Here is a 115,343-nt window from a genome sequence, read left to right on the forward strand (position 1 = left end):
CTCCGCCCGTCACCTCGCGCAACAGATCCGGCAGGATGGGAAAGATCAGACCGGCGCCAATCGCGTCGAGCGCAACGGTGGAGAGAATGACGATGAGGGCCTTGTTCATGGAGAGATATCCTCATAGACCTTATCAGCGATAAATTTATCAGTGATAAGCTACTTTATCACTGATAAGTCAAGAGGTGTTTTTCCATGGCGATAGGACGAGAGCGCATCATCGATGAGGCTTTGCTGCTGTTAAATGAAGTGGGGATAGACAAGCTATCCACCCGGAAGCTTGCAGAACGGCTTGGCGTTCAGCAGCCGGCGCTCTATTGGCATTTCCGCAACAAGTCTCAGCTGCTGGATGCGATCAACTCAGAAATGCTGCTGCGCTATCATGACGACCGCGTGCCAAAACCTGGACAGGACTGGGTGTCGTTTACGCTTTCCAACGCCCGCAGCGTCCGCAAGGCGCTGCTCAGCGTGCGTGATGGCGCGCGATTGACCGCAGGCACGCGGCCATCGGTCACCGATTTTGCCGATACGGAAAAGGTTTTGCAGCTCTATGTCGATGCGGGCTTTTCAACCAAGGAAGCGTTTGGGATCGCCATCTGCGTGACACGTTATGTGGTGGGGTATGTTCTCGAAGAACAGGGCGAGCAAGAGCGAGACCGGATCGATCAAAACGGCGCCAAAGTCGACTTCGACGCAGAACTTGCTCCCCTCCCTCTGTTGACCGAAGCCCTGGAAACCTTTCGGCAGGTTGGAACGGTCAACACGGAAGACGTCTTCGAGAGCGGTCTTGGATATCTCGTTTCGGGCCTGCAAGACGCATTGCGGCGAAAGCAGTCGAATTAGCCGCTGCTCTCATCCACAAGCGCTGCCTCGCTCAAACATGACGACACGGCCGCGTCGTATCCGAGCGGCCGTGTGTTTTCCAGCTATGTTGCGGACCTCAAATATCAAGGCTTGTGAGGACCGCCCTCCGGTCCACGGGGACCACCTTCCGGGCCGCGCGGCGGCTTGCCGGCCGGGCCGAGCGGATTGGTCTTTCCATCCTCATGAACGATGTAGCTACCGTGAAGGAAGCCGTCATCGAAGCGGCCCTGAACGGTAACGACTTCGTCCTTGTTGACGAGGTTGCCGCCTCTACCTTCCCGGCCCGTTTCTACGAGAGCACGGCCACTTTCATCCTGAATGATGAACTTGTTGCCAAAGATCTCAACCACCTTGCCCTTGATGCTGGTCAGGCTGTCGTCCGGCATGGCGGAAATGGCGACGGGGACAATCGGCGCAAGCTCTGCTTTGGGCTGCGTCAGCTTCATGGCGCCGGCACCGCCGGCAACGCCGACGGCCAGAATGGCAATGGCACCGACCGCGAAGGCCGCCACAGACCGCTTCTTCGGATGCGGGTGGACGTGGTTGACGTCGTCGTGGTGCTTGGTTTCGGTTTCAGGTGTAATAGACATGTCTGGTCTCCTTTGTGATTGGAATGACGCCTTTCTATCAAAGCACCACCACCGCCAGCCTGAACCATCCCGTTCAGCTTGAGTTAAGCGTCCAGCACCATAAGAAAGCCCGATCCCACGGAGTAGAATTCCCTCATGCGTGTCCTTCTTGTCGAAGACGATACCGACCTTGCAGGCCGGATTGCCGGCAGTCTCAGAAACGAAAACTTCGTTGTCGATGTCGCGCGCAATGGTGAAGACGGTCAGCACGCGGGCCTGACAGAAGCCTTCGATGTCGCGGTTCTTGATCTCGGCCTCCCCAAGATCGATGGCGTTTCGGTGCTCGCCTCCTGGCGAGATGCAGGCAAGACGTTTCCTGTACTCGTACTGACGGCAAGAGACGGCTGGCCAGACAAGGTGGCGAGCTTCAAAGCGGGAGCCGATGACTTTCTCACCAAACCCTTCAAGGTCGAAGAACTGGTCTTGCGGCTGCGCGCTTTGGTTCGGCGCGCCAACAACCATGCCAGCGCGACCGTGACCTGTGGATCGATTACCTTCAACGCCCAGCTTGGAACATTCGAGAAGGACGGTGTTCCCTTGAAGCTCACCGCACTGGAGTGGCGTGTGCTCTCCTGCCTGATCTTGCGCAAGGAGATCATCGTGGACCGGAGCGAGTTGATGGAGCGCGTCTATGATGGCGACGCCGAAGTGGATTCCAACTCCATCGAAGTCATCGTCGCTAGGCTGCGCCGAAAGATCGGCGCCGAATATATCGAAACCGTGCGTGGCAGGGGTTATATGATGACGGCTGCATCATGAGATGGCCGCGCCTTTCCCGCCCCACCTCGATTGCCGGACGCCTGACGGCGTTCTCCGCCGCCTTCGTGGCCGGGGCTATTCTCGTCGCGTCCGTTATTCTCTGGTTCATCGTTGCCGGGGTCGTCCGCGAGCAGATTGACCAGAGGCTGGATACCCAGATCGAAGGTGTGCGCAGCAGCTTGACCGCCAGTGAAAACGGCCAGTTGACGATGGCTTCTCAACTGGACGGACCGCCCTTTGATCGACCGAATTCCGGGTGGTACTGGCAGGTCAGATCAGAGAAATCGACGCTTTCGTCCCGTTCTCTGGAGCGTCGCGCCCTCAAACCCGGCGGTCGCCAGGCGGACTGGCGCGATCTTGCATCCGCACGACCGCGGCCAGGTGAGATGGAAGACGGCAATGGACGCGGGCTTTACACGCGTACCCTGTCGACACGCATCGACGGCCAGCTGGTGCAGATCACGGCGTCTGCGCCTGAGGCCGCGTTGACCGATCCGGCCTTCCGGTCCCTCATGTGGCTCGTGCTGGCCATGGCGCTGCTCGGTATAACTCTCCTCATCGGAACGTATCTACAGGTGCGGTTCGGCCTCAAGCCGCTCAAGCGCTTGACGACCGATATCGCAGAGGTATCAGCCGGCAATCGCTCAACTCTGCCCGAGGGAGAAGTCGACGAGTTGAAGCCCGTCGCGACGGAGATCAACCGGCTGATCGCGTTGAACGAAAGGCGACTTGAGGAGGCGCGGATCCATTTTGCCAATATGGCCCACGGGCTGAAAACGCCCGTCGCCAGCCTGACGCTTGGATTGAACGACGACAACGACCCGAGTGGCGGCTTGAGAGATCTCGTCCTGCGTATCGATCGTCGAATCCGGCATCATCTTGCCGATGCGCGAAAGTCTACGGCAGGACAGCCTTCCGATCGGCACGTCTTGCTTCGCCCCCGTCTCGATGACCTCATTCTCGTTCTCTCGAACATTTATCGCGACAAGGCTTTGTCGGTTCGTTGCGAAGTCGAGGACCGCGTCGGCATTCGCTGCGATCCGGAGGACGTGGATGAAATTCTTGGCAACCTGCTGGACAATGCGTTCAAATGGGCTTCTACCTCCGTAACAGTCACTTCCACGCGGACAGGCGGCCTTGTCGCGATCACGATTACCGACGACGGCCCTGGCATTGCCGAAGACAGGATCAACGAGGCTTTCCAGCCGGGTATGCGGCTGGATGAGAGTGTACAGGGCAGCGGCTTCGGTTTGGGGATATCAAAGGAAATTGTCGAACTTTATGGCGGTACCGTTACGCTCCAGAATAGCAAAAACGGTTTTCAGGCCATTGTAACGCTTCCGGTCTCCCGAACTGGATCGTCATAAGAAATTTTTCACCGGTGCAACCGAAAGCCGGTCAATCTCGTTGTTCGCATGGATTTGAAAGGCTTCGACGACAACGGCGCAGGATAAGGCGACAGAAGCATCGAAGTTTGTTTAAGAATTACGAAAATGTAAGTTGCCAAGTACCATTGTGGTATCTGAGTATGAACTGAAATATTCCGGGTGCGGTGACAGCCGATCCTCTCTTGTTTTGAACTTAAGCTATTCATTTTGCAGCGCATCAAGGCATTCTTGAAATGACGAGTTCCCTTCCCGAACCTTTAATCCCGACCACAAAAAACAAGTCAGATACCGGCACGCCTCATTTGAGCAAAATGTTGGACGCTGCTCCTGGAGCGCCCGGCATCGATGCGCGCTGGACATCAAGTGCTAAAAACGGCATTGGCACCGCACTCTCCAAACATTCGCGTGTCTGGTTCACCTTGAGCCACGGCGTTCTCAACGAAATTTACTATCCCCGCGTCGACAGCGCCTGCACACGCGATTTCGGTTTCGTCGTCACCGGCAATGACGGTTACTTCTCCGAGGAAAAGCGCGATTGCGAAACGGAAACCGGGACAATCGCCCCTGGAATTCCTGCCTTCTCCATCATCAACACCGCGCGAGATGGGCGCTACAGGATCGAGAAGCAGGTGGTGACAGATCCGTCTCGTGCCTGCGTGCTGCAGCGTGTCCGCTTCACGGCACTCAAGGGCGAGGTGGGTGACTACAGGGTCACCGCCCTGCTCGCTCCCCATCTGGTCAATGCCGGACAACTGAACTCGGCTTGGATTAGCGAGTTCGAGGACAAGGCCGTGCTGTTCGCCACCGGCCGCTCACGTTATCTGGCGCTCATCTCCGACACGCCATGGCGCGCTGTCAGCGCAGGTTTTGTCGGCGTTTCGGATGGCTGGCGGCAGTTGAAACAACATGGGCGCATTGCCGATCAATACCAGCGTGCCGATGACGGCAACGTGGCACTGGCAGGTGAGATCGATTTCACCGGTGCGTGCCAGGAAGCGACGATGGCCATCGGTTTCGGTCAAACGGAATTCGAGGCAGCCGCAGCAGCAGCGGGCAGCCTCAAGGACGGGTTTGAAAAGGCACAACAGCACTATGTTGCCAACTGGCAGGCCTGGCAGCAAAAGCTCGTCCCGCTGGATCGCCAGGAGCAGGCCGGCGTGAATGCCTACCGCGTATCAACCGCCGTTCTCGCCTCGCACAGGGCAGCGGATCGGGCGGGCGCCGTGGTTGCCAGCCTCTCCATTCCGTGGGGCTTCTCCAAAGGCGATGACGACCTTGGCGGCTATCACCTCGTTTGGCCGCGCGACCTGGTGGAGACGGCTGGCGGATTTTTGGCCGCAGGTGATACGGAGGAAGCGATCGCAATCCTCGACTATCTGCGCCATGTTCAACAGCCTTCCGGTCGCTGGCCGCAGAATCTATGGCTCGATGGGAAACCCTATTGGCCAGGCATACAGATGGATGAGTGCGCCTTTCCTATCCTGCTCACCGACATGCTGCGACGGCTGGGTCATCTTGATGCCAAGGCACAGAAGCGCTTCATGCCAATGGTGCGAAACGCGGCGAACTACATCCTGACAAACGGTCCCACTACCTGCGAGGATCGGTGGGAAGAGGATGCAGGCTATAGTCCCTTCACTCTTGCTGTCGAAATCGCCGCGCTGCTTGCAGCGGCCGATTTGCTCTCGCTTGACGGCGACGATGTGGCTGCCAATCATCTGCGCGAAACCGCTGACTGCTGGAACGAACAGATCGAACAATGGACCTTTGCCGGCGAGAAAAATTTCTGCGAAGCCCTTGGAATCTCAGGTCATTATGTCCGCATCGCGCCGCTAGCCACGACGGATGAGGCAAGTGCCTCAGGCAACACGGAAATCCGCAATCAGACGCCCGACCGGGCACTGTTGCCGACAGCCGACGTGCTCAGTCCTGATGCCTTGGCTCTCGTCCGTTTCGGCCTGCGCGCGCCCGACGATCCGCATATTCTCGACACCATCCAAGCCATCGATCACAGCCTGCGCGCCGATCTGCCACAGGGATCGCTCTGGTATCGCTACACCGGCGATGGCTATGGCGAGCATGAAGATGGCGCCCCCTTCGATGGTACAGGCAAGGGCCGGCCTTGGCCGCTATTGGCTGGCGAACGCGCGCATTACGAACTTGCTGCAGGCCGGCGTGAAGCCGCCGAAGCGCTTCTGGGAACGCTCGAGAAATCGGCGGGCTATGGCGGGCTTTTCCCGGAGCAGGTCTGGGATGGACCGGATCTGCCCGAGAAGGAGCTCTGTCTCGGTCGCCCGTCGGGCGGCGCCATGCCACTCGTCTGGGCCCACTCCGAGCATATCAAGCTTCTGCGATCGCTGAAGGATGGCACCGTGTTCGATATGCCGCCGCAGGGCGTCGAGCGCTACATCAAGAACAAGACAGGGTCGCAGTTACGCATCTGGCGTTTCAACAACCGCCTGTCATCGATCCCCGTTGGCAAGATGCTTCGACTGGAAACCGAGACGAGCGCGGTGGTGCATTGGAGCGCGGACGGCTGGGTCAGCACTTCCGATACGCCAATGGTACCATCGGGACTTGGCACATTTTACGCCGACCTGCCTGTCCAGCATGAAGGCGCAGGAAAAACGATCGTCTTCACCTTTTATTGGCCATACAGCGGAACGTGGGAAAACACCAACTTTACCGTTCACGTCGTGGATGAATCAGGTGATTCAGCCCGCATTGAAAATGGAGAATGAGATGCAAATTGCAATGGTAGGCCTCGGCCGTATGGGCGCCAACATGGTTCGCCGCCTCCTCAAACAGGGTCATGACTGCGTCGTGTTCGACGTCAATGCGGACAATGTCGCGGCGCTCGTCAAAGAAGGCGCGAAGGGCGCTTCTTCGGCTGAGGATCTCATCTCCAAACTCGAAAAGCCGCGCGCCGTGTGGCTGATGCTGCCGGCAGCCATCACCCCGAAGATCGCGCGGGATTTTGCTTCAAAGCTCGAGAACGGAGACGCCATTATCGATGGCGGCAACTCGCTTTATCATGAGGCGATCAATCTCTCCGCGGAGTTCGCACCATTGGGCATCGACTTCATCGACGTCGGGACATCGGGTGGCGTCTGGGGCCTGAAGCGTGGTTACTCGCTGATGATCGGAGGCCCGAAGGCCGCCGTACAGCGTCTCGATCCGATCTTTGCTTCTCTCGCACCGGGTGCCGGGCAGAACATTGCGGAGGATCCGGAAACCGGCACAGCTCCAAGAGGCTATCTCCATTGCGGTCCGGCCGGCGCCGGCCACTTCGTCAAGATGGTGCATAACGGCATCGAATATGGAGTCATGGCAGCTTATGCCGAAGGCTTGAACATCCTGAAAGCCGCCAACGCCGGGAATAGCGAGCGCGAGGTCGATGCAGAAACGGCGCCGCTCGCCAATCCACAATATTATCGTTTCGATGTCGATCTGCCTGCTGTGACAGAAGTTTGGAGACACGGTTCTGTCATTGGTTCATGGCTGCTGGATCTGACCGCAGAGGCGCTGAAGCAGGACCCACACCTCGAACACTATGACGGCCGCGTATCGGATTCCGGCGAAGGCCGTTGGACGTTGCAGGCCGCCGTGGAAACGGGTGTACCCGCCCCGGTTCTCGCCTCGGCGCTCTTTGAACGCTTTTCCTCGCGCGGTGAGGCACAGTTTGCTGGCAAGGTGCTATCGGCCATGCGCCACGCCTTTGGCGGCCATCTGGAAAAAGCCAAGTAAGGCGGGAAAAAAAGCCATGGCACAGGAACAGTCCGACGTATTGGTGGTGTTCGGTGCCACCGGTGATCTCGCGCACAAGATGATCTTTCCCTCGCTCTATGCGATGGTGAAGCGCGGCGCACTCAACACGCCCATCATCGGCGTGGCCTTTGACGACTGGACGCGCGATCAGCTGATCGCGCGTGCAAAAGACGCCGTGTCGAAACACGTTGACACCATCGATGAGGCTGCCTTCTCAAAGATGGCGGAGAAGTTGTCCTACGTCTCCGGCGATTACCGCAGCCAGTCGACATTCGACAAACTGAAGCAGGCGCTGGCGGGACATCAAAACCCGCTCTACTATCTCGCCATCCCTCCGTCCCTGTTCGAGACAGTCGCCGATGGTCTTGATCAGGCCGGCATCGCCAAGAACGCCCGGCTGATGGTGGAAAAGCCGTTCGGGCGCGACCTTGCTTCGGCCAAGAAGCTGAACGACGTGCTGCACAAGGTGTTCGAGGAAGATGCGATCTTTCGCATCGACCACTTCCTTGGCAAGGAAGCCATTCAGAACCTTCTATATTTTCGCTTTGCCAACAGCTTCCTCGAGCCGGTCTGGAACCGAGATCATGTGGAGAGCGTGCAGATCACCATGGCCGAGGATTTCGGCATTAAAGGGCGCGGCAAATTTTATGACGAAGTGGGCTGCATCCGCGATGTGATCCAGAACCATCTCGTCAACGTCCTCCTGCTCCTCACCATGGAGCCGCCGGCTTCGGGTGCCTCCGACGATCTCGTGGACGAGAAGGTGCAGGTGCTGAAAGCCATGCCACCGCTGTCCAAAGAAGACGTGGTGCGCGGCCAGTTCGAAGGCTACACCGACGAACCCGGCGTGGCCCCGTCATCGCCGACGGAAACCTTCGCTGCCGTTCGCTTCCGGGTTGCGACGTGGCGCTGGAATGGGGTGCCGTTCTTCATCCGCGCCGGCAAGAACCTGCCCGCCCACGCCACCGAAGTGGTCGTCCGCTTCAAGCGCCCTCCCGTGGCGCTCTTCGATGACGTTACTGATACACCGGCCAACTATATCCGCTTCCGCCTTGGTCCGGATATCTCCATCGGCGTCGGCGCGCGCCGCAAGGCGGCCGGCGAAAAAATGAAGGGTGAGGCAGTCGAACTCACGGCGCTTGATGACGGCATCGGCGATATGGCCCCATATGAGCGGTTGATCGGCGACGCCATGGCCGGTGATCGGCAACTGTTTACCCGGCAGGATGCCGCGGAATTGGCGTGGAAGATCGTCGAGCCGATCCTGGACGACAAGACCATTCCACCGATCTACAAGCCGGGGACATGGGGACCAACCGAGATGGACAATTTCGCGCCGCCTGGAGGCTGGGTGGACCCCGCCTGACCATTGGAGAAAATATATATGACACAAGGTATTTCAGAGACCAAAGATCGTGTTGTCCTGTCCATCGATATCGGCGGCAGCCACGTCAAAATCCTTTCCAGCGCAGGTGGTGAGGAAAAGAAGGCGGAAAGCGGAAAGACCATGACCGCCTCCGACATGGTCGAGGCCGTGAAGGCCATGGCGAAGGGCATGAAATACGACGTGATCTCGATGGGTTATCCCGGCCCCGTTGTCCATAACAAGCCGCTTCGCGACCCTGCGAACCTTGGCGATGGCTGGGTTGGGTTCGATTATGAGGCCGCCTTCGGTCATCCCGTTCGCATCGTCAACGACGCGATGATGCAGGCAATCGGCTCCTATAAAGGTGGCCGCATGCTGTTTCTTGGCCTCGGCACCGGGCTTGGGGCGGCGATGATCGTGGAAAACGTCGCGCAGCCGATGGAGATCGCCCACCTTCCCTATCGCAAGCGCAAGAGCTACGAGCATTACGTCAGCGAAGCCTACCGCGAAAAGAAAGGCCACAAGAAGTGGCAGAAGCGGGTGTTCGATGTGGTCGAAGCTCTGACTGACGCCCTTGAGCCGGACTATGTGGTCATCGGTGGCGGCAATGTGGAGAAACTCGATTCACTTCCCCCAAACTGCCGTAAGGGCGACAACACTCTGGCCTTTGAGGGCGGTTTCCGTCTTTGGCGAGACAAGAAGCTTATTGCGTAATGGATTGGTGCGCGCACCAGAGAAAGGTGCGCAACACGCCCTCAGCGCAAAATTCTGATTGGCTTCGGTACGAGGGACCGGAAAAGCACACCGGCTCTCTCCATAGCGCGTCCTCCCTGAATAGCAGCGGTCGAGCCAAGCTCGCATAATCCGGTTTCGACAGGAGCCGCGCGGGCAGCCAGGCCAAAGTCCGGCGTGCTTGACATCTCACGCTCTCTCGCCGGTTTTCAGACGATCCCGCCCGAGCCGCCACGCTGTGACGGGCGCTCAGCCGCGACCTGCTTGCGATAGCCGCTGGCCCTGTAAGTTGCGATTGGATCTATTGCCGCACCAGCCTTTTTGCGGGCTTGCGCAAGAATGGCCTCGACATCCGTGCGATAGGCGCGCTTCAGCGTGTCGGACGCCATGAGCGCATCGTTTTCCTGCTGGAAATTTTCAAGTGCTGGGCGATCGACAAGCAAGGCCTGTGCGTAGGCCCGGCGGATTTCGTTGGCACTGGAGATGAGGCTTTCGATCGGGTCGGTGACGTTATGCGACTGGTCGATCATATGCGCCGGATGGAAGTGCTTCACGCCGCGGTGCTCTGCATCCACCAATTCATTGAAAACAAGGAAAAGGCGATACGGCTCGATGGCGCCGGCATCAAGATCGTCATCGCCATATTTGCTGTCGTTGAAGTGGAAGCCGCCAAGTTTGCCGAACTGGATCAGGCGAGCGACGATCATTTCGATGTTGGTGTTGGGTGCGTGATGACCAAGATCGACGAGGCAGAAAGCCTTCTCACCGAGCGTGTTGGCGATCAGGTAATTGGTGCCCCAGTCCTGTACGACGGTGGAGTAGAAGGCTGGCTCGTACATCTTGTGTTCGGAGAACAGCCGCCAATCATCCGGCAGTGCCTTGTAGATGTCCGCCATACCGGCGAGGTAGCGCTCGAAGCTTTTGGTGAAGTTGCTCTGGCCGGGGAAGTTGGAGCCATCGCCGATCCAGACCGTCAAGGCTTTGGAGCCGAGTGCCTTTCCGATCTCGATACATTCGATGTTGTGATCGACCGCCTGCTGGCGCGTTGCAGCATCCGTATGGCTCAGGGAGCCGTATTTGTAGGAGTGCTGCTGATCTGCAGCATCCGAAAAGGTGTTGGAATTCATCGCGTCGAAGCCAAGGCCAAGCGCGTCGGCGTGTGCCTTCAGCCTTGCAGGATCTTCCTTATCCCACGGGATATGAAGAGAGACAGTGGGTGTGGCAGCCGTCAGCTGGTTGATGACAGCGCAGTCATCCAGCTTGTCGAAAATACCGCGCGGTTCGCCGAGACCCGGAAAGCGGGCAAAGCGTGTGCCGCCGGTTCCAACGCCCCAGGATGGAACGGCCACATGGAACGCGGCAACCTTGGCCGTGATCGCATCGATATCGATGTTGCGGCGTGACAGATGGTCACCAAGGGCCGCATAGTCTGCTTCATGCGCCTTTGCGCGCTTCTCGTTCTCGTGATCGACCAGATCCGCAGCAATTCTCAGTTCCGTCATGTCATCCTCCCTCTGCACCACGTCCTCTTCAAGCCGTCCTGTAACCATCTCATCTCAGTGAGTGGAGAAAGGGCTTGATCGTGGCGATCTTTCTCATTTTGCAATCACCAGCACCTGACCTGCAAACTGCCCACGGCTGAACACGCGGGCGGTTTTTGCCTCAGCGTGTGAAGCTCTGGGCGTTGCCGGCGTCGACGTTGATGATATTCCCCGTCGACTTGGCAGATGCGTCTGACGCCAGAAAGAAGATTGCTTCGGCAATATCTTCCGGGAAGACGTTCAGCTTCAGCATGGAACGCTTGCGGTAATGTTCCTCGAGATCGTCCACCTCGATCTTGGAGGATGCCGCGCGCTGTTCGCGCCACTCGCCGTTCCATATCTTGGAGCCGCGCAGAACCGCATCGGGATTGACGGTGTTGACGCGAATACCGGCATCGGCACCTTCAAGGGCGAGGCAACGAGCGAGATGGATTTCAGCAGCCTTCGCGGTGCAATAGGCAGATGCATTGGGCGAAGACGCCAGGCCGTTTTTGGATGCGACGAAGACGACATTGCCGCCGAGCTTCTGACGTCGGAACAGGCGGAAGGCTTCCCGCGACACGAGGAAATAGCCCGTCGCCAGAATGTCGATATTCTTGTTCCACATGGCAAGCGTGGTGTCTTCGACCGGTGCAGATGACGCAATGCCCGCATTGGAAACGAGGATATCAATGCCGCCAAACTCGACGCTCGCCTCGGAAAACGCGCCAAGAACGGCATCTTCCTGGGTGACATCGAGCTTGACGGTACGAACAGCGTCAGCGCTGAACCTCTTTTCGAAATCACCCTTTGTGTTTCCGAGTGCGGCCTCATCAATATCGGCAAGCACGACGCAAGCGCCCTCGCTTGCCAGCCGCTCCGCTGTAGCGCGTCCGATACCTCCTGCACCACCGGTAATGAATGCAACCCTCCCGGCAAGGCTCTTCGGCTTCGGCATGCGCTGAAGCTTCGCTTCCTCCAGCAGCCAATATTCGATGTCGAAGGCCTCCTGTTCCGGCAGACCTTGATACTCCGACACCGCCGATGCACCGCGCATCACATTGATGGCGTTGACGTAGAACTCACCTGCGATACGCGCCGTTGCCTTGTCCTTGGCGAAAGAGAACATGCCGACGCCGGGAATGAGGAAGATGACCGGGTTGGGATCACGCATCTTCGGCGAATTAGCGTGCTTGCAGCTCTCGTAGTATCGGGTGTAGTCGGTGCGGTAGTCTTCAAGCGCCTGATCGAGGCCCGCAAGCAATGCGTCAACATCCGGTTTCGACGTATCCAGATCGAGGATCAGGGGACGGATCTTGGTGCGCAGAAAGTGGTCAGGGCAGGATGTGCCAAGCGCGCCGAGCGGCTTCAATTCCTTCGAGTTGACGAACTCCAACACGGCATCCTGATCGTCGAAATGACCAAGCTTGCGCTCGTCTTTCCCGATGCGTCCGCGAATTTCGGGCATCAGCCGCGCAGCAATGGCCCGGCGATCTTCCCTGGGCAGGGTATTGGCGACGGCACCGCCAAAAATAGTCTTGCCTTCAGTCTTGGCCGCAAACCATTCAATCGCCTTGTTGATGATCGCAAGCGTCAGCTCGTAACAGGCCTTGGCATCGTTATCCCAGGTGAAGAGACCATGGCTTTCCAACACAACGCCCTTGGCATCGGGGTTTGCCTTGACGAAGGCTTCAAGGTCGAGACCGAGCTGGAAGCCCGGGCGGCGCCAAGGCAGCCAGCCAATCTCACTGCCGAACACGTCTTTCGTCAGTTCCCGTGAATTCTTCGAAGCGGCAATGGCAATGATTGCGTCCGGATGCATGTGATCGACATGATCGAAGGGCACGAAACCGTGCAGTGGCGTGTCGATGGAGGCCGCGCGCGGGTTGAGATTGAATGTGCAATGGGGAAGAAAACCGACCATGCGGTCTTCGTCTTCCACACCGCGATAGATGCCCTTGAGCGCTTCAAGCTTTTCCATGTAGAGGGTGGCGAAGCCGTCTAGCTTGATGGTGCCGACATCGCCGCCAGATCCCTTGACCCACATGACGCGGACCTTGTTGCCGGTGAGCGGGTCGGTTTCCCAGACCTTGGCAGAGGTATTGCCACCACCGTAATTGGTGATCCGTTTGTCAGCGCCCAGAAGGTTGGAACGATAGAGCAGCTTTCCCGGCCCATCCAGCGTTGCTGCATAAGCGTCGTCCCAGCGATTTTCGAGAAGACGGGATTGTCCCATCGCAGTATCCTCCCACGGCAATCATTGCGAGTCCCAGGTGAACTCGCCTCCCATTGAGAGCAGATATCGCGCATCTAAAAGCACCATGTCAATCAAAAACGATCATAAATTTTCATTGTGCGCCGCAACATTGATATTTTTGATCGAACTTGATTGACAACAATCGAAGTTTACGAAAGATTGCGGTCAGGAGGACCCCATGTACGAGAGCGAACGCCATCGCATCATCTTGAGCGCCATTCAGGAAAAGCCTGTGGTGACGGTGCAGGACATTGCCGAACTGACCGATGCGTCCGAGGCAACGATCAGGCGTGACATCGCATCTCTTCACGTACAGGGGAAACTGCGCCGTGTGCGCGGCGGAGCCGAGGCGGTGCATCCGCCACAGCTCGGCAACCTGGCCGCACGTCCCTTTCGCGTCTCGGAATCGGTCAATATCGATAAGAAACGCGCAATTGCACGCAAGGCCGTCGATTTGTGCGAGGAAGGTGACGCCATCATTATCAATGGCGGTACGACCACCTTCCAGATGGTGCATTTCATGTCGGCCCGGCGTCTGCAGGTAATGACCAATTCTTTCGCCATTGCTGAGCATCTGGTGAAGCACTCGAAATGCAATGTCAGCGTACCCGGTGGCGCGATCTATCGCGACCAGAGCCTCATACTGTCTCCTTTCGAAAATGACGCGATCCGCAATTTCTATGCGCGGCGCATCTTCATCGGAGCACAGGGAGTGGGCGCGCTTGGCATCATGGAATCCGACGCAATGGTGATCCAGAGCGAACAGAAGCTGATGCGGCAGGCAGAGGAGCTGATCGTCATGGTCGACTCCTCCAAGTTTCGCAAACGCTCCAGCCTTATCCTGACACCCCTGGATACGGTTTCGACGATCATCACCGACGAAGACATTTCAGACGAGGCCGCACGCATGGTGGAGGCCGCGGGAGTGACGCTGGTCATCGCCGGAGCGGCGGCCGCGCAGGCGGAGGACAAACCGCCAACAGAGGAGGATTCCGCTTCGGTTGCTTGAGGAGCGCCGAAGGGAAGGTTTTAACGGGAGGAAAAGGGAATGAAACTTACACGCAGAAAACTCACCCGCGCGCTTGCGCTCGGTGTAGCGCTTGGTGTTGCCGGTATCGGCAGCGTCGCCCAGGCGAAAGACATGAAAATCGCACTCGTGGTCAAGTCGCTCGGCAATGGCTTCTTCGAGGCGGCCAACAAGGGTGCGCAGGAAGCAGCCAAGGAGCTTGGCGGCGTGGAGATCATCTATACCGGCCCGACAACGACGACAGCAGAAGGCCAGATCGAAGTCATCAATTCGCTGATCGCCCAGGGCGTCGATGCGATTGCGATCTCGGCAAACGATCCGGACGCCGTGGTTCCGGCACTGAAGAAGGCCGCACAGCGCGGCATCAAGGTTATCTCCTGGGATTCGGGTGTCGCACCGGCGGGCCGCATCCTGCAGCTCAACCCGTCCTCCAATGCGCTGATCGGCAAAATGTGCTTGCAGCTTGCGGCTGATCATCTCGAAGGCGGCAAGGGCGACTTCGCCATCCTTTCGGCCACAACCACCTCCACCAACCAGAATATCTGGATCGAGGAGATGAAGAAGCAGTTGAAGGACTTCCCCGGGCTCAATCTGGTCAGCACCGTCTACGGCGACGACTTGGCCGACAAGAGCTATCGTGAAGCGCAGGGTCTCCTGACCTCTCAGCCGAACGTCAAGGTGATCGTTGCCCCGACGACAGTTGGCGTCTTGGCTGCGTCTCAGGCTGTGAAGGATGCTGGCAAGATCGGTCAGGTCTATGTCACGGGCCTTGGCCTTCCGTCTGAAATGGCCGGCGCCATCAAGTCGGGTGCGACGAAGGAATTCGCCATCTGGAACCCGATTGACCTGGGCTATTCTGCGACCCAAATCGCCTACCACCTCGTCAAGGGTGATGCCGACGGCAAGCCGGGCTCCGAAATCGAAGCCGGCCGCATGGGCAAGATCAAGGTTGGCGAAAACAGCGAAGCCGCAATGGCCGATCCGTTCGTCTATGACGCGAAGAACATCGATCAGTTCTCCAAGATTTTCTGATCTTTGACTTCATCTCCCGGCGACAACATCCGCCGGGAGATGTTTCCAACATTCCCTCAGTCGACGTCATCCTCGAGCTTGAACCAAGCATCGATCATGCTTGCCGGACGGTTTCATCGGCAAAAGCATCCGGATGCCGTCGAGTGAAGGCTTCGCTTCTTCTGCTCAACAAAGAGCACGCAGGTTCGTAAGAAAAAAATGGCGGTAGAGACAATGACCGAAACGGCGGCGCTTTACGCACGACAAGAGGACCGCTTGAACCCCGTTCTGGAAATGCGCGGCATCAGTCAGATTTTTCCAGGCGTGAAGGCACTGGATGATGTCGACATCCAGCTCTATTCCGGCCAGGTGACGGCGCTTATAGGTGAAAACGGCGCTGGCAAGTCCACGCTGGTAAAAATCCTGACGGGTATCTATCGCCCCAATGAGGGTGAAATCCTGCTGGACGGCACACCGGTTCATTTTCAAAGCGCGCAGGATGCAATCGATGCAGGCGTCACTGCCATTCATCAGGAAACCGTTCTGTTCGACGAGCTTTCGGTTGGCGAGAACATCTTTCTCGGGCATGCGCCGAAGGGCCGCTTCGGGCTGATCGATTGGAAAACCATCAATGATAAATCCCGCGCGCTCTTGGAGCGGCTGGAAAGCAAGATCGACCCCACAATCCGGCTCAAAGATCTCTCCATTGCACAGCGCCATCTGGTCGCAATTTCCCGTGCACTTTCGGTCGAGGCGCGCATCGTCATCATGGACGAGCCGACAGCAGCTTTGTCACGCAAGGAAATCGACGATCTTTTCCGCATCGTCGAAAACCTGAAGCGGCAGGGCAAGGCGATCCTGTTCATCAGCCACAAGTTCGACGAAGTCTATGAAATTGCCGAGAATTATGCCGTCTTTCGCGACGGACGCATGGTCGGCGCAGGGAAACTGACTGCCACGCCCCAGGACGATATTGTCCGGTTGATGGTTGGTCGCGATGTAAAGGACGCCTTCCCCAAGCAGGCCGTGAACATTGGCGGCACCGTGCTCTCCGTGGAGGATTACTGCCACGAAACGGAGTTTCGCGGCATCTCCTTCGATTTGCGACAGGGCGAAATTCTTGGGCTCTATGGTCTGATCGGCGCCGGACGGTCGGAGCTCTGCCAATCCCTGTTCGGCATGACCCGTCCCGCATCCGGAACACTGAAGCTGAACGGCAAAGCGGTAACGATCCGCTCACCGGAAGACGCAATTCGGGCCGGGATCGCCTATGTGCCGGAAGAGCGGGGGCGTCATGGTCTGGCGCTGGAAATGCCCATCTACCAGAACATGTCCCTGCCCTCTCTCTCCCACACATCGCGCAAGGGCTTCCTGAAAGCCGCCAACGAATTCGCATTGGCGCGCACATATGCAACGCGCCTTGATCTTCGTGCGGCGGCACTTTCCGTGCCCGTAGGAACGTTGTCTGGCGGCAACCAACAGAAGGTCGTGATCGGCAAGTGGCTGGCGACAAAGCCGCGGGTTATCATTCTGGACGAGCCGACCAAGGGTATCGATATCGGCTCGAAAGCTGCGGTCCATGGTTTCATCAGCGAACTGGCGGCGGAAGGTCTGTCCATCATCATGATCTCATCCGAACTGCCGGAGATTCTCGGCATGTCCGACCGCGCGATCGTGATGCGCGAAGGGTTGGTGGCAGGCCGGTTCGAGCGGGCGGAGTTCTCGCCGGAAAAGCTGGTGCGCGCCGCCACCGGAAATGCGTGAGAGGAAATGCGCATGAAGACACTTCTGAAGAACCGCGAATGGCTGCTGGCCGGCATCATCATTCTGCTTATCATCGGCTTCTCATTGCGCTCGCCGGGCTTTGAGCGCCCTGCCAATCTTGTGAACATCTTCAACGATACGTCGATCCTGATCATTCTGGCGCTGGGACAGATGACGGTCATCCTCACCAAGTCGATCGATCTGTCGGTCGCAGCCAATCTCGCCTTTACCGGAATGGCAGTAGCAATGACCAATGCCGTGTTCCCCGGCGTGCCGCTTCCCCTTCTCGTCGCAATGGCAGTTGGAATTGGTGCGCTGCTCGGTTCGATCAACGGTATTCTCGTGTGGTGGCTTGGCCTTCCTTCAATCGTGGTGACACTCGGTACACTCACCATCTATCGCGGGATGGCCTTTGTTCTGTCGGGCGGCGCTTGGGTCAACGCGCACCAGATGTCTCCGACATTTCTCAACGTGCCCCGCACGTCCATCCTCGGCATGCCGGTTCTGTCCTGGGTCGCGATCCTCGTTATCGTCGCTGCATGGATCATCCTGAAGCGAACCGCCTTTGGTCGTTCGGCCTATGCTTCCGGCGGCAACCCGAGTGCTGCGATCTATGCCGGCATCGATGTCGGCCACACGCGCTTCCTCGCCTTTGTCCTCTCCGGCGCGCTTGCCGGACTTGCGAGCTATCTATGGGTGTCGCGTTACGCCGTGGCCTATGTGGATATCGCTCAAGGGTTCGAGCTGGATAGTGTCGCGGCAAATGTGATCGGCGGCATCTCGATTGCGGGAGGTATCGGGTCGGTACTCGGCGCCGTGCTCGGCGCGCTCTTCCTTGGCGTCATCAAGAACGCGCTTCCGGTGATCGGGATCTCTCCGTTCGCGCAGATGGCGATCTCCGGCATCGTCATCGTATTGGCCGTCGTCTTCAATGCGCGCGCAGAAGCGCGCAAAGGGCGCATCATCCTGCGTGACAGGGCCGCCACAGAACAGAGCAAGGAGGCTGCGGCATGAGCATGGATCAATCCCAACCGCAGGCGTCACCCCGCATCATTCCGGACAAGCTTGGCACGCCTTTCCGCCGCATCATGGCAAGCTGGGAAGTGCTGCTGCTTGGCGTCGCAATCCTGATCTTCATCGCCAACTCGCTGGCCTCCCCCTACTTTCTCGACGCCTGGAACCTCTCTGACGCCACCTTCAACTTCACCGAAAAGGCGATGATCGCCTTTGCCATGGCGCTCCTGATCATCGCCGGTGAAATCGACCTTTCGGTTGCAGCGATCATCGCGCTCGCCTCGACCGCCATGGGTTACGCGGTGCAGATGGGTGTGGGAACGCCTGGACTTGTGGCGATCGGTATTAGCGTCGGCCTTGCCTGCGGCGCTTTCAATGGGTTTCTCGTCGCAGGGCTGAAGCTGCCTTCTATCGTCGTCACCATCGGCACGATGAGCCTGTTTCGCGGTATTTCCTATATGGTGCTGGGCGACCAGGCCTTTGGCAAATATCCAGCAGACTTCGCCTATTTCGGCCAGGGCTATGTCTTCTGGGTGATTTCCTTCGAATTCGTTCTCTTCGTGATGATGGCGATCGTCTTTGCGATCCTCCTGCATGCGACGAATTTTGGACGGCAGGTCTATGTCATCGGCAACAATCCATTTGCCGCCCGTTTTTCCGGCGTGCCCGTGGAGCGCGTGAAGTTCATCCTGTTTCTTCTCACGGGCCTGATGAGCGGCATCGCCGCCGTATGCCTCACCTCGCGGCTCGGCTCCACGCGCCCGTCGATTGCTCAAGGGTGGGAGCTGGAGGTTGTGACCATGGTCGTTCTCGGCGGTGTGTCGATCCTGGGTGGCTCGGGCACGATCGGCGGCGTGGTGATTGCCGCTTTCGTCATGGGACTCGTTACTTTCGGTCTTGGTCTTCTCAACGTTCCGGGCATCGTCATGTCGATCTTTGTCGGTTTTCTGCTGATCATCACCATTGCCATTCCAATCGTCGTGCGCCGCCTGAAAGCAATGAGGTAAGTGATGCCAGAGCTTGAAAAACACGCCTTCAAGATGAAGCTCTTTGCGGGCAAGCAGGCGGAGTACAAAAAGCGCCACGACGAGATTTGGCCGGAGCTCGTCGACCTGCTGCACGAGGCCGGCGTGACCGACTACTCGATCCACCTTGACCCAGAAACCAATACTCTTTTCGGTGTCCTGACACGTCCGAAAGATCATGGCATGGCGGCGCTGCCCGATCATTCCGTGATGAAGAAATGGTGGGCGCATATGGCCGATATCATGGAGAGCAACCCGGATCATTCCCCCGTGGCAACCGATCTCATCACCGTCTTTCATCTCCCATGAGCAAGCCGATCCGGACCGTTGCCGTCATCGATATCGGCAAGACACATGCCAAACTGATCGTTGTCGATGCTGAGAGCGGCAAGGAGTTGGCGTCACGCAAGATTGCCAACAGGGTCGTAGACGGCCCACCCTATCCGCATTATGATACGGATGCGCTGTGGCGCTTCATTCAGGAAGGGCTTGCCGAGCTCGACAATGTGCCGGGCTATCAGGCAATCTCGATCACCACACATGGCGCAAGTGCAGCACTTCTGAACGCGTCGGGCGAGTTGGCGATGCCCGTTCTCGATTACGAGTTCACATTCCCGGATCAGATCGTTGAAGACTACGAGGCAATCCGCCCAGAGTTTGCAGAGACTTTTTCGCCACGCCTGACGGGTGGACTTAATCTCGGTGCGCAACTCCATTATCAGCGTGCGTGCTTTCCCGAGGCGTTCGCCTCCGTCTCGACCATCCTGACCTACCCGCAATATTGGGCGCACCGCTTAACCGGTATCGCTGCGAATGAGGCCACCTCTCTCGGCTGCCACACGGATCTGTGGCGCCCCTTTGAAGGCGGCTATTCAAGCCTCGTCGCGCGTCTCGGTATTGCCGATCTCATGGCGCCCATCCGCTCTGCCTTCGACGTTCTGGGACAAACGACGCCGACTATCACTCGGCAACTCGGCCTCGCTGCACCCGTTCCTGTCTATTGCGGGATTCATGATTCCAATGCGTCGTTGCTCCCGCACCTCGTCGGCCTTGGCCTTCCTTGCACGGTCGTATCGACCGGCACGTGGGTCGTGTGCTTTGCCGCAGGCGGACAGGCGGACGATCTTGATGAGAACCGCGACACCTTGGTCAATGTCGACGCATTCGGCAAACCCGTGCCTTCCGCCCGTTACATGGGCGGCCGCGAATGGGAGATCATTACCAAGGGTCTGGAGCAGGTTGCACCGGACGCGGAATGGATCGCGGTAGAAGACGTCATAGCCCAAGGCCAGATGCTGCTGCCAAGCGTCGTCAGCGGCACCGGCCCGTTCCCCGGCGCCACGGGCGGCTGGCGCAACGAGCCGCAAACGGATGAAGGCCGGCGCGCGGCTGCCAGCCTCTACCAGGCCTTGATGACCATGACCTGCCTCGACCTGATCGGATCACGCGGGCCAATCGTGGTGGAAGGCCCCTTCGCCGCAAATAGAGTCTTCCGGGCAGCGCTCTCCACCCTGTCCGGCCGAGACGTGTATGCCTCCGCCTCTCACACAGGCACATCGCTGGGCGCCAGCTTTCTCACCGGCACGAAATCGAATGTTCCTGTCGAGCTGGTGACCGAGAGGATTGCGGATCTGAACACATACGCCAAAAGGTGGCGGGAAACGGCGGAGTGAAACCCGACACACCCCGCCCCTCTTATGGCTTCAGCTCTGCTTGACGAATTCACCGCCCTTGATGATGTACGGCATGTGTTTGCCCTGCCCCGCCAAGACCGACAGATCCTTGAGAGGATTGCCGTCCACGACGATCAGATCGGCATAAGCGCCCGGGGCCACGGTTCCCAGTTTGCCTTCAAAGCCAAATGCCTTAGCCGCATCCAGCGTTGCGGAACGGATCACATCTGCGGCCGGTAGATGCTGCCCGCGCAGAACGAATTCCTCCGACTGGTGCTCATGCATCTCACCCAGCAAATCCGTACCATAGACCATGGTCACTCCCGCCTTGTGGAGCACTTTCAGCGCCTCGAAACCGGCGCTGCGCACATCCTCGATCTTGGCGACAGAGACCGGCGGTAGGCCGAGCGAAGCGCCATCCTTTGCCAGGCGGTCATAAACGATGTTGGTCGGCACGACGAAGGCACCGCGTTCCTTGGCAAGCTCCGCGGTTTCCGGCGTGATCAGGTTGCCATGCTCGATCGACCTGACGCCGCACTCGATCGCGCGGCGGATTGCGGCATCGGTATAAAGATGAGCGGCCACATAGGTTTGCGCATTTTCCGCCTCTTCGACGGCTGCAAGTACCTCTTCTGTCGAAAAGCCGAGGTTGGCGATTGGATCGGTCGGCGACGATACACCACCATTGGCCATGAGCTTGATGAACTGGGCGCCGCCCTTGACCTCCTCACGACATGCCTGGCGAACGGCGTCAACGCCATCACAAATTCGACCGAGCGCACCCAGTTGATCGGGATAATGCTCGACGGAACGGCGGTTGAAGCGGCCACGGTAATCGGTATGGCCGCCGGTCTGCGACAGCGCCTTGCCACAGATGATCAGCCGCGGGCCGACAATCGTCCCCTCCTGAAGCGCTTCGACCAGACCGTGATCGGCGCCGCCAAGGTCACGGACCGTGGTGAAGCCGCGCATCAGCATCGCCTTCATGATGTTTGCTGAGCGCAGCGCCACTAGAGAGTTGGGCAGATCGGCATTGGCCCCGAGATCGAGCTTGGTGGCGATGACATGCACATGCCCATCAATCAGTCCTGGCATCAGGATCTTGCCATCCAGATCGACCACCCGGTCGGCGGTCTCCGAGATCGACTTGCCCACGTCAACGATCAGATCGTCGCGGATGAGCACATCCGTCGGAGCGGTGGGTTCGCCCTGCGATCCATCAACGATGCGGGCGTTTTTGAGAAGAATTGAACTCATAGCATTCACTTTCAGTCGATGTTTTTAAAGGCGTACGCCAAGATTCAACTTTGTTTGGCGGCAAGCAGGAAGTAAGGCACCAACCACGGTGCCAAAGCCTCGGCGCGGTCGAGATGGCGTTCGTCATAAACACCGGCGCGATGGGTGAGATTGATCGTTCCGATGCAGACTCCGTCGAAGACGACGGGCACATTGATCTGCGTGCCGCCACCAAGACTTGAGATGAGCTCATGATCGAAGAAGGCCCATTTGATGCCGTCCATATCCTTGGCGAGAAAGCTTTTATGTTGACCAATGACATGGCGGCCCCAGGGCGTGTCGGTCATAGGCTTGCGGCCGGACACCGGATAATGCTCGGGGTCTGAGGAGTAGATGCGAACGACCTCACCCCCATCGACCGCCAACAGGGTAAAGAGGACGTGCCCGATCTCGCGCTGCAACAGCTCATCGAGAGCCTGGAAGAAGGGTGCCGGCTGATCGGGCTGCTTCATGGCTTCGTAAAGGCTGATCTCATTGTGCATGTGTCGATCCTTTTTGCTGATGAGGGAGCAGCAGTTGCCGCTCCCTGATGGGCGTGGATATCAGCGCGCGGCAAACTCTTCCGCTTCGATTTCTTCGAGCGACCGGTTCTTTGTCGGAATGCCGAGGAAGAGAACGGACGTGGCGCCGATGAACAGGATGACGGTCGTCATGCCGAACACACCAGCGAAACCGCCGATCGGATAGACAGCACCCACGAGGATCGGTGCGGCAATCCCGCCGATGCGGCCAATTGCCGAGGCCGTACCGACGCCGGTCGCGCGAATGCGTGTCGGAAACACCTCCGGCGTATAGGCGTATTCTCCGGCTGCAACGCCATTGATGAAGAAGGAGAGCGTCATGGCAAGCGCGATGACCTGCGTGTCACCGGTGGCAAAGGCAAGCGAGAGAGCCGAAACAGCGGCCAGCGCCATATAGAGCACGATGGTATAGGGACGGCCAATCTTCTCGCAGAACCAGGCGGCTGTGAAGTAACCCGGAATTTGCGCCGCATAGATCAGGATCGAGAAAGAGAAGCTTTTCGTCATGGTCATGCCACGCTCGACGAGCAGGCTCGGGATCCATGTCATGAAGGCGTAAATACTGAAGGTCACCGACACCCAGAGGAGCCAGGTCATGATGGTGATGCGCAGGAAGCGCGGCGACAGCAGCGTTTTAAAATTTGCCATCAGCGAGGTATTCGGCGTTGCAGAGACTTGCGCAGTCGGTTCCGGCGCGGGCAGAACGACGCCGCGGGCCTCGTATTGCTTTTCGATGCCGGTCACGATGTCATTTGCTTCCTGATGGCGACCCTGGCTCTCCAGCCAACGCGGCGATTCCGTCAAGCCGCGGCGCCACCACAAAACCACCACGACCGGCATGGCGGTGATGATCAACGCGTAACGCCATCCGTCGTCGGAGGCAGGCACAAGCAGATACCCGAGGACCGCGGAGATGACGAAGCCGAAGGAGAAGAAGGCTGCGAGCGAGGCCGTGAAGCGGCCGCGATACTTCGCGCCGACAAATTCCGAAAGGAACGGCGCGATGATCGCTGCTTCGGCCCCCATGCCGATACCACCAACGACACGCAGCGCGAAGAACTGGTGCCAATCATTGACGGCAGCGCCGGCGAGACTTGCCAGGCAGAAGAGCACGAGTGCCCAGAGCATGACGTTCTTACGGCCATAACGGTCGCCGATCGCCCCGGCAATGAGCGCGCCGATGAGGAAGCCGACATAGGTACTGCTGGCGAGATAGCCGACCTGAAGGCTGGTCAGTTGCCACTGCGCCCGAAGCGCGGGAAGCAGAAAAGCGATGATGCCCGCGTCCCAGGCCTCGAACATGTAGCCCAGCCCGCCCATCATCAGCAGCTTGTATTGAAAGCGCCCGACGGGCAGCCTCTCCAGTCTTGCAGCAGTATTATACATTCGCAGTCCCCATCATTATAGTGTGTCACCTCCGCCGCTTTGCGGATGGTGTGCGCGTCGTTTCGTCGCGCAACATTTTTTGCACAGGAAGATTTGTGAATGCAATATGCAAAAAACGCTGCAGGTGATTTTGCAGGCACGCTTGAAGACTGGCTGCGTCATCTCGATGAGAAATTTTCTCTGACGCCGGCCGCGCATGAAGTCGTGCAAGCCGTCATCAACGATCCACGGCACGCCTCTTTTGCATCCGCTGCCGAACTCGCGCAAAAGGCCGACGTCAACGTCGCGACGATCACCAGAACCGCCCAAAGCCTTGGTTTTTCAGGATGGCCTGAGCTGCGGCAAGAAATCCGTACACGCTTCATGAGCAAGCTTTCGGCGCCTGAGGTCAGCGTCGTCCATCAGCAGGAAACCGGCAATGAGCGCCCGTTCGACGCGGCCATGAACCGGCAGATGGAGCAGCTAACGGCTCTGCGCCGGCGTACCGACCGCAACTCCGTCAAGGAGATTGCAAAACTTATTGCAGGGGCAAAACGCCGAATCGTTCTTGGATCGGGCAGTTTTGCATCGATTGCCAACATCCTCGCACACCACGCCACGCTCTGCGGCTATCGCATGGAGCTTGCAACCGACGGGGTGATGATCGCCAATGCTTTGGGCGATGTGAAGGAAAACGATGTCGTCATCATCTTCACCTTCTGGCGCCTCTATAATTCTGCGATCAGGGCTGCCGCTCAGGCCAAGGCCAAGGGCGCAACGACCTGCGTGATCACCGACGCTGCTGTGGACGCACTGGCAAAAAATGCCGATTATCTGCTGCTCGCGCCGGCAGAGAGCACGTCTTTCTACGCAACCGTTGTTCCGGGCATTGGGCTTGCGGAGGCCATCTCCGCAGAATTAGGCGCGCTCAACCCGGAGATGAGCGCGCGTTCCATCGCTGATTTCGAGGAGCAATGGCAACACCAGGATCTGCTCTTCACCAAAACAGCGCCCATGGCTGGAAAGCCTTTTGATCAGCTATAGACCGTGAGCACTTTCACTCGCTACAGCACAGCCAGCATGCCGCCATCGACATAGATGATCTGACCGTTGACGTAGTCCGAGGCTGCGGAGGACAGGAAGACTGCCGTGCCGATCAGCTCTTCCGGCTTGCCCCAGCGCTTCGATGGCGTGCGACCCTTCACCCAGGCGTCGAATTCGGGATTATCGATCAGCGCCTGGTTCATATCGGTCAGCATGTAGCCGGGACCGATGGCATTGGCCTGAATGCCATGCTGCGCCCACTCCGCTGCCATGGCCCGCGTCAGCATCTTGATGCCACCCTTGGCCACGGTGTAGGGCGCAACAGTCGCACGGGCGAGTTCGCTGGTCAGCGAGCCGATATTGACGATCTTGCCGTAACCGCGGGGGATCATCCGCTTTGCCGCTTCGCGCCCGATGACGAAGGCGCTTGTGAGGTTGGTATCGATCACCCGCTGCCAATCGGCGGTGTCCAGCTCAACCATTGGCTTGCGATATTGGATGCCGGCATTGTTGATGAGAATATCGACGGCTGTCCCCGCCGCGTCCAGATTTTCGAAGGCCGCTTTCACCTCTTCTTCAGACGTCACGTTGAAGGACACAGCCTCTGCTTCATGGCCTGCGTTCCGCAACTCCGCGACAGTCTCTGCCACGCGGGACGGGTTCGTTCCGTTGATGAGGATGCGGGCGCCGGCAACGGCCAGACCCTCCGCCATGGCGCGACCAAGGCCCCGCGACGAGCCGGTCACGAGAGCGGTGCGACCCTTAAGATCAAAAATGGAATGGCTGCTCATCGTTTCCTCCTCAAAGCGTGCTGCGGCGAACCGTGAGGTCCGAGCGTTCGAAAACCTGCGGCAGCAGCTCTGTGCCGAGGCCCGGTCCTTCCATCGGCAGGACAAATCCGTTTTCGATCACCGGAACATGGGTGACAAGCTCTTTATACCAGCCGGTGTAAAACGCCCGGACAGATTCCTGGATCATCGTGTTGGTCTGGGAGAAGGACGAGTGAACGGCGGCCGCATAGGCCACTGGCCCCGTGCAGTCATGCGGAGCGTAAGGGCGGTGGTAGGTATCCGCCAGTGAGGCTATCTTGCGGCCTTCGGTCAGACCGCCGGTCCAGACCAGATCGGTCATGACAATGCCGATGGCGCCTGACTCCAGCATATCCTTGTACGGAAAGCGCGAACCGAGTGTTTCGGAAGCGCAGATCGGAACGCTCGTCGACGCCGCAAGCTCCGAGAGTGCCGAGACCGAATTCATCCGGATCGGATCTTCGTACCACGTCGGGTCGAAGGCTTCCAGTTCACGGGCGATCTTCTTGATGGTCGGCAGGTTCCACAGACTATGAAACTCCACCATGATCTGCATCCGGTCGCCGACCTGCTTGCGGATCTGCTCGAATGGCTTGATGGCGGCGCGTAACTGCTCGGCCGTAATATAGCGTCCGTCATTCTCGATCGCGGCTGGATCGAAAGGCCAGATCTTCATCGCCGAAATACCCTGCTCCAGCAGATTTTCTGCGAGCGCCCCCGCATTCGTCATGAAGCCCTTGAGGTCTTCATACGGACCCTCTGAATTGTCGCGGAAATTCCAGGTATCGACCGGCTTGATCTTGTTGGAACGAACATAGCCGTAACCCGCGCAGGTATTGTAGACAGGGATGCGATCATGGCAGAGGCCACCCAACATCTGGTGGACCGGCTGGTCGCAGAGCTTCCCGAAGATATCCCAAAGCGCAAGGTCGATCGCCGAGGCAGCACGATACTCCGCACCGGTTGACGCCTGCGCCATCGGCAGATTCACGAGCTCGCGCGCGTGGGCCTCGATCCGCAGTGGGTCACGCCCCAACAGCCGGCCTGCAAGCACGTCGTGAATATGCGCCTCGACCGAGCCCGCGCCGTAAAAGGTTTCGCCGAGACCGATCAGTCCGGCATCGGTATGGACGCGGACCCAAAGAACATTGGCAAACTCTTCCGTTCGTAGTGTCTCGATAGACGTAATCTTCATGCATTCCTCCCGACGACATCGTTCCACGATCATCAGCAGGATGCCGTGGCGAACCTCCAAGCCGCCTCTCGCCAACACTTGTAATGCCACTGGTAAAATATCACAACATGTTTAAAGCCAAAGAGTATAAGATATTCATCGCCTCGGCTGGAGGAAACGAAAATGGCACAGAAGAAAACAAAGCCCTCTCTCGTCACGGAAGACACGAAGCCGAAGCGGGCCAACCGGATTAATTTCTTCGAACTTGCCTATGAGAGAATCGAGGCGCTGCTGATCAATTGCGAATTGAGGCCAGGCCAGCAACTCACATTGCAGGAATTGCAGATTTCGACCGGTTTGGGACGAACGCCCGTTCACAACGCTGTCAGTCGATTGGCAACCGATACGCTTCTGACGGTCCTGCCCCGTCACGGTCTCAGGGTAACACCCATCGATCTTGCGCGGGAACGCCTGCTTCTAAAGCTGCGTCGCGACATGGAACGCTTCGTTGTAACGCTGGCTATCGACCGTGCCAGTCTCTCCCACCGTAACCAAATGCTCCATATCGAACATGCTTTGCGCGAACGCCGCGACAAGATCACGCTTACCGATTTCAACGTGCTGGACCGGCGGATCGATCAGCTATTGCTCGCTGCTGCCAATGAACCGTTTCTTGAGCACACGCTGCGACCGCTTCACACGCTCTATCGCCGCATCGGTTTTATTCATCACACGGTCACGGGCGGAAGGGCCGATCTTTCAACCACCATCGACTGTCATCTATCGGTACTGAATGCAGTCGCCAATCGACATCTGGAAACGGCTCTCTCCGCCACCGACACGCTGATCGGTTTCGTCGATTCCATGTTCGCCGAGATGGAGACCGGCATCGACCCGCAGCTTCTGGATTGCAGCATCGAGCCGATATTCAGGTGAAATAATAGTGCAGAGAGGTGCCCCTTTCTCTCAAACGACTATTATTTCTTGCCGCCCCAGCTCTCGCGATAGCGTGGCAAATCTTGGCAGTCGCAAACGCTTTAGTGCAATGATGGCATGCTATCAGAGCCCCTGCACGACCGGCGTGACCGACATTGCGCGGAGTAGCGGCGTCAATTCCAGCCAGTATTTCTCCAATGCCTTCGATAAACGTTTCGGTTATTCAACGAGCCGCTGTATGCGACTGTAGAAGGACATCATCGCCAATCCACTCTCAGCTGTGTCTGCGGATCAAAGAGATTGAGACTCGCGACATCGACAGCAAAGCGGATGCCGTCTCCTCGCTTCCCTGAAAAGCGGGGCTCTACACGCGCAACAACCGTCTGATCACCAATCAGGGCGGTCAGCATCGTATCCGGTCCTGTCGGTTCCACCACATCGATCCTGCCCGGAAATGGTGCCACCTCATCGCCGCGCGCAATCTTGAACTCTTCGGGTCGCACACCGAGAATGACGTCTTTCTCAGACCAATCGCTATCGGTAGGACCCAAATCAAGCGCAACGCCTTGCGCCTCGAACCGCCAGCCTGAGCCATGCTTTACTAGGCGGCCGTCGATGAAGTTCATGGCTGGCGAGCCAATGAACCCAGCAACGAACATATTGGCAGGGCGCTCATAGATCGTACGCGGATCTGCCAGTTGCTGGATATGTCCACCTTTCATGATCGCCACTTTTGTCGCGAGCGTCATGGCTTCGATCTGGTCGTGGGTCACGTAGACGATGCTCGTTCCCAATCGCTCATGAAGCCGTTTGATTTCGGTCCTCATCTCGACCCTAAGCTTCGCATCAAGGTTGGAGAGCGGCTCGTCGAACAGGAACAAATCCGGATCGCGGACGATGGCCCGGCCCATTGCTACACGTTGGCGCTGGCCGCCTGAGAGATTGGCGGGCTTACGGTCCAGGAGGTGGCTGACCTGCAGCATCTCTGCCGCACGTTTCACCGCGTCACGGCGCTGATCTGCCGGCGTTCCGCGCATCTCCAGACCAAAGCCGATATTCCGCTCCACCGACATGGTGGGATAAAGCGCATAGGACTGGAAGACCATAGCAATGTTACGGTCCTTGGGCGGCAGGTCGGAGACCGACTGCCCGCCTATGGCGATGTCACCGCTGGAGGTTTCATCAAGTCCGGCAATGATGTTGAGCAAGGTGGATTTGCCGCAGCCGGACGGGCCAAGAAGCACCAGAAATCCACCATCCTCCAGCTCGATATCTATGCCATGCAGAACTTCGAGTGCACCGTAGGATTTGCGGACGTTGTTGAGGGAAAGTGTTGCCATGAAACTGTTCCTTTAGCCCTTGATGGCCCCGGCCGTCAGGCCTTGAACCATTGCGCGCTGAACGATTGCAAAGAGGAGCATGACGGGAAGAATGCTGAGAATGCCGCCCGCGGCCAGAACGCCCCAGGGCAATTGGAATTCCCCGACCATCAATTGAAGGCCGACAGGCCAGGTTCGAGACCCCTGCCCCGTAGTCAGCATCAACGCGAAGATGAATTCATTCCACGCGGCGATGGCGATGAAGACCGAGCTTGCGACAAGGCCGTTTCGCGCCAGCGGCAGAACGATGCGGACCATGGCGCCAAGACGCGTCGAACCATCGATACGTGCTGCGCTTTCAAGCTCCTTGGGCGCGGCATCGAAGAAGCCTTTCAGCATCCAGACGAACAGCGGCAGCAGGAAGCTCGTATAGGCCAGCGCCAGGCCAAACCTGCTATCGACCAACCCCACCGTCCTCATCATGACGTAAAGCGGAATGATCATCATCACTGCGGGAAACATGCGGACCAGCAGATATCCCAGCATAATGTTGTTGCGCCCGCGGAAGGTGAGGCGCGCGAAGGCGTAGGCCGCCAGCGTTCCCGCCACCACACAGATCGCGACCGTAATGGTGGTGACGATCAAGCTGTTGGTAATCAGCACTGGAAAATTCGACTGGGTCCAGATCGCCACGTAGTTTTCGAATGTGACGTGCCGGGGAATATACTGCATCTCAGAGGTAACGATATCGGCCTCCGGCTTCAAAGACGTCAGGAACATCCAGACCATCGGCCCAAGGCAAAACCCTGCCAGGGTAAACAGAACGACGTAGGTCAGAATGTCGCCCGCCACGCGCCGTTGGCGTTTGCTTTTAAACATCGCTCATTCCCTCGTAATGCGCGCCAGGCGGATGTAAATCGTTGCAAAGACCATGAGGATGAAGAACATCACCACGGACAGAGCCCCCGCATAGCCAAAATTGAAGTCGCGATACGCTGTCTGGAAAGCGTAGAGCGAAAGGACTTGCGTGGAATTGCCAGGCCCTCCGCCGGTCAGAACCAGCAGAAGATCAGGCGAGTTCACAAGGCTGATGACACGCAGGATCACGGCAGCTGTGATGACCGTCTTCAACATCGGTACAGTGATCAATCTGAACTTGGTAAAAGCGCCTGCGCCGTCCACCGCGGCTGCCTTGTACAAGTCTTCCGGAATACCTTTAAGGCCCGCGAGAAAGAGAAGCGCGAAGAACGGGAAACCGTGCCAGGCCTCGACGAGGATCGTTGCGGCCAATGCGGTATTTGGATCTGCAAACCACGCCTTATAGGTGCTCAAAATACCGAGCCGGACCAGAATATCGTTGATGACGCCGAGACGGGGGTCGAGAAGCAGCGCCCACATATGTCCGGCAACAACATTGGGAAGAAAATAGGGGAGAAGAATGAGGATGCCGAAAATCTTCGTTCCTGGCAGGTTGCGGTTCAACGCGAGGGCTGCAACGAAGCCCAGAGCCATTTCGATCGTGACCGCTGCGACCACCCAGATCGCCGTATTCTTCAGCGAAATCCAGAAAACGCGGTCCGACATCATCGCAGCATAGTGCTTCATCCCCACCCAGCCGTTAAGGCCTGGTCGTGTCAGACGCATCTCGCGCACACTGATGAAGAAGCCATAAATCGTCGGATAGGCGACGACGAGAAAGAGTAACAGAAGGCTCGGCAGCAGAAGAAGATACACCCAGTATCGCGTCTCCGAGATTTCTCCGAGGCTGCTGAGAAACGGGCGTCTGGAATGTGAGGTCATGAACATGCAGCTTGGACGCCGTCCCTGCTTGGCGCGCGGTACGCTTGGACGTACCGCGCCTGAAGGCGATTAGCGAAGGGCGGCTTCAAGCCCCTCTATCATGCGATCGACAGCCTGATCTGGCTGCAGTTGCCCCGTCAGAACCGCCTGGAAGGTGGGATTGACGACGTTCTCAGACCATCCCGCAGCACCCACGAAACCGTTCGGCAGGCGGCCGAAATCAAGCGTCTGTGTTGCCGCGCCATAGATCGGATTTCCTGTTATTCGCTCATCCTTCAGCGCGGCTGTGGATGCGGGAAAATAGCCGGTGGCTTCAAGAAGGGCGATTGCCGCGTCGGTCTGACCCCAGAAACTGATCCACTTCCACGCCGCCTCGATATTGTCTTCCTTGAAGATGCCGTTACCCGCATAGGCGACGCGTGCAATGTGCGCCTTCGGCCCCGCTGGCATGGGCGCCGTGCTGAACTGTACGCCGGGCTTAAGAGCGGTCGAAATCTCGATCAGCGAGCCCGTATGATGCCAGATCATCGCCGTCTGGCCGGTTCTAAAACCTTCCATGATCTGGCGGTAGCTATCGTTCGGCGCACTTGGTGGCGCGACTTTTTCCTTACGGAACAGATCGGCATAGAAGGTGATTGCCTCCACGGCCGCCGGCTTGTCGATGGCCGCCTGACCGTTCTTGACGATCGGCGAGCCGAAGGCCTCCATCACGTCGATGACGTATTTGAACGCACCCGCACCACCGCGCATACCGAAGGCATAGCGGTTCTTGGAAGGGTCCGTCAGCTTGCGGCTAACCGTCAAGAATTCCTCGAAGGTCTTCGGAGGATCGGCAATGCCCGCCTCCTCGAAATAGTCCTTGCGGTAATACATCCAGTCAACAAATGCATAGGCCGGGACCGCGTAAATCGCGCCTTCATGCGACATGCCCGCCCAGCGGTTTTCCGGGAGATTGGCTTTACCATCCCACGCGTTGACGCGCTCGGAAATATCGACGAGGGCGTCCATCGCCGTCAAGTCGGCAATACGTTCGGCGATCACCATGCCGGTGTCCGGTCGGCCGCCGGCAACAACCGCCGAAGACACTTTCGCCATGTATTCGGAATTGGGGATGTTCTCCTGCGTGACCGACACATCGGGATGTGCTGCTGCAAAGAGTTGAATGATTTTGGCCAGCCCTGCCATCTCCGACTGACTGGCGAAATGATGCCAGTAGCTGATGGACGTGGCGGCATTGGCGTTACGCAGGCCTGCGGCCAGGGCCAGCGCCGCGCTCGCGGCCAAGAATTCGCGTTTGCTAAGTTGCATGAAAACCTCCCAAAAGATCAGACTCCCGTTCTGATCTATCAGTCGAACCTAGCACCCTTCTTTGAGGTAAGCAACACGGGACAGTCCCCACCGCCCTTATTTCGCGATGGCAAATCAGACCAAGCCGAGGTTACGCTGCATGGCTGCCTGGAAATGGGCATAAAGAGCCTTCTCCGCAGCGTCTGGATTTCTCGTGCCGCAAGCCTCGAGAATATCGAGGTGCTCCTTGAGCGTTCGGGTCATGATGGGTGGCGTGACCTTTCGCTCCAGACGCAGCAACCTGAGATAATTGTGCATGCGTCTATACGCGCTCTCGATCAACGGATTGCGCAACGCCTGGATGATCTGCCCATGCAATTCCATTTCCAGGGCATCCATCTCCTGTATCTGCTCCGGCCCGATCCCGTCGCGCTCGACACGGCGCAAAAGCCTGGAATGCCGGACTTCCAGCGCATTTGTGACATTTTCATCCCCTTCCTCGGCAAAGACCCGCACGGCGGCGCGCTCCACAATTGATCGGAACTGATAGGTGGATCGTGTCAATTCAAGTCCAGGCCGGATGAACTGGATGCCAGACCGGGGATGGATTGTCAGAATGCCTTCCGTCTCCAGCACCCGCAGCGCGTCACGCAGCGGGGCGACCGGCACATCCACGATCGCACATAGTTCATTTTGCGAAATGAACGCTCCCACCGGCACCCTTCGTTCGAAGAGGCTTTCGAGGATACGCTCATAAGCGACATCGCTCAGGCGCGGAGCACCCGACGTCGCTCCGTTCGAACTCGCACTTCTTCGCTCCGGCATGTTTTTCATGATGACAAAATTTTTCCTTCTGATAGATCAGTAAATGTCATTAAACGATCAAAGAGCGCATCATGTCTATTTCTCAATTCCGTATAACGCGATTTCAGTTTGCCCGCGACAGAGTAATTGGCGATAGTCAGGTTCGCATCGACGATACCAATGTCGCCGCCCTGGAACTGGTCTCCGAAAGCGGTGAGATCGGACTGGGGTTCATTCAGTCGCTATTTTACCCCCTGCCCGATCAGGCAGAGATTGACACGGTCTTCGAAACCGAAGTTTGGCCGACGATCAAAGGGCAAAAGGCCATAGGTCTCGTGCATCGCGTCAATAGACCTCGTGGCGGAAATCAGCGCGCCTTTTCCTTACCATTCCACGAGGCGTTGCAGGTTGCTCTTTGGGACCTTGCAGCAAAAGAAGCGGGCCTACCGCTTCACCAGCTTCTTGGAAGCAGACGAGACCGCGTTCGCGCCTATGCAAGCGGACTTGATTTTCACCTCAGTGACGAAGCCTTCCGCGCTCTGTTCTCCTATGCGGCCAGCGTTGGATACACAGCCTTCAAGATCAAAGTCGGCCACCCGGACTTTCAGCGGGACCTGAGACGACTGGAGCTTTTGAGGGAATCGGTACCGGCCGGGTCGCTGGTCATGATCGATCCCAACGAAGCCTGGAATTCAAAAGAGGCGCTGGTCAAATTGACAGCCATTCGAGATGCGGGCCACGATCTTCTCTGGGTCGAAGACCCTATTTTGCGTCACGACTTTGAGGGACTGCGGACGTTACGCCACGCCGTCAACTGGACTCAAATCAACAGCGGCGAGTATCTCGACATGCCGGGAAAGCGCATCCTTCTCGAGAACCACGGTACCGACCTTCTGAATGTTCATGGCCAGGTCACGGATGTCATGCGTATCGGCTGGCTCGCCGCAGAAATGGGCATCCCCGTCAGCCTCGGCAACACGTTCCTGGAAGTCGGCATTCATATGGCCGCAGCTCTGCCTGAAGTGGAATGGCTGGAATACTCCTTCCAGAACTACGATCATCTGGTGGAAACGCCGATCGAAATTCGCGATGGCTATGCTTACGCACCCAATCGCCCCGGCCACGGCCTCGTTCTCTCGGAAGACGCGCGGCGGGAATGGGCAAGGCCCGTGCGCCTACCAACGTCAAAGCTCGGACCTGCGCCGAAAAACGGCCGTCTTCCCATTCCTCAAGACCTGTTCTAAGCCAAGAATAGGCAAAGTGAGTGGTGTCGCAAGCGCCGCTTACCATCCGACAGGCGTATGGTCTTCATGCACCACTTGGTGCATCGACAACAAGGAAGAGGTGCGCCTCAGAGATCTTCGATTTGTCGGTCCATCTTGTGATCCAGACCGAGCCATTGGTAGTATAGTTATGAATACGATGCGAGGGAAACGGCATGTATCGTGATTTGGAAGGCTACTATCGACAGCAACCCGAACCGCCGCCACGGAAACCGGAGTATCGGCAACTTTCTGAGCGCGAGCAGAAGGTTCTGATTTGGGTGCTGGTCTTCAACGCCGTGTTGGCGCTCGTCGCGCCGATCGGTGGCGCGACGGTGATCTCAGCGGTTTTGGCGCTATTTCAGGGCTGAGTGCCTAAGTTATTACGCGTTGACGGTGAAACGTCCGAAGGCACCGCGGGCAAAACACAACGGGTCGCCCTCACGATGGGCGGCGCGAAGAACGCGACCGATGATGATGGAGTGGTCTCCAGCATCGTGAACTGACGCCTGGGCACATTCGAAGCGGCTCAACGTCCCCGGAATGATCGGCACGCCTTCTGAATTTCGCTCCCAGTCCAGTTCCTCAAAGCCGCGGCCGCCGCGGGTAAAGCGCGAGCAAAGAGCATCCTGTTCGGCGTCCAGAACATGGATGGCGAAATTTGTCGCGCCGATGAAGAAGTCGTGGCGGGTTGAGGTCTTTGCTGGAGACCAGAGTACCAGCGGCGGGTCCAGCGACACGGAGGAGAAGCTGTTGACCGTCATGCCAAGGGGCCCGTTGGCCGTATCGGCCGTCACCACCGTCACACCCGTTGGAAAGTTTCCAAGCGCATTGCGGAAGCTTCGCGCGGTCGTCGCGTCTGGAACAAAGAGATGCTCGGTCTGCGTGTTCACACTGCTCATCGATGTCATCAGGGCACCTCACGACCATTTGCCAGCGTATAGAGTTCGAACCATGTCTGGCGGTCCATTTCGACCTTTTCGGCATCCGAAATGGAAGCGATACGGGCCAGATTGTTGGTTCCCATCACCGGCAGGATCTTCGCAGGATGGGCCAGCAGCCAAGCCACAGCAACGGCGGCCGCATCGACATTATTCTCCTTGGCGATGCGCTCTAGCGCGTCGGACAATGGACCATCTTTGCCCATCAGCGACCCGCCACCAAGGGGCGACCAGGCCATTACCGGCAGCGCGCGCTCCTGGAGATAGGCAAGATCGCCGTTGGTGAAAGCCGACGTTTCAGCAAGGCTGATCTCGATCTGATTGGTGACCAGCTCTTCCGTCATGTTGGATTGCAGCAGCGAAAAATCCCAAGGCCGGAAATTCGATACGCCGACACTCCTGACCTTGCCGGAGGCTACCAGCGCATCCAGCGTCTCACCGGTCTCCTCCGGATCCATCATCGGGTCCGGACGGTGGATCAGGAGCAGATCGATACGATCTGTATTCATGTCGCGCAGCGAGGCTTCGACGGACGCGTTGATGTGCTTCGCACCTGTGTCGTAATGCTTGACGCGGGCAGCGGAATGGCGGCCGGCGGGAGCAACGATGCCGCATTTCGTGACGATTTCGATTCTGTCGCGCAGCGATGGCGTCTCTCTAAGCCCATTGCCCAGAATGGCTTCCGCTGTATAGCCGCCATAAATATCGGCCTGATCCATGGTGGTGATGCCCTGTTCCAGGCAGGCCTCGATCTTCGCCTGCACATGGCGCGGTGAGGTGTCGGTGTCATCGCCGATCCGCCACATGCCGTAAACGATGCGGCTGAAGGAAAGGCCAGTGGTGATATCGATGCGTTGCATTAGTGGCGCTCTCCATTGCCAAGGGGTGTTGCAGGGGTTTCTGCAGGAACCCGGCCGCGCGCATGCGGCAACGAGCAGGTCTTCATTTGCGGTAGAACCTTACGGCCAAAATGCTCGGCCTCGTCAAGATGCGGATAACCGGAGAAGATGAAGGCGCGAATGCCCATCTTCTGATATTCCTCAATTTTCGTCAGGACCTGATCGGTGGAACCGACAAGTGCTGCACCACATCCCGAACGGGCGCGCCCGACACCGGTCCAGAGATGCGGCTCGGTGTAGCCGAACTGGTCAGCCTGTTCGCGAGCCTTTGCCTGATGGGCGACGCCTAGCGAGATGCTGTCATGCGCGCGGGCACGGATCTGACGTCCATATTCGTCATCGAGCTTCGAGACGAGATGTTCGGCGTATTCCTGCGCTTCGGCTTCCGTGTCGCGGACGATCATATGTACACGCAGACCGTAATCCAGCGTGCGGCCATGGGCTTCGGCACGTGCATGCACGGCGCGCATGCGCTCGGCCAGTTGCTCCTTCACCTCAGGCCACATCAGGTACACGTCGCATTGGGCACCGCAGAGTTCCAGCGCATCCGGCGAATAGCCGCCGAAATAGAGCAGCGGTCCACCATTCTGTTGATAGGGGCGCGCCGGTTCGGTCGTGACATTCTTGAACTGGTAGATTTCGCCATCATGGTTGATTTCATCACGCGTCCAGGCCTGACGCAGGATTTCTACCACCTCGTGGCTGCGCTTGTAGCGATAGGCACTGTCGGCGACCTCACCTGGAAAGTCGGAGCTGATGACGTTCAGCGTCAAACGACCTTTCAGCATGTGATCGAGCGTCGCGACAGTGCGCGCCAGCATGATGGGCTGCATCTCGCCACAGCGGATTGCGGCGAGGAAGTTGATCTCCTCAGTGATCGGCGCGCAACCGGCAACGAAACTCAGCGTATCCTGTCCTACCTGATAAGAAGACGGGCAAAGAATATTGCGAAAGCCAAGCTCTTCGGCCTTTTTGACGATGGAAGAGCAATGATCCCAGCTGGAGCGCAGGCGGCCATCTGGCACACCAAGAAACTCATAGTCATCGGAACAAAGAGCCGAAAACCAAGACACCTCGGCAGCATCGAGGTCAGCTGAGGTTACGGGCACAACGGTCATAAAAATCCTCCCAAAACGTCCAATGCCTATTTGAATATCATCGGCCTTGATGTAAATCAATGATGTATCAATTTTTTATGTCGCAGGAGGAAAGGCGTTGAAAATGAAGAGCTCCAAGGGAAGTCTGCCCATGTATCTCCAGATCGCCGAGACATTGGTGCGTGATATTGCGGCGGGGCGTTTGATCGATGGCGAGAAACTGCCGCCGGAAAGAGACATGGCAAAAGAGCTGGGGATTGCCGTCGGCACCTTGCGCAAAACGCTGGCCGAACTGGAGAGCCGTGGCCTGCTGGAGCGCATTCAAGGCTCAGGCAATTACATCCGCGCAATCAACGATCCGCAGAGTGTCTATGCCCTGTTCCGGCTGGAGTTGATCGAAGGTGGCGGCTTGCCAACCGCCGAGATTCTAAGCGTCAGCCTTGAGACGAAAGATCCAAGCCTTCCTCCCTTCGGCAGGTCATTGCAGGGGCATCGCATTCGCCGCCTGCGAAAGATTGGGGGCAAGGTTGCCGCCATCGAGGAGATTTGGCTCGACGGTTCCTATGTCGATTCGATCGTACCGGAAGATCTGTCCGAATCGCTCTACCTCTATTACCGCACGAGATTGAACCTCTGGATCGCCAAGTCGGAGGACCATATCGATCTTGGCCACGTCCCTGATTGGTCGCCTGCCACCTTCCGCCCTGCAAGCGGCGATCTGTTGCCGCATGTCCTGCGCATCAGCCACTCGCACAATGGAGAAAAGGCCGAGGTGTCTCACACATGGTATGACCATACCGTTGCCCGCTATGTCAGCAGATTGCGGTGAGAACTCCGGTAAAGACCGATATGCCTATGCTGCACCGGCATAGCGAAAATTATCTCGCAAAATCAACAAAAACTGGAACGAAACATCCGCACGGGAATAAAATTGATACACTATTGATTTCTTTTTTTTCGCAGCTATGATTTTTGTCAAGGAACTCGTCGGCAATGACGAGCTTGGGAGGAATGAATGGCTTCGATAAGCCTGCGCAAACTGGAAAAGAGCTATGGCTCGCTTTGCATCGTCAAAGGCATCGATCTGGAGATTGCCGACGGCGAGTTCGTAGTCTTCGTGGGTCCATCCGGTTGCGGCAAGTCCACGACGCTTCGTATGGTGGCCGGGCTCGAGAGCATCAGCGGCGGTGAAATCCGTATTGGCAATACGGTTGTGAACAATCTGCCGCCGCGTGGACGCGACATCGCCATGGTGTTTCAAGACTACGCGCTCTACCCGCATAAGACCGTGCGCGAGAATATGGGCTTCAGCCTGAAGGTGCGAGGCGTCGCCTTGGACGACGCCAATAAGCGCATCAATGAAGTTGCGGAAATGCTTGGCATCGCTCATCTGCTCGACCGGCGCCCCGGCCAGCTTTCCGGCGGCCAGCGCCAGCGCGTGGCCATGGGCCGGGCGATCGTCCGCCGGCCGCAGGTCTTCCTTTTCGATGAGCCTCTATCGAACCTCGATGCCAAACTGCGCGGTCAGGTTCGCACCGAGATCAAGCGTCTGCATCAGCAGATCGGCACGACGATCATCTACGTCACCCACGACCAGGTGGAGGCGATGACTCTCGCCGACCGGATCGTCATTCTGAAGGGTGGCGAGATCGAGCAGGTCGGCACGCCGGACGAGGTTTACAACAAGCCGCAGAGCGCCTTCGTCGGCGGGTTCGTCGGCTCGCCGGCGATGAATTTTGCCCGCGCCCGAATGTCGGGAGGCAAGGTTCTCTTCGGCAATGGCGACAGCCTCTTCAGCAATGGACTTAATCTCGGCAAGGCAGGTGCGCTGGATGGGCAGGAGATACTGGTCGGTATCCGTCCAGAGCACTTTGGTGGCGTCGTCGATGATACTGCCGTGATGTCGGCGGAAGTCCAGGTGGTAGAACCGCTGGGTTCTGACACGCTCGTCCACTTCAAGATTGGCGACGATATGCTGACGGCGCGCATGGCGCCCGACGCACGACCCATAGTGGGCGAGACGATCCGCATCGGTATCGATCCATCGCGAATTCATCTGTTCGATGCACAAAGCGAGCGGGTCATCAATTAAAAGCAGGACGATAAAAAGGTCCGCGCATTCAAGGTTCAACGGGAGGATGGAATGACAATCAAGATTATCACGGGCGCACTGCTGGCGCTCGGCCTGACGACATCTCTGGCATCTGCCGCAGATCTTAAGGTCTATATTTCAAGCCAGCATCAACCGCAGGTCTGGCGCCAGGTGCTCGACAAATTCGAGGCGGCCAACCCAGGCACGAAGGTCGCGATTGAAACAGGCGGCAACACGTCGGAAGCCCAGGCGCAGTATCTCAACACCATCATGTCAGCCAAGGACCCGTCGCTTGACGTGCTGATCCTCGACGTCATCCGCCCCGCGCAATTTGCCGCCGCAGGCTGGACTGTGCCGTTCGAGGGCAAGGACATGTCGGCCTATCTGCCTGCCTATGCGGAGGCCAATACCGTGAATGGAAAGGTAGTCGCGTTGCCTGCCTTCGCTGACTCCATGTTCCTCTATTATCGCAAGGACCTGCTGGACAAATACGGCATCGCCCCGCCAAAGACCTGGGATGAGCTGACGGCCGCGGCCAAGAAGATCGCTGAAGGCGAAAAGAACCCGGACCTCCAGGGCCTCTCCTTCCAGGGTAAGGCGATCGAAGGCGCCGTCTGCACCTTCCTTCTGCCCTATTGGAGCCAGGGCAAGAACCTTGTGGAGAACGGCAAGCTGACCTTTGACAAGACGGCAGCGGTCAATTCGCTCAAGCTCTGGAAGAGCTTCGTCGATCAGGGTGTAGCGAAGAAGAATATCGCCGAAGTCGCGACGGACGATACGCGCAAGGAATTCCAGGCCGGTAACGTCGTCTTCGCCGTCAACTGGTCCTACGCCTGGGCCCAGTCTCAGGGCAAGGATTCGGCGGTCGTCGGAAAGGTCGGCGTTGCCCGCCTTCCAGCTGTCGCTGGTGGCGAACAGGCAACCTGCCTCGGCGGCTGGGAATGGGGCGTTTCAGCCTATTCCAACCACAAGGACGAGGCACAGAAGCTGGTCGAGTACCTCTCAAGCCAGGGAACGTCCACCTTCATGGCGGTCAACGGCTCGCTGCTGCCAACATACCCTGCTGCCTATAAGGACGAAGCCGTGCTGAAGGCGGCACCCTGGTTCGCCGATGCGCTGCAGGTGGTCGAGACCGCCAAGCCTCGCCCGGTCACCCCGCGCTACAACGAGGTAAGCGAAGTAATTCGTACGACTGTCAATGCCGTCCTTGCTGGCGTTACCACGCCTGAAGATGGCGCTGCGCAAATCGAAGCGCGCCTGAAGCGTATCATCCGCTAAGGTTTTGGGGAGTGCCGCGCAGTTGCCGGCACTCCCTTAGACATCAATTCACATTCGTTTGGGAGATGCGACGGTGATGACCTCGTCTCTGCACGTCACGCATGGTGCGGAAAAACCCGCTCCTCGCTGGACGAACTGGCTCGATCTTGGCGATCGCGCGCTTGCCGTCCTCTTGCTAGCGCCTGCAGGCATCCTGCTTGCGCTCATCATCGTCTATCCGGTGCTGAAACTCGGCTACACGAGTTTGTTCAGCCTTTCCCTGACGTCCGGCCTGCCGGCTGAGTTTGTCGGCCTCGATAACTACCGCCTGATGCTCGAAGATCCGGTCTTCTGGGAGACGACCTGGAACACGGTGCTGATCACCCTAATTACCGTTCCAGGTGCGCTGCTGATGGGACTGGCACTGGCGCTGCTTGCCAATCTTCCCTTCCGCACGCAATGGCCTATTCGCCTTTCGCTTCTCATTCCTTGGGCGCTGCCACTTTCCTTCGCAGGTCTCATCTTCGCGTGGTTCTTCCATTCCGAGTATGGTGTCGTCAATGATGTGCTCAACCGCCTTGGTTTCGAAGGGATCATCTGGTTCAACTCGCCCAACTGGGCGTTCGCGGCCATTTGCCTGACGATCATCTGGAAGACGTCGTCCTTCATGGCGTTGATCATTCTTGCCGGCCTACAGACGATTCCGCGCTCGCTCTACGAGGCAGCCGACGTGGACGGTGCAGGCAGAATTCGTCAGTTCTTTGAAATTACCCTGCCCCTGTTGAAGCCGGCCATCGTCGTTGCGCTGATCTTCAGAACCATTACGGCCCTCCAGACCTTCGACATTCCATACATGATGACGGGCGGTGGTCCAGGCACATCCACTGCAACGCTGGCCATGTATATCCACCAGAACACGGTGTCGTTCCTCGATCTCGGTTACGGATCGGCGTTGGCTGTCGTGATGTTTGCACTTTCCATGGTGGTGACCGTCATCTATCTGCGCGCCATCAGGACGAAGGACTGAGCCATGAGCACTGTAACATCTCCCGGTCTTTCCTCCTTGCTCGCGGGCCGGCCGCTTCGGCTGTTCGCTGCAGCCGCACTTCTCATCAATGGCATGTTTCCGGCACTTTGGATTCTCTTCACCTCACTGAAGAACGAAGCAGAACTGACGGCCAAGCCGATCACATGGTTGCCGCACGCGCCAACACTTGCAAACTATATGCAGGCATTTTCCGACCAGCCATTGCACATCTTCCTCTTTAACAGCTTCATGGTCGCTCTGCTCTCCACCTGCCTAACGCTCTTCATCTCGGTGCTGGCGGCCTACGCGCTTGCGCGGCTAAACCTGCGTTATCGCGGCCTGATCCTCTCTGCCATCATTGCTGTCTCCACCTTTCCGCTGGTGACGCTCTTGGTGCCGCTCTTTGAAATCATGCGCACGCTGAATCTGTTGAACACCTGGATTGCGCTTGTTCTTCCCTACACCGTGTTGTCGCTACCCGTTTGCACCCTGATGTTGGTCTCTTTCTTCGAGGGTATCCCGCGTGACCTCGAAAACGCAGCGATGATCGATGGCTGCACCCGTATCGGCGCACTGTTCAAGATTGTCGTTCCGCTCTGCGCGCCGGGGGTTTTCACCGCAGGCATTCTCGCCTTCGTCAATGCGTGGGACGAGTTCCTGTTGGCGCTGTCCTTCAACTCGAATCCGTCGCTTCGAACCCTGCCGGTGGGTATCCAGCTCTATCAAGGCGAGTTCGCATTCCCGTGGCCGGTTATTTCCGCAGCGCTCGTCGTCGGTATCGTTCCCGTTGCGATCCTCATCGTGATTTTCCAAGAACGCGTCGTCTCCGGCCTCACCGCAGGCGGTATCAAGGGATAGTTGCCGCAATGTCATCCGAGAGAGCGCATGCAAGCGCTCGCTCCAGCGTCCCTAGCGCTCCATCATCGAGAGAGTTTGCCATGCATTTCCAAAAGACAGCCAACGGCTTCGAACTGGCCATCAACGGAAGCACCGTTCTCCGCCACTCGACCGATGCCCCTTGCATCTTCGTCGGTAAGGGCGAAGAGCGCATGGATATGTATCGCGGCAATTTCGATATCGAAGATTACGTGGTGGAGCGCGTCGCGCTAAGCCAAGCGGACGTCGAGAGCGACAGCGTCACCCTCTCGACGGGAGAAGGTCAACCGCCGAGGCTCCGCCTGACCATCGCAGACAACAGCATCAGGACCCAAGCACTCGATCCATCCATCAACCGCTTCTGGTTGCGAGTCGCCGCCGAAAAGGACGAATGCGTCTGGGGCGGCGGCGAGCAGATGTCCTACTTCAATATGCGTGGCCGCAAGTTCCCGCTCTGGACATCGGAACCGGGCGTCGGCCGCGACAAGACTACTGAGCTGACGTTCAAGGCAGACGTCACCAGCAAGGCGGGCGGCGACTACTACCACACCAACTACCCGCAGCCGACCTATGTCTCCTCGCGTCGCTACGCGCTGCATGTGGAAACCACGGCCTATTCTGTTTTCGACTTTCGCCGTGATGGCTTCCACGAGATCGAGGCCTGGGCCGTGCCGGAGCGCCTGGAGTTTTTCGCAGCCGACAGCTTCAAAGCACTGGTCGGTCAGTTGTCTCTGCGCTTCGGTCGTCAACCAGAACTTCCCGAGTGGATCTATAATGGCGCGATCATCGGCCTCAAGGATGGCGAGCACTCTTTCGCGCGGCTTGAGAAGATCCGCGAGGCCGGTGTGAAAGTCTCCGGACTGTGGTGCGAAGACTGGGTTGGCCTGCGCCACACCTCTTTCGGCGCAAGGCTCTTTTGGGACTGGAAAGCCAACGAGGAACGCTATCCGGCACTCCGCCAGAAGATCGTTGAGCTTGCCGATAACGACATCCGTTTCTTAGGGTATGTGAACCCCTATCTTTGCGTCGATGGCTCCTTCTTCCCGGAGGCCGAAGCAAAGGGTTACTTTGCCAAGAACGACGCCGGTGAAACGGCGCTGGTCGATTTTGGCGAGTTCGATTGCGGCGTGGTGGATTTCACCAACCGGGAAGCGATGGACTGGTTTGCCGAAACGATCATTGGCCAGAACATGCTCGATTATGGCCTCTCCGGTTGGATGGCGGATTTCGGCGAATATCTCCCTATCGACATCCATCTCTCCAACGGCGTGGATGCCAAGCTGATGCATAATGCCTGGCCGACCATCTGGGCGGAGGTAAACGCGAAGGCAGTCGCAAGTCGTGGCAAGACCGGCGAGGCACTGTTTTTCATGCGCGCAGGGTTCACCGGGGTCCAGGCGCATTGCCCGTTGCTGTGGGGCGGAGACCAGTCGGTGGATTTCACAAGGCATGACGGCCTTGTCACGGTCATCTCCGGCGCGCTGTCCTCAGGCCTGCTCGGCAATGCCTACCACCACTCCGATATCGGGGGCTACACCAGCCTTTTCGGCAATGTCCGCACAGCAGAACTCCTGATGCGTTGGGCCGAAATGGCCGCCTTCACCCCCGTCATGCGCACCCACGAGGGCAACCGCCCGCGCGACAATCTACAGATCGACCAGGACGAAATCGTCCTCGCGCACTTTGCCCGCATGACAGCGATCTATGTTCACCTGGCGCCCTACCTGAAGTCTCTCTCCAGGCAAGCGGCCGAAACCGGCCTGCCCGTGCAACGTCCGCTTTTCCTACATCACGAAGACGACCGCAGAACATATGACATCCAGGACGCCTATCTTTACGGAGAAGACCTTCTGGTCGCACCGGTCTGGCAAGCGGAGCAGAACGAGCGAACCGTTTACCTGCCGCGAGACGCTGAGTGGGTGCATGTGTGGACCGGCTCGACGCATGATGGCGGTCAGGAAGTCACGGTCGGCGCACCAATCGGGAAACCGCCGGTATTCTATCGCACAGCCTCGAAGAACACTGAACTCTTCGCTGGGCTTCGGGATATCTGAAAGCAGAACGTCGAGACGGCAGGTGCCCGCTTACATGGAAGCTGATCTTCCCTTACGCGACCTATCGAGAGCGACTTTTCATCCAGTGGGTGTCGTGGTGGGTGCTCGTGCTGTCTTGCCGCGCGCCAGCAGTGTGAGGAGCACCATAGCGCCCTTAACGCCTTTGGTGCCGCAAACTGGATATCGCTTTCCCTGCGTCGATCCATCGCGCCCTGGTTCAGGGATCGTTCCGCGGCACATTCAACTCTTGCTGTACGATCCAGCAACATTCGACTTACCAGCACCCCACCTGGAGACGCTCTAAGCGAGTATTCGACGAATGCCGCATCCCCTGGTTACTACCATAGATTTAAATTGACTGAGAAGATCGTCATACTGTGGGGATATTCGACCTCGAGTATGCATCAAGACTTGACTCTATTACTCATCTTTGAGATTGCGGACATGCGTTTGTAGTTGCTCTCTGGGACGGAGCGGCACGGCGCTCTCAAGGAGTATGCATGTATGTCCAGCAGTAGAGTTGAAGTCGAAACCCAGCACGCGAGCCGCTATCTGCAGCAACTGTCGAAGCACTGGGCACACAAATTCGAGACGGAGTTCACGCCGCTTTCATCGAAGATCGCTTTGCCGCTCGGTGAGGCGCGCCTCAGCGCAAACGATACAGACTTGGTCATCGAGGTCACAGCGCACAAAAGCGAAGACCTGACGGTTCTACAAGATGTCGTCCAGCGTCACATCGAACGCTTCGCGTTCAAGGAGTCGCTCGCGTTTGTGTGGCGCCCGCTCGCCTGATGTTGGCTGCTCCAACGACGAATAGTTTAAGATTTTTGGATTGAGGGGACTGGGGACAACATGTCTGTTCTTAATTATGGCGTTCGAATGAACAGCTATGGCTTCGCTATACTTGCAAGTGTATCGCTCCTTGCACTGGAGCCGGCATTGGCACAGGGTCAGGACGCAGGGCCCGTTCAAAATGGGTCGACGACGCCAACGGTATTGAAGCCGATCGTCATTCGAGGCGCGCGCGACGGCAAGCCGGCCACGGCGACCATCGGACAGACAGCGGCTGACTTCAGTGGCGGTCAGGTATCGACCGAAGCCCGGCTCGGCGCACTCGGCAACCGCCCGATCAAGGATACGCCTTTCAGCATCACCGCATACACGGCCAAACTGATCCGCGATCAACAGGCGCAAACCGTCGCAGACATCACGCTCAATGATCCTTCTGTTCGGGCGGATGCGCCTCCCTTCAGTGAGCGTGACTCGTTCCTGATCCGTGGCTTCCCCGTCGTCAATCTGGACATTTTCTATGACGGGCTTCCCTATATCGCCAATCCGCGCCGACACTTCCTTGAGGGGATTGAACAGGTTCAGGTGCTGAAAGGCCCAAGCAATTTCATCAGTGGCGGCATCGGGCGTGTGGGCGGCACCATCAATCTCATTCCAAAGCGCGCGGCAGATGAGCCTTTGACGCGGCTGACGACCGGATATCGCAGCGATTCACAACTCTGGACCCATGCTGACGTTGGCCGCCGTTTCGGTGAAGGCGATGAGTGGGGCATCCGCGCCAACGGCTCTTTCCGGGGTGGTGAAACCAGCCTCGATCATAATGATACGCGGATCGGTGTGGCGTCTCTCGGGATAGACTATCGCGGCGAAGACTTCCGTGCGTCACTTGATCTCAGTCACTCGACACAGAAGCTGGACTCGCCGACATCTCTGTTCAATAGCGCTTCAGCCGGATTGAGCCCCATCCCCCGCGCGCCAAACGGCAGGATCAACACGGCAAACCCGTTCGAATATCTCGACAGTTCCTACAACATGGTCTCTGGGCGCCTTGAATACGATGTCTTGGACAACACGACAATCTATGCGGCGGCGGGCGCTAGCAGGTACAGGGAAGATTTTCTGACATCGTCTTACACGATCTTGAATTCTAATGGGGATGCCAGCGTTGCGTTTGGCTACAACCCCCAAGAGATCATCGGATACTCTGGCGAGACTGGCATCCGCTCGGAGTTCGAAACGGGAGAGATTGAGCACAAGCTCAACGCGTCCTTATCCATGTCACTGAGCCAGAACAACCGTGGCTACTTTAATCCAGCGGCCCTCGGTTTTCCGACCTATACAACAAACATCTATGACCCAACCTACATATCAAGCGGTTCCGTGAATACCGCAGGGCTACCACGTTCTAGCAATCTAGGAAGGTTTGCCGAGCTACTCTCTACCAGCATATCGGTATCAGACACGATGTCGTTCTTCGACGAGAGGTTGGAGGTGACAGTCGGAGGTCGTTATCAAGATATGCGGTCGGAAGGCTTCAACACGCGTCCGGCCGCGGGACCGGCTGGGTTCCGCAATTACCTTTACCAGGAGGCGAGATTCAGTCCTGCCGTCGCTGCTAATTTCAAACTGACAGACGATCTTTCCCTTTACGCTAACTACGTTGAAGCGCTCACAGAGGGGGGTGTCGCCCCAGCCAGCGCCAATGGAAATGCTAATCAAGTTTTTCCTCCTTTCGTCAGCAGGCAAAAGGAGATCGGTGCAAAGTACGATACCGGCTCAATTATGCTAACTGCGGCTCTTTTCGAAATCAGGCAAGCAAATTCCTATACATACAGACAGCCGAATCCCGCATTTCCAGCCGATCCTTTGGCATCGCCCATGCTGAGCTATTTCTCAGTTGATGGCGTTCAGGTAAATCGCGGGCTGGAACTCTCCGCCTACGGCGAACCGCTTGATGGTCTTCGTTTACTTGGCGGCGTAACATTTATGGAGCCAACACTTCGGAATTCCAGAACACCCTCAGGAGTGGTCGTTAACGGAAACACCGCGCCGGGAGTTCCTAAGACGTCAATCAGTCTGTATGGCGAGTACGACTTGCCATGGGCCGAAGGGCTGACGGCAACCGGCCGAGTGATCTACAGCGGTAGCACGTATTATGATCCAGCGAATACCCAGAAGGTCGACAGCTGGACACGTGTTGACCTGGGTGCGCGGTACAAATTCGAGCGCGAAAACGGCAAAGCTGTTGAACTGCGCGCCAATGTTGAGAACGTCTTTAACCAATACTATTGGGCCTCATCCGCTCGCGGATGGCTTGCAGCGGGTGCTGCTCGCACCTTCATGGTTTCGGCGTCGTTCGATTTTTAATCGCTCGTCTTTGCCCTGCGATAACGGCTACATGCAACTCGTCTTTGAGGTAACCACATGAAATTGCTCTTGCTCTCGGCTCTCTTGGCCATCACCTCCTCCGTCTCATACGCGCAGGCAACCGATGTCCAAACCGCAAGAGGCGTTGTGTCTATTACTAAGAAGCCTGAGCGTGTGGCCGTGTTCGACATGGCTGCGCTCGATACGCTTGCGAGTATCGGAGTGAAACCCGTCGGTGTTCCGGAAAAACTTTACCTCGAAACGCTTGAGCCTTTGAAGCGGGGAGCCGAGATTGTCGGAAACATTTTCGAACCCGATCTCGAGGCCCTTAGTTCTCTTGGTCCAGACCTCATTATTCTCGGCGGACGATCGTCTACCAAGGTCGATCAGACAGCAGCAATCGCGCCGACAATCGACATGACCATGCTGGGAGATGACCTCGTCGCTCAAGCCAAGGAGCGTCTGGCGACCTATGGTGCCTTGTTCGAGAAGCAGAACGAGGCACAAAAGGTTTCGGCGGATCTGGATGAACGTGTCCGTGCTGCGCAACAGGCGGTCAAAGGCAAAGGAAAAGCTCTGATCGTCATGACCAATGGGCCGAAGGTCACGGCCTATGGTCCGGGCTCCCGGTTTGGCTGGGTGCACGCGACATTGAATCTTGAGGCGGCCGTGCCGGACATCAAGGCCGCCAATCACGGTGAGGCGGTCTCTTTTGAGTTCATCAACAAGGCGAACCCGGATTGGCTCCTGGTGCTGGACCGCGGCTCGGCGATCGGATCGGGCGAACAGGGAGCAAAGACGACCCTCGACAATGAGCTTGTCGCTCAGACGACGGCGTGGAGAAAAGGACAGGTGATCTATCTCCCGGCTCCCGAATTCTACATTGCCGCGGGTGGCGTTCAGTCGACGAGCAAGGTTCTTCAGGTGATCACCGACGCCTTCAACGCTGCGAAATGATCGATAAAGGCCATAGGGCTTTGTGGCGACCGACGCTTATATGTGGAGGTGTTCTCCTCGCCTTAGCGGTGGCCAGCCTGTTTATCGGCGTCTCAGACAGTGGGACGGTTGAACTTCTCATGGTCAGCCGGTTGCCGAGAACGCTAGCGGCCATCCTTGTCGGCGCGAGCCTGGCTCTCGCCGGCTTGGTCATGCAGACGCTTGCTCGCAACAATTATGTCGAACCGTCCACGACAGGAACGTCACAAAGTGCCGAGCTTGGCGTGCTTGCCGTGACGCTGTTATGGCCATCGGCGAGCCTGCTGCTGAAGAGCGTTGTCGCGACCGCCACGGCTCTCGGCGGAACTGCTGTCTTTCTCATGACAGCCCATCGCCTGCCGCCGACGCAGCCCTTCCTCGTGCCGTTGTTCGGCATCGTTTATGGTGGTGTGATCGGTGCGGCGGTGACATTCGTCGCTTGGCAGGCAGACCTTCTTCAGTATCTCGCAATCTGGACCAATGGCGAGTTCTCCGGCGTCCTGCGAGGTCGCTACGAGCTTCTGTGGATCAGTGGCGCAATGCTGGTCATTGCCTGGCTTGTCGCAGATCGGTTGACGATCATGGCTCTCGGTCGCGACACCAGTGTGGGCCTGGGGATCGATTACGCCCGGATGCTCCAGCTTGGGCTGGTGATTGTTGCCGTGATTTCGGCGCTCTGTACCGTCATCGTTGGCGGCATTCCGTTTGTTGGCCTCGTCGTACCGAATATCGTCTCACGCTTGGTGGGAGATCACCTGCGTGGCACCATGCCCGTTGTTGCGATTCTAGGCTCCACCCTCGTCTTAGGCTGCGATATCCTCGGGCGAACCATCAATTTTCCGTACGAAGTTCCTGTTGGAACCGTGTTGGGATGCGTCGGAGCCCTCATCTTTCTCTATCTTCTCATTCATCGGCCGAAACATGCTTGATCGAAAGCTGCTGTTCCTGGCTCTACTCGCCACGGCCACGATGACTGCCTATCTGACGATTGGCCTCAAAGGCAACATTGGCTTCGTCATCGGGCTGCGCGCCACCAAGCTCATCGCTCTCATCGAGGTGAGCGTCGCGATCGCCGTCTCCACCGTGATCTTCCAGACCGTAACCAACAATCGAATTCTGACCCCGTCGATCATGGGGCTCGATGCCCTTTACGGGTTTGGTCAGATGCTGCTCGTCTTCGTCTTCGGCGGCCTCGGCTACGCGTCCCTGTCTCCTCACCTGAAGTTCGGCGGAGAGGTCATTCTGTTGATGGCCTTCGCCAGCGCCATCCTCCTGCCGATGCTCTTGCGACGGATCGATATGAGTTTGATGCTGCTCGTTGGGATCGTCATCGGTATTCTGTTTCGCAGCCTCCAGTCGCTGCTTGCCCGGCTGATAGACCCGAATGAATTCGCAGTCGCTCAGACCGCCGGCTTTGCGAACTTCAACGGTGTGCGCACCGATCTCCTGACTGTTGCAACGATCTTGACCACAATGGCCCTCGTTATCGCATGGCGGTCGAGACATGTGCTCGACATCGTCGCTCTCGGACCGGACAGCGCTACAGGTCTTGGTATTTCGTGGACAAAAACAACAGCAGCTTTGCTGGTTCTGGTTGCAGCGCTCGTGGCAGTGTCCACAGCCCTGGTGGGACCTGTGGCGTTTCTCGGTCTGCTGGTGGTCGCGCTTGCCGAACGCTTCGTCAACACCAGGCGGCACGCGATACTGCTGCCTGCCGCCGCCCTCGTTGCTGTCATCGTTCTTGTTGGCGGCCAGGCCTTGCTGCAGCACACCCTCGGGAACAGTTCGACACTAAGCGTGGTGATCGAGTTTGTCGGCGGCATCGTGTTTCTTCTGCTTCTCATCGCAGGAAGTCGCAAATGATCACTATCGAAAACGTGTCGGTCGGCCATTCGGGAGCGACCATTCTTAAGAATGTCTCGCTGACGATCCCCAAACACGGCGTGACGGCGCTGATCGGCCCAAATGGGGCGGGCAAATCGACCCTTCTTTCTCTGATTGCACGCCTGCAACCGCTTCAATCGGGAAAGATCACTATCGATGGCCACCGATTGGGTGGAACCAACGATCGGGAATTGGCAAAAATCATCGCCATCCTCCGACAAGATTCAGTCGTCACGAGTAGGTTACGGGTAAGGGAGCTCGTCAGCTTCGGACGTTTTCCCCATAGTCGCGGTAGGCTGACGGACATGGATCGGGACATTGTCGCGAAGTCCCTTACTCGTTTTGCTCTCAGCGATCTCGCAGACCGTTTCATCGACACGCTGTCGGGCGGACAACGGCAACGCGCGCTGGTGGCCATGACATTCGCGCAGGAGACGGATTACATTCTCCTCGATGAGCCGCTGAACAATCTGGATATGTATTTCGCGCGCGAATTGATGCTGCATTTGCGTGCGCTCGCCGATGAGGAAAACAAGAGCATCATCATCGTTCTGCACGACATCAACCAGGCTGCAGCCCATGCAGACAGGATCATCGCCATGAAGAACGGCGGCGTGGTTGCGGATGGCCCTCCCCGGGAGATTATCAAACCCTCCGCGCTCGGCGAAATATACGGCTTCGACATGCGCGTCGAGGAGATCGACGGCACGCCGGTCGTTTTGCATTTCAAGTAAGACGCCACCAGCGTTTTCGCGCGAGTCCGGTTTTCCGAACCCACTTTCGGGATGAAAAAAAAGGAAAAAGCCCGCCACATGGTGGCAGGCTGATTATCTCAAGAGCGTCAATCCATGCTCAGACGAGCTTAAACCTCTCAGGCCGGAAGGTCGCCAGCATTGGATGTTCAGCGCCACTCGCGACCTCATAGGCCAGCAATTCGCCGACGATGAGACCGAGGGTCGCGCCGCTGTGGCTGAAGGCGACATAGTAGCCTGGTATGTCTTTCATCGCCCCGATTACCGGCTCGCCATCGCCAGGGATCGGCTTTCCGCCGACACCGACGGAGGCAACCTCGAGTTTGGGGTTACCCTCCATCACTTTGGCAGCTTCGGCCAGTAACTCGGTAATCACACTCTCGTGGACCTGGTAGCTACCGTCTGCGCTAACGCTCACACCCTCGTCGGCCGCCCAGTCTGCATCGAGCGAAAATGTGCCGCCAGGCGCTGGACGAACAGCAACACGCGGTGTGTTCAGCACGGCACGCAAGGGATGAGCCAAGGGCTTGGTCTGAACTAGAAGGGCGACCGGTGTGTCGTCGCCGATGGTCTGGCCATTCTCAGCAGCCATTTTCGGCACCGCCGGACCGGTCGCGAGAACAACGGTGTCCGCGCGATGTAGATCGCCCTTGGCGGTTTGCGCCCCGATTGCGCGCCCGCCTTCGATCACCACCTTGGCAGCACCTTGATCCGTGACGACAACGCCGCCGAGTTCGGAAAACTCCTTCAGCAGCAAACCGATCAGCGTAGGCAGATCGACCCAGCCTTCGCCGGGATTGAAGATCGCGCCTTGCGCGGTAATGCCGCTGGTGTCGAGACCGGGCACGACGCGGGAGACATCCTGCGCCGAAAGCCGCTGTGCGTCATAGCCAATTGAAACCTCGTGGCGATAGGCGGCGTCGATTTCGTTTCGCTCGTCATCGGCATCCCAGGTCAGCCCACCGTCAAAGCGCAGCCAGTCTGCGTCCGGGTTCTTTGCGGCGAGCGTGCGATAGCGATCGATGCCCGCCACGCGCAACCGGTGATACGGCTCGGAGCGCATGCGCGCCGAATTCAGCCAGGAGAGCGAGCGGCCGGAGGCGCCGTTGGCAGGTGGGCCGTCATTGAGGATCGTCACATTGACGCCACGGCGCGCCAGTTGGACAGCTGTGGAAACGCCAAAGATACCGGCGCCGATGATGACGGCTGTCGAAATGATATTGTCAGTCATGGGATAGGCTTTCATTCGATTGTGATGATGGGTGTAAGAACCGCCTCAGGCGTCTTCCCAACGACCGCTGGTCGCGGATCGGAAGAGCGCGTCGATCGCCTTCATGTTTGCGATCGCGTCGTCGAGTCCCGTCTCGAGTGGCGTGCCGGAGAGCACCGCTTCGGCAAAGGCATCGACCTGTTCGCGGTACTGATCGACAGGCTCAATCACGATCTCCTGGCGACCGCCGCCTGCGAGGTCCCGCCCGTCGTCGAAGATCAGCACGGTTTGTTGATCGGCCGGTGCATTGAAGGGGATGGGGATTTCCAGACGACCGCGCGTTCCAAGGACCGTCACCTTCTGCGTAAGCGACAATTGCGTGGAGCAAGTGAAGGTAAGCTGCCTTCCTTCCGGAAATGTCAGTAATCCGCTGGTCAACCGATCCGTGCCGAAAACGGGATCCTTCTCCATCAGCGCAATAGCCCGTAGCGGCTCGGCGTCAAACAGGAAGCGCGCCGTGTTGATGGCGTAACAACCGACGTCGAACAGGCCACCGCCGCCAATATCGGCTTGGTTGCGGACATTCTTCGGATCGTCGAGATAATAGGCAAAGATCGTCTGGATGGCCCTGACATCGCCAAGGCGTCCTTCCGCAACCATCGCCCTCGCCTTCTTCCATTGGGGATGGTGACGAACCATGAAGGCTTCTGCGACCGGTAGGTTGGCGGCCTTTTGCGCCTCCGCCAGTTCGCTCGCCTGCGCTGCATTGAGCGCGATCGGCTTCTCGCACAGCACCGGCTTGCCATGCTCCAACGCCTTGATGGTCATGGGAACGTGGAGATGATTGGGCAAAGGGTTGTAAATGGCGTCAATGTACGGATCGGAAAGCAGATCCTCATAGCTGCCATAGGATTTTTCGATGCCGAAGCGCGTCGCCATTGCGCTTGCCTTTTCGGCATCCCGCGAGGCAATCGCTGCAACGCGCCCTAAACGGCTGGACTGGATGGCGGGAATAACGGCCTTGGCAGCGATCCCTGCGCAGCCCAGCACGCCCCATTTGAGTGTTCGTGTCATCTTATTTTCTCCTGATACTCAGAGCACTTCCGCGAGGAAGCGCTGAAGGCGCGGGCTCTGCGGGTTGTCGAATATCGCCTCCGGCGGGCCTGCCTCTACCACGCGTCCCTCATCCATGAAGACAACCTGATCAGCGACGCGGCGGGCAAACCCCATCTCGTGCGTCACGACGACCATGGTCATGCCACGCATTCCGAGATCTGCCATGAGATTGAGCACGCCCTTGACCAGTTCCGGATCAAGCGCACTCGTCACCTCATCAAAAAGGATGACTTCAGGTTCCATGGCCAGCGCACGAGCAATGGCGACGCGCTGCTGCTGCCCACCGGACAGACCGCCCGGGCGGTGATGCTGGCGGCTCGCAAGGCCGACCTCGGCGAGCTTCGCCTTGGCGATACGCTCGGCCTCGGCGGCGGGCAGACCCTTGATCTTCGTCAGAGACAACATGACGTTTTCGAGCGCCGTGTGATCGGGAAAAAGATTGAAGTGCTGGAAAACCATGCCGACCCGACGGCGCAGCCTCTCCGGCTTCATGCCCAGAATGCTTTCTCCGTCGAAGAGAATATCGCCGCTCTTCGGCTCGACGAGCCGGTTGATCCCACGCAACAGGGTGGATTTCCCTGAGCCGGAGGGACCGATGATGCAGGTGACGCTGCCCGGCTTTACCGAAAGATCGACGCCCTTCAGCACATCGAGATCGCCATACGCCATCCCAAGATTGCGCACATCCAGGCCGCCGCCCTTGAAGACGGTGCCGGTGGCGCGGGACGCACCATCGAGCTCACTCACTTCCTCAAGGCCACTGGTGATGGTCGAAGGACGCTGCTTGCCAAGCCGCAGCCGATTATCGATCATATTGACGACGTGGGTAAGCGGTACGGTCACGATCAGGTAGAACACACCGGCCATCAGCAATGGAGAAAGATTACCAGTCACCACCGCCTGGTCCTGTCCGACGCGAAAGATCTCGCGCTCGGAGGCCAGAAGGCCGAGGAAGTAGACGAGGCTCGAATCCTTGACGTTACCGATGAACTGATTGACGAGTGCCGGCAGCACGCGGCGAACACCCTGCGGCACGACGATGATGCGCATGCCCTGACCATAGCTCATCGAAAGGGCGCGGCACGCTTCCATCTGGCCACGATCGACGCTCTGAATACCGGAGCGGAAAATCTCGCCGATATAGGCGCCGGCGATCAGGCTGAGCGCCAGAATGCCGAGCGGATAAGGGGATGGACCGAAAAGTTCGCGGCCGATGCGGGCAAAGCCCTGCCCGATCAACAGGATGGTAACGATCGCCGGAAGGCCACGAAAGATGTCTGTGTAGAGCCGGGCGGGAATGCGCAGCCAAGGCGAGCGGGAAATGCCCATGATGGCGAGCACCATGCCAATGACCACCCCAAGCACCGTAGAGGTCGCAGCAAGTATCAGCGTATTTTTCAAACCAACCGTGATCATGGTTGGCAGCACTTCGGCCATGGCGTTCCAGTCAAGGAAGCTGCGGCGCAGGTTTTCAAGCCAGTTCATCAGAAATCCCTAGAGCATGTCGCCCAAAAGTGGCCACCGGTTTTGCGGTAACGACATGCGACAGAAGAAGAACCTAAAGCGGAAGGAGCGAATTCAAATGATCGCCACACACTTTAGAAAGAAAGGCCGGTTCGACCGATAAAGGCCGAACCGGAAGGTGGCATTACTGCTTGGGAAGATATGTCGCAGGCATGGGCGTTCCCGGGAACCACTTTTCGTGGAGCTTCTTCCAGGTTCCGTCCTGCATCGCCTCTTTCAGCGCCTTGTTGATCGCCTCGCGCAGGGCGTCGTTACCCTTGCGGATGACAAAGCCGGCAGGCGCATCGAAGCTTGGAATGTTGACGGCGATCTTCAGTGCCGGATAGCGGGTGGAATAGTCCTTTGCCGCCTCGAAATCGAGGAAGTGGGCATCGACCGTGCCGTTATTCAGGGCCGAAACGGCAGAATTGTTGTCCGGAAATTTCACGAGATCGGTGCCGGCGAAGTTCTTCTCGGCATAGATTTCCTGAAGCGTGCCCTGGACGACGCCGAGGCGCTTGCCCTTGAGACCCGCAGCATCCTTGATATCCTCGGAGGTCAGGACGCTGAGGAAGCCGGCAAGATAACCGTCAGAGAAATCAACGGTCTCCTTGCGCTTGGCCGTTGTACCGATCGCGGCTGCAGCGACGTCGAAGCGGCCGTTCGCCACTGACGGCATCAATGCCGAGAATTCCTGACCCGTAAAGATCACCTGGTCCTTTTTGAAGCCCATGCGCTCGGCAATATTGAGAAAGAGCTCGATGTCGAAACCAGTGAAATTGCCGTCTGCCGTAGTGAAAGCGTAGGGCTTGGCGTCGCCCATGGTCCCGACGCTGATGGTATTCTGGTCGATAAGGCCTAGCGGATTATCGGCAAGCGCTGGCGCGGCGGCGGCGATCAAACCGAAGGTGAGCGCGACGGCCGCGGCACGCATCTTGGTCAGTGGAGATGTAAAAGCTTCAGTCAGTCGCATTGGCGTCATGTCCTCTGGAGTTGTTGTTTGCGATGTCGTCAAGGCGCACGGGTCCCATCCGGAAGACGGCGCGAAGCCACCAATCCCGGCCCATGCAGTTTCGAATGCTGAAAGTCTTCTTATTGGATTGATACCGGTCTCATTTAAAAAGAGACCGGTCTCTTTCATATTTAGCAATTGTTAGCTTCGCATTTGCCAGTCGTCAAGTTCTCTTGTAAGGCTGTCATTTATGGACAAAAGCCCGCCCAAGAACTCTTCCGTCACTGTGGCCGACGTCGCGCGCAAAGCCGGCGTCTCGAAGGCAACGGCCGCGCGTGTTCTAGGCGGATACGGAACCGTCAGCGACCGCGTGCGTGAGGTCGTCACGGCGGCAGCCCGCGCCCTTGGTTATCGAACGAACGAGCTTGCCCGCAGCATGACCACCGGCCGCTCGGGTTCGATTGGTGTCGTGGTCGGCGATATCGAAAACCCGTTTTTCAGCCTTGCCGTTCGCGGTATCACCGACGTCGCACGACAGGCTGGCTTTACGGTCATTCTCAGCAATTCCGGTGAGGACATCGATGCGGAGAAGGCAGCCATTCGCACCTTGCTCTCCAAGCGGGTGGACGGTCTCATCGTTTCGCCAGCCAGGGATGATGACGTCGATCATTTGCACGAGGCTGTGCGTTCGGGGTTGCCGCTGGTGCTGCTCGACCGTGGCAGCGATACTCTTGCTGTTGACACCGTGATTGCTGATGATCGGCATGCTGCGGAGAGCATTACGCGGCAACTGGTTTCACTCGGCCACCGCCGCATTGCCTATGTTACCGCCTGCGACACACCGGACCATACCTTCCGCACGCTTCAGGATATCAGCACCGCTTCCGTGCGGCGGCGCATAGAAGGATATCTCCGTGTCTGCGAAGAGGCTGGCCTGAGCGATATGGGGAAATGGGTGCGCGTCGGTGCCGTGACACCCGACCAGACCCGGCGGATCGTCACCGACATGCTTCAATCGCCGCAACGCCCAACGGCCATTATTGCCTCGGACAGCATGATCGCGCTCGAAGCGTTCAAAGTCCACCGCCAGTTGGGTCTTACAATCCCGGACGACGTGTCCCTTGTTTCCTTCCACGACGCGGACTGGACATCGGTGACGTCGCCGCCAGTGACGGTGGTGCGCCAGCCTGTTTACGATCTCGGCGCGACAGCGGCTGAACTTCTCGTCAAGCGCTTGAATGGCGCAACGGAAACCGCGCGTAAGGTTGTCCTGAAAACCGAGATCGTTGAACGCGCCTCTGTGCGAGCGGCACTTTAAGTTTTTGGTCTGTTGGACGAGTTGCCCGAAAGATAAAAGAGCGAAAAAGCGTTAGAGGGGTGGCGTAAAGCAACGCCACCCCTCTTATGCATCTGTCAGGGAAGATCGCGCACCAGCGGTTCACGATCCCAGTGGCGCTTGGCGCCGACCTTCAGAAAATCATCGACTGGGACGACACCTTCATCCATTTCGACATTTGCTTTGTCGAGCAGTGCCTTGGTGGCAGGACAGTAGCCGATCGTCTTGCAGTGACCATAGGCATCCATGAACCACTGGATCGCCGCAGCCTCTTTCGTCAGCTTCTGCGCAGCCTCCGGAGCGAGGATGGAAACGACCGCGTCGAACAGGAAGGAAGGCGATCCTGCAAGCTGACCGTCTGCGGGCATCGTACCGCCATTGAGTTTGACGCCGCCGACTTTCCTGGCAACAACAAAGGGAGTTCCACCTTGCTGCTTGATCTCTTTCAGGAGTTTATCGACCGCGCTCTTGTTGGAGCCATCATCGATCAGCACCCCAATCTTTCGGCCTTCCAGGGCTTCCAGAGCGTTCTTCTGGATCGACAAGGCGTCTGAGACCGGCATGTCGATCGGCTCTTTTTTCGGCGAGGACTTTGCGGGAAGATCGATGCCCAGACCATCCGCGACCCGACGCGCCAAGTCTTCCTCGATGTTACGCAGGTTCGATACGACGTTTTGCCGAACATGCGCGAGCTGCACTTTCGAGAGTTCGAACACGATCGCGGAGACGATATGCGTTCTTTCGCTCTCCGTCTGCGAACGGAAGAACATGCGAGCCTGGCTGTAGTGATCGGCAAAAAGTTCGTCACGCTGGCGAAGCTTCTGGGCCGGATTGTTTCGCTCGTCGTTGGTCTCGAATGTCGAGAAGCCGGTCGCGACAGACGCGCGTGGTCCGCTGTCTTCGCCTGCCTGGCTCAGGCTGTTCGGCTCGTAGTTTGCCCTTCCCTTGGGAACCAGCGTCTGCATCATGCCGTCGCGCTGGAAGTTATGGAAAGGGCACTTCGGCGCGTTGACAGGGATTTGATGGAAGTTCGTCGTGCCGAGCCGGGACTTCTGGGTGTCGAGATATGAGAACAGTCGGCCCTGAAGCAGTGGATCGTTGCTGAAGTCGATACCTGGAATGATATTGCTTGGCAGAAACGCGACCTGCTCGGTCTCAGCAAAGAAGTTGTCGACGTTTCTGTTGAGCGTCATCCGACCGATGATCTCGACAGGAATGTCCTCTTCCGGAATAAGTTTGGTGGCGTCCAGCACGTCATAGGGCTGCTTCTGAGCCCATTCTTCATCAAACACCTGGATCCCTAGATCCCACGAAGGGAAATCGCCCTGGTCGATGGATTCGAAAAGATCGCGGCGTTGGAAATCCGGGTCGGCACCGGCAATCTTTACGGCTTCGTCCCAGGTGGTAGACGCCAGGCCAAGATTGGGCTTCCAGTGGAACTTGACAAACTTGCTCTCGCCCTCAGCGTTCACCAGACGGAAGGTGTGGACGCCGAAGCCCTCGATGTGGCGGAAGGACCGCGGGATCGTGCGATCCGACATTGCCCACATGATCATGTGCATCGATTCCGGCATCAGGCTGACGAAATCCCAGAACGTATCATGAGCCGAAGCCGCTTGAGGGTAACCCCGGTCCGCTTCCATTTTGACACTGTGGATAAGATCCGGAAACTTGATGGCGTCCTGGATAAAGAAGACCGGGATGTTGTTGCCCACCAGATCCCAATTGCCGCTTTCGGTGTAGAGCTTCACCGCGAAGCCTCTGACATCACGTGGCGTGTCTACAGAGCCGGCACCACCGGCGACCGTCGAAAAACGCACGAAAACAGGACAGCTCTTCCCTTCCTCCTGGAAGATAGACGCCTTGGTCAGGTGTGGTATGGCCTTGGTGCATTCGAACACGCCATGCGCGCCCGACCCTCTGGCATGCACGATCCGCTCGGGGATCCGCTCGTGGTCGAAATGAAAGATCTTTTCGCGAAGGACAAAATCCTCCAGCAGGGTGGGACCTCGACTCCCCGCCTTGAGGCTATTCTGATTGTCCGAAATACGGTGGCCGAAATTGTCGGTCAGATAGGCTGCGCCTTCCCCACCGTCCGCACCAATCGTCTGCTGCAGTTCGTCGCCTTTGCCACGCTGCTCTTCAAAGCTTGCCTGGCCGGAGCCGGGCGTAAGCTCATGAAGAGAATTGTCAGTGCTCGGCGAATGGTTCCCTTGCTTACGCTCGGTCATAGCCAAATCCTTTGTGGTTTGATGAATGGAAGAACTGCACGCGTGCGCGCTGCAGAGGCGTTGGCGAAGCCAAGCTCAAAGCTACAATGGACCCAGCGAAAGTCGGTTCCACCTCATCAACCATGATATTCGCTATTAGGCGCTTTCGTACCCTTTCGAACCAATGGAAGGTCGCGGCAGGTGGTGCAGAGGTTACGATGGATGAAGGCTCAGCGAACCATGCAAATCCGTCTCAAAACTTTGGGAAACAAATATAAATAATTCAACAAAAGTTGGCGCGTGGTAATTCAGGCAAACAATTCAATTCCTCGATACCGACCTTTATTGATATCAACCCGAAATTGATGATCTTTGATGATTTTAGTCTTCAGATATGACCGCTATTGCGCAGAAATCTCTAAATATTACACTTATATTTCGCGCAGCTAATACTGTGTTTTCGTTGGAAAATAAAGCATCTTCCTGTTGAAGTATCACGATTTTGCACTAATGATTGAAGATACGCCGGGCAGGCAAACCCTCTTGGCAGTAAAACATAATTTGGAATGATCGAAGTGCCTTCAATACAATCTGAACGTGTCTTGACGTGCAGCTGCGTAAGATCGGAGTAGAGGTCGGTTTCGTTCTTCGCAAGGTTTGAAGAAGTAGATCAAGCTTGCGGCCTACATGTGCTCTGCGGCACTCGATGGGGACAAGCGCAAACTGAGTTAGAGGCTTCGGCATGGTACAGGAGCGTCAAAAACTGAACTCTTGAAAGATCACAGATAATCAGCATGGGGCAGAACGGGGTGTAAAATGGGTTTTAAAGAAGCGGTTCGGACGGTTCTTAAAGAGAAATATGCCACCTTCTCTGGCAGAGCCAGCCGATCTGAATTTTGGTGGTTTCAGCTTTTCTACTATCTCGTGGGGTTCTTCTGCTTGGTGATCATGGGATTGCTTTCACTGGGCCACAATCAAGAAGAAGGTATTCCATCCTCCGTCATCGTAATGATGATAGTATCGGGGCTACTGTTCCTCGGAATGTTTCTGCCGCAGATATCCCTTACTGTTCGCCGGTTCCATGACAGGAATCTTTCCGGCTGGTGGTATCTGGGCTTAATAGTTGCGAGCATGATCCCCCCCATCAGCCCTATTATAGGTCTTGCAATACTTATACTCGTTCTCCTTCCCGGAACAAAAGGTCCCAACAAGTTTGGCCTAGACACTTTGAACCCGCAGTCCTCCGCAGAGGTGTTCGCCTGAAACGCCAGTTGAAGCCATTGTTGTGGCTGGCTGTCTTATGGTCGGTTGCCACCGCTCCGGTGGGAGCGGTGGCTCAAGAGCCGTTGGGGAGCGCCGAAAATTACAAGGCACAGTGCCTACAAAATGGAGTGCGCTGTACGCTGACCTATCCCGAGGGGCCGACCCAGGCGAAGCCGGAGGCCCCTAGGCCTTCCGAGGTGCCACCGGCGGTGTCGAGCCCGCCCGCCCTCGGCGGCTTTCTGGGTGTGCTTATCGTCCTGATCGTCCTCGTTGCCATCATCGTCCTGTGGATGTTTTTCGGCAATGGCGGTGTCTTGTTGTCGCGCGCACCGATGGCGACGCAGCCGAACCGAAGCGAGAAACCGGAAAACTGGCGAAGCACCACACGTGACGCCAACGAAAAGCCGCGCGATTTCCTGGCACACATCGCCGCCATGCCGGATCGAAGGGAGGCGCTTGTGCAATTGCTGAGACAATGCCTGCTTCAATCGGCCAAGCGGACGGGAACGCATGTCTTACGTTCGGATACCGAACGGACGGTGTTTGTTAGACTGCCCAAGAAGATGGAGCATCGGGATGAGTTGCGACGTCTGCTTTTACAGACTGAACTCGCCCATTATGGAGGGAAGGTCCCTGCGGAAAGCGATTTTTCGGAACTGTTGCAGGTAGCACAGCCTCTGCTTTTCAGTGGAGATTCGGCTCGTGTTTAGGTCCCGCTTGATCCTCCTTTTGGTCGTGCTGTTCAGCACACTGGCGCATGCCGGCGCAGGAATGGCTCAGGAGAACGCAGATTTTGATCGCTCCCCCACCGGCTATAGGGGACTGGAAGTCTGGCTGCGGTCCTCGGGCATCCAGGTTGCGCGCACCGACCCGTCGACCAATTCGCCAGTCTCGCGCGCCTCGCTCCGCATCGTGCCGCTGCCTTGGTCTAGAGCCGGTCGGATAATAGGCGATGGCGACAGACGTACGCATTCAGCGGTCTTCGGCGACAAACCCAGCATCACCCCAACCCTGATCGTATTACCAAAATGGCGAGCCGATCGTCTTGAGCAGGGCGTTGCCCGTGAAGACGCTCTGATACCGTCATCCGACGTCGACGACGCCCTCGCCCGGATCGGTATCCCCAATCTTCACATCAAAAGGACGGGACCGCGTTTCAGGCAGGCGCAACAATCCATTCTAAGACACCGTGTCGAGACGATTAGGATCTATCAAGCACAGGTCTTTTCCCGCGACCAAACCCCCTCGAACTGCGAGGAAATGGCTGGGCTTCAAGCGGGCCCGCTGCTGCTAAAATGTACTTTCGACTTTGAGTTCTATGTCCTTTCTGATCCCGATCTCCTCAATAATCATGGGCTGGCGCTCGGCGAAAATGCCGATTTTGCCATCTCCATGATCGACGAGTTGCGCGGCCTTTTCGGCAGGCGCCCCGTCTATCTTGCGACAACTGACGCAGTTGCGTCCAACCCCGCTGATCCAGATCGTTTTCTCGCATATCACTTATGGTTCATCTGGGGTGCCATCATTCTCGTGGCTGCGGTCTGTTTCTGGCGCGGCGCGGTCCGTTTCGGCAAACCGCTGACGACCGAGGCGACATCCGATCTGTCAAAAGCTGCGGCCACCGAAGCGACCGCCCGGCTTTTGCGCCTGTCCGGCAATGACGGACGTATGACCGCGCAATTTGTTCATAACCTGCTTGCCGACAAAGCCGGCCTCTTGTTTGGACCACATGCAGCCAACGACGCCGGTATCGAACGAATGTTTCGCCATCTTGCCTTGCGCGACCGTTCCAGTGCCGAGGCTTTCGAAGCGATATCGAAAGAACTTATGAACCGCGGCAAAGCCATGACCCAGCCCGATCTGCATCGGCATCTTGAAACATTTAAAAAACAACTAGGGAGCATCAAGCTTGAATCTAGATGAGTTTCGCAATCTGGTTGTCGCGATCCGCGGCGAGATAGCCAAGACCGTGCAGGGGCAGGACGCCCTTATCGATATGATCCTGATCTCGATCTTTGCGCGCGGCCACTGCCTTCTCGAAGGACCACCCGGCACCGCCAAGACCTTGCTCGCGCGTTCGGTCTCGGCCGTCATGGACCTGCAGTACCGGCGCATTCAATTCACGCCGGACCTGATGCCGAGCGATGTTCTGGGCGTGAATCTCTTTAACTTCCAGACCAGTCAATTTCATCTGACCAAAGGGCCAGTCTTCACCAACATCCTGCTTGCCGATGAAATCAACCGAGCGCCTCCAAAGACCCAATCCGCCCTTTTGCAGGCCATGAATGAGCGCATGGTGACGATCGACGGCACCGATTACCCACTCGGCCTGGACTTCTTCGTGCTCGCCACGCAGAACCCCATCGAGCAGCATGGCACCTACCCCCTGCCGGAAGCGCAGCTTGATCGCTTTCTCTTCAAACTCGTCATCGATTTTCCCAATCGTGAGACAGAAATCGCCATCCTGAAACGTCATGCGGGTCAACCGATCCAGACGAAACTGAACGAAGTGGGCATTCGGCCGCTCGTCACCAGCTCCATTCTTGCCGAGGGTCGGGCGCTGATCGACAGCATTCATCTCGATGACAGCATCCTCACCTATATCGTCGATCTCGTCCGGGCGACGCGCTCCGATCCGGAGATCCTTCAAGGCGCCTCGACACGCGCAGCCGACGCGCTATCGGCAGCGGTGCGCGTTCGGGCAGCTTTCGGGGGACGTCAATACGGCCTACCGGACGACGTTCAGGCACTGATAGTGCCAGCCTTGCGCCATCGCATCATCCTCTCTCCCGCAGCGGAAATCGATGGCCGGACGACCGAAGACGTGCTTCGTACCATCCTGAACCGTATGGATGCACCGCGATAGATGCGCCCCTCTTCCTCCCTCATTGCTCTCGTTCTGATCATGACCGCGCTGACGGTGCTGACAGCCGTGTGGTGGCCCGGTGTCGATATCGTGATCGTGGGTCTTTGGGGCATCGTGGGAATAGCGGTCTTGCTCGATATTGCGCTGTCGGTCTGGTCGAAGCGGATCGAGATCGCCTTTGATCTGCCGAGCCGAGGTTTCGTCGGCCACAATGTGCAATTGTCGGTAGAGCTTTCGCCGCATCGCGGCGCCTTGCCCTTAAAGATGGAAGCCCGGCTTGATCTCGAGCCCGAGCTTGTGGCCCAGGACGTCACCACTTTCGATCACGGAGCCAACCGAAAAGCGACAACCACGTCGTCAATGGATATCCGCCTGACGCGCCGCGGGGTGTTCAAGGTCGAAACGATCTGGCTGAAATGGACTTCACGGCTAAAGCTGCTTGAAGTCGTTGTTCGCGCGCCCATCGCCCGCAAGATCACCGTCGCGCCCGACATTTCGCCCGTGCTGTCGGGAGCGATCAACACACAGATCCTGCCGCTTGAGGCTGGCAGCAAAGACATGAGGCTGAGTGGACAAGGATCTGAGTTTCACCAGTTGCGCGAATTTGCAGTTGGCATGGATACGCGCAGTATCGACTGGAAGCGCTCCGCGCGCATGCGCAGCCTTGTCGTGCGGGACTTGACGGCCGAGCGCAATCAGCAAATCATTCTATGCGTCGATTCCGGGCGCCTGATGGCCGAAAAAATTGCCGGTATCGCAAAGCTCGACCGCGCCATCAATGCCGCACTGGCAACGTGTTGGGCAGCCGGACAGGCGGGTGATCTGGTCGGCTTCTACAATTTCGACAGCCGGCCTCGCCTGTTTCTGCCCGCCACACCAGGGCGCGCCGCTTTCACCAGGGTGCAATCAGCGTGTGCGACATTGCGCTACGAGGCGCACGAAACCAACCATACGCTCGGCCTTACCTATCTCGCCGGTCAATTGAGGCGGCGCTCGCTCATCATCATCTTTTCCGACTTCGTGGACAGTACGACGGCCGAACTGATGGTGGAAACGATCCGCACCTTGGCGAAGCAGCATTTCATCGTCTACATCGCGCTGAGTGACTCCAGTATCAAGACGCTGATCGAACCCGACATCTTGACGCTGGACAGTGTCGCACGATCGGTTGCCGCCCGCCAGATTTCGCAGGAGCGACGAACCGTCCTGGAAACGCTTTCCCGTCTCGGTGTGATGTGCCTCGACAGCACGCCTGAAGCGCTCACATCCGATCTGATTGGCCGCTACATCGAAATCAAATCTCGCGAGATGCTATGACCGGGCCAAATGTCGACCTTAATGTCGCAATGCCGAGCGTGCCCACACAGACACCGGCACCGTTGGACATGCTGCGCTCGGCGCGGTTTCGAGCCGAGCGGGAGGCACAATGGCGGGTGCTCGACCAGCTTGTGACACGGGTCGAAAAGCGCGGCGTGGCCACACTCAACTATGATGAGGTGCGCTCGCTCACCTCCGGCTACAGGCAGGCGATGAATTCGCTCAGCGTCGCGCGCGACATCTCGCTGGACAAGGCGCTGATATCCTATCTCGAGAGCCTGTGCGCCCGCGCCTATCTCGTGGTCTATGCACCGCAGGAAAGCGTGAGTGGCCTGATAAGCCGGCTGTTGATCTGTGGTATCCCGCAGGCCGTACGACGGTCCTACCTCCCCTTGTTCATCGGCTTTTTCGCAATGATCCTCGGGGCCGCCGTTGGGTACAAACTCTATCTCGACGATCACAGCTGGTTTTATGCGCTTGTGCCGGCCGATCTGGCGGGTGATCGCACGCCCTCCGCCTCGGCAGACCTGCTTCGATCTACGATCTATGGAAATGAGGGGAACGCCACCGACGAGTTGGCGGCCTTTATGGCTTACCTTTTTTCCCACAACACGACGATTGCCGTTTTGATTTTCACCCTTGGCATCTTCGCCGCCATTCCAAGCTTCGCACTGACCTTTTATAATGGCATGATACTGGGCGTATTTTTCGCCATGTTCTCCCAACACGGGCTGGGCTACGACGTGTTCGCCTGGCTTTCCATCCACGGCGTCACGGAACTTGCGGCAATTGCGATTGCTTGCGCGGGTGGCGCGCGTCTCGGGCTCGCCGTCCTCCTGCCCGGCGCGTTGCGCCGCAGAGATGCCTTGCGGCAACAGGCCCACGATGCCGTCAAGCTCGCCTTCCTTGCGGCCATCATGCTCATTGCTGCCGCTTTTCTGGAGGGTTTCTTGCGCCAGACCATTCAAGACCCATTGTGGCGGATCGCGATCGGGTGGGGTGTGGGGGCTCTGTGGGTGGCTTGGCTGACCTTGTCGGGCCGCGACAGGACGCCATCGAAAGAGACCGAGCGATGAGCCTGATCTTTCGCGACGGCAAGCGTGTAGAAGAACTGATGCCGCCGGAAGGCGTTGCGCTTCACCTTGACATCGCGTCTGTCGCATCGCGGCTGGGCGCGCAGTTCATCGACTTCGTGATGACCTTCGTCGTCGCGCTCATCTGCATCATTGTGCTTTCGCTGAGTGGCGCATTGGAGGAGAGCGCCAGAGCAACGGCGATTGCGCTTTTAGGATTCCTGTTGCGGACGCCCTACTACATTTTGTCAGAACTGATCTGGAATGGCCGCACGCTGGGAAAACGGATCGCCGGTATCCGCGTTGTGAATGTCGAAGGACGCCGCCTGACGCCGCATCAGATTGCCACACGAAATCTCATGAAGGAGGTGGAGATATTCACGCCTTTAGGCCTGTTATTTTCAGAGTCACCCGTCTGGTTGACATGGACAACCCTCTTCTGGCTCGTCATCGTCGTGGCCGTCACTTTATCCAGCAATCGGCGGCAACGGCTCGGCGATCTCATGGCGGGGACCCTCGTCATTGAAAATCCCCGCTCAGTCCTCCTGCCCGATCTTGCAGCCGCCGCATCCACCATCAAGGCGACCCAGGCTGGCTTCGAGTTCAGGCCGGAACATCTGGATATATACGGAAGCTATGAGTTGCAGACCCTGGAAGGCCTGCTCAGAGATCCAAACACGCGTCTTCGCGACAAGCAGGCCATTGAGATCGCCCAAGCGATCATCAAAAAGATCGGTTACCCCGAAGCTGTGACGCCAGGCAAGGAACTGGAGTTTTTAAATGCCTTCTACATCGCGCAGCGCGAGCATCTTGAAACGTTGCGGCTCTTCGGCAAACGCCGCGAGAACAAGTTTCACAACGCCGGCAAGGACACCACCAGCCCGTGAGATCTCAGTGCGTCTCTGACCACGCAACCGTAATCTGAGAGGACGTCGCGTCAAAAAAACGAGGCACTCTCAGGATTCTTTTGCGGTGCAACTTTGCCCGGAACTTTTAAGTTCGTCTTGCGTTCAGGTCGAATATTCAGCTTATTTTTAGAGGCATATCGTGGTTCAAGCTCAGCGCGCCGTTTCCGAGAACGAAGCGAAGCAAAACGGCGATCCGCAGGATCGCGAGCTTCAGACAAAAACCGACGGTCAACAACCAAAGCACGAAGACAAGAAGCCATCGGTGATACGCCGACATCCCTATTGGGCGGCGCTCATCATTGTTGGTCTGATTGGGCTCGGGATCGCTACCTACTTCGTCTGGCTCGTCTATTTCTATCCTTATGAGACGACGGATGACGCCTTTGTCGATGCGCGCAGTTTCGCGCTCGCGACGAAGGTCTCCGGTTATCTTGAAGATGTCGCCGTTACTGACAACGCCCACGTCGCGGCTGGCGCCGTGATCGCCAAAATAGCCCCGCGCGATTATCAGATCGCCGTGGACCAGGCCGAGGCCCAGGTGGAAGCGGCCAAGGCATCGATTATCAATGCGACGGCACAGATCGATGTCGCGTCGGCTGCGATCGATGAAGCAAAGGCGCGTGAGGCCTCATCGGGCGCCGCTCTGCAGTTTGCGAAAGACGATGCCAACCGACAGCGCCAATTGCAGCAGGGCGGCGCTGGCAGCCTGCAGACATCCCAGCAGGCAGAATCAAACCTGCGCCAGGCTCAGGCGGCATATGCGGAAGCCCAGGCCAACATCAGTTCGGCAATGAAGAACAAGGTCGCCGCAGAAGCACAGCGCACCAGCGCTGAGGCGAGCCTGAAGCAGGCAGAGGCCCAGGAGGAAAGCGCCGACCAGAACCTCGACTACACGACGCTAACCGCCGCGCAGCCTGGTCGCGTGGTAAAGATCAGTGGTGCGAAAGGACAATTCGTCCAGGCGGGCCAGGCCATCGCCATGTTCGTGCCGGATGAGATTTGGGTCACGGCCAATTTTAAGGAAACGCAACTGGCCGACATGCGCCCCGGCCAGCCGGTGGAACTCACGATCGACGCCTATCCGGATCACCTTCTGCACGGCAAGGTCGACTCTGTGCAGCCGGGTTCCGGCACCGCCTTCTCGCTGCTCCCAGCAGAGAACGCCACAGGCAACTATGTGAAGGTCACCCAGCGCGTGCCGGTGAAGATCACGGTTGATAATTGGCCGAAGGATGTCTCCATCGGTCCGGGCATGTCGGTCGAACCCACCGTGACCGTTCGCCCCAGAGGCTAATCCACACATCAGGATCGAGGACCGGATATGGCAACCGCGACAGCGACAGGCGGAACCGGCGCAATGGCGAGTGGCCAAAGCACCAATCCCTGGTTGGTGGCGGTCGTCGTGGCGCTCGCCGTGTTCATGGAGGTGCTCGACACCACCATCGCCAACGTCGCTCTGCGTTATATTTCCGGCGGGTTGGCCGTCAGTTCCGACGAGGCGTCCTGGGTCGTCACCACCTATCTCGTCTCCAACGCCATCGCGCTGATCGCTTCCAGCTTCATTGCCCAGCGCTATGGTCGCAAGCGGTTCTACCTCGTTTGCCTTGCCATGTTCACGGTCGCCTCCGTCATGTGCGGGCTGGCATGGGATCTGCCGTCGCTTCTCGTCTTTCGCATGATCCAAGGCTTTGCCGGCGGCGGCATGGTGCCAGTGTCCCAATCGATCCTCACCGACGCTTTTCCTCCGGCAAAACGCGGTCAGGCCTTTGCGATTTTCGGCATCGCCGTGGTAGTCGCACCCGTCGTCGGCCCGACACTTGGCGGCTGGCTGTCCGACAATCTCTCCTGGCATTGGTGTTTCCTGATCAACGGGCCTGTCGGCATTTTTGCTTTCCTACTCGTCTATTTCCTGGTCAACGATTCCGACGACCAGAAGAAAAAGCGCGAAGAGATGCGCCAATGCGGCATCCGTTTCGATATTATCGGTTTCTTGCTGGTCGCGACGTTCCTCGGATCGCTGGAACTCATGCTCGACCGCGGCCAGATCGAGGATTGGTTCGACTCGACCTTTATCATCGTCACAGCGATGATCTGCTTTGCCGCTCTGGCGGCATCGATTCCTTGGCTACTGACTGCCAAGAACCCGGTGCTTGATGTGCGACTGATTGCAACGCGGCAGTTCGGCTCGTGCATGATCGTGATGCTGGCAATCGGCGCCATCCTCATCGCCACCACCCAGTTCGTGCCGCAGGTGCTTCAGGAAAATTATGGCTATACCGCCACATGGGCGGGCCTGGCGCTATCCCCAGGCGGTCTGGTGACCATGTTTATGATGTTCATGGCAGGCCAGTTGACGTCTCGCATCCAGCCAAAATATCTGATCGCCGTTGGCGCGACGATGGTTGCCCTCTCCATGTACGACCTGACGCGCCTCAGCCCCGATGCGGATTTCAGCTTCTTCGTCTGGTCCCGCTGCATTCTGGGTCTCGGCCTGCCGCTGATCTTCATCCCGATAACCGCCGCCTCCTACGACGGTCTGCGACCAGACCAGACCGACCAGGCCTCCGCCCTGATCAACGCAGCCCGCAACACCGGCGGCTCGATCGGCGTCTCAATCGCCTCCAACGTACTGGCTCACCGCGAGCAGTGGCACCAGAGCAGACTGGTCGAACACGTCAATCCCGCGGATCCGGCCTATCATCAAACCATGCAGAACCTGCAGGGCTTCTTCGCAGAGCGCGGCTCCTCTGTGGTGGACGCACAAAACCAGGCCATGGCGTTCATCGGCCAGCAGGTCGGCGCTCAGGCGAGCTACCTTGCCTATATCGACGTGTTTTTTGTCCTGGCGGTCATTTCCATACTCGCGGTTCCGCTGGCACTGATCCTGCGCAACGTCGATACGAAGGCTGGCGGTGGCGGGATGCATTGAGCTTTCCTAAGCAACCCCTAAGCATTAAAGCCATACAAGGCGACGCGGTGGCAAATCTCTTCCAGCTTGTAGAATGGTGCAATGGAGCTCCATGTGCCGCTGCCGACATCTAAACCAGAGACCGCTATGTACGCCGAAGCGGCCTAATCAAGGTGACCTATAGCCGGCGAAATAACAAAAATATGGCCACTAATGCCGCGACGCCAAACTTCCATAAGCATCGTTGAATAAAGATAACCAAATTTTGTACGATACTTCAGCCAAAAAGATAAAAAGACAGTACGAAACGTCGTTTTAATGAGAAAACCCGCCGAATAAATCGACGGGTTTTCCAGCTGGATGGACGATTCTCGCCGTTGCGAATACGTCATCTCGACAAGATCAAGCAAACAACCAAGTGCTCGGAGCAGAACTAATCAAAACATCGTCAAGTATGATCTTCTCACCTGAGTGCACGCCAGAACCATTGTAGGTGATTACGGTGCTGCCGTCGTCAGCGGCAAATCCCCAATCGCTGGCGCTAGTACCTTTCAGGTGGAGCTTGTCTGCAGCGGCGTCAAAGCCGTAAATTACATCTGCTGTATGCGATTTTTTTCCCATGTCGCCGAGGTTGAACACAAATGTATCCGCTCCGCCGCTGGCGTACATGGTATCGACGCCCTTCCCACCGATCACCGTGGAAGACTTCAGCGTGACTGCGCTAAGGTCGATCGTATCGTCCCCGTCGCCAGCATTAATAAACACAGCGGCGTTAGATCCGTCTGTAACGCCGTTCCCACCGTTAGTGGCAGAGGAATTTACAACGCCACCAATGGCCTTAAGGCTCTCGCCCTGGGTGATAACGATCTTGTCGCTTCCATTACCGGTATTAATTCGGACTTCGTTAACCCATTCTGCGGTGTTTGACAGAAGCGAGACATGAACGTTGTCGTTACCCGCGCCCGTTTCGATGTTTCCTCGTTTGACATTAAGGACTTCAACAGTTGAGTTGCCGTTTCCTCCGAACAGAATGTCGGCATGAACGAAATCCTTGACCTGAATGTTCTGCGCGGTGTCCGATACCGCAAGCACGTTTTTAACGGAATTCCATGCTCCGGCAACGTCGAAGCTGAAGCCGTTCAGATCCTTATCGTAAGCTACGCCCACCTTGCCTCCGCCTTGCACGTTGACCGTTGAGATAGGATAACTTTGCCCCAAACCGGTGGTCTGCGCAGCGGTTTCATCGGTCAGAAGACCATTCACCGTTTCCTCAGCCGCCTTCAAATCCGCCACGGTTGCTGCACCGCCGTTACCAAACTGTACTGAAAATGCCATTTCTTCTCTCCTCATTTGCCGATTGATACGAATTGAATTTAATTCGCGCGGCTATAATTACTAATCATTAATTTATTATACAAAAGCAGGCTCATGGCAATCAAAAAGTGTATTCGGACAGCAGTAATGATGAAATATTATTCTTCACGAAACGCTTTATAGAATCTATCGTATAGAGGTTTGGTGAAATAGGAAGCCACGTTACGGTCTGCTATCTTGATAAAAACCTCCGCAGGCATACCTGGATAAAGACCTTTTCCATTGAGAGATGCGATGTGAGCCTCATTAATTCGCAACTTTACTGTATAATATGGCTCATTTGTCCTAGGATCTACCTGCAAGTCTGGACCAACAAAAACAACTTTTCCGGGCATATCTGGTGTAGTACTGAGATTGAAAGCGGTGAATCGAATCTCGGCATTCTGATCGAGGTGTATTTGATCGATATCTTTTGGACTAAGGCGGACCTCGACTTCGAAGTCCTGGCGATCCGGTACAACCCGCATTAAGATGGCACCGGGCTGGACCACCGCACCCACATTATTGATCCCGATCTGGTGTACCCGCCCCTTGACAGGCGACGAAATTTCAAGGCGCTTGAGCTGGTCGAGCGCTGCGGCTCTACGCTCCTCATACTCAACGATGCTCGCTTCTGTTGCGGTCAAATCTTCTGCTGCTTTCGTCGAGTGATCTCGTTCCAACTGAAGTATCTGGAGATCGGTCTCGCTCGCTTTACCCTCAATCTGAGCCTTCTGCGCCACGAGTTGTCCCAGCTGCCCACCAAGATCAGCCTTCTGCCGCTTTAAAAGGTTGTAGCGTTGCAAAGTGATGAGGCGTTTCTCGTAGAGAGCAGCGCTTTGGTTCGTCTCTTCGTCGATCAGCTCGGCTTGTTCCTGTACTGCAGCTATCTGAGATGCAAGCCCTTTGGCCTCCTCAAATAATTGTTGCTTTCTCGTCTCCAGCTGCCGACGAGATCCTTCACGAGCAGTCAAGCCACTTTCTAGGATGCCTGTCTCGCTAGCGATGACTAGATCGCGAGCGGTCGGATCAAGAAATGCGAGCAGGCTCCCGGGAACTGTCAGCTCGTCTTCTCCCTTGATTTCCGCGATCAGTCGCGCTCTGCGCGCGTAGAAGCGGGACAGCGAGCTTTCTACGATTGACAGGTTCGCCTTTGCGAGCGTCGGATCAAGACGGAGCAGGATATCGCCCGCCGAAACCTCGTCTCCTTCCTTAACAAGAATCTCGCTGACGATGCCTCCCGCCAAGTGCTGGATATCCTTCGAGTTACCTTCAATGACGACACGTCCAGGTGCAATGACCGCACTCGCTAATTCAGTCGTGGTCGCCCATCCGCCGATTCCGACAACAAGTGCAAGGGATAGTGCCGCCACCATAAGGAAGTGCCTACGAAGCGAACGCTGCAAAGACGCTGCGTTGTTGTCCTGTATTGCCGGTGATCGGCCATGTGCTTCAATCTGCAGCATTGGCAATTTCCTTAGAAGCGGGACTACCGCTTATGGGATGCACGTTGGATCCGTTCGGGCGAAGAAACTCATCTCGGTGGCCAAAGTGCTGGAGCCGACCGAAAGCCATAACCATGACCTTATTTACATTTTCCAATGCGCTTGGCCGGTGGGCAATGACGATCACGATGCCTTTACGAGCACGAACGGAGGCGATCGCGGCGCTCAACGCGATATCTCCGTCCCTGTCTAGATTGGAATTCGGTTCGTCGAGAAGCACAACAAAGGGATCACCATAAAGCGCGCGAGCAAGCGCAACGCGCTGCGTCTGCCCCATGGAGAGAGCTTCACCTCCATCGCCTATTCGCGTGTCGTAGCCTTGGGGCAAGGTAACAATCAATTCGTGAACGCCGGCATCACGAGCAGCTGAGACGACCGACGTGGAGGTGGCGTTGGGATCGAATCGAGCAATATTCTGACCGATGGTTCCTGGGAAAAGCTCAATAGACTGGGGCAGATAGCCAATACTCTTCCCTATATCTTGCGGACGCCATTGTTCGATACTGGCTCCATCAAAGCGAACCGAGCCATGCAACGATTGCCAAATCCCCACGATCATTCTTGCAAGAGTGGATTTTCCCGACCCACTTGGCCCAACAATCCCTAAAGCATCTCCTGCTTCAAGTGAGAACGAGACATCAGAAACGGTCACTCGGCCGCCGGGCGGACCGCCAGTTATATTTTCGAGAGACAACTCGCGGCAGGGCTTCGGGAGGGTCGTCTCTACTGTCGGAATCGGCACATTGGTTAAAAAGGCACCTAACCTTGCCCAACTATTCCGTGCCGAAGCAAAGCTGCGCCAATTTGTTATCCCGAGTTCGACGGGAGCGAGCGCTTTGGCCGACAAAATCGATCCGGCAATGATGCTTCCGGCCGTCGTTTCGCCCATAACGACAAGATAAGCGCCGACTGCCATAACCCCCGACTGAAGAACCATCCGAATGGTACGGGAAGAAGCGGCAAAGCCGCCGATAATGTCAGCAGTACGGCTCGTTTCAAACCGTAGTGCACCCTGATGCTCACGCCACATCGCGGACATCGTATGGACCATTCCCATTGCCTTTGCAGCTTCAGCACTGCGCAAGCTACTGCTAACGAAATTGTTGCGACGCCCCCGCAGATTGGAAGCATTATGGTTCAGCCGCGCTGTCGACCATTCAGTCAGACCTGCCAAAATAATCAGGATGATCGCACCGACTAAAACCGTCAGCCCAATCAGCGGATGGAGCAGAAAACAGATGAACAGGTAAACGGGAAGCCAGGGAAAATCGAAGAACGCGCTCAGTCCTTGCCCAGAAAGAAATGCCCTTACGTTGTCGAGGTCCGTAATCGGCTGCGTTGGATCGCCTCGCAACGATTTTACAAGCGGCGCTCGAACCACGGCCTCGTATACGCGGGAACTGAGCTGTTCCTCCATGAGATTCGCAGTCCGGATCATTATCCGTCCGCGAACGATGTCAAATAGGGCTTGAAAAGCAAACAAGGTGAGCGTGAGCACACATAACGCCAGAAGAGAAGGAATGCTTCTGCTCGGCAGCACACGGTCGTATACTTCCAACATGAACAATGATCCCGTCAAATTCAGGATATTGATCGCTCCGCTGGCAACTCCAACTGCTATCAGAGACTTAGAAGCGGAGAATTTGAACTCAGAGAACATGTGAACACCGCCTCAAACAAAACAACAACTCGCATCAATCAAGGTAAATACCGGCATTCCGGTGATGCATTTTCTCTTCACTGATCACAAATATTTCTTAGAATTAACCGGACCGTCTTTGTGAAGAGAGCTACACGCACAACGCGTAGACACTTTCAAAAATCTTCAAATGCCTCAGATTAAATGCCTCAAAGAGCCCGGCGCGGATTATCCTGCAGCTCTATGTATAATAATATTGCGCCTTACGCCACAATAATTCTAATACATCGTTAAATGCCAAGCCTATATTGCACCACAATGAAACCTGGACGTGTATATTAGCAATTAACGACGAACGCATATTCAAATGCGCCACCAGCAATGGCAAGTTTATCTAATCGTTTCTGTCGCAGGGACTACCTTACCGGTGCGCGTCGCCAACCACATCTTGCCGGCTTGTAGACTGACAACAATGTCACTTGATAGAACGAGATGCGGACATCGAGGAACGCTGCTAAGCGACTTCAAGGGCTGGGCGTAAAAACGCATTTATTTTCGACTTCATTGACGCTCGCCAATAAGCCACTCTGTCAGCTTACCCACCGCCACGTCTTTGCTCTTGGGTCGCATCAACCAATAGCCGCGGTTCGGTGCATCGAGGCTCGGACCCGCAGTTACCAGCACACCTGCCTCCAGCAGAGGATCAATCAATCCCGCCCAGCCGAGCGCGAAACCCTGTTCGCAGATGCTTGCCTGCACGACCATCGCGTAGTTGTTGAAGCTGATGTCGCCGCCGCTGTGTTCGGGTGCTCGCTCCACGCCGAATTGGGTCAGGTAGTCGGCCCAATCGTACCAATGCGTCTGGGAATTGTTTTCGAGATGAATGAGCTTACGTCTGGAGAAATCCGCAATGCTCGCGGTTGCGGATTTATCCGCCAGCAAGGCGGGCGCGCACACCGGAGTGACCTTTTCAGAAAGCAGCAGGACCGCTCCTTCGCCTGCATCCTGCTTTGTCCCGAAGATGACCATTACGTCGCTGTCGTGCTTACCCTGACCCAGCGGATCCTGTGTTGCGACGATCTGGATATTGATATCGGGATTGAGGAGACGAAAGCCGTGCATGCGCGGGATCAACCACAGTGACGAAAACGCATAGTCCGTGTGCAGGCGGATCGTCTGACGCTCGTCCGTTTTACGCAGTTGGCCCGTCACAAGGTCGATGGCGTCGACACTGCGCGATGCGACCTCGAAGAGCCGCTGCCCTTCTGCCGTGAGTTCTATCCCACGATGTTTGCGGCGGATCAGGGCAACACCAAGTTCATCCTCGAGCCTGCGGATCTGGTAGCTGACAGCCGGCTGGGTCAGCCTGAGCGATGCAGCCGCTGCCGTTAGGCTGCCGCGACGAGCCACCTCGGTGAAAATGCGCATCCAGCCAAGATCGAGCGGTCGCTCTGACATTAAAATTCCTTATGCCAACTATCGAAAAATACCTGCTTTACAGGCAAAAACAATGCTGCGCTCAATAAAGGAAACTAATAAAGGGGAACCACAATGAAAATCGATTATAGCCTGCATCGCATAGCCGCTGGTCTGTTTTTATCGGTGGCAGCCTTCTCAACTCCACTTAAAGCGGCCGATGATGCGGCCTGCAAGACAGTCCGCCTCAGTGATCCGGGTTGGACCGACATCACCGCGACGAATGGCGTGGCTTCCGTTCTGCTCGATGCGCTGGGCTATGAGGCGGACGTGAAAACCCTCTCGGTTCCGATCGGCTATCAGGCGATGAAAAACGGCGAGATCGACGTCTTTCTTGGCAACTGGATGCCAGCGCAGAAATCCTTCGTCGATGACCTGAAAGCCGCTAAGGCTGCCGAGGTGATGACGAAGAATCTCGAAGGCGCCAAGTTCACGCTGGCGGTGCCAGCCTATATGGCGGAGAAGGGCGTGAAGGATTTCGCCGATCTCTCCAAACATGCGGACGAGTTTGAAAGCAAGATCTACGGCATCGAGCCGGGCGCGCCTGCGAACCAGAACATTCAGAAAATCATCGATGCCAACGACTTCGGGCTCAAAGGCTGGCAATTGGTGGAATCCGGCGAGCAGGCCATGCTGGCGCAGGTGGAGCGGGCAGGTCGCGACAAGAAGGCGGTGGTCTTCCTCGCCTGGGCTCCGCATCCGATGAACAAGAAGATCGACATCACCTATCTTTCCGGCGGCGACGCCTATTTCGGTCCGAATTTCGGCGGCGCGGAAGTCTACACGCTGGCGCGCACGGGCTGGCCTCAGCAGTGCCCGAACGCGGCAAAGCTGTTCAAAAACCTGACGTTCAACATCGACATGGAAAACAGCCTGATGGGCTCAATTCTAGGTGGCGAGGACTCCAAAGCGGCGGCCACGGCTTGGCTGAAGGCGAACCCGAAATCAATTGACGGTTGGCTGCAAGGGGTGACGACATTGGGCGGCAAACCGGGTGATGCCGCCGTCAAGGCAAAGCTTGGGCTCTGAAGCCGGAAATTTCGACATGGCCCGTCCCAATATCCTGATCCTGATGGCCGACCAGTTCAACGGGACGTTTTTCCCCGACGGACCTGCGGGTTTTCTGCACGCGCCCCATCTCAAAGCATTGGCAGAGCGGTCCGTCCGCTTTGCCAATACCTACACGGCAAGCCCGCTTTGCGCGCCGGCCCGTGCGTCCTTCATGTCCGGTCAATTGCCCAGTCGAACAAGGGTCTATGACAATGCCGCCGAATTCGCATCCGACATACCGACCTATGCCCATCATCTGCGGGCGGCAGGCTATTACACGGGCCTTTCAGGAAAAATGCACTTCGTCGGGCCCGACCAACTGCACGGCTTTGAGGAACGCCTGACGACGGATATCTATCCGGCGGATTTCGGCTGGACGCCCGATTATACCAAGCCCGGCCAACGTATCGACTGGTGGTATCACAATCTCGGTTCCGTCACCGGCGCGGGTGTTGCCGAGATCACCAACCAGATGGAGTATGACGACGAGGTGGCCTACAACGCCACGCGCAAACTCTATGATCTGTCACGCCGCCTCGATGAACGGCCCTGGTGCCTCACAGTCAGCTTTACTCATCCGCATGATCCTTACGTGGCCCGAAGGAAGTTTTGGGACCTCTACGAGGAGTGCCCGGCACTCGATCCGCGGTCGGAAGCGATCGCCTTTGAGGATCAGGACCCGCATTCGAAACGCCTGTTGGAAGCGTGCGATCACAAGGCGTTCGACATTACACCGGAGCAAATCAGGCGCGCACGACGCGGCTACTTCGCCAACATCTCCTACATCGACGAGAAGATCGGTGAGATCCTGCAAGTCCTGAAAGCCACCCGGATGGAGGAGGACACCATCATCCTGTTTTTATCCGACCATGGCGATATGCTCGGCGAACGCGGGCTGTGGTTCAAGATGTGCTTCTTCGAAGGCTCCGCGCGCGTGCCGTTGATGATCGCAGCGCCCGGTTGGATGCCTGCAAGGATCGACGCACCTGTCTCGACCCTCGATGTGACACCGACGCTGTGCGGATTGGCCGGGCTCGACATCACCTCGTTGAAGCGCTGGACGGATGGCGAGGACCTGGCACCCCTGGCCGCAGGGGGCGGCAAACGTGGTCCCGTGCCGATGGAGTATGCGGCCGAAGGCTCTATTGCGCCACTCGTCGCTCTTCGTGACGGGCGCTACAAGCTTTCGGTCTGCGACGCTGATCCACCACTGCTTTACGATCTGGAGACAGACCCCGAAGAGCGTACCAACCTTGCCGGCGATCCCGCCTTTCGCGACGTGCTTTCGGCGCTATCAGCAGAGATCGACCGACGCTGGAAACTGCCCGCCTTCGACGAGGCCGTGCGCGAAAGCCAGGCACGGCGGTGGGTGGTCTACAAGGCGCTGCGCAACGGCGCCTATTATCCTTGGGACTACCAGCCTCTGCAAAAAGCGTCAGAGCGATACATGCGCAATCACATGGACCTCAACGTGCTTGAGGAAAACCAGCGCTATCCACGCGGAGAGTAAGAAACGCCCAGGCGTCAATCTTATCCCCGAGGAGCTGGCAAGCTTGCTGCCATCAGCCGGTCTTCCCATCATCGACTGAACTGGCGGCCCTCAGAAGCGCAATAATCGCCGAGAAATCCTCGTGGGCATGGCCTGATGCAACGAAAGCCTCATAGAGTTTTAGGGCATGCGCACCGAGCGGAGTCATCGCCATGGAGTCCGTTGCGGCCTGGTTTGCCAAGCGCAGGTCCTTGAGCATTAACGCGCTCGCAAATCCGGGGGCATAATCACGGTTCGCCGGCGAGGTCGGAACGGGACCCGGCACCGGGCAGTAGGTGTTGACCGACCAGCATTGACCGGATGAGGTGGATATCACATCAAAGAGTGCCTGATGCTCAAGACCGAGTTTCTCTCCAAGCACGAAGGCTTCAGCCGCGCCAATCATCGAAATGCCAAGCAGCATGTTGTTGCAGAGCTTTGCCGCCTGGCCCGAACCTGCCGCTCCACAAGGAATGATACGGCCGGCCATCGGTTCAAGCACCGGACGCGCGACCTCGATTGCTGCAGCGTCTCCACCCAGCATGAAGCTTAGCGTTCCGGCTTCGGCACCGCCCGTTCCACCAGAAACCGGCGCGTCGATCGTCAAGCATTCGGGCAGCAATCCATGCGCGGCCCGAGCGCCTTCTACATCGATCGTCGAACTGTCGATCACGAGCGTTCCGGGTGAGAGAATGCCGACAAGCTGCCTCCAGACATCCAGCACCAGTTCGCCATTCGGAAGCATGGTAATGACGGCATCCGCGCCGCCGACCGCCCCACCGATGGTTTCAACCACCCGGACGCCGCGCTCCGTCGCATTTTTGCGCGCAGCCTCAGCGACATCAAAGCCGCTGACGGTGTAACCCGCCTTGACCAGATTTCCGGCCATCGGCGCGCCCATGTTGCCAAGACCGATAAAGGCGATCGACTGGACCATATCTATTCTCCTTGCCTCAAAGATCGTCCGCAGTTGCTGTTGAAAACAGCGAAGGGAGCGGCTTGATGGCGGAAACGAGCCCCTCTTGATCAACCTCTCCCAGTCGTGCGGGCGACCAGATGGGATTGCGATCCTTGTCGATGACGGCGGCTCGCACGCCCTCGTAGAAATCATGGCGCTTGAGGATCAATGCGTCGGCAGCGTATTCCCGGTCGAGGCAGGTTTCGAGTGAGGCTGAGCTCTGCGCTGCGCGCAGCAAATGCAAGGTCAAGACCAGGCTTGTAGGGGATTTCGCCTCGAGCAGTGCCAGGGTGCTTTTCGCGAAGTCTGACCCGTTCGCCTGCAGGGCGGCAAAAATTTCCTCCATGTCGCCCGAAGCGAACACGCTGCCGATCAGAACAGCATTATCTTTCAGCATCGAAACACCGGGGTCGCCGGCATGCGCCTTGATCGCGCTTTCCAACGTCTGTCCCGATGCGATGTCAGCCAAAAGAGCCGGGAGGGCTTCGGAAGGGACCATGGCGTCGGCAAGACCGGCAGCAATCGTATCTGCAGCGCCGATCGTCGCGCCGCTAAGACCGATCCAGAAGCCGAGATGTTGCGGCGCGCGCGACAGTGCCCAGGTGCCGCCGACATCGGGGAAATAGCCGATACCGGTTTCCGGCATCGCAAAACGCGTCTTCTCCGTGACGATACGGTGGCTGCCATGAACCGACAAGCCAACGCCACCGCCCATGCAGATGCCGTCCATAACAGCCAGCCAGGGCTTGCGCAGGTGGCTGATCCTGGCGTTCAGGCGATACTCCTCAGCCCAGAACGCGAGAGCCTCTTGCGGTGCGGTTCGACCCACTTGCCAAATCATCTTGATGTCGCCCCCCGCGCACAGGGCCCGTCCCTCCCCGGTCAGGGCGATCGCGCGGACTGCGGGATTGCTCTCCAGCGCGTCGATCCCGTGTGAGATCTTACGGACCATATCGAGGTTAAGGCTGTTGAGCGCTTCCGGTCGGTTGAGATGGATGCGCCCCAACGCGCCTTCCAGACTGACGACAACCGTCTCATTGGATGTGATGCCCGTTGGGGTCTCTCCGGACATGCTATTGCTCCCTTTGAAAATTGGGTTTGCGCTTCTCGACAAATGCGGCCATGCCTTCGCGCTGATCAGGCGTACCGAACAGGCGATGAAACATGGCGCGCTCGTAAAGAATGCCCTCATGCAGCGATAGCTCTTCGGCCTTCATCACGGTCTCTCTTACAAGACGCACCGCAGAACGCGAATAGTCCGCGATCTGTGTCGCAGCCGCCATGGCAGTCGGCACCACATCGGCGTCGGGGACGACGCGCGCAATGAGACCAGCACGCATGGCCTCTTCCGCTCCCATCATGCGTCCGGTCAAATGCAGATCCATCGACAAGGCCCGGCCGATCTGTTTCGTCATGCGCTGCGTTCCACCCATGCCTGCAATGACGCCGAGCTTGATTTCGGGTTGGCCGAACTTCGCGCTTTCGCCCGCGATGGCAAAATCGCACATCATCATCAACTCACATCCGCCACCCAACGCATAACCGTTTACCGCGGCAATCTTCGGTAACCGACTACCCGTGAAGCGATCCCAGATCGCAAAGAAATCCTCCTCGATCATCTGCTGTGCGCTCTTGTCAGCCATTTCGGCGATGTCTGCCCCAGCCGCGAACGCTTTGTCCGAGCCGGTGACGACCAGCGCCCCGATGTCCTTGTTGCATTCGAGTTCTTCCACTGCGCAAACCATGTCGCGTGCAAGCTGCGAATTCAACGCATTGAGCTGCGCCGGACGATTGAGCCTGATCAGGGCAACACGGCCCTCCCGGCTGATCTCGATACATTCTGACATAGCGCTCTCCCTGTTCATGCAGGCGTACCGATCTCAGAGGCTCTTAGAGCTGTCTTGCGATGACCAGCCGCTGCACCTCGCTGGTGCCTTCGTAAATCTGGCAAATACGCACATCTCGGTAAATCCTCTCGACAGGATAGTCTGCAAGATAGCCATAACCGCCATGCACCTGAATTGCGGCGGAACAGACCTTCTCTGCCATTTCCGACGCGAACAACTTGGCCATGGAGGCCTCCGTCAGGCATGGCCGTCCGGCGTCCCGCAGGCTGGCCGCGTGCAGCACGAGCTGGCGCGCCGCCTCGATCTGCGTCGCCATGTCCGCCAGGCTGAAGCCCACAGCCTGATGCTCAATGATTGGTTTGCCAAAACTCTGACGCTCCTTGGCATAGGCGGTCGCGGCTTCAAACGCCGCACGCGCCATGCCGACCGCCTGGGCCGCAATCCCAATGCGCCCACCCTCAAGATTGGCGAGCGCGATCCGATAGCCATCGCCCTCGCCACCCAACCGGTTTTCGACCGGGACACGCATTCCGTCGAATGCCAGCGCACAGGTATCAGAACCATGGAGGCCCATCTTGTGCTCGACGGAAACGACATTGTAGCCCGGTGTGTCGGTGGGCACGATGAAGGCAGATATGCCCTTTTTGCCGGCCTCCGGATCGGTGACCGCGAACACGATGATGACGTTGCCGTTTTTGCCCGAGGTGATGAATTGTTTCGAACCGTCGATAACGTAATGATCGCCATCGAGCCGCGCGCGGCTGCGCAATGCGGATGCATCTGATCCGGCATGCGCTTCCGTCAGGGCGAAGCCGCCGATCCACGCGCCGGATGCCATTTTCGGAAGAAAGCGAGACTTCTGCTCCTCCGTGCCAAAACGCAAGATCGGCACGCAGCCGACGGAGGAGTGAACAGACACGATCGTCGAGCATGCTCCATCTGCCGCGGCAATTTCTTCCAATGCCAGCGCATAGGCGACTGTTCCGGTTTGCGAGCCGCCATAATCTTCCGTCACGAGCATGCCGAGAAATCCAAGTTCTCCCATCTCCGTCAGCTCTTGGCGGGGAAAGGCATGATCGCGATCCCGTGCGGCAGCGCCAGGGGCCAGTCGATTGACGGCAAACTCGCGTGCCGTCTCGCGGATCTGTTCCTGTACGTCGTCGAGCAACATCAGTTTATCCTCTCGATTGCGATGGCGTTGGCCTCACCTCCGCCAATGCAGACGGATGCCATGCCGCGATCGAGCCGCTTATCCTCCAGTGCTGCAAGAAGCGTGACGATAACCCGTGCACCCGAGGCGCCGATGGGATGGCCGAGCGCGCAGGCGCCACCGTTGATGTTGACCTTATCGTGAGGCAGATCGAGGTCGCGCATGGCGGCCATGGCGACCACCGCGAATGCCTCGTTGATTTCAAAGAGATCGACATCGGACAACGCCCAACCCGTCCGCTCCGAGAGCCGACGCAGTGCGCCGATGGGAGCAGTTGCAAAGAGGGAGGGCTCGTTGGCGTAGCTGGCGTGACCGACGATGCGCGCCCTTGGCGTTAGACCACGCCGCTCGGCTTCAGATGCCCGCATCAGGACGAGCGCTGCTGCGCCATCCGAAATGGACGAGGCATTGGCGGCCGTCACGGTACCGCCTTCCCGGAAGGCTGGGCGAAGCTTCGGTATCTTTTCCGGCTGCGCCTTTCCCGGCTGCTCATCGATGGAAACGCGTGTCTCACTCTTGCCTACCGAAACCAGCACCGGCGCAATCTCCGACACGAAACGGCCTTCGGTCGTTGCCCGCCTGGCTCGCTCCAACGACGCCAGCGCGTAGGCGTCCTGGGCGTCGCGCGTAAACTGATAAGCCTCGGCACAATCCTCCGCGAACGTGCCCATCAGGCGACCTTTCTCATAGGCATCCTCCAAGCCGTCGAGAAACATGTGGTCGAGAACCTGTCCATGTCCCATGCGATGGCCAGTGCGCGCCTTCGGCAAGAGATAAGGTGCATTCGACATGCTCTCCATGCCGCCGGCAACGACGACATCCGAAGAGCCCGCGTGAACGAGATCATGGGCCAGCATCACGGCCTTCATGCCGGACCCGCACATCTTATTCAGGGTCGTAGCACCAGCTGAAAGCGGCAGACCAGCGGCAATCGCCGCTTGCCGCGCAGGCGCCTGACCCTGCCCTGCGGAGAGTACGCAGCCCATGAGAATTTCCTGGACAGCATCCTTTGCCAATCCGGCGCGCGAAAGCGCAGCTTCGATGGCGGTTGCGCCGAGTGTCGCAGCAGGAACGCCAGCAAAATCCCCTTGAAAACCGCCCATAGGTGTTCTGGCGGAGCCGACGATCACGATTGGGTCTCGTTCAGTCATCTGTAGTCTCCTGATGGTTTTGCTTCATCGCGGCGGCATTCTCAGCGCGCCATCGAGACGGATGACTTCGCCGTTCAGCATCGGGTTTTCGACAATGTGGCGCACCAGTGCCGCATATTCCGAAGGTCGCCCAAGCCGTGGCGGAAAGGGAACGGAAGCGCCGAGAGCATCCTGAACGTCTTGCGGCATGCCAGCCATCATCGGTGTCTCGAATATCCCAGGTGCAATGGCCATGACCCTGATCGCGTGACGTGCCAGTTCTCGAGCCGCGGGCAAAGTCAGCGCTGCCACGCCGCCCTTGGAAGCCGCGTATCCCGCCTGCCCGATCTGCCCCTCGAAGGCCGCGACCGACGCGGTGTTGACGACGACGCCACGCTCGCCGGTTTGACCGGGCTGCTGCTTGGCCATGGCATCGGCTGCAAGCCGCACCATGTTGAACGTACCGACAAGGTTGATCGTGACTGTTCTGGCAAAGCTCTCCAGGCTGTGCGGCCCTTCGCGGCCGATGATCTTCTCACCGGGCGCGACGCCTGCGCAATTGACGAGAACATCGATACGGCCGAACGCGTCGATAGCCGTGCTTATTGCTCTTTCACCGTCCTGGGGGTTAGCCACATCGGTGAGAACGAAACGGGCAGCATCACCCAATTGAGCCGCCAGCGCCTCCCCGCGGTCGGCGTTGACATCCAGCAGTACCGCGCGCGCACCGGCCTCCACCGCCATGGCAGCTACGGCGGCGCCGAGCCCGGAGCCAGCTCCGCTGATCAGGAAAACGCTTTCTTCAAGCTTCATGCCGAATGATCCTGCTTTTGATGTGCATTGATTTTTTCGATCTCCGCCTTACGCAGCAAAAACCGCTGGATCTTGCCGCTTGGCGTCTTGGGCAGTTCAGAGACGAAATCCACCAGGCGCGGATACGCGTGGGCAGACAATCGCCTCTTGACGTATTGCGCCAGTTCCTCGGCAAGATCGGGCGTCGCCTCAATGTTTTTGCCGAGCACGACGAACGCTTTGACGATTTCCGTCCGCTCCGGATCGGGCACCCCAATCACCGCCGCCTCGACCACGGCGCTGTGCTCGATCAAGGCGCTTTCGACATCGAAAGGCCCGATGCGGTACCCGGACGAGGTTATCAGATCGTCTTCACGGCCGATGAAGCTGATGGAGCCGTCGGCTTCCGCTTCCACCGTATCGCCTGTTCGATAGAAGCCACCGGAGATAGCCGGTGTGTCCTGTTGAAAGTAGCCCTTGAACCACATCAACGGAGAATTGGCGATGTCCACCGCAAGCACGCCCGGTTGATTGGGACCGAGTTCACGACCCTCATCGTCGAGCACGGCAACGCGATAGCCCGGCATGGCGAAACCCGCTGAACCGGGGCGTACGCCATGGTCCAGCCCGTGGTGATTGTTGACCACCATTCCCGTCTCGGTCTGCCCGTAATGATCGTAAATGGGTGCGGCCAAGTGTGTCTCGAACCAGCGGATGATCTCCGGGTTCAAGGGTTCGCCAGCGCTGCTGACCACGCGCAACTGCCTTTTCGCAACCGTTGCGGCTTCCTCGCCCGCCGGGATGAGGAGACGGAAGGCGGTTGGCGATCCCGCGAGGCTTGTCACGCCGAGCCGGTTGATGATGCTGTAGGTGCTCTCTGCGGTAAAACCGCCCTCGTACAATATCGTCGCGCACCCCAACATCAACGGCCCCGCAACGGCATAGTACATTCCGTAGGCCCAGCCTGGATCGGCGATATTCCAGAAGACATCGTCCTCGCGCAGATCGATGGCGTAGCGCATATAGGCGGAGAAGGAGGCAAGGGCGCGCATCGAAACAGGAACGCCCTTGGGAAGCCCCGTCGTGCCGGACGTCGACATCATCATGAAAAGATCGTCGCCACGTCCGATCACAGGATCGAAAGTGGAACTGCAGGCTGCCAGCGCACCCCGAAAATCAATCGTGCCGTCGATACTCGGCTCCTCTTTATCCCGCACGATTGCGAGAAGAGGATGGTTCGTTATCTCGGAAAACTTCGAAGCGTTGGCCGGATTGGTCACCACCAGCCGGGCATTGCTCATCTTCAAACGGTGTTCGATCGCCTTCGGTCCGAAGGCCGTAAAGAGCGGCTGGTAGACGGCGCCCATACGCCATGCACCAAGGATAACCACGATCAAGTCGACGGTGCGCGGCAGCATGCCGGCGAGCACATCTCCCTTTCTCAGCCCTTGGGAAACGAAGAAATTCGCTGCGCGCGCCGACATATCGCGCAATTTCTCGAAAGTATATTCGCTGAGCACACCCTTGGTCGAGACGCAGCGAAGCGCGATCCTGTCGCTGCCAACATGCCTGTCACAGCACTCCACGCAGGCGTTGATGGCAGTCTCGATATCCCCGGCTAGTCGCCCGGTGGCCTCGCTCAGCTGAAACGCCGATGCCTCGGCAGCATAGCTGCACTTCGTCTTATCGCCATGTGACTGCAGCACGGCATCCTCCTCCTCTATCGACCCGCCGCATAAAGCGTCTCCTCCGGGTAAAGGAAAAATCTAGCAAATCGAGACTTGCAAACAATGGCGGTCATGAACATCATGAATGATCGAAAATACAATAGTGGGCATACCCATGCTTGAGCGCCGCATGATCTCGTCAGGCTTCGTTGAGGATGCCATCGACTGCTTGCGGCAGCGAAACATCGACCCATCCCCCGCCCTGGCGCGGGCGAATATCTCACTCGACCACGCCGGCGATGTGTCGAATGAGCAATATGGCACGCTGTGGCTGGAGGTCGCGGCCCTCTGTCAGGACGAGTTTTTTGGCCTGGGCGCTCGGCCCATGCGGCCTGGCAGCTTCAAGCTCCTATGTCATGCTGTTTTGCATGCGGGGACGCTGGAACATGCTCTCAAGCGCGCGCTGATGTTTCTCAACATCGTGCTTGATCACCCGACCGGTGAACTTCGCAATCAGGATGGGCAAGCGGAAATCGTTGTCGTGAGCGCTGATGCACCGCGTCCGGCATTTGCCTATCGAACCTACTGGCTTATCCTGCTCGGCGTTCTTTGCTGGCTGATCGGGCGACGGATCCCGCTACGGCGTGTGGATTTCGCCTGCGCTGCCCCAGTGAACCGTCGTGACTATCTCCAGTTCTTCGGCGCGCCGGTGCATTTTGACACGTCAGTGACACGGCTCGTCTTCAATGCAAGCTACCTTGCGCTGCCGACGATCCGGGATGAAAAGTCGCTGAGGAGCTTCTTGCGCGGGGCGCCGGCCAATATCCTGCTGCGATATCGTCACGACCAAGGCCTCGCCACACGATTGCGGACGCGCTTTGAAATGTCGAGTACCGAGGACTGGCCCGACTTCGATACCTTCGCTCGGGAGATGAAGCTGTCACCCGTAACTTTGCGACGAAGGCTGAAAAGCGAGGGGCAGAGCTTCCTCGCCATTCGTGACGATATTCGTTACAAGCGTGCACGCGATCTGATGGGACTTCAGATCTTGAGTGTGGCTGAGACTGCAGCTCGGCTGGGCTATGCAGAACCGAGCGCCTTCCACCGCGCCTTTATAAAGTGGTCCGGGATGACGCCCGCTGCTTTTCGAAAATCTGCATTGGAAGGCGCCAACGACGAGGTCAGCCAAGACGGGCGCACGACAGTCGATGACTAGATGGGAAGTACGTCTTCGTTCTTCACCACCTCGATGATCACAGAACTCTGCATCTCCCTGACACCGGGCAGACTGACGAGCTTGCTCTGCATCAAATGCTGATAATGCTCGATGTCGCGCACCACCACCCGCAGCAGAAAGTCGAAGTCTCCCAAGACAAGGAGCGCGATTTGAATTTCCGGGATGGCGCGCACTGCCCGCTTGAACGCCTCCAGCGCTTGCGGTTCATGCGCCTGTAGTTTGATCCTCACGATCACGAGCGTATCGAAGCCGAGACTTTTAGGATCGAGGATCGTCCTCTTGCCCTTGATCACGCCGGCCTCTTCCAGCGCCGCTATCCGCCTCGAGCAAGGCGACTGGGAAAGGCCCGCGCGTTCGGCGACTTCCGTGACCGTGAGATTGCCGTCCGTTTGGATCGCCCGCAGGATTCTCAAATCGGTTTCATCGATATTTGGCATGAAAAATCCTCAAAACCCAAAATAATTCGCTAGTTCAGCCAATAGTGAAGCCGAAGTGAGCTCAGAAAGCAAACACCATCTCCGGAATCCCGGTTAGGCTGGAACAATGGCTTAGGGAGGAAATGGCCATGCCTGACATTTCGACAACAACCGACGGTGAACATCCCGCTGTACCTGCTCAGGACGCCGCCAGGCGCAGCCGGCTTCAGTTCCCGCATCCACCTGCACGGCCAGACCAGCCTGCGGATTTTTCGGCGATCGTCGTTCCGCCGGCCGGCATCTTGGCAGTGCCGGCTCTGGATATCAGCGCCAGTGGCTGTCGCGATCTCGCTGTCGGCATGATCCGTATCCTTGACGAGAACAATAGGCCTGTCGGCCCATGGGCCGACTATCTTGGCGAGGTTTCTGCCGACAGGCTGCGGCAGGGTTTGCGCGACATGCTCAAGATGCGCGCGATCGACAAGCGGATGCTCAACGCGCAGCGACAGGGTAAGACGTCCTTCTATGTGCAGTGCACTGGCGAGGAAGCTATCGGATGCTGCTTCCAGCGGGCACTTTCCCAAGGCGACATGAATTTTCCGACCTACCGCCAGCAGACGCTTCTTGTCGCAGCGGAGTACCCGCTGGAGCAGCTGATGGGCCAGCTTTATTCCAATCCACTGGACCCGCTGAAAGGTCGGCAATTGCCGGTCATGCACTCGGCCAGGGATTATGGCTTCTTCTCGATCTCAGGCAATCTTGGCACACAATATGTTCAAGCCGTCGGCTGGGCAATGGCCGCAGCACTGACCGGAACGGGCAAGATCGCCGCGGCGTGGATTGGCGATGGCGCTACCGCTTCCAACGACTTTCACAGCGCGCTGCTCACCGCCTCTGTCTATCTGCCGCCCGTCGTCCTCAATGTCGTCAATAACCAATGGGCAATCTCCACCTTCACCGGCATCGCTGCCGGCAAAAGTGAGACATATGCCGCTCGGGCACTGGGTTACGGCATTCCAGCACTTCGCGTCGATGGCAACGATTACCTGGCGGTGATGGCGGTCTCGCGTTGGGTGATCGAACGCGCGCGCCAGGGATATGGACCGGTCCTCGTCGAGTGGTTCACCTACCGCGTGGGGGCCCATTCGACGTCCGATGATCCGAGCGCCTACCGCCCGCGCGACGAGGCGCGCGCCTGGCCGCTTGGAGACCCTATAGACCGCCTGAAGATGTACCTGATATCGCGCGGCGACTGGTCCGAGGAGCGTCATGTGCAGGCAGAAGCCGAAATCCTGGATGAGGTGATTGCCGTTCAAAAGGCGGTCGAGGCGCACGGCACATTCGTCGATCCGCAGCCGATTTCCCCGTCTGAGATTTTCCTGAACGTATACGCGGACATGCCGGAGCATCTGCGACGACAGCGCCAAGAAATGGGGTACTGACATGGCCCGCATGACGATGATCGAGGCGTTGAGGAGCGCCATGGATGTGAAATTGGCCGACGATCCCTCCGTCATCCTGTTCGGCGAGGATGTCGGCTATTTCGGTGGCGTGTTTCGCTGCACTTCCGGGCTTCAGGCTCGTTACGGCGAAGAGCGCGTGTTCGATACGCCGATCAACGAAAGTGCCATTGTCGGTCTTGCGGTAGGCATGGCGGCACAGGGAATGCGCCCCTGCGTCGAAATCCAGTTCGCCGACTATATGTATCCCGCCTACGACCAGATCACCCAGGAGGCCGCACGCCTGAGACACCGCTCCAACGGGCAATTCACCTGTCCGCTCGTGGTGCGGATGCCGACAGGCGGCGGTATTTTCGGTGGCCAGACTCATAGCCAAAGTCCGGAAGCCCTGTTCACCCACGTGGCAGGGCTCAAAGTCGTCATCCCCTCCAATCCCTATGACGCCAAGGGCCTTTTGATCGCAGCCATCGAAGACCCGGATCCGGTGATTTTCCTGGAACCGAAGCGCATTTATAACGGCCCCTTTTCCGGTGATCCGCATGCCAAGTCGATGTCTTGGGCGGCGCATCCGGCGGGCGAAGTGCCGGAAGATCACTACAGCGTTCCCCTCGGCAAGGCCGCTATTTGCAGGCACGGTTCGGATGTGACCGTGCTGGCCTATGGAACCATGGTCCATGTGGCGCAAGCCACCGTCGATCAGACCGGCATCGATGCGGAAATCATCGACCTGCGCACGCTTCTGCCACTCGATCTCGCCACCGTGCGTGCATCCGTCGAAAAGACCGGCCGCTGCGTCGTCATCCACGAAGCGACCCGGACCAGCGGCTTTGGCGCAGAACTGATCGCCGAAGTTCAGGAGGCCTGCTTCTGGCACCTGCGCGCGCCTGTGCTGCGCGTCGCCGGCTGGGATGCACCTTATCCGCATGCGCTGGAATGGGATTACTTCCCTGGTCCTGACCGGATCGCGCGCGCGTTGAAACAGGTCATGGAGGCATAGATGACGATCAGCAGCATCAAGGTGCCAGATGTCGGCGAGGGCGTCGCGGAAGTCGAAATCGTCGTTTGGCACGTCAAGCCAGGCGACCTCGTCCGTGAGGACGATCTGCTCGCTGACGTGATGACGGACAAGGCAACGGTGGAAATTCCCAGCCTCTTTGCCGGAACGGTTGTCGATCTCGGCGGAGCGGTTGGCGAAACCTTGGCGGTGGGCGGCGTTCTTTGCCGGATAGAACACGCGGGCACGGGCGTTGAGCCCGAAGTCAGAAACGCCGCACATGCTGGAGAGAGCGCCGAAACCGCCTTGGAGCTGAGCCTGGTAAAGCCCAAGCAGGAACCCACGCCGGACATCTTAAAGCCCGCGAAAGCCGAATCGCCTACCGCCCAAAAACCTCCAGCCGGAATACCAAGCGCCCCACGCCCGAAAGGCCAAGCACCCCTCGCCTCGCCCGCGGTGCGCGATCGAGCCCGCCGCGCCGGCATCGATCTGCGGACAGTACCGGGCAGCGGCCCTGCGGGCCGGATCACGGATGCCGATCTTGACGCCGTCTTTGCCGCACGCTCAACGCCGCCATCCTCTGCTTCCCCGCGGCAGCGGAAGGAGGGCACGGAGCGCATTCCCGTGATCGGTCTTCGGCGCAAGATTGCCGACCGTATGGCTTTGGCCAATGCCCGCATTCCCCATATCACCGTGATCGAAGAGGTTGATGTCAGTACGCTGGAGGATCTGCGCGCAACGATGAACGATGAGCGGGGCGAGCGTCCGAAGCTGACCCTGCTTCCCTTCCTGGCCGCGGCGTTGAAGCGCGCCTTCATCGATCATCCGGAGATGAACGCGCATTTTCTCGACGATGAAGGCGTCATCGAACGGCACAACGCAATTCACCTCGGCATTGCAACGATGACGCCGAACGGGCTCGTTGTGCCGGTGCTGCGCAACGCAGAAACATATGGCCTTTTCGGTGCAGCAGGTGAAATCGCCCGACTGGCAGACGCTGCTCGCCAGGGCAAGGCGACGCGCGAGGAGCTTTCCGGCTCCACCTTCACGATCACCTCGCTGGGACCGCTCGGCGCCCTCGCCACGACGCCGATCATCAACCATCCGGAAGTGGCAATCCTCGGAGTAAACCGAATGGCGGTCCGGCCGATGTGGGACGGCACGCAATTCGTGCCTCGACGGATGATGAACATTTCGGCAAGCTTCGATCATCGGGTCATCGATGGCTGGAATGCCGCAACTTTCATCCAGCGGCTTCGTGCCTTGCTGCAGACGCCGGCGCTGATCTTCATGGAGGATGAGGCATGACAGCGAAAGCCAGTAAGGTGCTGATCATTGGGGGCGGACCTGGCGGCTATGTTGCAGCCATCCGCGCCGGTCAACTGGGTCTCGATACGGTTCTCCTCGAGGAAGGTGCGGTTGGCGGTACATGCCTGAATGTCGGGTGCGTTCCCTCCAAGGCACTCATCCACACAGCTGAGGTGTTTTCTGACGCAAGCGCGCTGGCATTCGACAACCCGTTCGGTATTACCTCCGCCGCGCCTCAAATAGATCTCGCCCGGGCAGTCGCCTGGAAGGACGGGATCGTTTCGCGCCTTACGAGCGGCGTTGCGACACTCCTTCGAAAGGCGGGGGTCAATGTCTTCCAGGGCCGCGCCCAGATCATGGACGGCAAGACCGTCGAGGTGACGGCAACGGACGGCACGGTCGAAACGCTCCGCTGCGAAAACCTCGTGATCGCCACAGGCGCGCGCGCCCAGACCATACCCACTCTGCCCTTCGGCGGCGACATCCTGTCATCGACCGAGGTGCTGGCGCTCGAAACGGTTCCGAAGCGCCTTTGCGTAGTGGGTGGCGGCTATATCGGGTTGGAAATCGGTACAGCCATGGCCAAGCTTGGCGCGCAGGTGACGATTGTCGAGGCGGCCCCGCAACTTCTGCCGCTTTATGACGGCGATCTCATCAAGCCTGTCGCCAGGCGGCTGGCTGCGCTCAATGTCCAAGTTCTCACCGAGGCACGCGCACAAAACTATGCCGACGGGCAGCTTGAAGTGATGGTGGGAGAGACGCGCGAGCTCATTGCTGCAGATAAGATTCTTGTCACGGTCGGCCGCGTACCGAACATCGACGGCTTCGGGCTGGAAACGCTCGGGCTCGACCGCAACGGACGATATCTCGCTGTCGACCGACACTGCCGCACCTCGATGCGTGGCGTTTATGCGGTTGGCGATGTTACTGGCGAACCGATGCTCGCACATCGGGCGATGGCGCAGGGGGATCTTGTGGCACGCGTCATAGCAGGAGAACCGGTCGTCTGGGACAAGCGTGCCATGCCGGCTGTTTGCTTTACCGATCCGGAGATCGTCGTCGTCGGACAGTTGCCCATGCAGGCAGGCGATGCAGGTGTCGCAGTCTTTCCCTTCACGGGCAATGGCCGCGCAATGACGCGGGACCGCGATGATGGCTTCATTCGCATCGTTTTCACCCGGGAAAGCGGATTGGTTCTGGGGATCCAGGCAGTCGGGGCTGGCGTCTCGGAAATAGCCGGACAGTTCGCGCTGGCGCTCGAAATGGGCGCGACACTCACCGATATTGCCGCGACCATCCAGGCCCATCCGACGCAATCGGAGGCGGTACAGGAGGCGGCGCTCAAGGGGTTGGGCATGGCGCTGCACATCTGAGAACGCAGTGGCTAGAGCATTATTGGTGCGAGATGGATTCCTATCCCGCACCTGATGTCGGCGAAGCTGAGAGGCTGCTCTCGATCGTCCAACAGGCGATGCGCCTATTGCTCAGCAAGAAAGCCGGCAAGAACCTCGTTGAACCGCGCCGGTGCCTCGATGAAGGAAAAATGGGCTCCCCCGTCTGCTTCTTCGAAGATCACAAGATGAGACCCTTTGATCTGCGCGTGAATCCATTCCTGTGAGCGGGGATTGACGTGGCTGACGCGCCCGCCAATCACCAGCGTCGGCCGGTCGATGCGAGCGAAAATGTCGCTCCAGTCGATCGAACAATGGTCGACGAAGAGATCTGCGATATGAACGGCGTTGACGCGAAGGTTCTCCTGTAGCAGCCAGGCCTTCAGATCCTCCGGGATGCCCTTGGTGATCATGCCGTCCAGGAAGGCGCCGCGCGCCGCGTTACCTTCAGCACCCTTGATCTGCTCTGCAATGGCGACCATCGTGGCTGCGTCGAATAGGGCGCCGGCATTCAAGATATCCTCATCGCTCATGCCGGCCTGCCGCACAACGGCTGCTGGCTCGTCAATGAGGATCAGCTTGTTGATGAAGGACGTACCAAAGATATCTATCATCGCCCAGAGGACAGAGGCACCCATCGACCAGCCAAGCATCGTGGCGTTTTCGATCTTCTCGTGTGTCATCAGTTCCATGATATCCGCTGCGAAGCGGAAGATGCGAAAGCCGCGTGCGGCATCCGGCGACCTCCCATGGCCACGAAAATCCACCGCGACCACGCGGTGTGTTGCCGAGAAGTGTTCGATCTGGTGCCGAAACATGGCGGCCGATTGCGACCAGCCCGGCAGCATGACAAGCGCTGGCCCTTGACCCACATCCGTATAGGCCAGGACGGCGCCGTCGCTTGTCGTGAAATTCTTCTGCATGTCTGCTCCTCCCCCTGTTGTTCTTCTTGGCCGGCCTCCCTGACCCGCCTGTTGGTGATCCACTTTTTCAATAGCGCATGAAGCCGCCATCCACATTCAATGTGACGCCCGTAATGAAGCTCGCCTCATCCGAGGCCAAGAAGCCAACCGCTTCGGCAATGTCGTGTGGCTCGCCAGGTCTTCCGACGGGTATTGTCGAGATGATCTGCTCTCTCTGCGCATCGGTCAGCGTCGATGTTAGCGCAGTATCGGTGAGACCGGGACAGATGGTGTTGCAGGTCACGCCGGAGCGGCCGGCCTCCCGCGCGATCCCCTTGCTGAAGGCGATGACACCCCCCTTTGCCGCGGCATAGCAGCTATTACCGAACATGCCGCCGCCCTGTTGGCCAGCGATGGACGCAATGTTGATGATGCGGCCCCAACCGGATGCGGTCATGTCCGGTAAAAAAGCCTTTGTCAGCAAAAAGACCGCCGTGAGATCGATGGTCATGAGCCGCTGGAATTCCTCAAGCTCTACGGTCTCGACCGGACCCGTAGACACGACACCGGCATTGTTCACCAGAATGTCGATGCGTGCGTGCTCCTGCCTCACTTCCTCGGCCAAGCGTAGGACATCGCCTGGCTGGCCAAGATCGACCGCAGCGAAGCTCGACGAACCGCCATTTTCGACAATCCGTGCGACGCCATACTCACCGGCGGCAAGGTCGATGTCCGAAATGATGACATGGGCACCCTGCCCCGCAAGCCGCTCAGCAATGGCAAAGCCTATGCCCCGTGCAGCACCGGTTATCAGTGCGACGCGCCCATTCAGTTCTCGTTGCATGCTTCCTCCGGCAGCGATACCATCGCCAGGCCCCAGTCTCCTCGAGACAATGATTAGGATTGAGACGAACGCCGGGCAAACGACTTCTGGTTTCTCGGCCGTTAAGCGGAGCTTCACAATGACACGTCTCAGCGTTCCCTTGAGCGCCCTCGAAATTTTCGCTGAGGCAGGCCAGACATGCTCGTTCCGAGTTGCCGCTGAACATCTCGCCCTGTCGACAAGCGCGGTCAGCCAAGCGGTCCGAAAACTTGAAGAGCGCTTGGCTTGTCCACTGTTTCGGCGCGTCGGAAACGGGCTGCAACTGACTGTGGAAGGCGAAAACCTGCTGAAGCATGTGGTGAAGGGTTTCGATGAAATGCGTCTTGGACTGCAGTCACTCACCGACGCGCGGGATATGCCCATCTCGATCTCCAGCCCGCCGGGACTGGCAAGCCAACTTCTCCCCGTCGTCGTACAATCGCTTCTGGCCGAGAAAATCCGCGACATCAGGATCGTGGCGGATGAGGCACCGGACTTCAAACGTTACCGAGATTTCGACGTCGCCATCCTCTATGGAGAGCCAGCATCTAAAATCCACGATCTGGAGTCATTAGGGCCGGATGTCTTCACCCCTGTTTGCGCTCCGAGCCTCAAGGCGCGCCTGCAAAGCGCCAGCGATCTGGCCGACTGCGCATTGATCGTCAACGAGACAAACGCTGTCACATGGAACGACTGGCTTGAACTCAATGGCATCGCGGCGGCCAAGGTGAACTGGCTCAGATTCAACCGCGCCTCTCAGATCATACCGGCGGCCCTCTCCGGCTTCGGCATCGCACTGGAGTCGCTCCGCGTCCTCGCGCCGCAGTTGGAAACCGGTGAACTCGTCCGCTGCGATCTGCCCGGCACAAGGGCCATCGCGCGCGACCTGACATTCCTGCATGTCACCAAGCGGCAGGATCGGGTCGATCGCGTTCAGAAGGTGGCGGACCTTATCCGGGCCGAATGCATGACGAACAACGATGGCTCGCGACGTGCCTTTTCGGGTTAAGCGGCGGAACCTCGAAAGACCAAGCGATCCGATCATGAGAGTGGGTTGACCACTCTCATGAGTCGCAAAGTTCGTGATGTGCGACAAATCCCGACATCGTCTTCATCACACGCAACGTTACCTCAACGTGACCGGCAAAACGTCTAGACAGGCGATGTTGACGACCGTCATGCTGGTTGCGGTCGCCGCAAGAGGCGCACCATAGTCATCGACTAAGTCTGCTGTTTGAAGCCACCGATTGTGTCCTCTGAGCATCATCATCCGCAAACTGTCACGAGGGCGGTTGGCAGCGGAAGATTTCTCCGCTACAAAATCGGCACCGCTGCAGATCGAAAAAGGGAGGCGTGGCATGACATATACATCCATCGAAACCTTCCCGTGCGGAATGATCCGACGTTAGGTCATTTCAATTCGCGGCCCGCTTGAGGGTACGCGGCAGGCGGCTTCAACAAGCCCTTTACAACGCCACCGATCTGCCGGGACTATGTCGTGTCCTGTTCCGGCTTCATCTTTCAACTGTCTATTATGGAGCCGGCTTCATCTGATGGCCGGACTGTTTCAATGGCTCGCAAGAAGCTCGACTTCCGCGCCGATGCGTATCGCAACGTGCTCGGCTTTGTATTTCGTCAATGGACGCACGGTCCTGCCCTGGTCGGGGGCATCATTGTCCTGGTTGTTGCCAGCACACTGGCAGAGGTTCTCGTTCCGGTCTTCTCCGGCCGGATCGTCGATGCGATCGCCGGTGGCAACGCGGCCGATGGCGCTCTTCGCGCCTTCCTCGTCGTCACGACTCTCGGTCTCACCAGCGTCGTGCTGCGCTGGTTCATCTATAATGGCATCATCCGGCTGACGCTGCGTATCATGGTCGATGTGGCCAATAGCGGCTTTCACAAGGTGCAGCGCTTTTCCACCGACTGGCATGCCAATAGCTTCGCCGGCTCGACGGTGCGCAAGATCACGCGTGGCATGTGGGCGCTCGATTCACTGAACGATGTGCTGCTCATCGCACTGCTGCCATCCATCGTCATGCTTATTGGCGCCAGCATCGTGCTTGGCAGCTACTGGCCCGTCATGGGGCTGATCGTGGCCGCGGGCTCGCTGATCTATATCGGCGTCACAGTCTTGCTTTCGATGGGCTACGTGTCGCCTGCCGCCAAGCTCGCCAATGCCTGGGATACCAAGCTCGGCGGGGCGCTTGCCGATGCCATCAGTTGCAACTCCGTGGTCAAAGCCTTCGGTGCGGAAGATCGCGAGGAATCGCGGCTGAGCCATGTTCTGGCCAAATGGGACAGTCGCACCCGGCGCACATGGCGCCGCGGCACCGTGAACGGCACCATCCAGGGCTTTATGATGGTCTCGATGCAGGCGGGCATCCTCGGCACCGGCCTCATCATGTGGGAGCGCGGACTGGCGTCCGCGGGCGACATCACCTTCGTGCTGGCGATGTTCTTCGTCCTGCAAGGATACCTGCGTTCGGTTGGGCAGGACATCCGCAACCTGCAGCGTGCGGTCAACGATATGGAAGAATTGGTTTTGCTCGACAAGACACCGCTCGGCATAGAGGACAGGCCCGGCGCAAAGCCGATTGCTATCGGCGATGGCGAGATTGTCTTCGACCGCGTTACCTTCCAGTATGGCGCCCACCCCACCCCGCTCTACGACACGTTTTCCGTCGCAATCAAGCCCGGCGAACGGGTTGGCTTGGTCGGTCATTCCGGCTCCGGCAAAACGACCTTCGTCAAGCTCATCCAGCGGCTCTACGACGTCAACTCCGGCACCATTCGGATCGACGGGCAGAATATCGCAGAGGTGACCCAGGCAAGCCTGCGCGGCCAGATCGCCATTGTCCAGCAGGAGCCGATCCTCTTCCACCGGACGCTTGCCGAAAACATCGCCTACGGCAGACCGAACGCATCGCGACGCGAGATCGTCAACGCGGCAAAACAGGCAAGCGCGCATGATTTCATCATCAGCTTGCCCAAAGGCTACGAGACGATGGTGGGGGAGCGCGGTGTCAAGCTGTCAGGTGGGGAACGTCAGCGCGTCGCCATCGCTCGCGCCTTCCTGGCCGATGCACCCGTGTTGATCCTGGACGAGGCGACGTCAAGCCTCGACAGCGAGAGCGAAATGCAGATCCAGCAGGCGATGGAGCGCCTGATGGAGGGCCGCACAACGCTCGTCATCGCTCACCGCCTGTCTACGGTCCGCGCACTCGACCGTCTTCTCGTGTTCGACAAGGGCAAGATCGTCGAGGAAGGCGACCACACGTCGCTCGTCCGACTGAAAAACGGAATCTACCGTCGCCTCTTCGAGCGGCAAGCGCTGGAACTCACAAAGGGACTGGCGATGTAACGGAGGTGCGTGGTCAGTTCTAAAAAGCCTGCTCGGTGTGGGCTCTTTTCACAGGCCACAGCTTGTTGAGATCATGCACGAAAGGACCCGGAGCCGCCTCCGCAAACGCGGCTCTGGTCTTTTGCCCGAGTGCGACTGCTTCAAAAGAAGCACAAGCTTTCAATCGTGAAGTTACTGCTGAAGGGGTGAAGACACTGGGCGTTCTACTTGGGATCGCGCGGGACACGCTGGAGTGACCATTGTCAAGAATTTAAGCGACAAGCTTCTTCCCGCGTCGTATGGTGCTTCGCACCCAACGGATCGTCGCCATTTTGCAGACTGATCGCGGTCAGCAGTCGAGGTTTCCGTGTGTCAGCTATTTTGAAGAATAACGTAAAGCAGTCGGGTAACGGACGGCGGCCAATGATATTTGCTCATGGCTATGGATGCGACCAGCAGATGTGGCGACTGGTCGCGCCGGCTTTCGAGGATCGTTTCAATGTCGTCACCTTCGACCATGTCGGCGCTGGAGGCTCTGACCTATCGTCCTATGATCGCCAGAGATACTCAAGCATTGACGCTTACGCCGACGACATTGTCGATATCGGTCGCGAACTCGACTTCAACGACGCCATCATCGTCGGTCACTCTGTGAGCGCGATGATTGGAGCTGTGGCCTCCATCAAAGCGCCGGAGATGTTCTCCTGCGTCGTGATGGTCGGCCCTTCGCCGCGCTATATCAACGACGGATCCTATATCGGCGGCTTTGAACAAGAAGACATCGACGAATTGCTTGCATCGCTTGCCGAAAATCATATTGCCTGGTCCAATGCGATGGCGCCTACAATCATGGGCAATAGCGACCGTCCAGAGCTTGCCAGCGAACTCGCCGACAGCTTCTGTCGGATGGACCCTGAAATTGCCCGAACCTTCGCCCGGGTGACGTTTACCTCCGACAACAGGGCGGATTTGCCCAAGGTGACGGCGCAGGTGCTTGTCTTACAGTGCCGTGACGATATCATCGCCTCAGAGAATGTGGGCCGCTACGTCGCGGACGCAATCCCGCATGCGCAGTTCGTCATGCTTGATGCCACGGGGCACTGCCCGAACCTCAGCGCGCCGCAGGCCGTTATATCCGCCATAAAGGGTTTTGTGTAATCGACGCGTCGCTACCCCCTGCCCCTGCCTTGGATTATCCCGACGATCTGTTCGAGAGAGCGCCGTGCGGCTATGTGGTGCTGAACTCCCAAGGCATGATGGCGAGGGTCAATCAGACGCTCGCGGAGTGGATCGGCCAGGAAAAAGAAGAGCTGCTGGGCAAACGGATGACGGTCTTGCTGACTGTGGCGGGCAACGTCTTCTACGAGACGAATTTCGAGCCGACCCTGCGCTTGCAGGGATTTTGCGAAGAGATCGCCTTTGATCTCAAGACGAAGAGCGGCAAGCGGCTCCCTGTGACGGTGAGTGCAAGGGGCAGGCTTGGCGGCGACGAGGCAGGTGTGACGCTTGTCACGGTCTTTCGCTCCGTCAAGCGGCGTCAGCTCGAACGAGACCTTCTGCAAGCCAGGCAGGCTGCTGAAAACGCAAAGGAAGCGTTGGCGAACATCAATGCGTCGCTGCGCACCAACATCCGCCGGGCGGTGGGCAAGAAACGTGAAGCGCAACGCGTGCTTCTTGCTGAGCAAGAGACGGGCGAACTGCGCGAGCAATTCGTTGCCGTCCTCGGCCACGATCTTCGCAACCCACTTGCTTCCATCTCAGCTGCCGGACGTGTTCTGGCCCCGGAACTCACCAGCGAACGCGGCAAGCGCGTTCTTCAACTGATGGCCGGCAGCGTGTCGCGCATGTCGGGACTGATCGACAACGTGCTGGATTTTGCCCGTGGCCGGCTGGGCGGCGGTATCCATCTGATGAGAGATCCAACGTCTCCCATCGCTCCGGTAATCGAACAGGTGATTGAAGAACTGCGCAGCAGTGCTCCCGGTCGCGACATTCTTTCGACCTTGCTGATACCGCACCCGGTCAATGCCGATCATGCCCGGCTTGGCCAACTCGTGTCGAACCTCCTCGGCAACGCCATCAGCCACGGTGATGCCAGACACCCGATCTTCATCGATGCGAGACTTGCGGACGACGGAACTTTCACTTTGTCTGTGACGAACAAAGGGAAAGAGATTTCGCCAGACAGGATGGAGCGATTGTTTGAGCCCTTCGTTCGTGGAGACACGCGAAATGACAAGGGATTGGGACTGGGATTACACATCGCATCGCAGATCGCGAGAGCCCATGGTGGTACACTCTCGGCGACATCCCAGAATGGTGAGACGCGCTTCACCTTTATCATGCCGCCTTTCTCTTCCGACGACGAAGGTTGATCGGGCTTTCCTTCGGGCATTGATTTAAAGCGGCCTCTCACTCAAGGCTGGTGAACCCTGACGCTCATCCCATGCTTCCATCGACCCCACGGCTCGCGCTGAACGCATTTGTCTGGGCTTACCGCGATCGATGTCGCCTGAGCCGTCGCGACGTATAGCGCGTTGAACTATCCGGCATCGGCCACGTTTACGAACGCAACAATGGAGACCTTGCAATGACAAGATTGCTCGTCGCCCTGATCTTCGTTCTCGTATCATCGCAGGTATTTGCCATGAACAGCCTATCCGACCTGACCTGGAAGAAGCGCGTCATCATCGTGTTCGCAGATGCCGGCGACCAGCGACTGGAACGGCAGGTGAAAATCCTCACCGATCGACGCCCTGAGCTTGAGGAGCGAGACCTTGTCGTGATCAGCGTCACCAATGACGAGGCGTCCACCGCTTTTGGAAACGTGGCGAAGCCTGATGCGGCAGCATTGCGAGATGAGGCCGACGTCAAGAAAGGCAGCTTTCAGGTCATCCTGGTTGGAAAAGACGGGGGCATCAAGTTGCGGAGCGACACCGTCGTTCCCGACGTAGAGCTATTTGACGTCATAGACCGAATGCCGATGCGACAGGCCGAACGCGGCTGACCGCAGGCAAGGCTCTCCTGAAAGCTCGCATAACACGAGACGCATACCTCGTACTCTGCCGATCAACGACGAATCTGGCATGAGGTCCAGCTGAACCCTGCAACATCGACCCGAAAACCGGACTCGATTTTCGGAAGGCATGACGCGTCGATTAAAAAGGTAACGCGTCCTTTGTGCGTCCAATAGGACGCACTGCGCTTTGGCGTGATTTACAACTCGGCAGCGCGCCGCCACGACGACGACCGCGATCACTCACCTCCGCAGGAAGACCGCAAAAAGGGGAGCGCTGGCATCGTCCGCGCTCCCCTCTCATCTCGGGCAATCAGACGTTAGTTGGCCGGGCAGTTCGTGTTGCCGCTCATCGAACCCTGGCTGCTGGTGGTGCCGGCCGGGCAGTTGGTGTTGTTAGTGTCACCGTTCGGCGTCTGGGAATTGGTGCCGCTCGTGTTGCCTGAACCGGGTGTCGTCGTGCCGGGCGCTGTGGTGGTGCCAGAACCGGACGTACCAGCGCCGGAGCCACCGCCAGACGAACCGCCAGTCCCGGCACCGGTACCAGTACCTGTACCCGTCCCAGCACCGCCTGAACTGGCGCCAGCTCCAGCACCACCCGTGCCCGCGCCTCCGCTGCCACCAGATCCGCTACCAGCACCCTGCGCCATTGCCAAAGATGCAAAACTCAAAGCGAAGACCGCTCCCATAAGGATCTTTTTCATCTGCTTTCCTCCAAGCATTGTTGTTGCTGCCCCGGTCCAACAACATGGCGGTAAGCCTGTTCCCAAATATATCTGTTGCATGGGAAGGAACAAACCCCCGCGCCTGGACCCGGCGACCTCGATCGGAAAATGATATCGACGCTCCGGCGGATGGGCTGGGAGGCCATCAAATCAATTGGCTTGTTATCGCTGGCGGAATGTCCATAAGCTTGGAAACACCCTTCCCACCGTGCATTTCGTTGATTGGCAAGTGCGCGGTCTTAGAGAATGATCCCGTGCTCCACTCCTTGCGCCACATCCGCGCCCATCCGCAATTGCTGCTTCTGACCTTGATGATTTTCCTTCAGGGCTCCGCCTATGGCTCAACACTGCCCTATCTTTCGATTACAGCAATTCAAGAACTTGGGATGAGCGACCAAGCCTACTCGGTTCTGGTCTTCGTGACATCGTTGTGTGCGGTAACGATCAGCGTTTCCCTGGGAATTCTCTCCGACCTGATGGGCGACCGGAGGACGATCATCATGGTGATGGCGGTGATGGGTGCCATCGGTTACGGGGCGATTTTTCTTTTCCCGTCGATCCCAATATTCATTGCGGCAACTGCAATCATTATCCCGTTTTTCCAGTCGGTGAGTTCGCTCATTTTTGTGAGTGTTCGCGCCGAAACGGCCGGGCTTCCAAGCCGGGACAGCGCCGCGATCAACGCCACCGTCCGGGCTTTCGTATCCGCCGCCTGGGTGGTGATGCCGGCGGCCGTGGGGTTTGCGTTTGCCAGTTCCGCAAACATGATGGGCGCCTGGGGCGTGGCGGCGCTTTGTGCCCTCCTCATATCGTTTACGTCTGCATTTCTGCCCGCAAGACCCGCGCCTGATCGGACTGCTGGAACATCACGCGCAGGATTCTTTTCTGCGCTCCGCGAGCTTGCCACGCCGTTGATGCTGGCGCGCGCAGTTTCCATGGCACTGCTGACCGGAACCATCAGGCTTGCCAGCACAGTCTGGCCGCTGATCCTCATCTCCGACCTTGGCGGCAAGACCGGGGATGTCGGTATCGTCGCCGGGCTGATCGCCTTATTTGAGATACCCTTCATGCTCATCTGGGCCAGTCTGCTGGAGCGATTGAACATCCTCGTCATTCTGGCGATAGGCGGCTTGCTCTATGCCGCCTTCATGGCCACGCTGACTTCGGCGACCTCTCCCTGGCAACTCTATGCCCTGACCATTCCGGCAGCGGCCGGCGCGGCTGCCCTGCTCTCCATGCCGCTCACCTATTTTCAGGATCTCTTTCCGGGAAGACCAGGCCTCGGCACCTCCTTCAACCCCATCAATTCCTTCCTCGGAAACGGTATGACGGCGATCGTCTTCGGTACAGGAGCACATCTTTTCGGCTACTCCGGCACGACATGGCTCGGTGTCGCCATGGCCCTTGCCGGCATCTTCGGCCTTGTGATCCTCGAGAAACGACGACCGACTGTCGCTTGATTTGCAAGCGAGGGTCATTTTGAAAACGCTATCGGCTGTAGGAAGGATACTTGCCGGCGAAGGATGCTCGTCCGATGAGCAGACTCGCTGGATGAGGCCGGGATGGCTACGATCGCTTTTGAGTGTCAGCAAGCGCATTTCTGGCGCCTCTAACCGATCAATCCCCGCAGCTTCGCAATCGATAAGGCGGCGACCGTTCCGGCATCCCGCAATTCCCCAGAAAGGACCATCGCTTCGACCTGATCGACGGAGAATGATCCGACAATCAAATCCTGCTCCTCAGTCGAGAGCTGGGACGGTCCTTGCGACAAGCCGGTGGCGAAGAAAATTCGATACGATTGGTTCGTCGTGCCGTAGAGGGGAAAGAGTTGTCCTATTTGTTCGACGTGATCTGCAGTCAACCCTGTCTCCTCAACAAGTTCACCGCGGGCAAGCTCTTCTGGATGAGCATCAAGAACGTCTTCCCAGGATCCCTGCGGCAATTCCCATTGGCGCTGACCGACGGGATACCGATACTGCTGAACGAGATAGAGACGTTCTCCGTCGAAAGGGATGATGACCGCAAAGTCGGGCTTGTCAACGAAACCATAGATTCCGACACTACCATCCAGTCGGCGGATCTTATCTTCCTTCACCTTCATCCAGCGGTTCTCATAAACCACCTTGGATGCGATCGTCTCGATATCCGGCTTCGTGTTGCTCATTGCTTCCCCCTATCCGACGAGATTTCAGGTTACACAGCCAATCTCTTTTGCCCAGTGCGAAACGCTAAGCTGCTGTCGCGGCGGTGCCGGCGTCCATCCCCAAGGACGATGCGCAATCGAAACATTTCGACCCTCAGCCGATACCGATAGCAGCCTCATAGGGCTTGCTTCCGATAATCTTGCAGGTGGTCCACCAGTGCTCGGAGCTTCGGCGCCATATTGCGGCGGCTAGGATAATAGAGATAAAAACCGGGAAAGTGCGGGCAGAATTCTTCCAGCACCGGCACGAGTTCACCGCGCGCGATCGCCGGTTTGAAGCTCTCTTCCATTCCAAAGCTGATTCCTGCTCCCGCAACGGCCAGCTTGATCATCAGCCCCATGTCGGTCGTCGTGACAGTGTCGGCCACAGTCACAGAAAATTCCCGGCCATTCTCCGCAAATTCCCATCGGTACGGCGCGACATGTGCCGATATCTGCCAGCCGATGCAGTGGCGGTTTGCAAGCTCGCTTGGATGCGAAGGTATCCCGTACTTTTTGAGATACGCTGGCGAGGCGACAGCAATTTGGCGCTGCTCAGCCGACACCGGCACTGCGATCATGTCCTGAGCAATCACTTCCCCCAATCTTACGCCGGCATCGTATCCATGCGCGACGATATCGAACTCATCGTCCGTGACGGTCACATGAAGTTTCACATCAGGATTGGCGTCCAAAAAGGACGCGAGCATGGGACCGGAAAGAAAGCTCTCGGCAATTGATGATACGGCAAGCGTCAATCGCCCTTGCGGATGCCCGGTAAGATTGGCGGCTGCCTCCCACGCATCTTGCATCTCGATCAGTGCTGGCTGTGCGTCGGAATAGAGCCGCGCACCGGCTTCGGTTAAGGCAACGCTGCGCGTCGTGCGGCTGACCAGAGCGATGCCAAGCGCCTCTTCAAGCTTGCGAATGGTCTGGCTCACTGCTGAACGCGTCACGCCCAGACGATCTGCTGCAGCTCTGAAGCTCCTCTCCTGTGCGACAAGAGCAAAGACAGAGAGTGCATTGAAGTCCGATTGCATTGGTTAGCTCCGCTTACCTTTAAGGTCATATTTCTCCAGCTTATCACGACAATACGCCGTGCGTATCTTTGGCGCATCGACAAAAGCGAAAGCAACAGGAGAAAGTCATGGAAAAAGTTGTTCTCATCACCGGCGCATCCAGCGGCATCGGAGTCGGCATCGCCCGCGAATTGGCAGAGGCCGGTAATAGTGTAATGCTCGGGGCAAGACGCACCGATCGCCTCGAAGCTGTCGCAGACGAGCTTCGTTCGGCTGGCGTAAAGGTCAAGACCTGCCAGCTCGACGTCACGAACCTTGGAAGTGTCACTGCCTTCGTTGAGAAAGCTCGAAGGGAATTCGGCCGCGTCGATGTGATCGTTAACAATGCCGGCGTGATGCCACTGTCACCCATGGCATCGCTCAAGATCGACGAATGGGAGCAGATGATCGACGTCAACATCAAGGGCGTCCTCTATGGCATCGCTGCGGTGCTTCCGCATATGAACGAGCGCGGCTCCGGCCACATCATCAATATCGCGTCGATCGGTGCCCTTCAGGTCGTGCCAACAGCCGCGGTTTACTGTGCTACAAAATACGCTGTGCGGGCGATCTCTGACGGCCTTCGCCAGGAGAACGACAAGCTCCGTGTGACCTGCATCCACCCAGGGGTCGTCGAGAGCGATCTTGCGAGCACCATCACAGATCCTGTCGCAGCAGAAGCCATGGCGACTTACCGCGCCATCGCGCTCAAGCCCGACGCCATCGGTCGCGCCGTTCGTTTTGCTATCGAACAACCGGACGATGTGGACGTCAACGAGATCGTCGTTCGCCCCGTACGCACGACAATCTGATGACGACGTCCCAAACTCCGCGCAAGCGCCATCAGGGGCGTATCCTGATGGCTCTCTTGCTTATCATCATCCAATCCTCGCCAATTCCAGCGGCAGAACATCAGAAGGCAGAAGCAATGCGACAATCCGAGATTGGCCAGACCCGGCCACAGGACCATCCTTATGTTGGCATGTGGGTCACCGCTGACGGCGCAATCCGTCACGAACTTCTGCCCAACGGTCGCTACGACGAGGCACGCGGCAACCGCCAAAGCGCTTATCAGGGTCGATATGAAGTCAAAGGCGATCATATCGACTATTGGGACGATACTGGGTTCACAGCCGATGGCACCTTTGTCGACAGGGACACGCTTCATCACGGCGGCATGGTCCTGTACCGCCGGATCTCAGAATAAACGGAGCAAGCGTGTAGGTGCCGTCGCCAATTCGCGTTTCGGATCGATGAGCGGACAATCAGGCCACCATTGTCTGGCTGAAACGATCGACGTAGGCGGCGGTGGCTAGGGGTGCATACGTGCTTTTGCGTGCTGAACGGATGGTGAGACGTGCCCAACACCGACCGGAACGACTTCGCTAAAGATGCCCTTCGAGCGCTTGGAGAGGTGTAGGGGTACCCCGACTTGAAATCCAGAACCACTTCCCCATTTCTCTCTTGCCGGGTTTACCGGTTTTGGAGGTTACTATGGCAGCACGAGCTTGGAATGCAGGTGGTTTTGGTGCGAATGCTTCAAGCGCTACGCCTGACCTCGAACAGCGTATGCAGAAAATCCGCAGGCTATCGGGCATATCACGCCTGATGGATACGGCAGTCGGCATCCCTGGCACGCGCCTCCGCTTCGGTGCCGACTCCGTGCTTGGCCTTGTTCCGGTCCTTGGTGACGGGGCTGGCGCTCTTGTTGGACTCTATATCGTCAATGAAGCGCGTCGCATGGGCCTTCCGAGGGAAAAACTCGCAAAGATGATTGGCAATGTGGCGATGGATTCCGTCGTCGGCAGCGTGCCGCTCTTCGGCGATCTTTTCGATGTCTACTTCAAATCGCATCGCCGCAACGTGCAGATCATCATCGATCATTTCGGTGTGGAGCCAGAAGAATTGCGGCGCAAGCGTAAATGAAGAGATGAGGATGCGGTGTACCGCTTCGCGACATATTTCGTTAGGCGGACGCCGCAGTTTGCAAAGGTCAATCGGCAAAACCTCGCCACACTGGAACGCTGAACAATGTCCTTCGATCTTGATCGCTTTGTAAAGGCGCAGCAAAATACGTATGACAGGGCACTGAGCGAACTGATCGCCGGCAGGAAGCAGGCCCATTGGATGTGGTTTATCTTCCCGCAAATCCAAGGCCTTGGCCGTTCTGACACCGCGCGCTTTTACGCAATTTCAGGCCGTTCGGAAGCTGAGGCATATTTGGCGCATCCCGTTCTTGGACCGCGTCTCAAAGAGTGCACCCAGGCTATGCTCGACCACTTGAACTTGACCGCCCATGACATTCTCGGATTTCCAGATGATCTTAAATTTCGATCCAGCATGACCCTGTTTGCCGCAGTAGCCGATCAAAACGCGTTGTTTCAAACTGCTCTTCGGCAATTTTACAACGGCGCGCACGATCGCGAGACGCTTTCGGTGATATCCGGCTCGTAACAATAAGCGATGATCACTTCCGCTTCACTATTCGCCGAAGCACAGAGCCTCTCCTCGATTTACGCGGGATAAGCTCGATATCGCTAACCAGCTTTGCGCCACCTTCCCGGCGCTCCAGTGTAATCTTGCGGCTGTGAAATGCTTCCAGCTCGGCACGATGCGCCACGCTGATAATGGTCGCGTCGGGCAGCTCATCAATGACGGTCTGCATCATTTTGTCCTGGCTTTTTTCGTCGAGCGCCGCGGTCGCCTCATCCATGACGATGATGTCGGGAGCGTTAAGCAGCAAGCGTGCGAAGGTGAGCCGTTGTTTTTCACCGCCTGATAATGTCTGGTCCCAGGGTGCCTCGTCTTCGATCTTGTCCTTGAGTTGACCGAGACCGACCTTGTCGAGAGCAGCGCCGATCTCTTCCGCCGTCCAGCTTTCAGCCGGTTGCGGATAAGATACCGCGCGGCGAAGCGTGCCAGCTGGGATGTATGGCCGCTGCGGCAGCATGAACAACTGGCTGTCTGCGCGAAAATTCACGCTGCCCCCGCCCCAGGGCCAGAGGCCCGAAATGGCACGAATCAGCGTGCTTTTGCCCGATCCGGATTCTCCCGATACCAGCACTCTCTCACCCGCGCCGATTTCGACATCCGTCTCTTTCACGACGGCTGTTCCATCACCGAGAGATACGGACACATCCTTGAGGCTCAACATCGTCTCGCCTTCGGTCTCGCCCCGAATGATACGTCCGAACGTCTCGCTCCTTTCGGCGCGCTCAAGGCCATCGAGCGACATCATCAGGGAGGCGACGCGACGCGCGCAGGCGTTCCAGTCGGCCAGACGAGGATAGTTGTCGACCAGCCAGCCAAAGGCTGACTGAACGATGGTGAAAGCGGATGCTGCCTGCATGACCTCGCCGAGCGACATGCTGCCGTCGAGAAACTTTGGAGCACAGAGAAGAAGCGGCACGACGGGTGCAATGAGCACCGAGCCATTGGAAACGACGGTGGTGCGCATATATTGTTGCGCCATAAGCCGCCATTGCCGCCGAACATTGCCGAACCTTTTATCGAGATCGCTACGCTCCTCCTCTTCCCCGCCAAGCAAAGCAATGCTCTCGCCATTTTCCCTGACGCGCGTCAGCGTGTAGCGATATTCCGCCTCAACCTGGTTTTTGACTTCGGAGACCTTCACGAAGTTTCGGGCAATGAACGCGATGGACGTGGAGGTGACTGCCGCGTAAATGATGGCCGCTATCACGAGAAAGCCGGGAATGGTGACCCAGGTGCCGCCGATCGACAGTGTGAGCGCTCCACCAATGGTCCATAGAACGACAATGAAGGTGGAGGCGGATACGAAGGCTGCGATGACGCCGGAGACGAAATCGACCGGCGCTTCAGTGGCAATGCGCATATCCTCCGAGAGCCTTGCTTCCGGGTTCTTGTGGTCGCCATCGATCAGGTTCAGCTGGTAGTAGCGACCATTTGCGATCCATCTGCCCACCATCACCTTGGTCAACCAGGAGCGCCAGCGTCGCTGAATGCGCATTCTGACATAAACCTGCGAGGTGACGATGAACACACTACCCAGAACGAGAAAAGGAAATACCGACGCGAGGGAATAGACAGTCGCCGCATCCCGTTTTTCGATCGCGTCGAAAATTCCACGATTCCAGACGTTGACCCCGTATTGTATGGCGACATTGATACCGATCATCGCCAGCAGGCCAATCGTGAACGGCCATGCCAGCTTATCGCCCCGGCGGCTCCAAAAGCCGCGCGCGCTGATCCAGAAGCGTTTCAGAAGATACTTTCGCCGCGCTTCCTCAGCCTCGTCCGGCGTCAAGCCCGCAGCAGGTTCCACCTCTTCCGGGGGAAGCTCTTCAACATTGTCCTGAACATCTTGGGAGGATGCGGCTTCGGCGGCGGTTTCGTCGGCACCGGCCACCGGTTTCGGTTCTACGTCATTGTTTTTCATGGGCGCTGAACGGCCAGTGATCGGAAAGGTTTCACGACTTAGTGAAGGGGCGCGAAAATAATCCCAAGGATAGTCGCACTGACCGAAGGAGAAGGAGGTCGCGGCAGTTCTAGAAAGTGCGCATCAGCGTCAGCGCGTCTCCGAGAACCCGGAGAATTCATCTTGTGCGGCGACTGTCAACATTCCCAGTTGTAACACTCGGAGATCTTTCGCAGCGCTTGACGCATTTGGCCTAGGTGGTGCTGAACTGTTCAGGAAAGAACCAGAACGATGTTCGTCCCAAGATCAGAGCGCATACCGGCTTGCGGGTTCAAAGGCCCGGACGGAAGCAGACCCTTTCCAAGCGCAACCCAGGGCCTCACGCGACCTCAAGATGAGAGGCATCCGATTCCCCGGTCGTGACCGGCTCGCCAGCGGCAGTAGGCGAGTGAGAAGCGTTAAGCCGACGAGCCACGATGTCATGGTTGAGCCACAGCACCGGTCCGGACGGTTCGGACGACTCGCCGAAAATCAACTGACCGGTTGATTTCACGACAAGAGCGCTCAAGAGGTCGCTCATCATCACCTTGCTATCACGATGCATCCGGGTGATCTCATTGGAGGTGCCAATGGTCAAATTCGCCTGTGCCTGGCTATTTGGCATGGGCCACGCGGAGAAGTCGTAGAAGGGACGCATGACTTCGCTTTCCTGCATCGCGTGGATCTTCTGGAAAACATCGTCCATCGTCAGGCCGTCATCCAGAAGCTGCGCGCAAGCCCGCCACTGTTCGTCGGCCCACGTCCCGCCATCCTCTTTCTTCAAAGCCAGCAGCAGCGGTATCAGTGGGAGCTCAATGCCGGTGAAGACATCAGACGAATTGGTCCGGATTTCGGGGCAGTTATAGACGGTCGCTTTTATTCCCGCCGCCCAGGCTTCCTGCGCAATGCCTTCCAGCCGCATTTTCGCATAACCCTGGGTGTAGTTAGTGTAGGTCTGCCAACGGTAGTTGCCATCAATCAGAACCGCCGATCCGTGGTAACCATAGGCGGTATATCGAACTTGGCCACCCGAGGCTTCCATCCGCTCACGGATCGCTGCGCTGAAATCGATCAGATGGCGGAACGTGTTTGCGGAAACCTCATCGAAATTCTGCAGAATAAGTTTCCCCAGGTCACTTTCGATCAGCCTCTGCGATGACATGTGGCGGGACCCGGTCCCCTTGTAGATGCGATTGGCAACGACGAGGAACACCTTCGCCTTCGGAATGCCGCCTGCCATGGTGTGGGCGAAGAAGACATTGCGACCATCGGCGATCATTCCGTCCAAAACGGACATGACCTGTGAAAGCGCCTCGGTAAAGCGCGCCGTGGCAATATCGCGGCATTGCGTGATATAGTCCCAATCGAGCTTATCGTGCTCCCAGCTCTCAAGCGTCATATCGGCGAGAAGATCGGTCGGGGTCGGCCCGCCTGCGGGAGCATCCAGATCGAAGCCGGCCATCAGAGGGATGTTGATGATCCTGCCGCCCAGCTGGGCCTCGGCGGCAGAGAGTTCTTCTGCGTTCAGGGGCCGCAATGCGTTGTTCTCGTCGCGCCGCCCGACCGTGATCCCGACAATCTCCATGCCCGCCCGCTTGGCTTCGTCAAGCAGGCCGGTCGCATAGCCGCGACCGAACAGTTCGCCAAAAAGGACAAAAACATCGCCTCGACGGAAGGTCGTGTTCTCGGAAAGACGATTGAGTGCGACCGGATTTTTCATGCTGTCAGCTCTTTACTTCGCGAATCGTCGAGCGATGGCCCATACGAACTTTCACAAACACATGCCCGCGATGGCACAAAATGAAAACTCATTTTCCGTGACCGTTCATTTCAAAACGTGAACTCTATCTCGTCACAGCATGCCAGATCATGGCGGGGTCTCCTGCTCTGGGTCAATCGTGGCCAACCCATAACCGTCGAGGTCACTGAATTGCTTGCAAAAAGCGGCTGCTCGAACGGCACCGTTTGAAATGAGAATCCCCTCATCGTACGGATGCGCAGAGCTCTGTACCTTTCAACGAGCGTGCCGCAATAAAACTCAGTGATCGCGCATATATGCATATCGTGGCGACGCAGGCGTCCTCTTGGCCATCGCCAACGCGTGGCGAGCAATATCCTCTTGACGCAGGACATGACGAATTTCGCCAAGTATCTCAGCCCGACGCACGGCTTTGTCTGCGAGCCGGAGGGCGATTTCTTCTTCTGTCGCGTTCGCACCAACGTCGCTCGTGGTTTCATTCTCAACGATATCGCGAAGAATGTTCATCAGTACGAGGTTCTTCTCGTGCATCTGCATCACCATTTTCGTCATTTCTAAACGCTGAGACATGGTCGTCATTCCTGCTCAAAATTGCCTTCTGGCTGCTAACTGAACAAAGGCAGAAATGGTCGCACGCTGCATTTCATATTCGCCGTTTCGGTCAGCTTCGCGCAAGCCTCGAACCAGCACGTATCAGACTAAGCAGGCCAAACGCGGGATCGGCATCGAGGCGGTGAACGATTTGACGGCAATCGGGGCTCAGCGCAAAGGTCGTGAGGCCAACCACGGGCTGAAAGAGAAGCGTCGCGCTCTGGGTGCAACGACAGAGGTGCGCTACGCCCGGAAGCGATCGAAGGCGGTGAGACGTCGGATCGGGGGATCGACGTCAGGATATCTGTATATTTCCGCCCTTAGGTAGTGAAGCTCGTCATCGAGACCGTCTTCCCCGACCTCGATCCACCAGCATTTCGGGCGACCGTCACTTCCGTCGGACCAACGATAGCCTCGCACCTTCAGGTGATCCTTCATATCGAATGGGCTGTTCTCGGCAAAAATCCTCACCCTCGACCTCTGGCTCGCCTCATAAAGTTCGGCAAAAGCAATGGAAGCCGATCCATCCACCTCTCGGGCCAGGACCTCCAAGAGTGCAAAGCAGTCATCGACCGCACGATGTCCTTCATGAAAATATCCAGCCTGTCCAAGCAGATATCCAAGCTTCGTGCCTTCATATCCCCGCGACGACCAATCGACCTCAGAGTGAGAGCAAGCCCATGCCTTGCCGGAGAAAATCCCCGAAAATACCTCGCAGAAAGGCCGATCGAAGCCGGCATTGTGGGCAATCAGCAAGTCGGCAGGCTCGATCAGCGCCTCAAGTGCCGTCATATCGATCGCCTGGCCGGTCACCATATCGTCTGTGATCCCCGTGAGCTTGGTAATCTCAGCCGGAATGGGGTCGCTTGGCTCTTGAAGTCCGCCATAAACGCCAGTCACATCGCCAATCTGACCCGTGGCATTGAAGGTGAAGGCGACCGCCCCAATCTCGATGATCTCATGCTTTCGGGCATCAAGGCCTGTGGTCTCCGTATCCAGGATGACACCGCGAAGTGGGTATCCAGGCCGAGGAACGGGTGTGATTGCGCGGGGCACCAGTTTCTTCAGGATGCGATATCGCCCAGTCTCGAACAGAGAACGGACCATCTCCTCTTCCGTCAGGGATGGCGCTTGCCGATCACTTTTGCCGGATTTCGACGGTCGATGCGACGCTACCTTGGCGCGCGAATCCCGATCCGGAAACATGTCAAACTGTTCTGTCATCCCTGCAGTCAAACCCCGATGCGATTTTCGTTCTTCAGAACACAGCGGCGCCGGCAGATCAACCTCGTTGGCCAGACGACCCGCTCGTTTTGGTGAGGTGCGACTTACAGACGCCGGGGTCCGGTCACAAGCATGCTTTCACGACGAGCGACGAAGTGAGGTAGCAAAAGGCTTCCGGAGTTGCCCAAAGGGCCCGCCGCGTCCATATAGTCTCAATGACGCATGATTCGAAAATATTCGTAGGTCTTCGGTCCACTCGCAAACGCTCGCCAGCGGCAAGCGAGCCCAAGGGACCAAAGTGCCAGTGGGATGGGTGTGAAAAGATTGGAACGCACCGCGCCCCGGTTGGCCCAGGTGCTGAAGGTCTCTACCTGCTCTTCTGCCTTGAGCATGTGGCTGCCTACAATAAGGGATACAGTTTCACCGCGGCACCATCGAGTCCCGACGTCGCCCGCTATCAAAAGGAAGCGACGATGGGTGCGCGGCCGACTTTGGGAAAGCGCGTGACCGAGCCAACCGAAGCTCCGCTACCATCGTCTATTCGTTCAGGCTCGGCAAAAACGCTCAATGCTCGCAAAGGCGTAAGACAAGGCCAAACGACGACCGGTGGCCAACAAAGAAAGCTCAAGACACTCGAAGCCAAAGCTTTCGACACTCTGGGCCTCAGTCACCAAGCAACGTCAGACGAGATCAAGAGCCGCTATAAGGAGAGGCTCAAAATGCACCACCCCGACGCCAATCAAGGAGATCGCAATTCTGAGGATGCGCTTAGAGCCTCGATTGAAGCGTACAGAATCCTTAAACTGAACGGCTTTTGTTGAGCCTCTTCAACGACACGCTTACAATGGCGTGATTGGAAAGAATGAGGGCCAGCGGCCCTCTCGCTCGCTGCTTCACGGCATCTGCGTTCCTCAACAAAATTGAATCGATCGCCTACGGATAATCGGTTGGGAGCGTATTTCTGCAGGTGTATGCAAAACTGGCCACCATCATGACGTCGATGGATTTTGTGCCTTTAACGCCACGGCGGTTCTCGGCAACTGCCGATAGCGATCGGACCGCGACCTCAAGTATCTATGACCACCGCCGTGTCTTAACTGTGGCCTTCTCCTCTGCCTACGCTAGTCCGACTCCTGCGGCATCGCCACCTAGTCGCGCGCGCATGAATATTGCCCCCTATAGGCACCGCTTCCGTTATCTGCTCGTCCGTGCTCAGGTTCAACGAACCGAGGCATCGCTTCGCACGGAGACGTGGACGACTCCGCCTAAAGTAATGTTACGTGCAGGCCCGATCCTGCAACGTCGGGCGTTGGCCGGCGTTTGAGCGCCTCAGTCGCCGCGGGAACATATAGGCTGCACACCATTTCACTCAGCACTGCCAATTTTACGGAGCGCGGCTGCTCAGCAACATGCGAGGGAACGGTCTGAAACTTTCGAGTCGCCACCTCTTGACGATGTAACCGGGCCATGATTGGATAATTGGATACAAAAAGCCAAAGGTCTATGTTATGAACTCATTGACCGCCTCCTTTGAGCAAGTTCCTTCCACTGCCGAAGAGGAAGCTTATCTTTATCTCCAGACGGGGCTCAGGCTTTGCCGCTACAAGCCGGGTGATCGACTGATACCGGAAGAGATTGCAGCCGAGATTGGCATGAGTCGCATGCCGGTGCGTGAAGCTTTCCGCCGTCTGGCCGCAGAGGGACTTTTGACGCTTCGCCCCAATCGCGGGTGCGTTGTCGCGGGTCTCACGCTGAACGAGATCTACGAAACATTCGAGATCAGATCCGTTCTCGAAGGATTGGCAGTGCGCCTCGCGGTGCCGAAAATGGACGCCGACGCAATTCTCGAACTTGAGCGACTGCTCGACCGTATGGAACGTGCCGGCCAGGCCGGTAGCAGCGACTGGGTCGTTCGCCATCAGGAATTCCATGCGCTGATCTACAAGATGAGCGGCCGACCGAAGTTGATCCGAAAGATCAACGCACTGCATGTCGTGATCGAGCCCTATATGCGCTTCTGGTTCGATTACGTCGAAAAGCCGCTATCGGCACGTCAGGAACATGAACATCTGATCCAGGCCTTTGCACAGGGCGACGCGCTTCACGCGGATCGGATCATGCAACAGCACATTCTCGGCACAGCCCCGTTGCTTGCCGAATTCGCGAGTCCCGGCCGGCGCTGAGCGCCGTCCGTGTAAAATG

At 57.8% G+C, this 115,343-nt stretch carries 102 protein-coding genes (1 of these 102 cut by a window edge); 59 read left to right on the forward strand and 43 right to left on the reverse strand.

The features are described from left to right. On the reverse strand, nucleotides 1–109 hold the start of the coding sequence (gene tet(30), locus AC07U5_RS14560) for a tetracycline efflux MFS transporter Tet(30) (RefSeq protein ID WP_494723418.1). The gene continues 1,106 nt to the left of window position 1, outside the view; 109 of the gene's 1,215 nt are visible here — the first part of the coding sequence; it begins with the start codon at nucleotides 107–109; its stop codon lies off the left edge, out of view. Between the two features lie 86 nt (nucleotides 110–195). On the opposite strand from tet(30), the gene AC07U5_RS14565 reads away from it, so the two are divergent. Then, nucleotides 196–843 (forward strand): TetR/AcrR family transcriptional regulator C-terminal domain-containing protein, encoded by a 648-nt coding sequence (locus AC07U5_RS14565; RefSeq protein WP_494723419.1) that lies wholly within the window; start codon nucleotides 196–198, stop codon nucleotides 841–843. A gap of 104 nt (nucleotides 844–947) precedes the next feature. On the opposite strand, the gene AC07U5_RS14570 is transcribed toward AC07U5_RS14565, so the two are convergent. Further along, the gene (locus AC07U5_RS14570; RefSeq protein ID WP_113179034.1) at nucleotides 948–1,454 is read right to left on the reverse strand and encodes a hypothetical protein; all 507 of its coding nucleotides are present in this window, start codon (nucleotides 1,452–1,454) and stop codon (nucleotides 948–950) included. 135 nt (nucleotides 1,455–1,589) lie between these two features. Between AC07U5_RS14570 and AC07U5_RS14575 the strand changes: the two genes are divergently transcribed. The 6 genes from AC07U5_RS14575 (at nucleotide 1,590) to AC07U5_RS14600 (ending at nucleotide 9,488) form a co-directional block, all read left to right on the forward strand. After that, nucleotides 1,590–2,252 (forward strand): response regulator transcription factor, encoded by a 663-nt coding sequence (locus tag AC07U5_RS14575; protein ID WP_062442305.1) that lies wholly within the window; start codon nucleotides 1,590–1,592, stop codon nucleotides 2,250–2,252. After that, a complete protein-coding gene (locus tag AC07U5_RS14580; RefSeq protein ID WP_494723420.1) occupies nucleotides 2,249–3,619 on the forward strand; it encodes a sensor histidine kinase in 1,371 nt (456 codons plus the stop codon). Before AC07U5_RS14575 ends, AC07U5_RS14580 begins: the two co-directional genes overlap by 4 nt. 332 nt (nucleotides 3,620–3,951) lie before the next feature. Beyond that, nucleotides 3,952–6,381: a glucan 1,4-alpha-glucosidase gene (locus tag AC07U5_RS14585; protein ID WP_494723421.1), complete on the forward strand. Its 2,430-nt coding sequence runs from the start codon at nucleotides 3,952–3,954 to the stop codon at nucleotides 6,379–6,381. 1 nt (nucleotide 6,382) lies between these two features. Then, a complete protein-coding gene (gene gnd, locus AC07U5_RS14590) occupies nucleotides 6,383–7,387 on the forward strand; it encodes a phosphogluconate dehydrogenase (NAD(+)-dependent, decarboxylating) (RefSeq protein ID WP_494723422.1) in 1,005 nt (334 codons plus the stop codon). 16 nt (nucleotides 7,388–7,403) lie between these two features. After that, on the forward strand, nucleotides 7,404–8,774 hold the full coding sequence (gene zwf, locus AC07U5_RS14595) for a glucose-6-phosphate dehydrogenase (protein ID WP_313557719.1): 1,371 nt from the start codon (nucleotides 7,404–7,406) through the stop codon (nucleotides 8,772–8,774). Between the two features lie 18 nt (nucleotides 8,775–8,792). After that, nucleotides 8,793–9,488, forward strand: a complete 696-nt coding sequence (locus AC07U5_RS14600) for an ROK family protein (protein WP_494723423.1) — start codon at nucleotides 8,793–8,795, stop codon at nucleotides 9,486–9,488. 227 nt (nucleotides 9,489–9,715) lie between these two features. Here AC07U5_RS14600 and rhaI read toward each other — a convergent pair whose 3' ends face one another. Both rhaI and AC07U5_RS14610 read right to left on the reverse strand, forming a co-directional pair. Next, nucleotides 9,716–11,008, reverse strand: a complete 1,293-nt coding sequence (gene rhaI / locus AC07U5_RS14605; RefSeq protein ID WP_494723424.1) for an L-rhamnose catabolism isomerase — start codon at nucleotides 11,006–11,008, stop codon at nucleotides 9,716–9,718. A gap of 160 nt (nucleotides 11,009–11,168) precedes the next feature. Beyond that, the gene (locus AC07U5_RS14610; protein WP_494723425.1) at nucleotides 11,169–13,262 is read right to left on the reverse strand and encodes a bifunctional rhamnulose-1-phosphate aldolase/short-chain dehydrogenase; all 2,094 of its coding nucleotides are present in this window, start codon (nucleotides 13,260–13,262) and stop codon (nucleotides 11,169–11,171) included. A gap of 199 nt (nucleotides 13,263–13,461) precedes the next feature. Between AC07U5_RS14610 and AC07U5_RS14615 the strand changes: the two genes are divergently transcribed. From AC07U5_RS14615 to AC07U5_RS14645, 7 genes are all read left to right on the forward strand, one after another. Continuing rightward, nucleotides 13,462–14,292: a DeoR/GlpR family DNA-binding transcription regulator gene (locus AC07U5_RS14615; protein WP_062426724.1), complete on the forward strand. Its 831-nt coding sequence runs from the start codon at nucleotides 13,462–13,464 to the stop codon at nucleotides 14,290–14,292. Between the two features lie 39 nt (nucleotides 14,293–14,331). Beyond that, nucleotides 14,332–15,342 carry a rhamnose ABC transporter substrate-binding protein gene (gene rhaS / locus AC07U5_RS14620; RefSeq protein ID WP_313056743.1) on the forward strand — a complete coding sequence of 337 codons (1,011 nt, stop codon included), beginning with the start codon at nucleotides 14,332–14,334 and terminating at the stop codon, nucleotides 15,340–15,342. Nucleotides 15,343–15,555: 213 nt separating this feature from the next. Beyond that, nucleotides 15,556–17,085, forward strand: coding sequence for a sugar ABC transporter ATP-binding protein (locus AC07U5_RS14625; RefSeq protein ID WP_494724247.1), 1,530 nt, complete (start codon nucleotides 15,556–15,558; stop codon nucleotides 17,083–17,085). A gap of 12 nt (nucleotides 17,086–17,097) precedes the next feature. After that, nucleotides 17,098–18,099, forward strand: a complete 1,002-nt coding sequence (locus AC07U5_RS14630) for an ABC transporter permease (RefSeq protein ID WP_494723426.1) — start codon at nucleotides 17,098–17,100, stop codon at nucleotides 18,097–18,099. A 2-nt stretch (nucleotides 18,100–18,101) separates the two neighbouring features. Beyond that, the gene (locus AC07U5_RS14635; RefSeq protein ID WP_494724248.1) at nucleotides 18,102–19,106 is read left to right on the forward strand and encodes an ABC transporter permease; all 1,005 of its coding nucleotides are present in this window, start codon (nucleotides 18,102–18,104) and stop codon (nucleotides 19,104–19,106) included. 3 nt (nucleotides 19,107–19,109) lie between these two features. Further along, nucleotides 19,110–19,433 (forward strand): L-rhamnose mutarotase, encoded by a 324-nt coding sequence (gene rhaM / locus AC07U5_RS14640; RefSeq protein ID WP_494723427.1) that lies wholly within the window; start codon nucleotides 19,110–19,112, stop codon nucleotides 19,431–19,433. Further along, complete coding sequence (locus tag AC07U5_RS14645) at nucleotides 19,430–20,797, forward strand: FGGY-family carbohydrate kinase (protein ID WP_494723428.1); 1,368 nt, start codon at nucleotides 19,430–19,432, stop codon at nucleotides 20,795–20,797. Before rhaM ends, AC07U5_RS14645 begins: the two co-directional genes overlap by 4 nt. Nucleotides 20,798–20,827: 30 nt before the next feature. Here AC07U5_RS14645 and AC07U5_RS14650 read toward each other — a convergent pair whose 3' ends face one another. Genes AC07U5_RS14650 through AC07U5_RS14660 form a run of 3 tightly spaced genes read right to left on the reverse strand, consistent with a single transcriptional unit; the run spans nucleotide 20,828 to nucleotide 24,000 of the window. Further along, entirely contained in the window at nucleotides 20,828–22,054 is a 1,227-nt protein-coding gene (locus AC07U5_RS14650; RefSeq protein ID WP_494723429.1) for a metal-dependent hydrolase family protein, read from the reverse strand. Between the two features lie 44 nt (nucleotides 22,055–22,098). Then, entirely contained in the window at nucleotides 22,099–22,575 is a 477-nt protein-coding gene (locus AC07U5_RS14655; protein ID WP_112359808.1) for a GAF domain-containing protein, read from the reverse strand. Between the two features lie 60 nt (nucleotides 22,576–22,635). Then, entirely contained in the window at nucleotides 22,636–24,000 is a 1,365-nt protein-coding gene (locus tag AC07U5_RS14660) for an MFS transporter (RefSeq protein WP_494723430.1), read from the reverse strand. A gap of 99 nt (nucleotides 24,001–24,099) precedes the next feature. Between AC07U5_RS14660 and AC07U5_RS14665 the strand changes: the two genes are divergently transcribed. Beyond that, a complete protein-coding gene (locus AC07U5_RS14665; RefSeq protein WP_062597977.1) occupies nucleotides 24,100–25,023 on the forward strand; it encodes a MurR/RpiR family transcriptional regulator in 924 nt (307 codons plus the stop codon). 20 nt (nucleotides 25,024–25,043) lie between these two features. On the opposite strand, the gene AC07U5_RS14670 is transcribed toward AC07U5_RS14665, so the two are convergent. After that, on the reverse strand, nucleotides 25,044–25,814 hold the full coding sequence (locus AC07U5_RS14670) for an SDR family oxidoreductase (RefSeq protein WP_494723431.1): 771 nt from the start codon (nucleotides 25,812–25,814) through the stop codon (nucleotides 25,044–25,046). 10 nt (nucleotides 25,815–25,824) lie between these two features. Beyond that, entirely contained in the window at nucleotides 25,825–27,027 is a 1,203-nt protein-coding gene (locus AC07U5_RS14675) for a mandelate racemase/muconate lactonizing enzyme family protein (RefSeq protein ID WP_494723432.1), read from the reverse strand. Between the two features lie 162 nt (nucleotides 27,028–27,189). Here AC07U5_RS14675 and AC07U5_RS14680 point away from each other — a divergent pair, with 162 nt between their 5' ends. Next, nucleotides 27,190–27,942 (forward strand): GntR family transcriptional regulator, encoded by a 753-nt coding sequence (locus AC07U5_RS14680; RefSeq protein ID WP_494723433.1) that lies wholly within the window; start codon nucleotides 27,190–27,192, stop codon nucleotides 27,940–27,942. A gap of 257 nt (nucleotides 27,943–28,199) precedes the next feature. Here AC07U5_RS14680 and AC07U5_RS14685 read toward each other — a convergent pair whose 3' ends face one another. From AC07U5_RS14685 to AC07U5_RS14705, 5 genes are all read right to left on the reverse strand, one after another. Next, nucleotides 28,200–29,282, reverse strand: coding sequence for an ABC transporter ATP-binding protein (locus tag AC07U5_RS14685; RefSeq protein ID WP_494723434.1), 1,083 nt, complete (start codon nucleotides 29,280–29,282; stop codon nucleotides 28,200–28,202). Nucleotides 29,283–29,294: 12 nt separating this feature from the next. Next, nucleotides 29,295–30,140: a carbohydrate ABC transporter permease gene (locus AC07U5_RS14690; RefSeq protein ID WP_130977967.1), complete on the reverse strand. Its 846-nt coding sequence runs from the start codon at nucleotides 30,138–30,140 to the stop codon at nucleotides 29,295–29,297. A 3-nt stretch (nucleotides 30,141–30,143) separates the two neighbouring features. After that, complete coding sequence (locus AC07U5_RS14695; protein WP_494723435.1) at nucleotides 30,144–31,061, reverse strand: carbohydrate ABC transporter permease; 918 nt, start codon at nucleotides 31,059–31,061, stop codon at nucleotides 30,144–30,146. 69 nt (nucleotides 31,062–31,130) lie between these two features. Further along, entirely contained in the window at nucleotides 31,131–32,369 is a 1,239-nt protein-coding gene (locus AC07U5_RS14700) for an ABC transporter substrate-binding protein (protein WP_494723436.1), read from the reverse strand. Nucleotides 32,370–32,483: 114 nt separating this feature from the next. After that, on the reverse strand, nucleotides 32,484–33,173 hold the full coding sequence (locus AC07U5_RS14705; RefSeq protein WP_113326017.1) for a GntR family transcriptional regulator: 690 nt from the start codon (nucleotides 33,171–33,173) through the stop codon (nucleotides 32,484–32,486). 71 nt (nucleotides 33,174–33,244) lie between these two features. Between AC07U5_RS14705 and AC07U5_RS14710 the strand changes: the two genes are divergently transcribed. Together AC07U5_RS14710 and AC07U5_RS14715 are read left to right on the forward strand one after the other, a co-directional pair. Continuing rightward, on the forward strand, nucleotides 33,245–34,396 hold the full coding sequence (locus tag AC07U5_RS14710) for a mandelate racemase/muconate lactonizing enzyme family protein (RefSeq protein ID WP_494723437.1): 1,152 nt from the start codon (nucleotides 33,245–33,247) through the stop codon (nucleotides 34,394–34,396). A gap of 194 nt (nucleotides 34,397–34,590) precedes the next feature. After that, complete coding sequence (locus AC07U5_RS14715; RefSeq protein ID WP_062442225.1) at nucleotides 34,591–34,785, forward strand: hypothetical protein; 195 nt, start codon at nucleotides 34,591–34,593, stop codon at nucleotides 34,783–34,785. A gap of 12 nt (nucleotides 34,786–34,797) precedes the next feature. Here AC07U5_RS14715 and AC07U5_RS14720 read toward each other — a convergent pair whose 3' ends face one another. The 3 genes from AC07U5_RS14720 to AC07U5_RS14730 are packed head-to-tail and all read right to left on the reverse strand — an operon-like array spanning nucleotide 34,798 to nucleotide 37,372. After that, a complete protein-coding gene (locus AC07U5_RS14720; RefSeq protein ID WP_112956847.1) occupies nucleotides 34,798–35,325 on the reverse strand; it encodes a flavin reductase family protein in 528 nt (175 codons plus the stop codon). Continuing rightward, complete coding sequence (locus AC07U5_RS14725) at nucleotides 35,325–36,215, reverse strand: aldo/keto reductase (protein ID WP_494723438.1); 891 nt, start codon at nucleotides 36,213–36,215, stop codon at nucleotides 35,325–35,327. The genes AC07U5_RS14720 and AC07U5_RS14725 overlap by 1 nt, the downstream gene beginning before the upstream one ends. Further along, complete coding sequence (locus AC07U5_RS14730; RefSeq protein WP_494723439.1) at nucleotides 36,215–37,372, reverse strand: LLM class flavin-dependent oxidoreductase; 1,158 nt, start codon at nucleotides 37,370–37,372, stop codon at nucleotides 36,215–36,217. The genes AC07U5_RS14725 and AC07U5_RS14730 overlap by 1 nt, the downstream gene beginning before the upstream one ends. Nucleotides 37,373–37,475: 103 nt before the next feature. On the opposite strand from AC07U5_RS14730, the gene AC07U5_RS14735 reads away from it, so the two are divergent. The 12 genes from AC07U5_RS14735 (at nucleotide 37,476) to AC07U5_RS14790 (ending at nucleotide 51,406) form a co-directional block, all read left to right on the forward strand. After that, the gene (locus AC07U5_RS14735) at nucleotides 37,476–38,180 is read left to right on the forward strand and encodes a GntR family transcriptional regulator (protein ID WP_494724249.1); all 705 of its coding nucleotides are present in this window, start codon (nucleotides 37,476–37,478) and stop codon (nucleotides 38,178–38,180) included. Nucleotides 38,181–38,366: 186 nt separating this feature from the next. After that, nucleotides 38,367–39,443 carry an ABC transporter ATP-binding protein gene (locus AC07U5_RS14740; RefSeq protein WP_494723440.1) on the forward strand — a complete coding sequence of 359 codons (1,077 nt, stop codon included), beginning with the start codon at nucleotides 38,367–38,369 and terminating at the stop codon, nucleotides 39,441–39,443. Between the two features lie 51 nt (nucleotides 39,444–39,494). After that, nucleotides 39,495–40,721: an ABC transporter substrate-binding protein gene (locus tag AC07U5_RS14745; RefSeq protein WP_494723441.1), complete on the forward strand. Its 1,227-nt coding sequence runs from the start codon at nucleotides 39,495–39,497 to the stop codon at nucleotides 40,719–40,721. A gap of 76 nt (nucleotides 40,722–40,797) precedes the next feature. Then, on the forward strand, nucleotides 40,798–41,727 hold the full coding sequence (locus AC07U5_RS14750) for a carbohydrate ABC transporter permease (protein ID WP_494723442.1): 930 nt from the start codon (nucleotides 40,798–40,800) through the stop codon (nucleotides 41,725–41,727). Nucleotides 41,728–41,730: 3 nt separating this feature from the next. After that, the gene (locus AC07U5_RS14755) at nucleotides 41,731–42,585 is read left to right on the forward strand and encodes a carbohydrate ABC transporter permease (protein ID WP_062442204.1); all 855 of its coding nucleotides are present in this window, start codon (nucleotides 41,731–41,733) and stop codon (nucleotides 42,583–42,585) included. 80 nt (nucleotides 42,586–42,665) lie between these two features. After that, nucleotides 42,666–44,657 (forward strand): alpha-glucosidase, encoded by a 1,992-nt coding sequence (locus AC07U5_RS14760; protein WP_494723443.1) that lies wholly within the window; start codon nucleotides 42,666–42,668, stop codon nucleotides 44,655–44,657. Nucleotides 44,658–45,161: 504 nt separating this feature from the next. Beyond that, entirely contained in the window at nucleotides 45,162–45,449 is a 288-nt protein-coding gene (locus AC07U5_RS14765) for a DUF2218 domain-containing protein (RefSeq protein WP_494723444.1), read from the forward strand. A gap of 60 nt (nucleotides 45,450–45,509) precedes the next feature. Beyond that, nucleotides 45,510–47,813, forward strand: coding sequence for a TonB-dependent receptor (locus tag AC07U5_RS14770; protein WP_494723445.1), 2,304 nt, complete (start codon nucleotides 45,510–45,512; stop codon nucleotides 47,811–47,813). A gap of 57 nt (nucleotides 47,814–47,870) precedes the next feature. After that, nucleotides 47,871–48,770: a siderophore ABC transporter substrate-binding protein gene (locus AC07U5_RS14775; protein WP_494723446.1), complete on the forward strand. Its 900-nt coding sequence runs from the start codon at nucleotides 47,871–47,873 to the stop codon at nucleotides 48,768–48,770. Beyond that, a complete protein-coding gene (locus AC07U5_RS14780; RefSeq protein ID WP_494723447.1) occupies nucleotides 48,767–49,717 on the forward strand; it encodes an ABC transporter permease in 951 nt (316 codons plus the stop codon). Before AC07U5_RS14775 ends, AC07U5_RS14780 begins: the two co-directional genes overlap by 4 nt. Next, a complete protein-coding gene (locus tag AC07U5_RS14785; protein WP_494723448.1) occupies nucleotides 49,710–50,651 on the forward strand; it encodes an iron chelate uptake ABC transporter family permease subunit in 942 nt (313 codons plus the stop codon). Before AC07U5_RS14780 ends, AC07U5_RS14785 begins: the two co-directional genes overlap by 8 nt. Continuing rightward, entirely contained in the window at nucleotides 50,648–51,406 is a 759-nt protein-coding gene (locus AC07U5_RS14790) for an iron ABC transporter ATP-binding protein (RefSeq protein ID WP_494723449.1), read from the forward strand. Before AC07U5_RS14785 ends, AC07U5_RS14790 begins: the two co-directional genes overlap by 4 nt. A gap of 118 nt (nucleotides 51,407–51,524) precedes the next feature. Here AC07U5_RS14790 and AC07U5_RS14795 read toward each other — a convergent pair whose 3' ends face one another. The 4 genes from AC07U5_RS14795 to AC07U5_RS14810 form a co-directional block, all read right to left on the reverse strand. Beyond that, entirely contained in the window at nucleotides 51,525–52,655 is a 1,131-nt protein-coding gene (locus AC07U5_RS14795) for an NAD(P)/FAD-dependent oxidoreductase (protein ID WP_494723450.1), read from the reverse strand. Between the two features lie 45 nt (nucleotides 52,656–52,700). After that, complete coding sequence (locus AC07U5_RS14800) at nucleotides 52,701–53,708, reverse strand: Gfo/Idh/MocA family protein (protein WP_494723451.1); 1,008 nt, start codon at nucleotides 53,706–53,708, stop codon at nucleotides 52,701–52,703. 18 nt (nucleotides 53,709–53,726) lie between these two features. Further along, on the reverse strand, nucleotides 53,727–55,235 hold the full coding sequence (locus AC07U5_RS14805) for an amino acid ABC transporter permease/ATP-binding protein (protein ID WP_494723452.1): 1,509 nt from the start codon (nucleotides 55,233–55,235) through the stop codon (nucleotides 53,727–53,729). A 163-nt stretch (nucleotides 55,236–55,398) separates the two neighbouring features. Further along, entirely contained in the window at nucleotides 55,399–56,226 is an 828-nt protein-coding gene (locus AC07U5_RS14810; protein ID WP_494723453.1) for an ABC transporter substrate-binding protein, read from the reverse strand. A gap of 229 nt (nucleotides 56,227–56,455) precedes the next feature. On the opposite strand from AC07U5_RS14810, the gene AC07U5_RS14815 reads away from it, so the two are divergent. Next, nucleotides 56,456–57,523 carry a LacI family DNA-binding transcriptional regulator gene (locus AC07U5_RS14815; RefSeq protein WP_494723454.1) on the forward strand — a complete coding sequence of 356 codons (1,068 nt, stop codon included), beginning with the start codon at nucleotides 56,456–56,458 and terminating at the stop codon, nucleotides 57,521–57,523. A gap of 95 nt (nucleotides 57,524–57,618) precedes the next feature. Here the strand turns inward: AC07U5_RS14815 and AC07U5_RS14820 are convergent, their stop codons facing one another. Then, nucleotides 57,619–59,772 carry a catalase gene (locus AC07U5_RS14820; protein ID WP_494723455.1) on the reverse strand — a complete coding sequence of 718 codons (2,154 nt, stop codon included), beginning with the start codon at nucleotides 59,770–59,772 and terminating at the stop codon, nucleotides 57,619–57,621. A 795-nt stretch (nucleotides 59,773–60,567) separates the two neighbouring features. On the opposite strand from AC07U5_RS14820, the gene AC07U5_RS14825 reads away from it, so the two are divergent. The 9 genes from AC07U5_RS14825 (at nucleotide 60,568) to AC07U5_RS14865 (ending at nucleotide 70,107) form a co-directional block, all read left to right on the forward strand. Then, nucleotides 60,568–61,014 (forward strand): DUF805 domain-containing protein, encoded by a 447-nt coding sequence (locus tag AC07U5_RS14825; protein ID WP_494723456.1) that lies wholly within the window; start codon nucleotides 60,568–60,570, stop codon nucleotides 61,012–61,014. An 8-nt stretch (nucleotides 61,015–61,022) separates the two neighbouring features. Next, nucleotides 61,023–61,724 (forward strand): hypothetical protein, encoded by a 702-nt coding sequence (locus AC07U5_RS14830; protein WP_494723457.1) that lies wholly within the window; start codon nucleotides 61,023–61,025, stop codon nucleotides 61,722–61,724. Between the two features lie 25 nt (nucleotides 61,725–61,749). Further along, nucleotides 61,750–62,937: a hypothetical protein gene (locus AC07U5_RS14835; protein ID WP_494724250.1), complete on the forward strand. Its 1,188-nt coding sequence runs from the start codon at nucleotides 61,750–61,752 to the stop codon at nucleotides 62,935–62,937. Beyond that, nucleotides 62,924–63,880, forward strand: a complete 957-nt coding sequence (locus AC07U5_RS14840; RefSeq protein WP_062442177.1) for an AAA family ATPase — start codon at nucleotides 62,924–62,926, stop codon at nucleotides 63,878–63,880. Before AC07U5_RS14835 ends, AC07U5_RS14840 begins: the two co-directional genes overlap by 14 nt. Beyond that, the gene (locus tag AC07U5_RS14845) at nucleotides 63,881–65,197 is read left to right on the forward strand and encodes a DUF58 domain-containing protein (protein ID WP_494723458.1); all 1,317 of its coding nucleotides are present in this window, start codon (nucleotides 63,881–63,883) and stop codon (nucleotides 65,195–65,197) included. It abuts the gene before it with no gap. Between the two features lie 29 nt (nucleotides 65,198–65,226). Then, the gene (locus tag AC07U5_RS14850) at nucleotides 65,227–66,273 is read left to right on the forward strand and encodes a stage II sporulation protein M (protein ID WP_494724251.1); all 1,047 of its coding nucleotides are present in this window, start codon (nucleotides 65,227–65,229) and stop codon (nucleotides 66,271–66,273) included. Then, complete coding sequence (locus AC07U5_RS14855; protein WP_494723459.1) at nucleotides 66,270–67,157, forward strand: RDD family protein; 888 nt, start codon at nucleotides 66,270–66,272, stop codon at nucleotides 67,155–67,157. The genes AC07U5_RS14850 and AC07U5_RS14855 overlap by 4 nt, the downstream gene beginning before the upstream one ends. 160 nt (nucleotides 67,158–67,317) lie before the next feature. Continuing rightward, entirely contained in the window at nucleotides 67,318–68,472 is a 1,155-nt protein-coding gene (locus AC07U5_RS14860; protein WP_494723460.1) for an HlyD family secretion protein, read from the forward strand. A 27-nt stretch (nucleotides 68,473–68,499) separates the two neighbouring features. After that, nucleotides 68,500–70,107 (forward strand): DHA2 family efflux MFS transporter permease subunit, encoded by a 1,608-nt coding sequence (locus tag AC07U5_RS14865; protein ID WP_494723461.1) that lies wholly within the window; start codon nucleotides 68,500–68,502, stop codon nucleotides 70,105–70,107. Nucleotides 70,108–70,488: 381 nt separating this feature from the next. On the opposite strand, the gene AC07U5_RS14870 is transcribed toward AC07U5_RS14865, so the two are convergent. The 4 genes from AC07U5_RS14870 to AC07U5_RS14885 form a co-directional block, all read right to left on the reverse strand. Beyond that, nucleotides 70,489–71,421 (reverse strand): rhizobiocin, encoded by a 933-nt coding sequence (locus tag AC07U5_RS14870; RefSeq protein ID WP_494723462.1) that lies wholly within the window; start codon nucleotides 71,419–71,421, stop codon nucleotides 70,489–70,491. A gap of 137 nt (nucleotides 71,422–71,558) precedes the next feature. Then, a complete protein-coding gene (locus AC07U5_RS14875) occupies nucleotides 71,559–72,815 on the reverse strand; it encodes an HlyD family type I secretion periplasmic adaptor subunit (protein WP_494724252.1) in 1,257 nt (418 codons plus the stop codon). Nucleotides 72,816–72,891: 76 nt separating this feature from the next. After that, the gene (locus AC07U5_RS14880; RefSeq protein WP_494723463.1) at nucleotides 72,892–74,604 is read right to left on the reverse strand and encodes a type I secretion system permease/ATPase; all 1,713 of its coding nucleotides are present in this window, start codon (nucleotides 74,602–74,604) and stop codon (nucleotides 72,892–72,894) included. A 540-nt stretch (nucleotides 74,605–75,144) separates the two neighbouring features. Further along, on the reverse strand, nucleotides 75,145–76,041 hold the full coding sequence (locus AC07U5_RS14885) for a choline sulfate utilization transcriptional regulator (RefSeq protein WP_494723464.1): 897 nt from the start codon (nucleotides 76,039–76,041) through the stop codon (nucleotides 75,145–75,147). 93 nt (nucleotides 76,042–76,134) lie between these two features. Here AC07U5_RS14885 and AC07U5_RS14890 point away from each other — a divergent pair, with 93 nt between their 5' ends. Beyond that, nucleotides 76,135–77,088: a choline ABC transporter substrate-binding protein gene (locus AC07U5_RS14890; protein ID WP_494723465.1), complete on the forward strand. Its 954-nt coding sequence runs from the start codon at nucleotides 76,135–76,137 to the stop codon at nucleotides 77,086–77,088. Nucleotides 77,089–77,104: 16 nt separating this feature from the next. Continuing rightward, nucleotides 77,105–78,619 (forward strand): choline-sulfatase, encoded by a 1,515-nt coding sequence (gene betC, locus AC07U5_RS14895; RefSeq protein ID WP_494723466.1) that lies wholly within the window; start codon nucleotides 77,105–77,107, stop codon nucleotides 78,617–78,619. Nucleotides 78,620–78,671: 52 nt separating this feature from the next. Here betC and mmsB read toward each other — a convergent pair whose 3' ends face one another. The 7 genes from mmsB to AC07U5_RS14930 are packed head-to-tail and all read right to left on the reverse strand — an operon-like array spanning nucleotide 78,672 to nucleotide 86,280. Continuing rightward, on the reverse strand, nucleotides 78,672–79,574 hold the full coding sequence (gene mmsB / locus AC07U5_RS14900) for a 3-hydroxyisobutyrate dehydrogenase (protein ID WP_494723467.1): 903 nt from the start codon (nucleotides 79,572–79,574) through the stop codon (nucleotides 78,672–78,674). A gap of 16 nt (nucleotides 79,575–79,590) precedes the next feature. Next, entirely contained in the window at nucleotides 79,591–80,667 is a 1,077-nt protein-coding gene (locus AC07U5_RS14905; protein WP_494723468.1) for an enoyl-CoA hydratase/isomerase family protein, read from the reverse strand. Nucleotide 80,668: 1 nt separating this feature from the next. Then, nucleotides 80,669–81,442: an enoyl-CoA hydratase-related protein gene (locus tag AC07U5_RS14910; RefSeq protein WP_494723469.1), complete on the reverse strand. Its 774-nt coding sequence runs from the start codon at nucleotides 81,440–81,442 to the stop codon at nucleotides 80,669–80,671. A gap of 43 nt (nucleotides 81,443–81,485) precedes the next feature. After that, complete coding sequence (locus tag AC07U5_RS14915; protein WP_448746025.1) at nucleotides 81,486–82,613, reverse strand: acyl-CoA dehydrogenase family protein; 1,128 nt, start codon at nucleotides 82,611–82,613, stop codon at nucleotides 81,486–81,488. Continuing rightward, the gene (locus AC07U5_RS14920; RefSeq protein ID WP_494723470.1) at nucleotides 82,613–83,803 is read right to left on the reverse strand and encodes an acetyl-CoA C-acyltransferase; all 1,191 of its coding nucleotides are present in this window, start codon (nucleotides 83,801–83,803) and stop codon (nucleotides 82,613–82,615) included. The genes AC07U5_RS14915 and AC07U5_RS14920 overlap by 1 nt, the downstream gene beginning before the upstream one ends. Nucleotides 83,804–83,827: 24 nt before the next feature. Further along, entirely contained in the window at nucleotides 83,828–84,595 is a 768-nt protein-coding gene (locus AC07U5_RS14925) for an SDR family NAD(P)-dependent oxidoreductase (RefSeq protein ID WP_494723471.1), read from the reverse strand. After that, complete coding sequence (locus tag AC07U5_RS14930) at nucleotides 84,592–86,280, reverse strand: acyl-CoA synthetase (RefSeq protein WP_494723472.1); 1,689 nt, start codon at nucleotides 86,278–86,280, stop codon at nucleotides 84,592–84,594. Before AC07U5_RS14930 ends, AC07U5_RS14925 begins: the two co-directional genes overlap by 4 nt. 106 nt (nucleotides 86,281–86,386) lie before the next feature. On the opposite strand from AC07U5_RS14930, the gene AC07U5_RS14935 reads away from it, so the two are divergent. Then, nucleotides 86,387–87,457 (forward strand): AraC family transcriptional regulator, encoded by a 1,071-nt coding sequence (locus tag AC07U5_RS14935; protein WP_494723473.1) that lies wholly within the window; start codon nucleotides 86,387–86,389, stop codon nucleotides 87,455–87,457. Here AC07U5_RS14935 and AC07U5_RS14940 read toward each other — a convergent pair. Further along, nucleotides 87,454–87,915: an Lrp/AsnC family transcriptional regulator gene (locus tag AC07U5_RS14940; protein ID WP_494723474.1), complete on the reverse strand. Its 462-nt coding sequence runs from the start codon at nucleotides 87,913–87,915 to the stop codon at nucleotides 87,454–87,456. The two genes, AC07U5_RS14935 and AC07U5_RS14940, sit on opposite strands and share 4 nt — an antisense overlap. 128 nt (nucleotides 87,916–88,043) lie before the next feature. Between AC07U5_RS14940 and AC07U5_RS14945 the strand changes: the two genes are divergently transcribed. The 4 genes from AC07U5_RS14945 to lpdA are packed head-to-tail and all read left to right on the forward strand — an operon-like array spanning nucleotide 88,044 to nucleotide 93,029. After that, entirely contained in the window at nucleotides 88,044–89,336 is a 1,293-nt protein-coding gene (locus AC07U5_RS14945) for a thiamine pyrophosphate-dependent dehydrogenase E1 component subunit alpha (RefSeq protein WP_113179133.1), read from the forward strand. A 1-nt stretch (nucleotide 89,337) separates the two neighbouring features. Further along, nucleotides 89,338–90,351 (forward strand): alpha-ketoacid dehydrogenase subunit beta, encoded by a 1,014-nt coding sequence (locus AC07U5_RS14950; protein WP_494723475.1) that lies wholly within the window; start codon nucleotides 89,338–89,340, stop codon nucleotides 90,349–90,351. Continuing rightward, complete coding sequence (locus AC07U5_RS14955; RefSeq protein WP_494723476.1) at nucleotides 90,352–91,656, forward strand: dihydrolipoamide acetyltransferase family protein; 1,305 nt, start codon at nucleotides 90,352–90,354, stop codon at nucleotides 91,654–91,656. Continuing rightward, a complete protein-coding gene (lpdA, locus tag AC07U5_RS14960; protein ID WP_494723477.1) occupies nucleotides 91,653–93,029 on the forward strand; it encodes a dihydrolipoyl dehydrogenase in 1,377 nt (458 codons plus the stop codon). The genes AC07U5_RS14955 and lpdA overlap by 4 nt, the downstream gene beginning before the upstream one ends. A 104-nt stretch (nucleotides 93,030–93,133) precedes the next feature. Here the strand turns inward: lpdA and AC07U5_RS14965 are convergent, their stop codons facing one another. Both AC07U5_RS14965 and AC07U5_RS14970 read right to left on the reverse strand, forming a co-directional pair. Beyond that, nucleotides 93,134–93,970 carry an alpha/beta fold hydrolase gene (locus tag AC07U5_RS14965; protein ID WP_494723478.1) on the reverse strand — a complete coding sequence of 279 codons (837 nt, stop codon included), beginning with the start codon at nucleotides 93,968–93,970 and terminating at the stop codon, nucleotides 93,134–93,136. 67 nt (nucleotides 93,971–94,037) lie between these two features. After that, on the reverse strand, nucleotides 94,038–94,793 hold the full coding sequence (locus AC07U5_RS14970; protein WP_494723479.1) for an SDR family NAD(P)-dependent oxidoreductase: 756 nt from the start codon (nucleotides 94,791–94,793) through the stop codon (nucleotides 94,038–94,040). 118 nt (nucleotides 94,794–94,911) lie between these two features. Between AC07U5_RS14970 and AC07U5_RS14975 the strand changes: the two genes are divergently transcribed. The 5 genes from AC07U5_RS14975 (at nucleotide 94,912) to AC07U5_RS14995 (ending at nucleotide 101,158) form a co-directional block, all read left to right on the forward strand. Continuing rightward, nucleotides 94,912–95,820, forward strand: a complete 909-nt coding sequence (locus AC07U5_RS14975) for a LysR family transcriptional regulator (RefSeq protein ID WP_062442130.1) — start codon at nucleotides 94,912–94,914, stop codon at nucleotides 95,818–95,820. Between the two features lie 561 nt (nucleotides 95,821–96,381). After that, the gene (locus AC07U5_RS14980; RefSeq protein WP_494723480.1) at nucleotides 96,382–98,172 is read left to right on the forward strand and encodes an ABC transporter ATP-binding protein; all 1,791 of its coding nucleotides are present in this window, start codon (nucleotides 96,382–96,384) and stop codon (nucleotides 98,170–98,172) included. A gap of 348 nt (nucleotides 98,173–98,520) precedes the next feature. Then, on the forward strand, nucleotides 98,521–99,309 hold the full coding sequence (locus tag AC07U5_RS14985; protein ID WP_494724253.1) for an alpha/beta fold hydrolase: 789 nt from the start codon (nucleotides 98,521–98,523) through the stop codon (nucleotides 99,307–99,309). 29 nt (nucleotides 99,310–99,338) lie between these two features. Further along, nucleotides 99,339–100,526 (forward strand): PAS domain-containing sensor histidine kinase, encoded by a 1,188-nt coding sequence (locus tag AC07U5_RS14990; RefSeq protein ID WP_494723481.1) that lies wholly within the window; start codon nucleotides 99,339–99,341, stop codon nucleotides 100,524–100,526. A gap of 215 nt (nucleotides 100,527–100,741) precedes the next feature. Continuing rightward, entirely contained in the window at nucleotides 100,742–101,158 is a 417-nt protein-coding gene (locus AC07U5_RS14995) for a DUF4174 domain-containing protein (protein WP_494723482.1), read from the forward strand. Between the two features lie 329 nt (nucleotides 101,159–101,487). On the opposite strand, the gene AC07U5_RS15000 is transcribed toward AC07U5_RS14995, so the two are convergent. Next, complete coding sequence (locus tag AC07U5_RS15000; RefSeq protein ID WP_165807536.1) at nucleotides 101,488–101,871, reverse strand: hypothetical protein; 384 nt, start codon at nucleotides 101,869–101,871, stop codon at nucleotides 101,488–101,490. A gap of 275 nt (nucleotides 101,872–102,146) precedes the next feature. On the opposite strand from AC07U5_RS15000, the gene AC07U5_RS15005 reads away from it, so the two are divergent. Beyond that, nucleotides 102,147–103,352, forward strand: a complete 1,206-nt coding sequence (locus AC07U5_RS15005; protein ID WP_494723483.1) for an MFS transporter — start codon at nucleotides 102,147–102,149, stop codon at nucleotides 103,350–103,352. A gap of 149 nt (nucleotides 103,353–103,501) precedes the next feature. Here AC07U5_RS15005 and AC07U5_RS15010 read toward each other — a convergent pair whose 3' ends face one another. Together AC07U5_RS15010 and AC07U5_RS15015 are read right to left on the reverse strand one after the other, a co-directional pair. Next, complete coding sequence (locus tag AC07U5_RS15010) at nucleotides 103,502–104,056, reverse strand: NUDIX domain-containing protein (protein WP_245495251.1); 555 nt, start codon at nucleotides 104,054–104,056, stop codon at nucleotides 103,502–103,504. A gap of 155 nt (nucleotides 104,057–104,211) precedes the next feature. Continuing rightward, entirely contained in the window at nucleotides 104,212–105,114 is a 903-nt protein-coding gene (locus AC07U5_RS15015) for a LysR family transcriptional regulator (RefSeq protein WP_494723484.1), read from the reverse strand. A gap of 107 nt (nucleotides 105,115–105,221) precedes the next feature. On the opposite strand from AC07U5_RS15015, the gene AC07U5_RS15020 reads away from it, so the two are divergent. From AC07U5_RS15020 to AC07U5_RS15035, 4 genes are all read left to right on the forward strand, one after another. Beyond that, on the forward strand, nucleotides 105,222–105,944 hold the full coding sequence (locus AC07U5_RS15020) for an SDR family oxidoreductase (protein ID WP_494723485.1): 723 nt from the start codon (nucleotides 105,222–105,224) through the stop codon (nucleotides 105,942–105,944). Further along, entirely contained in the window at nucleotides 105,944–106,339 is a 396-nt protein-coding gene (locus AC07U5_RS15025) for an Atu4866 domain-containing protein (RefSeq protein ID WP_494723486.1), read from the forward strand. The genes AC07U5_RS15020 and AC07U5_RS15025 overlap by 1 nt, the downstream gene beginning before the upstream one ends. 287 nt (nucleotides 106,340–106,626) lie before the next feature. Next, nucleotides 106,627–107,058 carry a DUF4112 domain-containing protein gene (locus AC07U5_RS15030; protein WP_113179103.1) on the forward strand — a complete coding sequence of 144 codons (432 nt, stop codon included), beginning with the start codon at nucleotides 106,627–106,629 and terminating at the stop codon, nucleotides 107,056–107,058. A 105-nt stretch (nucleotides 107,059–107,163) separates the two neighbouring features. Continuing rightward, a complete protein-coding gene (locus AC07U5_RS15035) occupies nucleotides 107,164–107,586 on the forward strand; it encodes a DUF1810 domain-containing protein (RefSeq protein WP_494723487.1) in 423 nt (140 codons plus the stop codon). A 13-nt stretch (nucleotides 107,587–107,599) separates the two neighbouring features. Here the strand turns inward: AC07U5_RS15035 and AC07U5_RS15040 are convergent, their stop codons facing one another. From AC07U5_RS15040 to AC07U5_RS15055, 4 genes are all read right to left on the reverse strand, one after another. Then, nucleotides 107,600–109,549, reverse strand: coding sequence for an ABC transporter ATP-binding protein/permease (locus AC07U5_RS15040; protein WP_494723488.1), 1,950 nt, complete (start codon nucleotides 109,547–109,549; stop codon nucleotides 107,600–107,602). A 358-nt stretch (nucleotides 109,550–109,907) separates the two neighbouring features. After that, nucleotides 109,908–111,287: an enoyl ACP reductase FabMG family protein gene (locus AC07U5_RS15045; protein ID WP_494723489.1), complete on the reverse strand. Its 1,380-nt coding sequence runs from the start codon at nucleotides 111,285–111,287 to the stop codon at nucleotides 109,908–109,910. A gap of 318 nt (nucleotides 111,288–111,605) precedes the next feature. Beyond that, nucleotides 111,606–111,905, reverse strand: coding sequence for a hypothetical protein (locus tag AC07U5_RS15050; protein WP_494723490.1), 300 nt, complete (start codon nucleotides 111,903–111,905; stop codon nucleotides 111,606–111,608). Nucleotides 111,906–112,160: 255 nt separating this feature from the next. Further along, nucleotides 112,161–113,141: a 3'-5' exonuclease gene (locus AC07U5_RS15055; protein ID WP_313060944.1), complete on the reverse strand. Its 981-nt coding sequence runs from the start codon at nucleotides 113,139–113,141 to the stop codon at nucleotides 112,161–112,163. A 215-nt stretch (nucleotides 113,142–113,356) separates the two neighbouring features. On the opposite strand from AC07U5_RS15055, the gene AC07U5_RS15060 reads away from it, so the two are divergent. Beyond that, nucleotides 113,357–113,962, forward strand: coding sequence for a J domain-containing protein (locus AC07U5_RS15060; protein WP_494723491.1), 606 nt, complete (start codon nucleotides 113,357–113,359; stop codon nucleotides 113,960–113,962). Nucleotides 113,963–114,649: 687 nt separating this feature from the next. Beyond that, nucleotides 114,650–115,324 (forward strand): GntR family transcriptional regulator, encoded by a 675-nt coding sequence (locus AC07U5_RS15065; RefSeq protein WP_494723492.1) that lies wholly within the window; start codon nucleotides 114,650–114,652, stop codon nucleotides 115,322–115,324. The last annotated feature ends 19 nt before the right edge of the window (nucleotides 115,325–115,343 follow it).

The sequence above is a fragment of the Agrobacterium sp. GW821-FHT02D03 genome (assembly GCF_059421725.1).

Bases quoted from the DNA above. Each gene is read 5' to 3' on its own strand.
- AC07U5_RS14565 (WP_494723419.1), top strand. From the start codon at position 196: ATGGCGATAGGACGAGAGCGCATCATCGATGAGGCTTTGCTGCTGTTA.
- AC07U5_RS14570 (WP_113179034.1), bottom strand. From the start codon at position 1,454: ATGTCTATTACACCTGAAACCGAAACCAAGCACCACGACGACGTCAAC.
- AC07U5_RS14575 (WP_062442305.1), top strand. From the start codon at position 1,590: ATGCGTGTCCTTCTTGTCGAAGACGATACCGACCTTGCAGGCCGGATT.
- AC07U5_RS14580 (WP_494723420.1), top strand. From the start codon at position 2,249: ATGAGATGGCCGCGCCTTTCCCGCCCCACCTCGATTGCCGGACGCCTG.
- AC07U5_RS14585 (WP_494723421.1), top strand. From the start codon at position 3,952: ATGTTGGACGCTGCTCCTGGAGCGCCCGGCATCGATGCGCGCTGGACA.
- gnd (WP_494723422.1), top strand. From the start codon at position 6,383: ATGCAAATTGCAATGGTAGGCCTCGGCCGTATGGGCGCCAACATGGTT.
- zwf (WP_313557719.1), top strand. From the start codon at position 7,404: ATGGCACAGGAACAGTCCGACGTATTGGTGGTGTTCGGTGCCACCGGT.
- AC07U5_RS14600 (WP_494723423.1), top strand. From the start codon at position 8,793: ATGACACAAGGTATTTCAGAGACCAAAGATCGTGTTGTCCTGTCCATC.
- rhaI (WP_494723424.1), bottom strand. From the start codon at position 11,008: ATGACGGAACTGAGAATTGCTGCGGATCTGGTCGATCACGAGAACGAG.
- AC07U5_RS14610 (WP_494723425.1), bottom strand. From the start codon at position 13,262: ATGGGACAATCCCGTCTTCTCGAAAATCGCTGGGACGACGCTTATGCA.
- AC07U5_RS14615 (WP_062426724.1), top strand. From the start codon at position 13,462: ATGTACGAGAGCGAACGCCATCGCATCATCTTGAGCGCCATTCAGGAA.
- rhaS (WP_313056743.1), top strand. From the start codon at position 14,332: ATGAAACTTACACGCAGAAAACTCACCCGCGCGCTTGCGCTCGGTGTA.
- AC07U5_RS14625 (WP_494724247.1), top strand. From the start codon at position 15,556: ATGACCGAAACGGCGGCGCTTTACGCACGACAAGAGGACCGCTTGAAC.
- AC07U5_RS14630 (WP_494723426.1), top strand. From the start codon at position 17,098: ATGAAGACACTTCTGAAGAACCGCGAATGGCTGCTGGCCGGCATCATC.
- AC07U5_RS14635 (WP_494724248.1), top strand. From the start codon at position 18,102: ATGGATCAATCCCAACCGCAGGCGTCACCCCGCATCATTCCGGACAAG.
- rhaM (WP_494723427.1), top strand. From the start codon at position 19,110: ATGCCAGAGCTTGAAAAACACGCCTTCAAGATGAAGCTCTTTGCGGGC.
- AC07U5_RS14645 (WP_494723428.1), top strand. From the start codon at position 19,430: ATGAGCAAGCCGATCCGGACCGTTGCCGTCATCGATATCGGCAAGACA.
- AC07U5_RS14650 (WP_494723429.1), bottom strand. From the start codon at position 22,054: ATGAGTTCAATTCTTCTCAAAAACGCCCGCATCGTTGATGGATCGCAG.
- AC07U5_RS14655 (WP_112359808.1), bottom strand. From the start codon at position 22,575: ATGCACAATGAGATCAGCCTTTACGAAGCCATGAAGCAGCCCGATCAG.
- AC07U5_RS14660 (WP_494723430.1), bottom strand. From the start codon at position 24,000: ATGTATAATACTGCTGCAAGACTGGAGAGGCTGCCCGTCGGGCGCTTT.
- AC07U5_RS14665 (WP_062597977.1), top strand. From the start codon at position 24,100: ATGCAATATGCAAAAAACGCTGCAGGTGATTTTGCAGGCACGCTTGAA.
- AC07U5_RS14670 (WP_494723431.1), bottom strand. From the start codon at position 25,814: ATGAGCAGCCATTCCATTTTTGATCTTAAGGGTCGCACCGCTCTCGTG.
- AC07U5_RS14675 (WP_494723432.1), bottom strand. From the start codon at position 27,027: ATGAAGATTACGTCTATCGAGACACTACGAACGGAAGAGTTTGCCAAT.
- AC07U5_RS14680 (WP_494723433.1), top strand. From the start codon at position 27,190: ATGGCACAGAAGAAAACAAAGCCCTCTCTCGTCACGGAAGACACGAAG.
- AC07U5_RS14685 (WP_494723434.1), bottom strand. From the start codon at position 29,282: ATGGCAACACTTTCCCTCAACAACGTCCGCAAATCCTACGGTGCACTC.
- AC07U5_RS14690 (WP_130977967.1), bottom strand. From the start codon at position 30,140: ATGTTTAAAAGCAAACGCCAACGGCGCGTGGCGGGCGACATTCTGACC.
- AC07U5_RS14695 (WP_494723435.1), bottom strand. From the start codon at position 31,061: ATGACCTCACATTCCAGACGCCCGTTTCTCAGCAGCCTCGGAGAAATC.
- AC07U5_RS14700 (WP_494723436.1), bottom strand. From the start codon at position 32,369: ATGCAACTTAGCAAACGCGAATTCTTGGCCGCGAGCGCGGCGCTGGCC.
- AC07U5_RS14705 (WP_113326017.1), bottom strand. From the start codon at position 33,173: ATGCCGGAGCGAAGAAGTGCGAGTTCGAACGGAGCGACGTCGGGTGCT.
- AC07U5_RS14710 (WP_494723437.1), top strand. From the start codon at position 33,245: ATGTCTATTTCTCAATTCCGTATAACGCGATTTCAGTTTGCCCGCGAC.
- AC07U5_RS14715 (WP_062442225.1), top strand. From the start codon at position 34,591: ATGTATCGTGATTTGGAAGGCTACTATCGACAGCAACCCGAACCGCCG.
- AC07U5_RS14720 (WP_112956847.1), bottom strand. From the start codon at position 35,325: ATGACATCGATGAGCAGTGTGAACACGCAGACCGAGCATCTCTTTGTT.
- AC07U5_RS14725 (WP_494723438.1), bottom strand. From the start codon at position 36,215: ATGCAACGCATCGATATCACCACTGGCCTTTCCTTCAGCCGCATCGTT.
- AC07U5_RS14730 (WP_494723439.1), bottom strand. From the start codon at position 37,372: ATGACCGTTGTGCCCGTAACCTCAGCTGACCTCGATGCTGCCGAGGTG.
- AC07U5_RS14735 (WP_494724249.1), top strand. From the start codon at position 37,476: ATGAAGAGCTCCAAGGGAAGTCTGCCCATGTATCTCCAGATCGCCGAG.
- AC07U5_RS14740 (WP_494723440.1), top strand. From the start codon at position 38,367: ATGGCTTCGATAAGCCTGCGCAAACTGGAAAAGAGCTATGGCTCGCTT.
- AC07U5_RS14745 (WP_494723441.1), top strand. From the start codon at position 39,495: ATGACAATCAAGATTATCACGGGCGCACTGCTGGCGCTCGGCCTGACG.
- AC07U5_RS14750 (WP_494723442.1), top strand. From the start codon at position 40,798: ATGACCTCGTCTCTGCACGTCACGCATGGTGCGGAAAAACCCGCTCCT.
- AC07U5_RS14755 (WP_062442204.1), top strand. From the start codon at position 41,731: ATGAGCACTGTAACATCTCCCGGTCTTTCCTCCTTGCTCGCGGGCCGG.
- AC07U5_RS14760 (WP_494723443.1), top strand. From the start codon at position 42,666: ATGCATTTCCAAAAGACAGCCAACGGCTTCGAACTGGCCATCAACGGA.
- AC07U5_RS14765 (WP_494723444.1), top strand. From the start codon at position 45,162: ATGTCCAGCAGTAGAGTTGAAGTCGAAACCCAGCACGCGAGCCGCTAT.
- AC07U5_RS14770 (WP_494723445.1), top strand. From the start codon at position 45,510: ATGTCTGTTCTTAATTATGGCGTTCGAATGAACAGCTATGGCTTCGCT.
- AC07U5_RS14775 (WP_494723446.1), top strand. From the start codon at position 47,871: ATGAAATTGCTCTTGCTCTCGGCTCTCTTGGCCATCACCTCCTCCGTC.
- AC07U5_RS14780 (WP_494723447.1), top strand. From the start codon at position 48,767: ATGATCGATAAAGGCCATAGGGCTTTGTGGCGACCGACGCTTATATGT.
- AC07U5_RS14785 (WP_494723448.1), top strand. From the start codon at position 49,710: ATGCTTGATCGAAAGCTGCTGTTCCTGGCTCTACTCGCCACGGCCACG.
- AC07U5_RS14790 (WP_494723449.1), top strand. From the start codon at position 50,648: ATGATCACTATCGAAAACGTGTCGGTCGGCCATTCGGGAGCGACCATT.
- AC07U5_RS14795 (WP_494723450.1), bottom strand. From the start codon at position 52,655: ATGACTGACAATATCATTTCGACAGCCGTCATCATCGGCGCCGGTATC.
- AC07U5_RS14800 (WP_494723451.1), bottom strand. From the start codon at position 53,708: ATGACACGAACACTCAAATGGGGCGTGCTGGGCTGCGCAGGGATCGCT.
- AC07U5_RS14805 (WP_494723452.1), bottom strand. From the start codon at position 55,235: ATGAACTGGCTTGAAAACCTGCGCCGCAGCTTCCTTGACTGGAACGCC.
- AC07U5_RS14810 (WP_494723453.1), bottom strand. From the start codon at position 56,226: ATGCGACTGACTGAAGCTTTTACATCTCCACTGACCAAGATGCGTGCC.
- AC07U5_RS14815 (WP_494723454.1), top strand. From the start codon at position 56,456: ATGGACAAAAGCCCGCCCAAGAACTCTTCCGTCACTGTGGCCGACGTC.
- AC07U5_RS14820 (WP_494723455.1), bottom strand. From the start codon at position 59,772: ATGACCGAGCGTAAGCAAGGGAACCATTCGCCGAGCACTGACAATTCT.
- AC07U5_RS14825 (WP_494723456.1), top strand. From the start codon at position 60,568: ATGGGTTTTAAAGAAGCGGTTCGGACGGTTCTTAAAGAGAAATATGCC.
- AC07U5_RS14845 (WP_494723458.1), top strand. From the start codon at position 63,881: ATGCGCCCCTCTTCCTCCCTCATTGCTCTCGTTCTGATCATGACCGCG.
- AC07U5_RS14850 (WP_494724251.1), top strand. From the start codon at position 65,227: ATGCCGAGCGTGCCCACACAGACACCGGCACCGTTGGACATGCTGCGC.
- AC07U5_RS14855 (WP_494723459.1), top strand. From the start codon at position 66,270: ATGAGCCTGATCTTTCGCGACGGCAAGCGTGTAGAAGAACTGATGCCG.
- AC07U5_RS14865 (WP_494723461.1), top strand. From the start codon at position 68,500: ATGGCAACCGCGACAGCGACAGGCGGAACCGGCGCAATGGCGAGTGGC.
- AC07U5_RS14870 (WP_494723462.1), bottom strand. From the start codon at position 71,421: ATGGCATTTTCAGTACAGTTTGGTAACGGCGGTGCAGCAACCGTGGCG.
- AC07U5_RS14875 (WP_494724252.1), bottom strand. From the start codon at position 72,815: ATGGTGGCGGCACTATCCCTTGCACTTGTTGTCGGAATCGGCGGATGG.
- AC07U5_RS14880 (WP_494723463.1), bottom strand. From the start codon at position 74,604: ATGTTCTCTGAGTTCAAATTCTCCGCTTCTAAGTCTCTGATAGCAGTT.
- AC07U5_RS14885 (WP_494723464.1), bottom strand. From the start codon at position 76,041: ATGTCAGAGCGACCGCTCGATCTTGGCTGGATGCGCATTTTCACCGAG.
- AC07U5_RS14890 (WP_494723465.1), top strand. From the start codon at position 76,135: ATGAAAATCGATTATAGCCTGCATCGCATAGCCGCTGGTCTGTTTTTA.
- betC (WP_494723466.1), top strand. From the start codon at position 77,105: ATGGCCCGTCCCAATATCCTGATCCTGATGGCCGACCAGTTCAACGGG.
- mmsB (WP_494723467.1), bottom strand. From the start codon at position 79,574: ATGGTCCAGTCGATCGCCTTTATCGGTCTTGGCAACATGGGCGCGCCG.
- AC07U5_RS14905 (WP_494723468.1), bottom strand. From the start codon at position 80,667: ATGTCCGGAGAGACCCCAACGGGCATCACATCCAATGAGACGGTTGTC.
- AC07U5_RS14910 (WP_494723469.1), bottom strand. From the start codon at position 81,442: ATGTCAGAATGTATCGAGATCAGCCGGGAGGGCCGTGTTGCCCTGATC.
- AC07U5_RS14915 (WP_448746025.1), bottom strand. From the start codon at position 82,613: ATGTTGCTCGACGACGTACAGGAACAGATCCGCGAGACGGCACGCGAG.
- AC07U5_RS14920 (WP_494723470.1), bottom strand. From the start codon at position 83,803: ATGACTGAACGAGACCCAATCGTGATCGTCGGCTCCGCCAGAACACCT.
- AC07U5_RS14925 (WP_494723471.1), bottom strand. From the start codon at position 84,595: ATGAAGCTTGAAGAAAGCGTTTTCCTGATCAGCGGAGCTGGCTCCGGG.
- AC07U5_RS14935 (WP_494723473.1), top strand. From the start codon at position 86,387: ATGATCGAAAATACAATAGTGGGCATACCCATGCTTGAGCGCCGCATG.
- AC07U5_RS14940 (WP_494723474.1), bottom strand. From the start codon at position 87,915: ATGCCAAATATCGATGAAACCGATTTGAGAATCCTGCGGGCGATCCAA.
- AC07U5_RS14945 (WP_113179133.1), top strand. From the start codon at position 88,044: ATGCCTGACATTTCGACAACAACCGACGGTGAACATCCCGCTGTACCT.
- AC07U5_RS14950 (WP_494723475.1), top strand. From the start codon at position 89,338: ATGGCCCGCATGACGATGATCGAGGCGTTGAGGAGCGCCATGGATGTG.
- AC07U5_RS14955 (WP_494723476.1), top strand. From the start codon at position 90,352: ATGACGATCAGCAGCATCAAGGTGCCAGATGTCGGCGAGGGCGTCGCG.
- lpdA (WP_494723477.1), top strand. From the start codon at position 91,653: ATGACAGCGAAAGCCAGTAAGGTGCTGATCATTGGGGGCGGACCTGGC.
- AC07U5_RS14965 (WP_494723478.1), bottom strand. From the start codon at position 93,970: ATGCAGAAGAATTTCACGACAAGCGACGGCGCCGTCCTGGCCTATACG.
- AC07U5_RS14970 (WP_494723479.1), bottom strand. From the start codon at position 94,793: ATGCAACGAGAACTGAATGGGCGCGTCGCACTGATAACCGGTGCTGCA.
- AC07U5_RS14975 (WP_062442130.1), top strand. From the start codon at position 94,912: ATGACACGTCTCAGCGTTCCCTTGAGCGCCCTCGAAATTTTCGCTGAG.
- AC07U5_RS14980 (WP_494723480.1), top strand. From the start codon at position 96,382: ATGGCTCGCAAGAAGCTCGACTTCCGCGCCGATGCGTATCGCAACGTG.
- AC07U5_RS14995 (WP_494723482.1), top strand. From the start codon at position 100,742: ATGACAAGATTGCTCGTCGCCCTGATCTTCGTTCTCGTATCATCGCAG.
- AC07U5_RS15000 (WP_165807536.1), bottom strand. From the start codon at position 101,871: ATGAAAAAGATCCTTATGGGAGCGGTCTTCGCTTTGAGTTTTGCATCT.
- AC07U5_RS15010 (WP_245495251.1), bottom strand. From the start codon at position 104,056: ATGAGCAACACGAAGCCGGATATCGAGACGATCGCATCCAAGGTGGTT.
- AC07U5_RS15015 (WP_494723484.1), bottom strand. From the start codon at position 105,114: ATGCAATCGGACTTCAATGCACTCTCTGTCTTTGCTCTTGTCGCACAG.
- AC07U5_RS15020 (WP_494723485.1), top strand. From the start codon at position 105,222: ATGGAAAAAGTTGTTCTCATCACCGGCGCATCCAGCGGCATCGGAGTC.
- AC07U5_RS15025 (WP_494723486.1), top strand. From the start codon at position 105,944: ATGACGACGTCCCAAACTCCGCGCAAGCGCCATCAGGGGCGTATCCTG.
- AC07U5_RS15030 (WP_113179103.1), top strand. From the start codon at position 106,627: ATGGCAGCACGAGCTTGGAATGCAGGTGGTTTTGGTGCGAATGCTTCA.
- AC07U5_RS15035 (WP_494723487.1), top strand. From the start codon at position 107,164: ATGTCCTTCGATCTTGATCGCTTTGTAAAGGCGCAGCAAAATACGTAT.
- AC07U5_RS15040 (WP_494723488.1), bottom strand. From the start codon at position 109,549: ATGAAAAACAATGACGTAGAACCGAAACCGGTGGCCGGTGCCGACGAA.
- AC07U5_RS15045 (WP_494723489.1), bottom strand. From the start codon at position 111,287: ATGAAAAATCCGGTCGCACTCAATCGTCTTTCCGAGAACACGACCTTC.
- AC07U5_RS15050 (WP_494723490.1), bottom strand. From the start codon at position 111,905: ATGACGACCATGTCTCAGCGTTTAGAAATGACGAAAATGGTGATGCAG.
- AC07U5_RS15055 (WP_313060944.1), bottom strand. From the start codon at position 113,141: ATGACAGAACAGTTTGACATGTTTCCGGATCGGGATTCGCGCGCCAAG.
- AC07U5_RS15060 (WP_494723491.1), top strand. From the start codon at position 113,357: ATGACGCATGATTCGAAAATATTCGTAGGTCTTCGGTCCACTCGCAAA.
- AC07U5_RS15065 (WP_494723492.1), top strand. From the start codon at position 114,650: ATGAACTCATTGACCGCCTCCTTTGAGCAAGTTCCTTCCACTGCCGAA.